General features: G+C 35.7%; 129 protein-coding genes and 1 tRNA gene (2 of these 130 only partly in view). 53 read left to right on the top strand and 77 right to left on the bottom strand.

The features are described from left to right. The 16 genes from ODR02_RS09315 to ODR02_RS09240 all read right to left on the bottom strand — a co-directional run. Positions 1 to 676, bottom strand: partial view of an alpha/beta fold hydrolase gene (locus tag ODR02_RS09315; RefSeq protein ID WP_209784675.1) — the 5' portion only. The gene continues 146 nt to the left of window position 1, outside the view; only the first 676 of its 822 coding nucleotides appear in the window; it begins with the start codon at positions 674 to 676; its stop codon lies off the left edge, out of view. 49 nt (positions 677 to 725) lie between these two features. Further along, on the bottom strand, positions 726 to 1,244 hold the full coding sequence (locus ODR02_RS09310) for a DsbA family protein (RefSeq protein WP_209784674.1): 519 nt from the start codon (positions 1,242 to 1,244) through the stop codon (positions 726 to 728). A 2-nt stretch (positions 1,245 to 1,246) separates the two neighbouring features. Continuing rightward, positions 1,247 to 1,708 carry a redoxin domain-containing protein gene (locus ODR02_RS09305; RefSeq protein ID WP_209784673.1) on the bottom strand — a complete coding sequence of 154 codons (462 nt, stop codon included), beginning with the start codon at positions 1,706 to 1,708 and terminating at the stop codon, positions 1,247 to 1,249. Between the two features lie 96 nt (positions 1,709 to 1,804). After that, the gene (locus tag ODR02_RS09300) at positions 1,805 to 2,404 is read right to left on the bottom strand and encodes a YoaK family protein (protein ID WP_209784672.1); all 600 of its coding nucleotides are present in this window, start codon (positions 2,402 to 2,404) and stop codon (positions 1,805 to 1,807) included. Positions 2,405 to 2,409: 5 nt separating this feature from the next. Further along, positions 2,410 to 3,456 carry a cupin domain-containing protein gene (locus tag ODR02_RS09295; RefSeq protein WP_309512246.1) on the bottom strand — a complete coding sequence of 349 codons (1,047 nt, stop codon included), beginning with the start codon at positions 3,454 to 3,456 and terminating at the stop codon, positions 2,410 to 2,412. Positions 3,457 to 3,588: 132 nt separating this feature from the next. Beyond that, entirely contained in the window at positions 3,589 to 4,146 is a 558-nt protein-coding gene (locus ODR02_RS09290; RefSeq protein WP_209784670.1) for a hypothetical protein, read from the bottom strand. Between the two features lie 203 nt (positions 4,147 to 4,349). Continuing rightward, positions 4,350 to 4,901, bottom strand: a complete 552-nt coding sequence (locus ODR02_RS09285) for an antibiotic biosynthesis monooxygenase (protein WP_309512245.1) — start codon at positions 4,899 to 4,901, stop codon at positions 4,350 to 4,352. Between the two features lie 22 nt (positions 4,902 to 4,923). Next, entirely contained in the window at positions 4,924 to 5,982 is a 1,059-nt protein-coding gene (locus ODR02_RS09280) for an NADH:flavin oxidoreductase/NADH oxidase (RefSeq protein ID WP_309512244.1), read from the bottom strand. A 12-nt stretch (positions 5,983 to 5,994) separates the two neighbouring features. Then, the gene (locus ODR02_RS09275; protein ID WP_209784667.1) at positions 5,995 to 8,202 is read right to left on the bottom strand and encodes a hybrid sensor histidine kinase/response regulator; all 2,208 of its coding nucleotides are present in this window, start codon (positions 8,200 to 8,202) and stop codon (positions 5,995 to 5,997) included. A 107-nt stretch (positions 8,203 to 8,309) separates the two neighbouring features. Next, complete coding sequence (locus tag ODR02_RS09270) at positions 8,310 to 9,005, bottom strand: LytR/AlgR family response regulator transcription factor (RefSeq protein WP_209784666.1); 696 nt, start codon at positions 9,003 to 9,005, stop codon at positions 8,310 to 8,312. A gap of 54 nt (positions 9,006 to 9,059) precedes the next feature. Continuing rightward, complete coding sequence (locus ODR02_RS09265) at positions 9,060 to 9,533, bottom strand: Dps family protein (RefSeq protein WP_209784665.1); 474 nt, start codon at positions 9,531 to 9,533, stop codon at positions 9,060 to 9,062. A gap of 568 nt (positions 9,534 to 10,101) precedes the next feature. Beyond that, entirely contained in the window at positions 10,102 to 12,360 is a 2,259-nt protein-coding gene (locus tag ODR02_RS09260) for a PAS domain-containing hybrid sensor histidine kinase/response regulator (RefSeq protein WP_309512242.1), read from the bottom strand. A gap of 2 nt (positions 12,361 to 12,362) precedes the next feature. Beyond that, on the bottom strand, positions 12,363 to 13,499 hold the full coding sequence (locus tag ODR02_RS09255) for an FIST signal transduction protein (RefSeq protein WP_209784663.1): 1,137 nt from the start codon (positions 13,497 to 13,499) through the stop codon (positions 12,363 to 12,365). A 620-nt stretch (positions 13,500 to 14,119) separates the two neighbouring features. After that, positions 14,120 to 14,191, bottom strand: a tRNA-Arg gene (locus ODR02_RS09250). Between the two features lie 599 nt (positions 14,192 to 14,790). Further along, the gene (locus ODR02_RS09245) at positions 14,791 to 15,531 is read right to left on the bottom strand and encodes an alpha/beta hydrolase (protein WP_309512241.1); all 741 of its coding nucleotides are present in this window, start codon (positions 15,529 to 15,531) and stop codon (positions 14,791 to 14,793) included. Between the two features lie 9 nt (positions 15,532 to 15,540). Beyond that, positions 15,541 to 16,650 (bottom strand): epoxide hydrolase family protein, encoded by a 1,110-nt coding sequence (locus ODR02_RS09240; RefSeq protein WP_309512240.1) that lies wholly within the window; start codon positions 16,648 to 16,650, stop codon positions 15,541 to 15,543. A 345-nt stretch (positions 16,651 to 16,995) separates the two neighbouring features. On the opposite strand from ODR02_RS09240, the gene ODR02_RS09235 reads away from it, so the two are divergent. Continuing rightward, on the top strand, positions 16,996 to 17,637 hold the full coding sequence (locus ODR02_RS09235) for an NAD(P)-dependent oxidoreductase (RefSeq protein WP_209784660.1): 642 nt from the start codon (positions 16,996 to 16,998) through the stop codon (positions 17,635 to 17,637). 157 nt (positions 17,638 to 17,794) lie between these two features. Here the strand turns inward: ODR02_RS09235 and ODR02_RS09230 are convergent, their stop codons facing one another. The 3 genes from ODR02_RS09230 to ODR02_RS09220 all read right to left on the bottom strand — a co-directional run bounded on the left by ODR02_RS09230 (position 17,795) and on the right by ODR02_RS09220 (position 22,494). After that, positions 17,795 to 18,562, bottom strand: a complete 768-nt coding sequence (locus ODR02_RS09230; protein ID WP_209784659.1) for a methyltransferase domain-containing protein — start codon at positions 18,560 to 18,562, stop codon at positions 17,795 to 17,797. A gap of 88 nt (positions 18,563 to 18,650) precedes the next feature. After that, on the bottom strand, positions 18,651 to 21,443 hold the full coding sequence (gene uvrA / locus ODR02_RS09225; RefSeq protein ID WP_309512344.1) for an excinuclease ABC subunit UvrA: 2,793 nt from the start codon (positions 21,441 to 21,443) through the stop codon (positions 18,651 to 18,653). Between the two features lie 7 nt (positions 21,444 to 21,450). Further along, complete coding sequence (locus ODR02_RS09220) at positions 21,451 to 22,494, bottom strand: hypothetical protein (protein ID WP_309512239.1); 1,044 nt, start codon at positions 22,492 to 22,494, stop codon at positions 21,451 to 21,453. 452 nt (positions 22,495 to 22,946) lie between these two features. On the opposite strand from ODR02_RS09220, the gene ODR02_RS09215 reads away from it, so the two are divergent. Both ODR02_RS09215 and ODR02_RS09210 read left to right on the top strand, forming a co-directional pair. Beyond that, positions 22,947 to 24,758, top strand: a complete 1,812-nt coding sequence (locus ODR02_RS09215) for a TonB-dependent receptor plug domain-containing protein (protein WP_309512238.1) — start codon at positions 22,947 to 22,949, stop codon at positions 24,756 to 24,758. 71 nt (positions 24,759 to 24,829) lie between these two features. Beyond that, a complete protein-coding gene (locus tag ODR02_RS09210) occupies positions 24,830 to 25,546 on the top strand; it encodes a DUF2490 domain-containing protein (RefSeq protein WP_034694295.1) in 717 nt (238 codons plus the stop codon). On the opposite strand, the gene ODR02_RS09205 is transcribed toward ODR02_RS09210, so the two are convergent. From ODR02_RS09205 to ODR02_RS09145, 13 genes are all read right to left on the bottom strand, one after another. Next, on the bottom strand, positions 25,543 to 25,989 hold the full coding sequence (locus tag ODR02_RS09205; protein WP_034694511.1) for a phosphohydrolase: 447 nt from the start codon (positions 25,987 to 25,989) through the stop codon (positions 25,543 to 25,545). The two genes, ODR02_RS09210 and ODR02_RS09205, sit on opposite strands and share 4 nt — an antisense overlap. An 80-nt stretch (positions 25,990 to 26,069) precedes the next feature. Next, positions 26,070 to 26,405, bottom strand: a complete 336-nt coding sequence (locus tag ODR02_RS09200) for a YegP family protein (protein WP_309512237.1) — start codon at positions 26,403 to 26,405, stop codon at positions 26,070 to 26,072. A 28-nt stretch (positions 26,406 to 26,433) separates the two neighbouring features. Next, positions 26,434 to 26,748: a hypothetical protein gene (locus ODR02_RS09195; RefSeq protein ID WP_209784655.1), complete on the bottom strand. Its 315-nt coding sequence runs from the start codon at positions 26,746 to 26,748 to the stop codon at positions 26,434 to 26,436. Positions 26,749 to 26,895: 147 nt separating this feature from the next. After that, positions 26,896 to 28,674, bottom strand: a complete 1,779-nt coding sequence (locus ODR02_RS09190) for an acyl-CoA dehydrogenase family protein (protein ID WP_309512236.1) — start codon at positions 28,672 to 28,674, stop codon at positions 26,896 to 26,898. Positions 28,675 to 28,724: 50 nt separating this feature from the next. Beyond that, positions 28,725 to 29,081, bottom strand: a complete 357-nt coding sequence (locus tag ODR02_RS09185; RefSeq protein ID WP_209784653.1) for a four helix bundle protein — start codon at positions 29,079 to 29,081, stop codon at positions 28,725 to 28,727. Positions 29,082 to 29,113: 32 nt separating this feature from the next. Then, the gene (locus ODR02_RS09180; protein WP_209784652.1) at positions 29,114 to 30,292 is read right to left on the bottom strand and encodes an acetyl-CoA C-acyltransferase; all 1,179 of its coding nucleotides are present in this window, start codon (positions 30,290 to 30,292) and stop codon (positions 29,114 to 29,116) included. Positions 30,293 to 30,375: 83 nt separating this feature from the next. Continuing rightward, on the bottom strand, positions 30,376 to 30,729 hold the full coding sequence (locus ODR02_RS09175) for a four helix bundle protein (protein WP_209784651.1): 354 nt from the start codon (positions 30,727 to 30,729) through the stop codon (positions 30,376 to 30,378). A 39-nt stretch (positions 30,730 to 30,768) separates the two neighbouring features. Continuing rightward, positions 30,769 to 33,162: a 3-hydroxyacyl-CoA dehydrogenase/enoyl-CoA hydratase family protein gene (locus tag ODR02_RS09170; protein ID WP_309512235.1), complete on the bottom strand. Its 2,394-nt coding sequence runs from the start codon at positions 33,160 to 33,162 to the stop codon at positions 30,769 to 30,771. Between the two features lie 53 nt (positions 33,163 to 33,215). Continuing rightward, positions 33,216 to 33,668 (bottom strand): MarR family winged helix-turn-helix transcriptional regulator, encoded by a 453-nt coding sequence (locus ODR02_RS09165; RefSeq protein ID WP_034694513.1) that lies wholly within the window; start codon positions 33,666 to 33,668, stop codon positions 33,216 to 33,218. Between the two features lie 165 nt (positions 33,669 to 33,833). Continuing rightward, the gene (locus tag ODR02_RS09160; RefSeq protein ID WP_309512234.1) at positions 33,834 to 34,757 is read right to left on the bottom strand and encodes an ABC transporter ATP-binding protein; all 924 of its coding nucleotides are present in this window, start codon (positions 34,755 to 34,757) and stop codon (positions 33,834 to 33,836) included. 98 nt (positions 34,758 to 34,855) lie between these two features. Next, the gene (locus ODR02_RS09155; protein ID WP_309512233.1) at positions 34,856 to 35,233 is read right to left on the bottom strand and encodes a GxxExxY protein; all 378 of its coding nucleotides are present in this window, start codon (positions 35,231 to 35,233) and stop codon (positions 34,856 to 34,858) included. Between the two features lie 280 nt (positions 35,234 to 35,513). Further along, complete coding sequence (locus ODR02_RS09150; RefSeq protein WP_309512232.1) at positions 35,514 to 36,485, bottom strand: iron ABC transporter permease; 972 nt, start codon at positions 36,483 to 36,485, stop codon at positions 35,514 to 35,516. Between the two features lie 24 nt (positions 36,486 to 36,509). After that, entirely contained in the window at positions 36,510 to 37,070 is a 561-nt protein-coding gene (locus tag ODR02_RS09145) for a TlpA family protein disulfide reductase (RefSeq protein WP_309512231.1), read from the bottom strand. A 33-nt stretch (positions 37,071 to 37,103) separates the two neighbouring features. Here ODR02_RS09145 and ODR02_RS09140 point away from each other — a divergent pair, with 33 nt between their 5' ends. Next, positions 37,104 to 38,228, top strand: a complete 1,125-nt coding sequence (locus ODR02_RS09140) for a ferredoxin--NADP reductase (RefSeq protein WP_309512230.1) — start codon at positions 37,104 to 37,106, stop codon at positions 38,226 to 38,228. A gap of 56 nt (positions 38,229 to 38,284) precedes the next feature. Next, positions 38,285 to 38,842 carry a SanA/YdcF family protein gene (locus ODR02_RS09135; RefSeq protein ID WP_408915355.1) on the top strand — a complete coding sequence of 186 codons (558 nt, stop codon included), beginning with the start codon at positions 38,285 to 38,287 and terminating at the stop codon, positions 38,840 to 38,842. Here ODR02_RS09135 and tamL read toward each other — a convergent pair. Then, the gene (gene tamL / locus ODR02_RS09130) at positions 38,839 to 41,448 is read right to left on the bottom strand and encodes a translocation and assembly module lipoprotein TamL (protein WP_309512229.1); all 2,610 of its coding nucleotides are present in this window, start codon (positions 41,446 to 41,448) and stop codon (positions 38,839 to 38,841) included. The genes ODR02_RS09135 and tamL overlap by 4 nt on opposite strands. On the opposite strand from tamL, the gene ODR02_RS09125 reads away from it, so the two are divergent. After that, positions 41,434 to 42,159: a TrmH family RNA methyltransferase gene (locus tag ODR02_RS09125; protein ID WP_209784644.1), complete on the top strand. Its 726-nt coding sequence runs from the start codon at positions 41,434 to 41,436 to the stop codon at positions 42,157 to 42,159. The genes tamL and ODR02_RS09125 overlap by 15 nt on opposite strands. 80 nt (positions 42,160 to 42,239) lie before the next feature. Here ODR02_RS09125 and ODR02_RS09120 read toward each other — a convergent pair whose 3' ends face one another. The 5 genes from ODR02_RS09120 to porQ all read right to left on the bottom strand — a co-directional run bounded on the left by ODR02_RS09120 (position 42,240) and on the right by porQ (position 45,332). Further along, positions 42,240 to 42,740, bottom strand: a complete 501-nt coding sequence (locus ODR02_RS09120; RefSeq protein ID WP_209784643.1) for a phosphoribosyl-ATP pyrophosphatase — start codon at positions 42,738 to 42,740, stop codon at positions 42,240 to 42,242. A gap of 3 nt (positions 42,741 to 42,743) precedes the next feature. Next, a complete protein-coding gene (locus tag ODR02_RS09115; RefSeq protein ID WP_209784642.1) occupies positions 42,744 to 43,052 on the bottom strand; it encodes a phage holin family protein in 309 nt (102 codons plus the stop codon). 84 nt (positions 43,053 to 43,136) lie between these two features. Beyond that, positions 43,137 to 43,487 carry a YtxH domain-containing protein gene (locus ODR02_RS09110; RefSeq protein WP_105682525.1) on the bottom strand — a complete coding sequence of 117 codons (351 nt, stop codon included), beginning with the start codon at positions 43,485 to 43,487 and terminating at the stop codon, positions 43,137 to 43,139. A gap of 95 nt (positions 43,488 to 43,582) precedes the next feature. Continuing rightward, on the bottom strand, positions 43,583 to 44,257 hold the full coding sequence (gene cmk / locus ODR02_RS09105) for a (d)CMP kinase (RefSeq protein ID WP_105682524.1): 675 nt from the start codon (positions 44,255 to 44,257) through the stop codon (positions 43,583 to 43,585). An 82-nt stretch (positions 44,258 to 44,339) separates the two neighbouring features. Next, positions 44,340 to 45,332, bottom strand: a complete 993-nt coding sequence (gene porQ, locus ODR02_RS09100; protein ID WP_209784640.1) for a type IX secretion system protein PorQ — start codon at positions 45,330 to 45,332, stop codon at positions 44,340 to 44,342. 167 nt (positions 45,333 to 45,499) lie between these two features. Here porQ and pyrH point away from each other — a divergent pair, with 167 nt between their 5' ends. Further along, positions 45,500 to 46,207, top strand: coding sequence for a UMP kinase (pyrH, locus tag ODR02_RS09095; protein WP_105682522.1), 708 nt, complete (start codon positions 45,500 to 45,502; stop codon positions 46,205 to 46,207). A gap of 81 nt (positions 46,208 to 46,288) precedes the next feature. Here the strand turns inward: pyrH and ODR02_RS09090 are convergent, their stop codons facing one another. Beyond that, positions 46,289 to 47,644: a lipase family protein gene (locus tag ODR02_RS09090; RefSeq protein ID WP_309512228.1), complete on the bottom strand. Its 1,356-nt coding sequence runs from the start codon at positions 47,642 to 47,644 to the stop codon at positions 46,289 to 46,291. Positions 47,645 to 48,085: 441 nt separating this feature from the next. Here ODR02_RS09090 and ODR02_RS09085 point away from each other — a divergent pair, with 441 nt between their 5' ends. Together ODR02_RS09085 and ODR02_RS09080 are read left to right on the top strand one after the other, a co-directional pair. Then, positions 48,086 to 48,346: a hypothetical protein gene (locus ODR02_RS09085; RefSeq protein WP_331835347.1), complete on the top strand. Its 261-nt coding sequence runs from the start codon at positions 48,086 to 48,088 to the stop codon at positions 48,344 to 48,346. Between the two features lie 55 nt (positions 48,347 to 48,401). Next, positions 48,402 to 49,118, top strand: a complete 717-nt coding sequence (locus ODR02_RS09080; protein ID WP_309512227.1) for a hypothetical protein — start codon at positions 48,402 to 48,404, stop codon at positions 49,116 to 49,118. A gap of 42 nt (positions 49,119 to 49,160) precedes the next feature. Here ODR02_RS09080 and ODR02_RS09075 read toward each other — a convergent pair whose 3' ends face one another. Next, positions 49,161 to 49,415, bottom strand: a complete 255-nt coding sequence (locus ODR02_RS09075; RefSeq protein ID WP_309512226.1) for a hypothetical protein — start codon at positions 49,413 to 49,415, stop codon at positions 49,161 to 49,163. Between the two features lie 456 nt (positions 49,416 to 49,871). Between ODR02_RS09075 and ODR02_RS09070 the strand changes: the two genes are divergently transcribed. The 3 genes from ODR02_RS09070 to ODR02_RS09060 all read left to right on the top strand — a co-directional run bounded on the left by ODR02_RS09070 (position 49,872) and on the right by ODR02_RS09060 (position 52,365). After that, the gene (locus ODR02_RS09070; protein WP_309512224.1) at positions 49,872 to 51,041 is read left to right on the top strand and encodes a tyrosine-type recombinase/integrase; all 1,170 of its coding nucleotides are present in this window, start codon (positions 49,872 to 49,874) and stop codon (positions 51,039 to 51,041) included. A 77-nt stretch (positions 51,042 to 51,118) separates the two neighbouring features. Then, positions 51,119 to 51,886 carry a hypothetical protein gene (locus ODR02_RS09065; RefSeq protein ID WP_309512223.1) on the top strand — a complete coding sequence of 256 codons (768 nt, stop codon included), beginning with the start codon at positions 51,119 to 51,121 and terminating at the stop codon, positions 51,884 to 51,886. Next, entirely contained in the window at positions 51,883 to 52,365 is a 483-nt protein-coding gene (locus ODR02_RS09060) for a hypothetical protein (protein ID WP_309512222.1), read from the top strand. The genes ODR02_RS09065 and ODR02_RS09060 overlap by 4 nt, the downstream gene beginning before the upstream one ends. 32 nt (positions 52,366 to 52,397) lie before the next feature. Here ODR02_RS09060 and ODR02_RS09055 read toward each other — a convergent pair whose 3' ends face one another. Then, a complete protein-coding gene (locus ODR02_RS09055; RefSeq protein ID WP_309512221.1) occupies positions 52,398 to 52,745 on the bottom strand; it encodes a DUF2493 domain-containing protein in 348 nt (115 codons plus the stop codon). A gap of 25 nt (positions 52,746 to 52,770) precedes the next feature. Next, positions 52,771 to 52,944 (bottom strand): hypothetical protein, encoded by a 174-nt coding sequence (locus ODR02_RS09050; RefSeq protein ID WP_309512220.1) that lies wholly within the window; start codon positions 52,942 to 52,944, stop codon positions 52,771 to 52,773. Positions 52,945 to 53,108: 164 nt separating this feature from the next. Here ODR02_RS09050 and ODR02_RS09045 point away from each other — a divergent pair, with 164 nt between their 5' ends. The 12 genes from ODR02_RS09045 (at position 53,109) to ODR02_RS08990 (ending at position 62,277) form a co-directional block, all read left to right on the top strand. Then, a complete protein-coding gene (locus tag ODR02_RS09045; RefSeq protein WP_309512219.1) occupies positions 53,109 to 53,507 on the top strand; it encodes a hypothetical protein in 399 nt (132 codons plus the stop codon). Between the two features lie 387 nt (positions 53,508 to 53,894). Further along, positions 53,895 to 54,089: a hypothetical protein gene (locus tag ODR02_RS09040; protein WP_309512218.1), complete on the top strand. Its 195-nt coding sequence runs from the start codon at positions 53,895 to 53,897 to the stop codon at positions 54,087 to 54,089. After that, the gene (locus ODR02_RS09035; RefSeq protein ID WP_309512217.1) at positions 54,089 to 54,706 is read left to right on the top strand and encodes a hypothetical protein; all 618 of its coding nucleotides are present in this window, start codon (positions 54,089 to 54,091) and stop codon (positions 54,704 to 54,706) included. The genes ODR02_RS09040 and ODR02_RS09035 overlap by 1 nt, the downstream gene beginning before the upstream one ends. 16 nt (positions 54,707 to 54,722) lie before the next feature. Further along, positions 54,723 to 55,046 (top strand): hypothetical protein, encoded by a 324-nt coding sequence (locus ODR02_RS09030; RefSeq protein ID WP_309512216.1) that lies wholly within the window; start codon positions 54,723 to 54,725, stop codon positions 55,044 to 55,046. A gap of 5 nt (positions 55,047 to 55,051) precedes the next feature. Continuing rightward, positions 55,052 to 55,429 (top strand): hypothetical protein, encoded by a 378-nt coding sequence (locus ODR02_RS09025; RefSeq protein ID WP_309512215.1) that lies wholly within the window; start codon positions 55,052 to 55,054, stop codon positions 55,427 to 55,429. Continuing rightward, positions 55,410 to 56,750, top strand: coding sequence for a PBSX family phage terminase large subunit (locus tag ODR02_RS09020; protein ID WP_309512214.1), 1,341 nt, complete (start codon positions 55,410 to 55,412; stop codon positions 56,748 to 56,750). Before ODR02_RS09025 ends, ODR02_RS09020 begins: the two co-directional genes overlap by 20 nt. Further along, complete coding sequence (locus ODR02_RS09015) at positions 56,750 to 58,135, top strand: phage portal protein (protein ID WP_309512213.1); 1,386 nt, start codon at positions 56,750 to 56,752, stop codon at positions 58,133 to 58,135. Before ODR02_RS09020 ends, ODR02_RS09015 begins: the two co-directional genes overlap by 1 nt. Beyond that, positions 58,132 to 59,175 (top strand): hypothetical protein, encoded by a 1,044-nt coding sequence (locus tag ODR02_RS09010; RefSeq protein WP_309512212.1) that lies wholly within the window; start codon positions 58,132 to 58,134, stop codon positions 59,173 to 59,175. Before ODR02_RS09015 ends, ODR02_RS09010 begins: the two co-directional genes overlap by 4 nt. A 30-nt stretch (positions 59,176 to 59,205) precedes the next feature. Continuing rightward, positions 59,206 to 60,147, top strand: a complete 942-nt coding sequence (locus ODR02_RS09005) for a toll/interleukin-1 receptor domain-containing protein (protein ID WP_309512211.1) — start codon at positions 59,206 to 59,208, stop codon at positions 60,145 to 60,147. 6 nt (positions 60,148 to 60,153) lie between these two features. Continuing rightward, the gene (locus tag ODR02_RS09000; protein WP_309512210.1) at positions 60,154 to 60,597 is read left to right on the top strand and encodes a hypothetical protein; all 444 of its coding nucleotides are present in this window, start codon (positions 60,154 to 60,156) and stop codon (positions 60,595 to 60,597) included. A 111-nt stretch (positions 60,598 to 60,708) separates the two neighbouring features. Continuing rightward, positions 60,709 to 61,416 (top strand): hypothetical protein, encoded by a 708-nt coding sequence (locus ODR02_RS08995; RefSeq protein WP_309512209.1) that lies wholly within the window; start codon positions 60,709 to 60,711, stop codon positions 61,414 to 61,416. A gap of 57 nt (positions 61,417 to 61,473) precedes the next feature. Beyond that, positions 61,474 to 62,277 carry a hypothetical protein gene (locus ODR02_RS08990; RefSeq protein WP_309512208.1) on the top strand — a complete coding sequence of 268 codons (804 nt, stop codon included), beginning with the start codon at positions 61,474 to 61,476 and terminating at the stop codon, positions 62,275 to 62,277. Between the two features lie 14 nt (positions 62,278 to 62,291). Here ODR02_RS08990 and ODR02_RS08985 read toward each other — a convergent pair whose 3' ends face one another. The 3 genes from ODR02_RS08985 to ODR02_RS08975 all read right to left on the bottom strand — a co-directional run bounded on the left by ODR02_RS08985 (position 62,292) and on the right by ODR02_RS08975 (position 63,200). Further along, positions 62,292 to 62,474 carry a hypothetical protein gene (locus ODR02_RS08985; RefSeq protein ID WP_309512207.1) on the bottom strand — a complete coding sequence of 61 codons (183 nt, stop codon included), beginning with the start codon at positions 62,472 to 62,474 and terminating at the stop codon, positions 62,292 to 62,294. Positions 62,475 to 62,480: 6 nt separating this feature from the next. Continuing rightward, positions 62,481 to 62,849 carry a hypothetical protein gene (locus tag ODR02_RS08980; RefSeq protein ID WP_309512206.1) on the bottom strand — a complete coding sequence of 123 codons (369 nt, stop codon included), beginning with the start codon at positions 62,847 to 62,849 and terminating at the stop codon, positions 62,481 to 62,483. Between the two features lie 84 nt (positions 62,850 to 62,933). Then, a complete protein-coding gene (locus ODR02_RS08975; RefSeq protein ID WP_309512205.1) occupies positions 62,934 to 63,200 on the bottom strand; it encodes a hypothetical protein in 267 nt (88 codons plus the stop codon). Positions 63,201 to 63,320: 120 nt separating this feature from the next. Between ODR02_RS08975 and ODR02_RS08970 the strand changes: the two genes are divergently transcribed. The 19 genes from ODR02_RS08970 to ODR02_RS08880 all read left to right on the top strand — a co-directional run bounded on the left by ODR02_RS08970 (position 63,321) and on the right by ODR02_RS08880 (position 81,396). Beyond that, positions 63,321 to 64,001: a hypothetical protein gene (locus ODR02_RS08970; RefSeq protein WP_309512204.1), complete on the top strand. Its 681-nt coding sequence runs from the start codon at positions 63,321 to 63,323 to the stop codon at positions 63,999 to 64,001. Beyond that, on the top strand, positions 63,979 to 64,350 hold the full coding sequence (locus ODR02_RS08965) for a hypothetical protein (protein ID WP_309512203.1): 372 nt from the start codon (positions 63,979 to 63,981) through the stop codon (positions 64,348 to 64,350). The genes ODR02_RS08970 and ODR02_RS08965 overlap by 23 nt, the downstream gene beginning before the upstream one ends. Before the next feature lie 19 nt (positions 64,351 to 64,369). Further along, positions 64,370 to 65,458, top strand: coding sequence for a major capsid protein (locus ODR02_RS08960; protein WP_309512202.1), 1,089 nt, complete (start codon positions 64,370 to 64,372; stop codon positions 65,456 to 65,458). Continuing rightward, positions 65,458 to 65,778, top strand: a complete 321-nt coding sequence (locus ODR02_RS08955; protein ID WP_309512201.1) for a DUF6706 family protein — start codon at positions 65,458 to 65,460, stop codon at positions 65,776 to 65,778. The genes ODR02_RS08960 and ODR02_RS08955 overlap by 1 nt, the downstream gene beginning before the upstream one ends. Then, a complete protein-coding gene (locus ODR02_RS08950; RefSeq protein WP_309512200.1) occupies positions 65,769 to 66,098 on the top strand; it encodes a hypothetical protein in 330 nt (109 codons plus the stop codon). Before ODR02_RS08955 ends, ODR02_RS08950 begins: the two co-directional genes overlap by 10 nt. Positions 66,099 to 66,280: 182 nt before the next feature. Next, positions 66,281 to 66,508 (top strand): hypothetical protein, encoded by a 228-nt coding sequence (locus ODR02_RS08945; protein ID WP_309512199.1) that lies wholly within the window; start codon positions 66,281 to 66,283, stop codon positions 66,506 to 66,508. After that, positions 66,505 to 66,909 carry a hypothetical protein gene (locus ODR02_RS08940; protein ID WP_309512198.1) on the top strand — a complete coding sequence of 135 codons (405 nt, stop codon included), beginning with the start codon at positions 66,505 to 66,507 and terminating at the stop codon, positions 66,907 to 66,909. The genes ODR02_RS08945 and ODR02_RS08940 overlap by 4 nt, the downstream gene beginning before the upstream one ends. A 14-nt stretch (positions 66,910 to 66,923) precedes the next feature. After that, positions 66,924 to 67,433: a hypothetical protein gene (locus ODR02_RS08935; RefSeq protein WP_309512197.1), complete on the top strand. Its 510-nt coding sequence runs from the start codon at positions 66,924 to 66,926 to the stop codon at positions 67,431 to 67,433. A 51-nt stretch (positions 67,434 to 67,484) separates the two neighbouring features. Then, entirely contained in the window at positions 67,485 to 67,991 is a 507-nt protein-coding gene (locus ODR02_RS08930) for a hypothetical protein (RefSeq protein WP_309512196.1), read from the top strand. Beyond that, a complete protein-coding gene (locus ODR02_RS08925; protein ID WP_309512195.1) occupies positions 67,955 to 68,164 on the top strand; it encodes a hypothetical protein in 210 nt (69 codons plus the stop codon). Before ODR02_RS08930 ends, ODR02_RS08925 begins: the two co-directional genes overlap by 37 nt. Next, positions 68,164 to 72,975, top strand: coding sequence for a tape measure protein (locus ODR02_RS08920; RefSeq protein ID WP_309512194.1), 4,812 nt, complete (start codon positions 68,164 to 68,166; stop codon positions 72,973 to 72,975). The genes ODR02_RS08925 and ODR02_RS08920 overlap by 1 nt, the downstream gene beginning before the upstream one ends. 68 nt (positions 72,976 to 73,043) lie before the next feature. Then, a complete protein-coding gene (locus ODR02_RS08915) occupies positions 73,044 to 73,466 on the top strand; it encodes a hypothetical protein (protein WP_309512193.1) in 423 nt (140 codons plus the stop codon). Continuing rightward, positions 73,463 to 74,485, top strand: coding sequence for a hypothetical protein (locus ODR02_RS08910; RefSeq protein WP_309512192.1), 1,023 nt, complete (start codon positions 73,463 to 73,465; stop codon positions 74,483 to 74,485). Before ODR02_RS08915 ends, ODR02_RS08910 begins: the two co-directional genes overlap by 4 nt. Before the next feature lie 2 nt (positions 74,486 to 74,487). Then, positions 74,488 to 76,701 (top strand): hypothetical protein, encoded by a 2,214-nt coding sequence (locus ODR02_RS08905; protein ID WP_309512191.1) that lies wholly within the window; start codon positions 74,488 to 74,490, stop codon positions 76,699 to 76,701. Further along, the gene (locus tag ODR02_RS08900; RefSeq protein ID WP_309512190.1) at positions 76,701 to 79,463 is read left to right on the top strand and encodes a hypothetical protein; all 2,763 of its coding nucleotides are present in this window, start codon (positions 76,701 to 76,703) and stop codon (positions 79,461 to 79,463) included. Before ODR02_RS08905 ends, ODR02_RS08900 begins: the two co-directional genes overlap by 1 nt. A gap of 14 nt (positions 79,464 to 79,477) precedes the next feature. Beyond that, positions 79,478 to 80,029 carry a phage holin family protein gene (locus ODR02_RS08895; protein ID WP_309512189.1) on the top strand — a complete coding sequence of 184 codons (552 nt, stop codon included), beginning with the start codon at positions 79,478 to 79,480 and terminating at the stop codon, positions 80,027 to 80,029. Between the two features lie 88 nt (positions 80,030 to 80,117). After that, the gene (locus tag ODR02_RS08890; protein WP_309512188.1) at positions 80,118 to 80,564 is read left to right on the top strand and encodes a hypothetical protein; all 447 of its coding nucleotides are present in this window, start codon (positions 80,118 to 80,120) and stop codon (positions 80,562 to 80,564) included. Beyond that, positions 80,561 to 81,112 carry an N-acetylmuramidase family protein gene (locus tag ODR02_RS08885; protein ID WP_309512187.1) on the top strand — a complete coding sequence of 184 codons (552 nt, stop codon included), beginning with the start codon at positions 80,561 to 80,563 and terminating at the stop codon, positions 81,110 to 81,112. The genes ODR02_RS08890 and ODR02_RS08885 overlap by 4 nt, the downstream gene beginning before the upstream one ends. Positions 81,113 to 81,192: 80 nt before the next feature. Next, positions 81,193 to 81,396 (top strand): hypothetical protein, encoded by a 204-nt coding sequence (locus tag ODR02_RS08880; RefSeq protein ID WP_309512186.1) that lies wholly within the window; start codon positions 81,193 to 81,195, stop codon positions 81,394 to 81,396. A gap of 30 nt (positions 81,397 to 81,426) precedes the next feature. On the opposite strand, the gene ODR02_RS08875 is transcribed toward ODR02_RS08880, so the two are convergent. Further along, entirely contained in the window at positions 81,427 to 81,651 is a 225-nt protein-coding gene (locus ODR02_RS08875) for a hypothetical protein (protein ID WP_309512185.1), read from the bottom strand. A 1,176-nt stretch (positions 81,652 to 82,827) separates the two neighbouring features. Between ODR02_RS08875 and ODR02_RS08870 the strand changes: the two genes are divergently transcribed. The 4 genes from ODR02_RS08870 to ODR02_RS08855 all read left to right on the top strand — a co-directional run bounded on the left by ODR02_RS08870 (position 82,828) and on the right by ODR02_RS08855 (position 88,101). Continuing rightward, entirely contained in the window at positions 82,828 to 83,376 is a 549-nt protein-coding gene (locus tag ODR02_RS08870; RefSeq protein ID WP_309512184.1) for a hypothetical protein, read from the top strand. Between the two features lie 180 nt (positions 83,377 to 83,556). Next, positions 83,557 to 84,705: a DNA polymerase IV gene (dinB, locus tag ODR02_RS08865; RefSeq protein ID WP_309512183.1), complete on the top strand. Its 1,149-nt coding sequence runs from the start codon at positions 83,557 to 83,559 to the stop codon at positions 84,703 to 84,705. Between the two features lie 9 nt (positions 84,706 to 84,714). Continuing rightward, a complete protein-coding gene (locus ODR02_RS08860; protein WP_309512182.1) occupies positions 84,715 to 87,765 on the top strand; it encodes a DNA polymerase III subunit alpha in 3,051 nt (1,016 codons plus the stop codon). A gap of 84 nt (positions 87,766 to 87,849) precedes the next feature. Further along, positions 87,850 to 88,101, top strand: a complete 252-nt coding sequence (locus ODR02_RS08855; protein WP_309512181.1) for a hypothetical protein — start codon at positions 87,850 to 87,852, stop codon at positions 88,099 to 88,101. A gap of 192 nt (positions 88,102 to 88,293) precedes the next feature. Here the strand turns inward: ODR02_RS08855 and ODR02_RS08850 are convergent, their stop codons facing one another. The 25 genes from ODR02_RS08850 to ODR02_RS08730 all read right to left on the bottom strand — a co-directional run bounded on the left by ODR02_RS08850 (position 88,294) and on the right by ODR02_RS08730 (position 101,519). Then, complete coding sequence (locus ODR02_RS08850; protein ID WP_309512180.1) at positions 88,294 to 88,554, bottom strand: hypothetical protein; 261 nt, start codon at positions 88,552 to 88,554, stop codon at positions 88,294 to 88,296. 487 nt (positions 88,555 to 89,041) lie between these two features. Then, positions 89,042 to 89,314 carry a hypothetical protein gene (locus ODR02_RS08845; RefSeq protein ID WP_309512179.1) on the bottom strand — a complete coding sequence of 91 codons (273 nt, stop codon included), beginning with the start codon at positions 89,312 to 89,314 and terminating at the stop codon, positions 89,042 to 89,044. 2 nt (positions 89,315 to 89,316) lie between these two features. Then, positions 89,317 to 89,502, bottom strand: coding sequence for a hypothetical protein (locus ODR02_RS08840; protein ID WP_309512178.1), 186 nt, complete (start codon positions 89,500 to 89,502; stop codon positions 89,317 to 89,319). 3 nt (positions 89,503 to 89,505) lie between these two features. Continuing rightward, on the bottom strand, positions 89,506 to 89,925 hold the full coding sequence (locus ODR02_RS08835) for a hypothetical protein (RefSeq protein WP_309512177.1): 420 nt from the start codon (positions 89,923 to 89,925) through the stop codon (positions 89,506 to 89,508). Further along, positions 89,922 to 90,308, bottom strand: coding sequence for a hypothetical protein (locus ODR02_RS08830; protein ID WP_309512176.1), 387 nt, complete (start codon positions 90,306 to 90,308; stop codon positions 89,922 to 89,924). Before ODR02_RS08830 ends, ODR02_RS08835 begins: the two co-directional genes overlap by 4 nt. Before the next feature lie 13 nt (positions 90,309 to 90,321). Continuing rightward, positions 90,322 to 90,513, bottom strand: a complete 192-nt coding sequence (locus ODR02_RS08825; protein ID WP_309512175.1) for a hypothetical protein — start codon at positions 90,511 to 90,513, stop codon at positions 90,322 to 90,324. 38 nt (positions 90,514 to 90,551) lie between these two features. Further along, entirely contained in the window at positions 90,552 to 90,788 is a 237-nt protein-coding gene (locus ODR02_RS08820; protein ID WP_309512174.1) for a hypothetical protein, read from the bottom strand. A gap of 312 nt (positions 90,789 to 91,100) precedes the next feature. Then, on the bottom strand, positions 91,101 to 91,526 hold the full coding sequence (locus ODR02_RS08815) for a hypothetical protein (RefSeq protein ID WP_309512173.1): 426 nt from the start codon (positions 91,524 to 91,526) through the stop codon (positions 91,101 to 91,103). Positions 91,527 to 91,542: 16 nt separating this feature from the next. Further along, positions 91,543 to 91,725 (bottom strand): hypothetical protein, encoded by a 183-nt coding sequence (locus tag ODR02_RS08810; RefSeq protein ID WP_309512172.1) that lies wholly within the window; start codon positions 91,723 to 91,725, stop codon positions 91,543 to 91,545. Between the two features lie 88 nt (positions 91,726 to 91,813). Continuing rightward, the gene (locus ODR02_RS08805; protein WP_309512171.1) at positions 91,814 to 92,416 is read right to left on the bottom strand and encodes a DNA cytosine methyltransferase; all 603 of its coding nucleotides are present in this window, start codon (positions 92,414 to 92,416) and stop codon (positions 91,814 to 91,816) included. Beyond that, entirely contained in the window at positions 92,413 to 92,682 is a 270-nt protein-coding gene (locus ODR02_RS08800) for a hypothetical protein (RefSeq protein WP_309512170.1), read from the bottom strand. Before ODR02_RS08800 ends, ODR02_RS08805 begins: the two co-directional genes overlap by 4 nt. Positions 92,683 to 92,684: 2 nt before the next feature. After that, positions 92,685 to 92,861 (bottom strand): hypothetical protein, encoded by a 177-nt coding sequence (locus ODR02_RS08795; protein WP_309512169.1) that lies wholly within the window; start codon positions 92,859 to 92,861, stop codon positions 92,685 to 92,687. A 2-nt stretch (positions 92,862 to 92,863) separates the two neighbouring features. Then, a complete protein-coding gene (locus ODR02_RS08790) occupies positions 92,864 to 93,226 on the bottom strand; it encodes a hypothetical protein (RefSeq protein WP_309512168.1) in 363 nt (120 codons plus the stop codon). A gap of 114 nt (positions 93,227 to 93,340) precedes the next feature. After that, positions 93,341 to 93,628, bottom strand: coding sequence for a hypothetical protein (locus ODR02_RS08785; protein WP_309512167.1), 288 nt, complete (start codon positions 93,626 to 93,628; stop codon positions 93,341 to 93,343). Next, on the bottom strand, positions 93,621 to 93,938 hold the full coding sequence (locus ODR02_RS08780) for a hypothetical protein (RefSeq protein WP_309512166.1): 318 nt from the start codon (positions 93,936 to 93,938) through the stop codon (positions 93,621 to 93,623). Before ODR02_RS08780 ends, ODR02_RS08785 begins: the two co-directional genes overlap by 8 nt. A 4-nt stretch (positions 93,939 to 93,942) precedes the next feature. Further along, positions 93,943 to 94,368: a hypothetical protein gene (locus ODR02_RS08775; protein WP_309512165.1), complete on the bottom strand. Its 426-nt coding sequence runs from the start codon at positions 94,366 to 94,368 to the stop codon at positions 93,943 to 93,945. A 6-nt stretch (positions 94,369 to 94,374) separates the two neighbouring features. Continuing rightward, a complete protein-coding gene (locus ODR02_RS08770; protein WP_309512164.1) occupies positions 94,375 to 95,325 on the bottom strand; it encodes a hypothetical protein in 951 nt (316 codons plus the stop codon). A gap of 920 nt (positions 95,326 to 96,245) precedes the next feature. Next, positions 96,246 to 96,575, bottom strand: coding sequence for a hypothetical protein (locus ODR02_RS08765; RefSeq protein WP_309512163.1), 330 nt, complete (start codon positions 96,573 to 96,575; stop codon positions 96,246 to 96,248). Position 96,576: 1 nt separating this feature from the next. Continuing rightward, positions 96,577 to 97,032, bottom strand: a complete 456-nt coding sequence (locus tag ODR02_RS08760) for a hypothetical protein (protein ID WP_309512162.1) — start codon at positions 97,030 to 97,032, stop codon at positions 96,577 to 96,579. Between the two features lie 201 nt (positions 97,033 to 97,233). Continuing rightward, positions 97,234 to 97,440 (bottom strand): hypothetical protein, encoded by a 207-nt coding sequence (locus ODR02_RS08755; RefSeq protein WP_309512161.1) that lies wholly within the window; start codon positions 97,438 to 97,440, stop codon positions 97,234 to 97,236. Between the two features lie 11 nt (positions 97,441 to 97,451). Beyond that, positions 97,452 to 99,581, bottom strand: coding sequence for a DNA translocase FtsK (locus ODR02_RS08750; protein WP_309512160.1), 2,130 nt, complete (start codon positions 99,579 to 99,581; stop codon positions 97,452 to 97,454). Next, the gene (locus ODR02_RS08745) at positions 99,578 to 100,165 is read right to left on the bottom strand and encodes a Rad52/Rad22 family DNA repair protein (protein ID WP_309512159.1); all 588 of its coding nucleotides are present in this window, start codon (positions 100,163 to 100,165) and stop codon (positions 99,578 to 99,580) included. Before ODR02_RS08745 ends, ODR02_RS08750 begins: the two co-directional genes overlap by 4 nt. An 11-nt stretch (positions 100,166 to 100,176) precedes the next feature. Next, on the bottom strand, positions 100,177 to 100,338 hold the full coding sequence (locus ODR02_RS08740) for a hypothetical protein (RefSeq protein WP_309512158.1): 162 nt from the start codon (positions 100,336 to 100,338) through the stop codon (positions 100,177 to 100,179). 566 nt (positions 100,339 to 100,904) lie between these two features. Further along, the gene (locus ODR02_RS08735; RefSeq protein WP_309512157.1) at positions 100,905 to 101,225 is read right to left on the bottom strand and encodes a hypothetical protein; all 321 of its coding nucleotides are present in this window, start codon (positions 101,223 to 101,225) and stop codon (positions 100,905 to 100,907) included. Between the two features lie 21 nt (positions 101,226 to 101,246). After that, entirely contained in the window at positions 101,247 to 101,519 is a 273-nt protein-coding gene (locus ODR02_RS08730) for a hypothetical protein (RefSeq protein ID WP_309512156.1), read from the bottom strand. A 160-nt stretch (positions 101,520 to 101,679) separates the two neighbouring features. Here ODR02_RS08730 and ODR02_RS08725 point away from each other — a divergent pair, with 160 nt between their 5' ends. After that, positions 101,680 to 102,114 (top strand): hypothetical protein, encoded by a 435-nt coding sequence (locus ODR02_RS08725; protein ID WP_309512155.1) that lies wholly within the window; start codon positions 101,680 to 101,682, stop codon positions 102,112 to 102,114. Between the two features lie 224 nt (positions 102,115 to 102,338). On the opposite strand, the gene ODR02_RS08720 is transcribed toward ODR02_RS08725, so the two are convergent. Both ODR02_RS08720 and ODR02_RS08715 read right to left on the bottom strand, forming a co-directional pair. After that, the gene (locus ODR02_RS08720) at positions 102,339 to 102,848 is read right to left on the bottom strand and encodes a hypothetical protein (protein WP_309512154.1); all 510 of its coding nucleotides are present in this window, start codon (positions 102,846 to 102,848) and stop codon (positions 102,339 to 102,341) included. Further along, positions 102,808 to 103,101 (bottom strand): hypothetical protein, encoded by a 294-nt coding sequence (locus ODR02_RS08715; RefSeq protein WP_309512153.1) that lies wholly within the window; start codon positions 103,099 to 103,101, stop codon positions 102,808 to 102,810. Before ODR02_RS08715 ends, ODR02_RS08720 begins: the two co-directional genes overlap by 41 nt. Before the next feature lie 220 nt (positions 103,102 to 103,321). On the opposite strand from ODR02_RS08715, the gene ODR02_RS08710 reads away from it, so the two are divergent. From ODR02_RS08710 to ODR02_RS08690, 5 genes are all read left to right on the top strand, one after another. Beyond that, complete coding sequence (locus ODR02_RS08710) at positions 103,322 to 103,858, top strand: DUF4468 domain-containing protein (RefSeq protein WP_309512152.1); 537 nt, start codon at positions 103,322 to 103,324, stop codon at positions 103,856 to 103,858. Between the two features lie 406 nt (positions 103,859 to 104,264). Next, positions 104,265 to 105,017, top strand: a complete 753-nt coding sequence (locus tag ODR02_RS08705) for a hypothetical protein (RefSeq protein WP_309512151.1) — start codon at positions 104,265 to 104,267, stop codon at positions 105,015 to 105,017. 166 nt (positions 105,018 to 105,183) lie between these two features. Then, positions 105,184 to 105,969 carry a hypothetical protein gene (locus ODR02_RS08700; RefSeq protein ID WP_309512150.1) on the top strand — a complete coding sequence of 262 codons (786 nt, stop codon included), beginning with the start codon at positions 105,184 to 105,186 and terminating at the stop codon, positions 105,967 to 105,969. A gap of 354 nt (positions 105,970 to 106,323) precedes the next feature. Continuing rightward, entirely contained in the window at positions 106,324 to 106,878 is a 555-nt protein-coding gene (frr, locus tag ODR02_RS08695; protein WP_209784638.1) for a ribosome recycling factor, read from the top strand. 195 nt (positions 106,879 to 107,073) lie between these two features. Continuing rightward, positions 107,074 to 108,135, top strand: coding sequence for a 3-oxoacyl-ACP synthase III family protein (locus ODR02_RS08690; protein WP_209784637.1), 1,062 nt, complete (start codon positions 107,074 to 107,076; stop codon positions 108,133 to 108,135). Positions 108,136 to 108,178: 43 nt separating this feature from the next. Here the strand turns inward: ODR02_RS08690 and ODR02_RS08685 are convergent, their stop codons facing one another. From ODR02_RS08685 to ODR02_RS08670, 4 genes are all read right to left on the bottom strand, one after another. Next, positions 108,179 to 108,823 carry a hypothetical protein gene (locus ODR02_RS08685; protein ID WP_309512149.1) on the bottom strand — a complete coding sequence of 215 codons (645 nt, stop codon included), beginning with the start codon at positions 108,821 to 108,823 and terminating at the stop codon, positions 108,179 to 108,181. 122 nt (positions 108,824 to 108,945) lie between these two features. Next, the gene (locus tag ODR02_RS08680; protein WP_105682515.1) at positions 108,946 to 110,403 is read right to left on the bottom strand and encodes an LptF/LptG family permease; all 1,458 of its coding nucleotides are present in this window, start codon (positions 110,401 to 110,403) and stop codon (positions 108,946 to 108,948) included. A 110-nt stretch (positions 110,404 to 110,513) separates the two neighbouring features. Continuing rightward, on the bottom strand, positions 110,514 to 111,161 hold the full coding sequence (locus ODR02_RS08675) for a LolA family protein (protein WP_309512148.1): 648 nt from the start codon (positions 111,159 to 111,161) through the stop codon (positions 110,514 to 110,516). A gap of 64 nt (positions 111,162 to 111,225) precedes the next feature. Then, positions 111,226 to 112,492, bottom strand: partial view of an FtsK/SpoIIIE family DNA translocase gene (locus tag ODR02_RS08670; RefSeq protein WP_309512147.1) — the final stretch only. It continues 1,301 nt past the right edge of the window; 1,267 of the gene's 2,568 nt are visible here — the last part of the coding sequence; the start codon falls outside the window, past its right edge; the stop codon is at positions 111,226 to 111,228.

The raw sequence follows: 112,492 nt of genomic DNA, 5'->3' as shown, positions 1-112,492 counted from the left end.
TTTGGTCATCTTCACCATGCATCACCAAAACAGGAATATCCACAGCTTTAAGATCTTCAGTTAAATCTGTTTCTGAAAAGGCTTTGATTCCATCATAATGTGCGACAATTCCGCCCATCAGTCCCTGTCTCCACCAGTTTCTCTGAACACCGTCTTTTATATTGGCGCCTTCTCTGTTGTAGCCATAGAAAGGGAAAGTCAGATCATAGTAAAACTGGTTTCTGTTGTTTAAGGTCTGTTCTCTGATATTGTCGAAAACTTCCATAGGAACGCCGTCAGGATTGTTCTCACTCTTAACCATTACCGGTGGAATGGCGCTGATTAGAACCGCTTTCTTAGCTCTTCCGTTTGCATATTTGTTAACATAACGGATCACTTCACCACCGCCTGTGGAGTGACCGATGTGTACAACATCCTTCAGATCTAAAAATTCAACCAATTCTGCAGCATCAGAAGCGTATTGCTCAATAGTATGATTGTAGATATTCTGGCTGGAACGTCCGTGACCTCTTCTGTCGTGGGTAACCACTCTGTAACCTTTCTGCAGGAAGAAAATCACCTGTGCATCCCAATCGTCTGAGGACAATGGCCATCCGTGGTGAAACATCAGTACAGGTCCTTCTCCCTGGTCTTTGTAAAAAATTTCTGTTCCGTCTTTTAATGTTAGTGTGCTCATGTTGTTTATTTTTAATGTTATGATTGATTTTGTTTACATATTTTTCTGATTAATAGGCAGTATTTTCACGTACCAGCTGAATAAGGTCTTCGGCACCGCCGTTGAACTTGTTTCCGTTAATGAAAAAAGAAGGAGTTCCGTTCACTCCGCTGACGATACCGCTTTCAAAGTCTGTATCTACTTTTTCTGCTAATTCCTGTTTATGGATATCCGCTTTGAACTGAGGGATATTTAAATCCAGTTTTTCTGCAAGTTTTAACGGGAGACTGTCATTCAGGAATTCCTGATTTTCATAAATGGCATCGTGCATTTCCCAGAATTTTCCCTGCAAAGCTGCCGCTTCTGCTGCCAGAGCCGCCTGTCTTGCATACTGATGCATTTCTGACAGCGGGAAATTTCTGAATACAAATCTGATCTGATCTCCGAATTCTTTCATTAACCCTTTAAGAACCGGATAGGCAGCTCCGCAGAAAGGACATTGATAATCTCCATATTCTACAATGACTAAGCTGGCATTTGAGTTGCCCTGAGTGTGGTCAGCATTACTGACTGATGGTTTTAGTGACATAATTATTTTGTATTAAGGTTTTCCAATGCTTCCAAAATTCCGTCTGCTCCGGGGTTGATGGCGGTGGGTGAGAGGTAGCTCCATTCGATGATGCCGTCTTTATTGATGACAAAAAGGGCTCTGTTGCATTCTCCTTCTTCGTCATTGTAAACACCATATTTCTTGGCTGTTTCTCCTTTGGCTTCAAAATCTGCAAGCAGCGGAAAGTGCAGGTTTCTTGATTGTGAAAATGCAAGGTGACACCATTTGCTGTCTACGGAAATCCCGAAAATCTCTGCATCATATTTTTTGAAATACTTTAGCATTTCGTTGTATAATGCCATCTGGTCACTACACACCGGGCTCCAGTCTGCCGGATAAAATGCAAGGATAACGTTTCGTCCTCTGAATTCGGATAAGGTAATTTTCTGATCTGGGGTTGCAAATAATGTAAAATCAGGGGCAACCGTATTTTTTTCTAGCATAGGATTAGTTTTTAAATGTTGGAATTGGTATTGTTAATGCACAGATGAGGAGTAAGGCTGCCGGAAAGATCAGTGTCCAGTTTCCTGAATAAAAGATCAGGAAAGGAGCAGCTGAAGCACAGAGAGAAAGCCCATCCATAAGAATAACAAATGAAAAAGATTTATTTTGTATTCCTTCCGCTCCTCTGCCTGATCACTCATTACAAAAAGAGCAGCTGTTCTTGCCAGGCTGCTTAAAGTTCCTGTCACAAAATCGGTATTGATCTTCTGGTTACCTACTGAAGTGACAATGGTATTCATAAGACCCATTGAGAAACCGATAACAGCTATGGACACTCCATTGGTAATATGCTCATAATAATCAGTGATACTATAAAGGATCATGATTCCGGAAACTGTGTAGAAGATTATCTTTGTGCTTCTGAACTTCTTTGATAATGATAGGCAAGTTCCTGTATAAATCCCTGCCAGAAAAAAACTGATTACCATGGCAGAACTGATGATAATATCATATTTTTCACTGAAAACTGCTGCTCCTAACTGTGTTGTATTGCCGCTCATAAAAGAAACGTAGGTTTTCCATTGTATCAGTCCTGTAGCATCGGTATATCCTGCGATAAAGGCCAGGAATACTGCCAGTTTCTCCTGCGTTCTGACGGTCTTGTCAGGGAGCAGGATTTTTGTTTCCGGAAGCACAGAAGTTATTTTCCAGGTTTGATAAATACTTTCTTTTCCGGAAATTTTTCTATTTCTCCCTCTTTCAGTCCAAAATTGGTGATGACCACATCTTTTGGGTTTCCTGCCAGCCATTCGCTGAGATCAATGGATTCGTAGGTGCCGTTATTAAATCCGATCAACACTTTACAGACTGTATCTCCTGTATTTTTGATATAATGTCCGGCTCCCATAGGCACATACCCTACATCACCTGCATTGAACCGTTCTGTAACAGAAACTCCCTCTGCCAGAAATACAGACATTTCTGCCTGTCCGGATATAAAATACTGCCACTCATCCGCATTCGGATGCCAGTGCATTTCTCTTAAAGCACCAGGCTGCAACTCCAGTACAGAACCGGCCATTGTGGTGCTGATAGGAAATTCTTTACGGGTAACCAGTCTCTGCAGCCCTCCACCGGGAATGATTCTTGGCTGCTGGGAATGCAGAGGATAGCGGTGAAGACTTGTCAGTTCAATATCTGATTCCTCAGGACGGGCTGTGGCATTCACAGATAATTCGTCCGGAACAACTCCTGCTGCAAAGTAAACTTCTTTCTGAGGAAGTTCTGCTACTTCTTCAAGGCTCAGCCCTAAATTTTGGGCAACAACTTCAGGAGGCATACTTGCCACAAAATCTGTAACGCTGAAGGTATGGTCTTCCGAAAAATTACCGTTGTCAAAAATCAGAATGAAATGACATTCCTCTGTTCCGGTAGCCTGGATAGAATGCCCATAACCTTTCGGAAAATACCACACATCGCCGGGTTCAAAATTATCGGTATAACTCTGTCCGTCCGGATGAATAATGGTTGTACGTGCCGTTCCCGAAATCACATAAGCCCATTCTGCGGCATTGGCATGCCAGTGAAGCTCTCTCATACTTCCGGGCTGTAATCTCATGGAAACTCCGGCAATACCTACAGAAGCAGGGAATTCTTTTACGGAAGCACCTCTTGTTGTACCGCCGTCATTGGTACGCGGTTCTTTTTTTTCTAATTCGTATCTGAAACTTAATGATGATGGATTCATAGTATTATTTTTTTTGTGATTAATTCTCTTTGTTTTGCTATTGTAAAGCTACTCCTGAATTTTACTTTTTCTTGATGTCATTCGGTGAAAAGGCAAAATGAGTCGTTGAAGATATAGAGGGTTTGGCTCTTTTTAAAAAGGCTGGTTATATTGACCTGTCAGTGCTTTATTTTCAATACTTTTTGCAAAGTTTGGAGTTTCCTCATGATTATGAGCATCAGAAGCTGTTTGTCTGGATGCAGCAGCATCTGCAAGGTTGATCCCGTGTTCTTTCAGATACTCAAACATTTCAGGTGTGGCTGTCGCATGAATTTCATTGGTGTAAAGACAGGTATTTTTATCAATCTTTGTCACCTTCAGTTCCCATAAGACCTGAACTTTTGTACGTCCGTTTTTTGTAATTGAATCAGATATAGAAAGCATGCGGCAGTAATCAGGACGGTGAACATCTGCAACATAATGCTGAACCATCAGTGCATCCCCAATAGTTTCCACATTTAAAGAGACTGGTTTGCCATCGAAAGTAACAGAAATAGCAGCTCCGATATGCTGGGTAGAGCAGCGTTGGTATTCGGCGTCCGGCAGATTAAGCAGCCAGTCTGCAATATTTACTTTTTCAATGGGTGCATTGATGATGGCGTTTACGCTTGAATGAGATAGTGCGTTTTCGGGATTTTGTAAGATTTCCATAATAATTTATTTTTGATTGTTTATCTTATTGATGATGTAAAGCTATAACCCGGTCATTTTAATTTTGACTGCTGTTCGGTAAACAGGCGGAAAGTGTCGTTGAATAAGCTGGTGATGTTCAAATGGTAGCAGGGCGCACGTTCCTGAAAACAAAAAATCACTGTGGGTTACAGTGATTGATAGTGGTTAATTTTTAAATGTGGTTATTTATACAGCCATTTTTTGATCAGTCTGGTATAATTGGGCATCACGATAAATACAATCAGAAAAACAATGATTCCCGAATTGATGAATCCATCAGAATAATGATTGGCCGGAATATGTAAAAACCGTAAAAAAGGAATTATCAAAGCAGGAATAAGTACGGACAGCGGATAAATGGCTGACCAGGTGGCCAGAAACTGTTTCCAGCGTACCGGAACTTTATTCCCTTCATGTTCTATAGTAAAAAGAAAATCCAACCCGGATCTGATCTGGTAGTGGTCATTTTTTCTGAACAGTGGATTAGCTTTCTCAATAAGTTTTTTCCGGTTATCTGACTCCATCCAGCTTTTAAGATGGTTAATGGTATCAAAACGGATAATGACAGTGTATACAAAAGTCAGATCAGGAATCGGACGAATAATCTGAAGATCAATAAAGCCTTCAGAATGTTTAGTAACAGGTACAATTTCGTCCAGCCATTTTTCATACTGTGATTGTTTTCCATTCAGAATATGATGGGTAATCACTACGGAGGCACCTTGATTTTCCATAACTGATTTTTTATTGGTTAATTTAATAGGCCCTTTTATACTGCCACGGAATCTCTGTTTCAACCCCTAATGTTCTGGCTGAATGAATCGCAAAATAAGGATCTCTAAGATGTTCCCGGGCGATAATCACCAGATCTGCATCTCCATTGGCAATAATATCATTGGCCTGTTCTGCTTCCGTAATCATTCCGACAGCTCCTGTTAAAATCCCGGTTTGCTCTTTAATCGTTTTTGCAAAAGGAACCTGATATCCCGGAAATACCTTATCCTTGCTTACATTGGTAAATCCGCCGCCGGATGCCGTAATGAAATCTACACCTTTTTCTTTAAGGATTTCCGAAAGTCTGATACTGTCTTCCAGAGTCCAGGCTTCCTCTGTTTCTATATAATCAGTAGAAGAAATTCTTACGAAAAGAGGCATTTCAGCAGGAATAGTTTTCCTGATTTCCTGGACTGTTTCCACAAGAAAACGGATTCTGTTTTCAAAACTTCCGCCATATTCATCCTGTCTTTTATTGATCACTGCGGAATAAAACTGATGGAATAGGTAACCATGTGCCGCATGAAGTTCTATGATATCAAAACCCGCTTCAACAGCACGAAGGGCTGCTTTAACAAATTTTGTTTGTACTTCTCGGATCTCATCCATCGTGAGTTCTTCCGCAAAAACTCCATTGAACTCATGAGCAGAGGATGATTTTACAGCCCAGGCACCTTCTTCCGGAGTGAGAGGCTTCATTCTTTCATTCGGGTGCTTAAGGCTTCCTTTTCCCCCTGCATGCCACAACTGAATTCCTATTTTTGCATCCTGTTCATGTACAAAATTTACAATGTTACTCCATGCATCTTTCTGTTCTTCGTTCCAGATCCCAACATCGGATAATGTAGCCAGACCTTCTTCTGAAACGGCTGTACATTCGGTAAGGATCAATCCCGCGCCACCAACAGCACGGCTTCCGAGGTGAACGAAATGCCAGTTGCCGGGAACTCCGTTTTTTGCACTGTATTGCTGCATAGGAGATAATGCAATCCTGTTCTTTAATGTAAGACTGCGAATGTGTATGGGTGAAAATAAATTCATTTTTTCTTATTTTTAAATTGTTTTTGAAAATGCTTCAGCTTCAGAAACGGCTTCCAGCAAAACGTTCTGTACTTCTGCCAGTATTTTTTGGAGATCAGAGCTTTCTGCTGATGCTGTTTCAAGAATATCAATTTTTTCCTTTAACAGAGGATGTAATCCCATGATGGTAATGCTGGATTTCAGATCGTGAGCCCACAGTTTTACCTCCTGAAAATCTTTGTTTTCGTAAGCCGTTGTCAGTTTCTGTATATGATTGGGAATGTTTTCAATAAACTGTTGGGTAACCATTTGTTCGAAGCTTTTGTCGCCACCGCTTACCGTCTGCATATAAGTGAGATCAATATATTGATAACCTGAAGATGGATTTTCGGTTTTCTTTTCGTTTTTATTCTTTTCTTTAAACCCGAGTTTCGAAATCAGCATAAACAACTCTTCTTCATTAACAGGTTTAGGAATATATTCATTCATCCCACGGCTCAGGCATCTTTCTCTTTCTCCTGCCAGCGCATGGGCGGTCATTGCGATGACCGGAATATCCAGTCTGAGTTCTTCCCGCATTTTCTGCGTAGCTGCATATCCGTCCATTTTCGGCATTTGTATATCCATTAAGACCAGGTCACACGCATTGTTTTTGAGATAGCTTACTGCTTCAAGGCCGTTCGATGCAATATGAAAATTAATATTCCATTGAGAAAGAAGATGTTTCATCAGGCTTTGATTAATGACATTATCATCAACCACCAGAACCTTCAGGGGCGTGTTGGATTTATCTTTAAAATATTGAGGATCAACAGCTGGAAGTACTGTAAGCTGTTCTTCAGCAATTCCGTAAGGAATGTAGAAGTGAAATGTAGTTCCTTTGCCTTGTTCACTGCTCACTTCTATGTTTCCGTTCTGCAGTATGATTAAGCTTTTCACGATGGATAAGCCCAATCCTGTTCCTCCGTAATTTCTTGTGGTTGAATCTTCTCCCTGGTTGAATCTTTCGAAGATTTCGGTGAGCTTTTCTTTGTCAATTCCAATTCCTGTATCTGAAATCTTAAATCCCAGAACGGCTTCCTTCTCCGTTTGCTGTTTACTGTAGATTTCAACAGCAATATTTCCCTGGTGGGTAAATTTTATCGCGTTTCCGATGAGGTTGACTAAAATCTGGGTCAGTCTTGTGGCATCTCCCACCAAAGTGTCGGGAATGGAAGGATCAATTGTACTTGAGAGGGTAAGACCTTTCTCTCTGGCCCGTTCAGTAAAAAATGTTTCTACGGAATTGACCAACCCGTTGATACTGAAGATTCCAGGGGTAATGCGCATCATTCCGGCTTCTATTTTAGATAAATCAAGAATGTCATTGATGATGGACATCAGGTTTTCTCCGGAACGTTGTATTGAAGAGACAAATTCTGCTGAAGTTTCATCCAGCGGGCGCTTCTGAAGTAAATTGGTGAAACCGAGAATTCCGCTTAAAGGAGTTCTGATTTCATGGCTCATATTGGCAAGGAAATTTTCTTTGGTTTGTGCCGCCACCAATGCTTTTTTCTCCGCAATATCAAGTTCGTTTATGAGTAACCTCTGGCGTTTAAACTGTCTGAGGATGTGATATCCAACAACAGAACCGCTCAGTATAAGTAAGATCAGCAATGAGATGTCGTAGAATCTTGCTTTTTGTCCCATTTCTTCACTTTTCTGGCTGAGTTCAACCATATTCAGTTTTCTGCTTTCATATATTTTAGCCGTAATGCTGGTGATTTCATTAGAAATTTTTCTCGCACGCGGATTGGCAATGGAGGTATTATCGTCCATGTTTCCAACAGAAAGATAACGGTGCAAGAGTTTATCTTTGGTTGTTTTCTTTTCCATGGCAAGAACACTTAACCTGTGGATCAGCTTTTCTTCTTCAGCGTTTACATTGTCTTTGGAAAGAGAATCCAGAAAATTTTCAATCTGGCTGATTTTTTTGTCAATGCCTTCAAGGTGGGTGGTATCATTCGTTGCAATAGAAGCTCTGATTCTGCTTTCCACTCCCAGAATATCACGATCAATCTCCCGTAAATGATTGCTTGAACGCAATTCGCTCAGCAAGGTATTGTTATTCTGAATCAGTGCCTTGGTATTTCCTGCAGAATTGAGCTGAACAGCTATCAATAGGAGTGAGCCCGAAATAAAGGTCAGGATAATAAAATAGCTGAATCGTTTGTTATCCATTACTGAAGATCTATTTTTCATAATTAACGGTCTGATTTAAAATAAAATACCGATAAAGGTTGATTAACCTTCAAATGTTCGGGAATTGAGATCAAAAAAGGAATCGAATTTCTGATGGCCAGTAACGGCTAAAAGACATTCATTCGTATATTGAGAGCTTTCCTGTATGCGTCTGCCACAGGAATGAATTTACCGTTGATCATAATACCTCCATCCTGAAGGGTGTCAATTTTACCGACAGAAACAATATAGGAGCGGTGAACTCTTATAAAATGATCCTTAGGAAGACGTTCTTCTGCTGTTTTCATTTTACCGTGAATGGCAAACATCTTTTCTTTGGTATAAAACTTTACATAGTCACCCATGGCTTCCGCATAGAAAATATCATCCAGCTTTAAACGCCTAGTAATATTGGAGTCCCTCACGAAAAGAAACTCATCCCTTGTGATTTCTACATTTTCTTTTCTGCTTTCAAGAATAGTTTGTGCCTTGCTTACTGCCTGCAGAAATCTTACCGGCATAATTGGCTTCAGAAGATAATCTGCAATATTAAGCTCAAAGGCTTCCAGCGCATATTCCTTTTTTGAGGTGGTGAAAATGATGATAGTATCTTTACCAGAAAGCGTTTTCGTAAGCTCAATCCCTGTCATTTCCGGCATTTCTATATCGAGAAATATCAGATCGATGGAATTGGACTGAAGATAATGATAAGCTTCTATGGCATTGGAAAACTCGCTGACAATGGAAAGATCTGGAACCTGTTTGGCGAGGTGTGCTAATGTTGTTCTTGCAATATCATTATCATCAACGATTAAGGCTTTCATTGGTATAGTTGTTTATGATTTACACAAATATAATTATAACTTTTTTATTTTGTGTTATCTGAAATAGGAGCGGATCATCCATGCCATTTCTTCATGGGTTTCCATCAGACCTGTAATAAAATCGCTGGTACCGTAATCTTTATAAGTTTCAGCAAATGGAGTGATATTTCCCCGAAGGAATTCGATGATGCTTTCATGATCACTTAATAAATCTTTCATGTATCCGAGCCCGTCATTTGTTCTTTCGCTGTACTCCGTTAAATGAGTCAGTTCCAGGTAGATTTTCATAGTTGCCGGTGCATAATGTCCGATTTTACGCATGCGTTCAGCAACGCTGTCAATCATTCCATCCAGTTGTCTGTATTGTTCCTCAAAGAAAATGTGGTTGGCGTGGAAGTTGTCTCCGGTTACATTCCAGTGAGCGTTTCTTGTTTTGATGTAAAGAAGCGTTTCGTCTGCTAATAATTTTGCTAATTGTTCTGCAACAGCTTCTGTATTTTTTTCTGTAATTCCGATTTTTGTTTTCATAATAATAAGATTTTAGTTGGCATTATTGCTTTTTTCCTGATGTAAAGGTCAGTTATAATCCTATAAAACGATCTGTATTTTCGGCGAACAGGCAGAATCAATCGGTGAAAAACGGATAAGTTCAGCTTTCGGGTACGTACTAATGAAGTTTCAGAATACTGTAACAGAAATTGATTAGTTGTAAAGGAGTCTTTTTAAAAGGCAAGACTTCCTTCCGCCAGCTCCTGAGCAGGGTAAGCGATTGCTGCCATATGGACTGATCAACATAAGTATTAAGTTCTACTACTATTTTTCAGTCTTTTATAAAAGTATTTTAAATCTATATCTGACGGGGCACTTAGATGGCATTTTATTTTTCTAATTATGAATGTACAAACAATCATTAGATCAGTGTAATTTGGTATAATTAAAAACTTATAGCCTTATAAATAATTAATATCAAAAAATTATAATAAATTGATTTATAGCGGTTTAAGTCCAGGGGTAACAGGACTTACAGCTAATTTCAGATACTGCTGAAAACCTGTGAATAAAAATTTCTCATCATCAGCAATAAAGAGTTTTAAATTTATTGAATCTCACTTTTTAATTGAATCACAACTTTTTCAAGGGTCTTTTTTATTTTTTCAAATAAGGAATATAATTCAGGGAATTTTTTATTTTGCTCCATTGCAAGTACTTCAAGCTGTTTTACAATGTTCACAATAGAAGTTATTTCTATAGACTGTATTCCTGGTCTTATTTTATTCATAAGTTTTGCAATTTCGCTATAGTTTTTTTCTTGAAATGCTTTTTCAACCAATAGAATTGTCGTTTCAGTCTGCGCAATAAATACTGAGATCATTTTCCGCATAAATTCCTTATCACCTCTGCTGAGGGTTTGTATGCTTTTCAGATTGTAGAGTCTTTCATGCGTATCAGACACTGTCTTTGCTGTTTTTTCATGAATTTTGACATACTTATAAATTGTATTCAGCAAATTTTCTTCATTAAAAGGCTTTGTGATATAATCATTCATTCCTGCATTAATGCAATGATCTATTTCTGTTTTAAAAGCGTTTGCCGTGAGTGCTATCACAGGAGTTTTAATCGCAAGTTCCTTTCTTAATATTTTAGTTGCTTCGATACCATCCATTTCCGGCATTTGCATGTCCATCAAAATAATGTCAAATTTTTCTCTTCTTAACATTTCTAAGGCTATCTTACCATTTTCAGCTTTGGCGATGCTGCATTTAAAATGTTTTAGTGACTTTTCGGCAACCAGCTGATTAAGGGCATTATCTTCTACCAGCAGAACTCTTGTACCTGCAATGGAAAGATGTTCATTTTGCCAGTCATTTTTTTCCAGATCTTCTTCATTACCTCTGTCCAGAAGTAAAGTTATTTCAATGCATGTACCTGCGTTTTTTTCACTTTTTACATTAATTTCACCTTCCATAAGATGAATAAGTTCTCGTGTAATAGACATTCCAAGACCTGTGCCCCCATATTTTCTTGAAATTGAGCTATCTTCCTGATTAAATTTTTTGAATATATCGCGTACATATTCTTCGCTCATTCCAATACCCGTGTCAGTAATACTAATTGAAATAGTTTGTTGGTTGGGAGAACTTTTCAGGACCTTGGATTCAACATAGATCTGGCCCTCATTGGTAAATTTTAAGGAATTCCCAATGATGTTATATAGAACCTGCTCAAGTCTTAAAGAATCTCCTTTCAAAACATAAAAAATATCAGAGGAAAAATGGGTAATCAGTTGGAGTTTTTTTTCATCTGCTTTTGGTTTGAGAATAGAAATAACCTTTTGAATGCTATCTTTTAACGAAAAACTTTTGTTTTCCAGAGACATTTCTCCGGATTCAATTTTAGAGATATCAAGTATGTTATTGATAATTGATAATAAATGCTGTGAAGCATTATAGCTGTTTTCTACAAATTCTTGCTGGTTTTCCGATAGGCGGCTTCTCTTAAGTTCACGCAAAAAACCAATGATTCCATTAAGAGGTGTTCGGATTTCATGGCTCATATTGGCCAGAAAAACCTCCTTTGCCTTTGATGCCTCCAAGGCTTTTGATTTTTCCAGTTTTAATTCGTCTTCCAGTTTTTTTTGGTCGGTAATGTCAAGATGAATCCCTATAGAACCTAATAAGTTTCCCTGGTCATCATAACTGGGAGCTCCACTTATTGCCCACCATCTTATTTCACCTCTTTTATTCCTAACAGAAAGCTGATATACACTGGAGACTCCTTTTTTTCTTAATTCTATCTGATCCTGTAAAAAACGAATATTATTTTCTCCATACAGGAAAAGTTCACTGGGGTTTTTACCAATTACTTCATCAAGTTCAAAACCTGAAACATCACAAAAGCTCTGATTAGCGTAACGGATAATCTCATGATTATCAACTTCAATGAGCCCTAAATTCATATTAGCAATAATATTCCGGTATTTTTCCTCTTGCTGCTTTATATAATCTTCTGCTCTTTTTCTTTTTTTCAGCTGTTCAGAGAGATACAGTGATAGTTCTTTAAGATCGTCTGATTTTTTTATTTCAATATCGGAGTCAATAATCTCTAATGACTCATATAGATTGCTGACAGATTCCTGTTTAAGAGTATTTTCATTTTTAAGATTTTGATAAAGTTCCTGATATTCTTCTTCACTTTGTTTAAAAGCGTGGTCCATGAGTTCTTTATCTCTTTCAAATGATTTGTATGATTCATTAACTGCGTGAATAAAATTTTTAAATTGCGGATGATTTTTGCAATCTGCCGTAAGATATTTATTTATCTGTCTCTCGAGTAAATTGTGAAATTTGGTTTCCATATTTATTCAATTTCATTAACGGTGGTAATGGTAATAGTTTGGTTGTGTAGAGCACAATTGCCAAATGGGCTTAAAGGAGATAATTCTCCATATGAGTAAAAACCTATCAGTGACGTATTTGATTTAAAAACATCCCGTACAATATCTACTTCTTCATACACTCTGTCAGCCAATACTATTTTTCTCCCAACACAGCTGATAATGATTCCTAGCTTAATTTTATGTTGGGTCATCTGAAGACATTCGTTTGCTGCGTCATTTGCTGCATCAATAAGCTTATCCATATTGGCTTTCATAAATCTTACCTGACTTCCTTCCGGTAAATCTCCCGCAAAAATCATTGTGTTATCTTTAATGGATAGAATCGTTCTCACTACTGGAGACAGATCCCTGGGCAACTTAAGAGATAATGGAAAAAGCAGAGCAGAGCCGGGAAGCTCTTCAGCATATTTTCCCAAATACTTTTTATAAAGATCCAACGCATTTTTATTATCAATCTCGTAAAGAACATTATCTTGTGATTTTGTAACTATCCTTTCAAGTCCAAAACTTTCCCAGCCTCCTATTGAAGAATGTGATAATTCAAGATGTTCTCCATAAAATCCAACAGCAAGAATTTTATTGGGCTGGGGAACCTGATTAAGTCCAACCACTGTTTTTTCAAATTTATCCCCATCTCCGGCCAGACCTCCTGAGATCAGAACTTTTTCGGGGCGGCTGCTGTTAAGCCCACTTACCAGCTGGCTACCATTTACTTTATTGCCATCTGACATGATGAATACCCATCTAAGTCCTTCTGAAGGCAGATTTTCAATTAATTTTTTTCCTGCATCATAACTGTCTGAAAAATCTTCAATGTCAATCTGCGATGTTTTTAAGGAAGATCTTGAAAAACTGATTGCGGTTAAAACAACTGCCCCGTCATATACTTCATTACAGAAAATTTCTCCTGACGAAGAAGAGAGGGCAATCTCTGCATTCGGGAACTTTTCTTTTAAAAGAATAAAAAAGCTCTCCTTTTCAATAATACTTCTGGTTCCAAATCCTATGACGAGCTGAACTTCGTAATATTCAAGATTTTCATCATTCCTTTCTGATTTGAGGTTTTCGTTTATAAAAAGTAATTTGGCAACTTTCATCTCACTATTTTCTGTTTCAAGGTTATTAATGGGGACGCCAATGTTTGATTTGCATAAGTCTATTAGCTTCGCTGTAAAGGTTTGAAATGTAGTTTTGTGCTGTTGTTTGGGAGAACTTCATAATCAGGATTTAGCTGAAGATGATATTCTAATATTTCTCCTAAGAAAATATTCTCATCAACTATAAATATTTTACACATTTGCGCCGGTTTTAGTTTTTAAGTCTCTTACTAAAATAATGAATTTTCATCATATTATGAATTATTTTGTTGTAAAGATTGATAATTTTAAGTAATAATGAATTATTGTTGAATGTCTTGTGTGGAGTTATGTGAGCAAAATCTCCCTATTAAATACAGTATTGTTATGTGGGGATTTAAATTTTTAGTGAGACGGCGGTCAGCAGACAGGGTATTTAAGTTTGCCTTTCCACAGGGTTTACTTCGATAATAATTCGGTTCATCAGGAAGCTTTGCCGGATAAATGCTTTAAAATTCCTTTAGGAGTAAGAACGAATTACTTCTTAGGGGACAAAATAATTCACAGGGCATATTATCGTTAATATACTGATGATTGGGGCTTGAAATCGAATACACCAGTTGGCGCCGTTTGGCTATTTGTAGCCCCACCAGGAATCGAACCTGAATCTAAAGTTTAGGAAACTTTTATTCTATCCATTGAACTATGAGGCCAGTTTTTAAAAGGAGCACTGCCTTTACTTCTCTAAACTTGATTCTCTTAAACGCAAAGACAAGATTCAATTCCTTTATTAATAAGGAGGCCGGGAAAGCGGCAATGTCTCTGATGAAGCTATACGTTTGCTTATTGAGAATCAAAAGTTGATTACATCTTTGTGCCCTTTAGAATATAAATTTTATATAATTAACCTTTGCGTAAAAGTTTAAGCTGCATACATACTTTTTTCAGATATTAACCGAGTCGAAAATCTTCAGAAAGCTTTATTTAAAAAGGGTATATGGATAAAAGAATCTGCCCTTTAGAGGCAGATCCAGTAGATAAATACATCTCATTTTTTTAATTAGACAACAATAAAAAGCACAGCCGACAATGCTGTGCTTAAATTTTTATTTCAAATTTAATTGCAATTTCAATAGTAGTAAGAAAAGCAAATAAAGTTTCCACTTCGATTTTTATTACATAGTAAATGTAGTAATAATTTTAATACGAAATATGAATTTAATGTTAAAATTCACAAGTTGTCCACAATTTGCTGTGGATAACTTGTGGAATTCTTTGGAACTATTGTTCAGAAAGATATTTTAAAACAAAATCATGTAAGATTTTTTTTCTCTTCATCACTGCCTTTATTGTCCATATGACCATGATTAATCAGAGTGGGTTGTACTGTTATAGAATATTTTTTTTGTTCTGTTTCATTGGGAAGGACGCCTTCGTCAGCCGGATAATCGTTGGAACGTAAAGAATAAATTTTAGGAACAGAAGTTCTCGGAAGAAACATTCTCCGGTTGTCCATTGTGATGAGTTTATACACCAGATTAGGATGCTGATTACCGAATAGCGCTGCCATATCACCGCCATTGGAGTGTCCTATTAAGGTCAGATGTTTATAATCAAGTTCCGGTTTTGTCTTTTTAAGTTCATTGAGCACAAACAGAATGTTATCCGAACCATTTTGCCAGAAAGGTCTTCTCACCATCTGCAAATTTCCTTCTGTAGGGAGCAGACTGTCTGTAGCCAGTTCATGTTGAATGCTTACTGTGAAATAGCCTTTTGAAGCCAGTTTTTCCGTTAAATAAGAGTACACAAGGTAATCTCCGCCTTTATTGAGACCATATCCATGATTGAAAATAATAACCTGTGGGTTGAGAATTTTCTTATCTGTTTCTGGATAATAAAAAGCAACAGGGATCTTACGGTTTCTGCTCTGATCTAAAAAGGTCAAAGTATCCACTTTTACTTCGTAATCATGACTTTGAGTATTTTTCTTTTGTAAAGTACAGCTGGTTATAAAAAGAGGAATGGCAAAAAGAATAGAAAAGGAGTACTTCATGGATTGTTTTTATTTGACAGAGTAAAAGAATGACCTTAATTCATCTGCAAATATATGAGGTAATTCCAGTGCGGCAAAATGACCACCTTCATTCATCTTTTTAAAGCTGGTCACATTTACGAAACGTTCTGCCCATTCTTTGGGAAACTGAGCTTCACGGGGAAATACGAGTACTCCGGCCGGAACATTGCTTTTTTGATGAATGTGTGCTCCGCTCCATAAAGCCGCTGCATCTTCTTTGTACATTCTGGCAGAAGATCCTATGGTTTGCGTTACCCAGTAAATCATAATATTGGTAAGCATTTCATCTTTCCCTCCAAAGGCTGTTTCTATTAATTCCGGGGGTGCTCCTGCATTGGTAAAACTTATAATCCAGCCTGCAAGCCCGACAGGAGAGTCATTCAGACCATAGGCAAGAGACTGGGGTTTGGTAGACTGAACCATGGCATAGGCTCCTTCGCTATACCACCATTGTTGTACAAACTGTGCGAATGCTTTTTCCTCTTCACTCATCGTTGCCGGATCTTCCTGTCCCATAGGATATCCTACATCGGTAAGGTGAACAGCTTCCAATGCATCAGGATATTTTGAAGTCAGTGCTTTTACGACATTCATGCCAATATCGCCTCCGGCAGCACAAAATTTTTCATATCCAAGGACTTCTGTCATCAGTTTTTTCCAAAGATCAGCCACTCTGGTGCTGCTGACAGCTGTTTTATCAGAAAAACCAAATCCGGGAATAGAAGGAATAACCAGATCAAAACTCTGTTCACCTTCTGTAAGCAATGGAATAATTTTATGAAAACGATAATAGCTGTCCGGCCAGCCATGGGTAAGAATAAGTGGCTTTGGATGAGTTCCTTTTCCTCTTATGTATTGAAAATGAATCAGAATTCCATCTATTTCAGCGGTGTATTGAGGATGTTGATTCAACTGCTGTTCGTGCATTCTCCAGTTGTAATCATTGATCCAATAGTGGGTAAGTTCTTTCAGGTATTTTTCGTTGGTACCATAATTCCAATCAGAACCTTCGGGTTCTCCGGGCCAGCGGGCGTTTTGCAGACGGTTTTTAAGATCGGTGATCACCGATTCAGGAATGTTAACAGTAAATGGTTCCATATTTATATATTTTATAGGTGTAAATGCTTTTTTGGAAATATACTGATAGTAAGAAGGTTATCAAAGTTAAAAACTTTCTCTTTTCAAAAGTGTTGTCGAAATCATAAATTTTTGATTTTTTACCTGGTGAAAAAAGTGTAACTTTAATTCATTAAAATCTCGTAATACATATTACTATGAGTCAGGCTATTTTTTAACCTGAACATCTTAGGTTCAATTTTCTGAACCCAATACCTTCATTATATCATAACTAAAGCAAAGACAATATGTTATTTGCCTTATCAGTGGTCGTTAGCGTAGAATTAGCTATTGATTATTGATATGTAATATTTAAAGAAAATCAATATGAAAACCTATAAAATTGCCGTAATCGGCGGAACAGGAAAATCCGGAAAATATCTGGTGCAAAACCTCCTTGAGAAAGGGTATTCTCTTAAACTTTTAGTCAGAAACCCTGAAAACGTTACCTTTCAAAATCCATTAATTGAAGTTGTAAAAGGAGATGCGAGAGATGAAACCTCAGTTCATAGATTGCTTGAAGGAACTGATCTTGTAATAAGCACTTTAGGACAGTCAAAAGGAGAGAAGTCTATATTCAGTGATGCTGCAAAAAATATCATCAGAGCGATGAACCATTTTGGAATGAAGCGCTATATAGTAACTACCGGTTTGAGTGTAAATACTCTGTCTGATCATAAAAATGAAAGCGTTAAAATGGCTACTGAATGGATGTATCAGAATTATCCTGAAACAACGGAAGACAAACAAAAAGAGTATGAATCTCTTGTGGAAAGTACACTGGACTGGACTTTGGTAAGATTGCCACTGATTCATCTTACCGAAGAAAGGTTTACAACTGAAACAAGTCTTACAGATTGTAAAGGCGAAAGTATCAGTGCTGCGGATCTTGCGGAATTTCTGGTTTCTCAGATTGATGCTGCTGAATATATACAGAAGAGTCCGTTTTTGTACAATCTGAAAGGATAAAGAATATTTAAAGAAGAAGTTGTCTCAATAATCTGGCTAGTGGATTTTTGTCATTCTGACGAAGGAAGAATCCCGTTAATAATCAACGATATGGGATACTTCATTTCATTCAGAATGACAATTTTGAGACAGCTTCTTTTAATTCTTATAAGAGTTTTTATTTTTTTCGACCATACATCAGAATACGCTTAAATGCATAGATTGCCGGATATTTTGTAAATCTTTGAGCGATACGTGATTTAAATTCGGAAATGAAATTTTCTTTTTGTTCTTTTTCCAAACGCTCAAGATAAGGCAGCAGGGCAGTTCCTGAAATAAATTCATAGAGCGCTTCATGATCATCTGCAATAATCGGATAAACTTTCTGGAATATTTCAATATCCTGAATTCCGTTGTCAAACAAAATTTGAGCATAATCATCCATTGAAAGTACAGGCGAATCACGGTTGAAATGATTGAGCTGTGAAGCATAAGGTTCTTCGTCTGCCATTTCCGTAAGAATCTGATTCAGGATATTTTCTTTCTGAACAGGCATCTGAATAGCTAACTGCCCATTCTGTGAAAGTAATCCAATGATTTTAGGAAATAACGTTTCGTGATCATCTGCCCACTGTAAAGCGGCATTGCTGAAGACAAGATCCCATTTTTGGTCAGACTGCGCTGTTTCTTCAATGGTCTGCAGTTTAAAGTGCAAGTTGTCATTTTCAAATTTTTTCGATTTCTCAAGCATTTCTGCTGATGAATCAATTCCTAAAAATGTAGAGCCGTCCAGTTTTTCTGTCAGAATGGAGGTTTGCTCTCCGGTGCCACAGCCTAGGTCAATCGCTTTTATATTGTTTTCAGGCTTGATTAATGCTGCTAAATCATAAAAGGGTTTGTAACGCACATCTTTGTATTGATCATATAATTCGGGATTCCAGGGCATAAAAAATAATTTTGTAATGGGTTAATTTTAATAAAGATAGAGAATCTAAATAAAAAATCGGCTGTTTTTAAAAACAGCCGATTGTATTTTATTGTTCCAATTTTTCCTTGATATATTTTGCGGTGTGTGACTTTTTATTTTTTGTCAGATCTTCAGGAGTTCCTGTAAATACAACTTCTCCGCCATGTTTTCCTGCTTCCGGGCCGATATCAATAATATAGTCGGCACATTTGATAATATCAGGCTGGTGCTCAATAACAATCACTGAATGTCCAAGGTCAATCAATGCCTGCAATGATTTCAATAATTTCTGAATATCATGGAAGTGAAGTCCTGTAGAAGGTTCATCAAAAATAAATAACGTCTTATCCGTTGTTACCCCTTTTACAAGGAATGAAGCCAGCTTCACACGCTGTGCCTCACCGCCGGAAAGGGTAGAAGAGCTTTGTCCCAGCTGAAGATAACCTAAACCTACTTCCTGCAGCGGTCTCAGCTTTGTTACGATCTTCTCTTCATTATTGTCTTTAAAGAATGCCAACGCTTCATCTACGGTCATATGAAGAATGTCAGAGATGTTTTTCTCATCGAATCTTACCTCAAGGATTTCATTCTTGAATCTTGTTCCTTTACAAACCTCACATTCAAGCTCGATATCTGCCATAAACTGCATGGAAACATTGATGACACCTTCACCTTTACATTCATCACATCTTCCGCCGTCTACGTTGAAAGAGAAATGTTTAGGCTTGTATCCCATCATTTTGGCTACTTTCTGTTTCGCGAAAAGATCACGGATGTCATCATAGGCTTTCAGATAAGTTACCGGGTTTGAACGGGATGATTTTCCAATCGGGTTCTGATCAATCAGTTCAATATTTTTGATCAGCTTTTTTGGAAATTCTACGGAATCGTAATCTCCTTTTTTACCACCCATTCCTAACTGAATCTGAATGTCATTGGTAAGAATTTCTTTCATTAAAGTAGATTTTCCACTTCCTGAAACTCCGGAAATCACCACCAGACTTTCAAGGGGAACATCTACATCTATATTTTTAAGATTGTTCTGGCGGGCACCTTTAATGTGAATCCATTCTTTGCCTTTTCTTCGCTTCTTCGGAACCTCAATTTCCAGTCTTCCGGTAAGGTATTCTGAGGTAAGTGTGTTGGCTTTTTTCAGATCTTTATAATCTCCGGCAAATACCAGTTCACCACCAAGATAGCCTGCTTCCGGACCAATATCAATAATATAATCAGCGGCTCTCATAACATCTTCATCGTGTTCTACCACAATTACGGTGTTTCCAAGGTCACGAAGGTTTTTCAGTACTTCAATCAGGTTTTCCGTGTCTTTGGAGTGAAGCCCGATAGAAGGTTCATCCAGAATATAAATAGAACCTACCAAAGAACTTCCTAAGCTTGTGGCAAGATTGATTCTCTGACTTTCTCCTCCCGAAAGGGTATTGGAAGTTCTGTTTAATGTTAAATATCCTAATCCTACTTTTAATAAAAATTCAAGGCGAGTTGTGATTTCATAGATCAGCCTTTTGGCAACTTCTTTGTCATGATCTGAAAGCTTTAATCCGTTGATTAATGGAGAAAGTTCGTCCAGAGGAAGCTCAATCATCGACTGGATATTGTGTCCGTCTACTTTTACCCAGCTGGTTTCTTCGCGAAGTCTCAATCCTTCACAGGTAGGACAAAGGGTTTTTCCTCTGTAACGGGAAAGCATCACTCTGTACTGGATTTTATAGAGGTTTTCTTCAAGCATTTTGAAGAAATTATTAATGCATGGGAAATTACTTTTTCCGTCACCTTTCCAAAGGAAGTTTTTCTGCTCTTTTGTTAACTGATGGTAAGGTTTGTGGATAGGGAAGTCACCTGCTTTTTTGATGAAATCCTTTTTCCATTCGCTCATTGTTTCTCCTCTCCAGCATACGACTGCATCTTCGTAGATGGACAGCGTTTTGTTGGGAACCACAAGATCTTCATCAATTCCAATTACTTTTCCGTATCCTTCACATGCCGGACATGCTCCGTATGGATTATTAAAGCTGAAAAAATGAACATTCGGTTCAAGGAACTCCATTCCGTCCAGCTCAAATTTATTGGAGAATTCTTTTACTTTTTCAGTATCTGTATTCTTTAATGAACAATAGCCACGTCCTTCATAGAATGCCATTTGAATAGAATCGGCAAGCCTCTGTAAAAAACTTTCGTCTTCTTCATAAGAGAAACGGTCAATAACAAGATTGATTGCCATTCCTTTTTCAGGAGCAAATCCAAAGCTTTCCAGATCTTCAATACCCGCTACATTTCCATTGATTTCCAGTCTTGTGAAACCTGCCAGTTTTAAAACATTCAGCGTTTCTTTAAAATTGTCTGCATCATATTCCAAAGGAGCCGTTAATAGAAAAGAAGTATCTTTTTTAGAAGTTTTAATGAAGTCTACCACGTCAGAAACCGAATCCTTTTTCACTTCTTCTCCGGAAACCGGTGAAAAGGTTTTCCCGATTCTGGCAAATAAAAGCTTCATATAATCGTAGATCTCTGTAGAAGTTCCCACAGTAGAACGCGGATTGGAAGAAATTACTTTCTGCTGGATGGCAATGGAAGGGGCAAGTCCTTTGATATCATCAACCTTTGGCTTTTCTAATTTTCCCAAAAACTGACGGGCATAAGAACTTAAACTTTCAACATACCTTCTCTGTCCTTCAGCATAAATAGTATCAAAAGCCAAAGAGGATTTACCGCTTCCTGAAACTCCTGTAATAACAATCAGTTTGTTTTTCGGAATCAGGACGTCTATATGTTTCAGATTGTTAAGATGTGCATTCTTAACGAAAATCTGTTTTTTTATATCTATTTCTGTTGTGTTAGCCATATTTTGTTTATTCATATAAAGTATATTCTGCCTGGTAGGTATCACCAGTCAGCGTGATTGTTTTATTTCCGTAGCTAATATTTACATTGGCCACAACTTTATTTTCTGATTGAGTGTTGACTCTAACTATTCTTTTCTGGTCATCATAGGAAAATGTTTCAACATAGGCGGGCTCTTTACCATCAAATAATGTACTCTTCTCAGCCAATAAACCATTTTTATAATTGTAGTTAAAAACAAGTGAGCTGGTACTTGTAGAAGTATTCTTATCTGGATTATATGATGCTTTTATCATTTTTTTTATCCTACGATTTTCATCATAATCATATTGCCGATCTTGTGCTTTATTACCATTAAAAGTAAGCGTATATTTTGTAAGAAGATTATCCGTATAAGAATACTTTTTTTCTATAATGGATTCTTCATCTTTCAGCAAATTTGATAGGATATTACCCTTCATATCATATGCAAAAGTATGAAAGCTTGTTGATGGCTTTTCTTTGGAAGAAATATATTCACTGGATATTCTAGTCACTTTTCCTGCAGTATTATATTGATAAATACTAATTGTCTTTCCTCCAGAATATTTTTCAATTTCTTTTATCAATCTTCCATTTTCATATAGGTATTCAAATTCTTTTCCTTTACCGATTATTTTCGAAATATTATTTTTTGAGTCATAGAATATCTCATTTTTATGGGTTGGAAAATCAAGAGACGTTTCTTCAAATGAAGCAATTTTGCCTTCTGATACAAGAATTTTATACTCATCTTTTCTTGTTGGTTTATCAGATGGTATTTGTGTTATGTCACTTGCAAAAAGTATGTTTCCAAGAAGATCATACTTTCTAATTTCTATATTAAACTCATTTTCTATTCCTCTTGTTTTTTGATAGGATTCTTTAATTTTTTGCCCACCAATAATTAAATTGATAAGCTCATCCTTTTCTTCTATATCTTCTTCAGGACTAGATATTTTAGGATCCGGATAGGTGAACTGAGCATTTACAAAAATGCCTATAAAAAATATTGAAAAAAAGAATACTTTCATTGTAAAATTAAGACCCACAAAATTACGAAATTTTAGTGAAAATTTTATGCTTATCTTATTGTTAAAAATTATTATTGTAAACGTTAAATGAGAAGGATGAAATCAAATTTTTCATTCAAAAAATGATAGAAATGAATATATTTTGTGGACTTATTTTTATTTTACTGTTTATTTTACAGTGGTTTTTATAAATTTTAAAAATATGTTGTGTTTTTTTATTTAAGTATTGTTTTATGTTGTAAAATTATTTAAAATTGTACCCGTAAATATGTAATATAGAAATGAGAAAATTATTCAGAGATCTAGTTACACATTTAATGAGAAAAAGATAAAATTACTCCCTCACACAGATGCAGCATTATGTTGCATCTTTTTTTATGACAACTATCATTTGTCTGTCTTGGTGAACTCCCTTACTTTTGGACTCTGTTAAAAAAACTACGGAAACGATTATGATCAAAAAGATAGGAAGTGCTTTTTTTCTGGGATCTTTACTTTGGGTACATGCACAGGAAAAGACAACAGATATTGAAAGCATTGAATTTCAGGGGAAATTTATCTCTACACCTTATAAAAGTGCTAATCAGAACATCAGTGTTATCACCAGAGAAGACATTGTAAATTCGCCTGCTAAAAGTATAGACGAAATTCTTCAGCTGGTACCGGGCATGGATATCAGAAGGAGAGGAGCCAATGGGGTGCAAAGTGATATCGGTTTTCGTGGAAGCTCTTTTGAACAGGTTTTGCTGATGCTGAATGGAATCAGGATGAATGATTCCCAGACCGGACATAATAATATGAATATTCCGGTAGATCTGGATGACGTAGAAAGGATAGAAATTATAAAAGGGCCGGCAGCCAGACGTTTTGGTCAGAATGCATATGCCGGTGTTATCAATATTATTACCAAAGCCACTCCTGGAAAAAGAGTGAAGATAAGTGCAGATGGAGGAGACTACAGCACCTATGGTCTTGGATTCAATGCGCAGATTGGAAATGAGAAGTTTACGAACTCTCTTCAGGCCAATTCTGCTTCTTCAGAAGGCTACATGTTCAATACTGATTATGAAATCAGAAATGTATTTTATCAGGGAAAACTGAATATCAAAAACGGAGATGTAAAAGTACAGGCTGGTTTTTCAGAAAAGAAATTCGGAGCCAATGGTTTTTATGCTTCCAGTGCTGCCACAAAACAGTATGAGGAAACACAGGCTTCTATAGTAAGTGTAGCCCATCAGCAGACTTTTGGAAAGCTAAAGCTTAATTCAAATGTATATTGGAGAAGAGGACAGGATATGTACCTTTATGACAGATGGAATCCGGAATTTTACAGAAATATGCACATCGGAAATAATGTAGGAGGAGAAGTCAATTCCAGCTATCAATGGGGATTAGGAACAACCGGAATTGGTGTGGAATTAAGAAAGGAGTTTCTTGCAAGCAGTAATTTAGGGAATAGAAACCGTTTTGTTTCTCAGGTTTTCTTTGAACATCATTTTTCATTACTGGATAAAAAACTGAACATCAGTCCGGGAATTTCGTGGGCTAACTATTCTAAGGAAGGTAATTTTTTCTATCCGGGGCTTGACGTAGGATATAACTTTAATACCAATAATAAAATCTACGGAAATATCGCAAAAGTACACCGTATTCCTACTTTTACCGATCTTTATTACATCAGTAAAACGGAACAGGGAAATCCTGATTTACGACCTGAAAATGCTGTTTCATCAGAGGTAGGATATCAGTATCAGGATAGTAAAATCTTAGCGAAAGTCAGTGGATTTTTAAGAAACTCCAGCAATTCTATTGATTGGGTTAAAAAAGACCTGAATGATAAAGTATGGTATGCCCAGAATGTAGGAGATATTAAAACCAAAGGGATTGAAGCAGAGTGGAGCCATAGACCTGTAGATTGGTTAAAATACACGGTTGGATATACTTATATCGACAGCAAATATGAAGAAAAAGATGGCCTTGTTTCAAGATATATTCTGGATAATCTGAGACACCAGTTTGTTTCCAAATTAGAAGTGAAATTCCTGAAAAATTTCACCAATGAGCTTGTTTACCGTTACAATGAAAGGGTAAATCTGGGAACCTATAATCTTGTAGATGAGAAGCTAAGCTTTGCTAAAAAAGACTACTCAGTGTATGTGTTGATTAATAATATTACCAATACAAAATATACGGAAGCATTTGGAGTGGCAATGCCGCAAAGATGGTTCCACATTGGGTTTTCTTATATAATTAATATTAAGTAAATGTTAATTTGAAATGAATAAAAGTTAATATTAACAAATTGTTAAAAAATATACATTTGCAAAAATTTTTTATGAAACGTCTTATAGGCTTAGGTTTATTACTTGGAATTTCTTTTTTTAAAGCACAGGAACATATTTCCAGCTTCAATGCAGTGACTCTAACGTATAAGTTTCATCCTAAATTTTTCCTTTATGCTGAAGGGCAGATGCGTGGTAACGAAGATTATACCTACCCTGATTATTATGAAATAAAAGGCGGATTAGGGTATAATCTTACCAAGAATCACAAACCTTTCGTAGGATTGGGAAGATATGTGAACTATAAAGAGCATAGCCTAAGCAGAGAGGAGTTCAGGGTATGGCTTCAGGATGTTATCGATATTAAAAAAGGTATCGTAAAGTTCGAAAACCGTTTTCGTGCTGAAAAAAGCTGGTTCTATGAGCCTAAAACAGATCAGACTTCCCAGAGAATGCGTTACAGATACCGTTTGAATGTAAGTGTTCCTTTAAATGCGAAAACCATCAAAAAAGGAACTGTTTTTGCCAATGCCTATGATGAAGTTTTCTTTGTCTCTCCGATGAAGCCTACTTTTGCCAGAAACAGAGTTTACGGCGGTTTCGGCTATCAGATCGATGATTATTTTGGAATTGTGAGCGGATATCTGTGGCAGCGTGAATTCGAAGCAAAAGGAAATAAAAATTTACATTTCGTTTACCTTGCGTTAAACATTAATATCGACGGAACAGACCATCACACGAAAACTTACGATTTCCCGGGTGCGGATTAATATTTCTCTATCAGATAACGGTAGGCTTTCAGATATTTATTGAACCTTTTGATGTCTTTAGGAGTAAGCTCTCTGTTTACTCTTCTAAGATCCATATTATCACGAAGGTCATTCAGTTTTACCGCAACAGAAAGGAGAGATCTTTCTGTTCTTTTGATAAATTCATCGTAATCTTCTTCCGGATCAAGCTTCGTAAGACAGCTGATGGCAAAAATAATATATTCGGGAAATCCTTCCGATCTTAAATAATCCAGGCTGAACTCCAGAGGATGATCTTCTACTACATCATGCAGTACTCCAACAATTTTTTCATCCAATGTTTTACCATAGTTCATCACACGCATCACGTGAGCGATGTATGGAGCATGGTATTTATCAGTTTGTCCTTTATGAGCCTTATCGGCAATTTTGATTGCTTTATTCAGTAATTCTTCTTTTGTCATTTCTAATGAAAAATAGACTACAAAAATAAAAAATGCCTTAAAAAATAAAGCATTTTTATCAAGAATATTTCAGATGATTTTTAGACATTGGTTTCATCCTCTATATGAGCATGTGGCGCATTGTTTTTTACAGATTCGATTCCGTTTTCCATGCCGTTGTCAGATTCATACATTTGGCTGGTTCCTATGATCTGTCCGTTTCCGGCTTTAAGGTTGAAATAACATCTGCCATCATTGGCTGTATTTCTTTCAAATTTGGCATCTTCCTGTGAGTTGGTTTTTACAGTTCCGATTCCGTTTTCGCAGGATGGCTTGGTGCTGTATCCCTGACTGGTTAAAATTACCTGTCCGTTTCCCGCCTTGAGGTTAAACTGAAAGTCTCCGTTTATTCTTTTAGAGATAATAAATTTTCCCATGGTAATAGTTTTTTAGTTTGTGTTGTGTTTATTTGGATGGCGTTATCTTTTTCCGATCCACCTGAAGTTTATCGGGTGTAATCGCGTTTAAAATTTTATATTGTGAATAATCTTTTGAAGGCTCTTTTAAAGCCATGTAAAGAATTGTATCATTGGGTTTAATGGTCAATATCTTGTAAAGTTCTTTTTGAGAATGATCTGATTTAAGGGCAAAAGATCCTGGAAACTTCCCTTTAGAAACAATTTTTGTGGTATCAATCTTAGAAACAGGAACTATATTGTCTTTTTTTTGGGCTGAAAAAGCTGCTGAAATAAGAAGAAGGGGAAATAATAGAATTCTCATGTGTTTATTAATTTATAATAAAAATAATAATTTTTTTTGAATAACTTTATATAATACCTTGAAATTCAACGGTGGAGATTGGGAATACGGGTAAAAAAAAAGCGCCTCAAAAAATGAGACGCTGAATCAAATTTATGTTATTAAAGACTAATAAGCTCCTTTCTCGATATAGTGAGCTGCTACTTTTTCAGTAAGAGCTACCACATTCGGATGATTGGTATACTTTGTGAATCTTCTTAATCCTGAAAGCATCATTCTCTGCTCATCTCCTTCAGCAAAAGAAACGATTCCTTCTTTAGCAGAAGTAATGATTTTCTCAACAGCTTTGTAAAGGTTCAGTTGAGCCATAGCTGCTTCCACAGATTCAGGAGAGAAATGTTTCTCTGCTCTTAATATTGCAGATTCTGCCATATAGATCTGGTTAAGGATTTCAGAAGCATTCAATAATAAATGTTGTTGTTTCTCAATATCCATCATGAATTTCTGTAGTGCTGCTCCGGAAACCATTAAGAACACTTTCTTAAGATTAGCAATAATAGCTTTTTCTTCACTCATGAATTCTGAATAGTCAGGAACTTCAAATGAAGGGATACCCATCAATTCTTTGCTGATTGCCATTGCAGGAGATAAAAGATCTAATTCACCTTTCATTGCTCTCTTAATAAGCATTCCTACCGCTAATAATCTGTTGATTTCGTTGGTACCTTCATAGATTCTACCAATTCTGGCATCTCTCCATGCAGATTCCATTGGGGTATCTTCTGAGAATCCCATTCCTCCATAAATCTGGATTCCTTCATCCGCTGTATTTTGAGTAAGGTCAGAAACGAAAACTTTAAGGATAGAAGCTTCTACTGCAAATTCTTCAACTCCTTTTAATTCCGCTTGTTGATGATCCATTCCGCCAGCAACTAATTCTGCAATTTTATCTTCAACATTTTTTGCTAAACGGTAAGAACCAGCTTCACTCACAAAAACTCCGGTTGACATTTCTGCAATTTTCTTTCTGATAGCTCCGAAAGTAGAAATAGAAACACCAAATTGCTTTCTTTCATTGGAATATTGAATAGCATGGTTTAAAATTCTTCTTTGTCCGTCAAGGTTTGCAGCAGCTAATTTAATTCTACCAACATTTAATGCATTCAAAGCGATTTTAAAACCGTTGTTTCTTTCACCCAACATATTTTCAACAGGAACTTTCATATCATTGAAGAAAACCTGACGGGTAGAAGAGGAACGAATACCTAATTTATGTTCTTCTTCACCAAATGTTAAACTTTCCGGATTTTCTAATTCTGAACGGTTGATTACAAAACCTGTAATATTTTTATCATCATCAATTTTTGCAAATAATGTGAAAGTATCTGCAAAACCTGCATTGGAAATCCACATTTTTTGTCCATTGATAATGTAATGTTTTCCATCTTCAGACAATTTTGCTCTTGTTTTCCCTGAATTGGCATCAGATCCTGCATCCGGCTCAGTCAAACAATAGGCTCCGAATTTTGTTCCTGTAGCTAAATCCGGAAGGTATTTCTTTTTCAATTCTTCACTTCCGTAAAGCAAAGTAGGAAGAGTTCCAATTCCCGTGTGTGCTCCATAAGCTGTTGCTAATGATCCATTTCCACCTGAAACATAATCGCAAGCCAACATTGTGCTCACAAATCCCATTCCCAAACCTCCATATTCTTCAGGAACAGTGATTCCTAACAGTCCCATTTCTCCTAATTTACGCATTGTTTCTTCAGTCAATGCATAATCTTTTTTCTCAAAACGATCGTGTTGTGGAATAACTTCTCTGTCAATAAATTCTTTCGCAGAATCACGAAGCATTTTTTGTTCTTCAGACAGTTCTTCCAAAGAGAAAATTTCATTAGCTGGAATTTGTTTAATTAGGAATTCCCCACCTTTAAGTATATTGCTCATTTGTTATTATTTTAAATTTTAGATTATAAATTTTAAATTAGATTTTGTTGTTATAAATTTTCAGATGATGTTTTAATGATTTTAGTTAAAATATTAATGATCATTTCAATATCTTTTAAATATGAATTGATCTCAATTTGAACGAGATTTGAAGAATCATAAAGTTTCAGCCAGTATCTTGTTTCTCTCGCTTCTTTATTTGCAATAGAGAGTTTTGATATAAAATCTTTTTTAGATTGAGCCGCTATAGCTTCTTCTACATTTGCTCCAATGGAAGTCCCAGAACGAAGAATTTGTTTTGATAAAATAAACTCGTTTTGAGATTTGCACTCAGTATAAAATTTAATTATTCTTAAGGCAAAATCAAAAGTTTTTATTTGGATCAAATTGTCTTCTTTGAAACCCATTGCATCTAAAATTTATAATTTAAAATCTATAATTAAAGAAGTTCAAAGATTGAAGCCGCGCCTTGCCCCGTTCCAACACACATGGAAACCATTCCGTATTTGTTTCCGCGCTTTCTCATTTCATCAAGAAGTTGAACCGTTAATTTCGTTCCTGTACATCCAAGTGGGTGACCCAAAGCGATGGCTCCTCCGTTTACGTTTAAGATATCAGGATTTAAGCCTAATTCTTTCTTGATGGCAACAGATTGAGAGGCGAATGCTTCGTTTAATTCAATTAATTCAATATCTTTTAATTCTAAACCTGCCTGTTTCAATGCTTTTGGAATAGCGTAGATAGGTCCCATTCCCATGATTCTTGGCTCTAATCCGGCTGCAGCATAAGCAACTAATCTTGCTTCAGGCTCCAATCCTAATTCTTTTACCATTTCCTCACTCATTACCATTACAAAAGCAGCTCCGTCACTCATTTGAGAAGAGTTTCCGGCAGTTACGCTTCCTCCGTTGGCAAATACGGGTCTTAATTTTGCTAAACCAGCTAAAGAAGTGTCGGCTCTAGGCCCTTCATCTATTGAAAAATCAAACTTTTTAGTCTGTATTTTCTGATTTTCATCCAGAAAGTTATATTCTACAGGAATCGGAACAATCTGGTTGGCAAATTTTCCTTCCTGATTAGCTTTTAAAGCCTTCATGTGAGATTCAAAAGCAAACTGATCCTGCTCTTCTCTTGTAATGTTATACTGTTTTGCAACTTCTTCCGCTGTGTAACCCATTCCCCAATAGTAATCAGGGTTGGTTTTTGCGATATCTGTTTCAGGAACCGGTTTGTAACCTCCCATTGGGATGTATGACATGGATTCTGTACCACCCGCGATGATACAATCTGCCATACCAGCCTGAATTTTTGCAGAAGCAATCGCAATGGCCTCACTTCCTGAAGCACAGTATCTGTTTACGGTTACTCCCGGAACTTTATCCGTATTTAATCCCATCAAAGAGATCAGACGTGCAACATTCAGCCCTTGTTCAGCTTCCGGCATTGCATTTCCTACGATAAGGTCATCAATTCTGTTTTTATCTAATTGTGGTAGCTCAGCCATTAATTTTTCAATTACGGTAGCCGCCATGACATCAGGTCTTGTAAATCTTAAACTTCCTTTTGGAGCTTTTCCAACGGCAGTTCTGAAACCTTTTACTATGTATGCTGTTTTCATTTTTTGTAATTTTTTGTAAAATGTATAATGTAAAATGTCAGTTGTACCTTATTCAGTAGTACTGCATAATACCTTGTACGATTCTATTTTGAATAATTTTGTTTTAATTTAATTATCATATTTTGAATATGTCTGATTTCTGTCATTAGTAAATCAAAATCATTTTTCTGTATAAATTCCAAATCATTAGCAATTATGATTTGAGTTTCAAATTCAAATGAAGAACCTAATGCAATGTTCAAGAATTGACAAAATTGAGGATTGGTGTCTCTTCCTGCTCCTTCAGCAATATTAGATGGGATAGAATATAAACTCCTCCTTGATTGTGAGGTCAACCCAAATAACTCATCTTTAGGAAAATCTTTGGATATTACATAATAATGCTTACAAAGCAGAATTGATTTCTTCCAGACTTCTAAATCCCTAAAGTTATGCATGCCAATACTTTTTACATTTTACACCCGACATTGTACAAATTAATTTCTTAATGGTTTTCCGTTCTGTAGCATGTATTGGATTCTCTCAAGAGTTTTTCTCTCCCCACAAAGCTGAAGGAAGGTTTCTCTTTCAAGGTTCAACAGATACTGTTCTGTTACCACTGTGGGTTCAGATAGATTTCCACCTACCATTACATTTGCTAGTTTATCAGCAATTTTCTTATCGTGTGCAGAAATGAAATTTCCGGTTAACATCTGGTCTGTTCCTACGTAGAACATTCCTAATGCATCTTTACCAAGAACTTTTACTTTCTGTTCGATAGGTTGGGTATATCCTTGTTCTGCTAATAATTTTGCTACTTTTTTAGCTTCCGCTATCTGTCTGTTTTTGCTTACGGAAACAATGTCTTTCCCTTTTTCAAGGATTCCCATATCGTAGGCTTCATAAGCTGAAGTTGCTACTTTACCCATTGCGATATTCATGAAAGCATCACGAAGTCTGTTATTTTTAACATCATCGTTGTGGAATTCTCTGGAAGTTCTTAAAGTCAATTCTTTAGTACCACCACCGCCAGGAATTACTCCAACTCCTGTTTCAACAAGTCCGATATAGGTTTCTGCAGCAGCAACCACTCGGTCGGCATGCATTGTCATTTCACATCCTCCACCAAGAGTCATTCCGTGAGGAGCAACGACTACAGGGATAGAAGAGTAGCGTACTCTCATCATTGATTTCTGGAAGTAAGCGATGGCCATATTCAAATCATCCCAATCCTGCTCGATAGCCATCATAAGGATCATAGCAAGGTTGGCACCTACGGAGAAGTTAGCTCCCTGGTTTCCTACAACCAATCCGTCGTATTCTTTTTCTGCTAAATCAATTGCTCTGTTTAATCCGTCAAGAACTTCGCCTCCAAGAGAGTTCATTTTTGAACGGATCTCGAAGTTGATGATACCATCTCCTAAATCTTCAATAGCAGCCCCTGAATTACTCCAAAGGGTTTTGTTTTTTCTGATGTTATCTAAGATGATGAATGCATCCTGGCCTGGGATTTTGTTGTATTCTCCTGAATTTTTATCCACATAAATACTTTGTCCTTCGTCATTAACTTTATAGAAAGTCTCTACATTTTTCACCCAGTCTGAAACTTCATATCCAGCATCTTTTGCCAGTTCTATACCTTTTTGAACGCCTACAGCATCCCAGATCTCAAATGGTCCGTTTTCCCATCCGAAACCAGCTCTCATGGCATCGTCAATTTTATAAACTTCATCAGAAATTTCAGGAACTTTATGAGACACATAAGCGAATAATGCCCCTAAAGATTTTCTGTATAATTCGCCGGCTTTATCTTTACCGCCGATCAGAACTTTGAATCTGTCAATTGGTTTATCGATAGCTTTTGTTAATTCCAGAGTAGGGAATGATGATTTTCCTTGAAGTTCATATTCCAAAGTATCAAGGTTTAATCCGTGAATTTCAGATTTTCCTTCTGCATTTTTCACTTTTTTATAGAAACCTTGTTCTGTTTTTGAGCCCAGCCATTTATTATCCATCATTTTCTGGATATAAGGAGGAAGGGCAAATACATCATTGAAGTCGTTCGCTTCTGCACCGCTTTGACGAACGCCGTTGGCTACCATTACCAGAGTATCAAGACCTACAACATCAGCTGTTCTGAATGTTGCTGATTTTGGACGGCCGATTACAGGACCTGTTAATTTATCAACATCAGAAACGGTAAGTCCTAGTTTCTGTACATTATGAAGAAGATCCATCATAGAGAATACACCGATTCTATTGGCGATGAAAGCAGGAGTATCTTTAGCTAAAACTGTTGTTTTACCTAAGAATTTTGCTCCGTAATTCATATAGAAATCGATAATTTCAGGAGCAGTATCATTGGTTGGAATAATCTCCAAAAGAGGAAGATATCTTACCGGATTAAAGAAGTGCGTTCCTGCAAAGTATTTTTTGAAATCCTCGCTTCTTCCTTCTGTAAGGAAATGAATAGGAATACCGGATGTATTAGAAGAAATTAATGTTCCCGGTTTTCTGAACTGTTCAATTTTTTCATATACAGACTTTTTGATATCAAGTCTTTCTACTACTACTTCAATGATCCAGTCAGTGTTTTTTATTTTCTGCAAATCATCATCGAAGTTTCCGATGGTAATTCTGTCTGCAAACTTTGGTGAATAAAGAAGTGCAGGACTTGCTTTTTTAAGTTTTTCAAAGTTTTCGGAAGCAATTCTGTTTCTTACTACCTTGTCATCTTTGGTCAAACCTTTTTTTTGTTCAGCTTCAGTAAGTTCGAAAGGAACAATATCCAAGAGTGATACTTCAACGCCGATATTGGCGAAGTGAGCAGCGATACCGCTTCCCATAATCCCTGAACCAAGAACCGTTACATGTTTGATTCTTCTTTTCATATGTAAATTTTTATTTGTATAAGATTATATGAACCCGAAGGTTTCATCATAATTTATTTTCTGTTATTTAATAATTCGTTTGCTATTTTCATGATTTCAGTCATCACGTCTTTAAAAGCATCCAGCTTTTCGGGGGCAATTTTTTCCATTACCTTTTTGTTGAAATTCACAACAACTTCCTTAGACATGTTTCTTGAGTTGAGTCCTTTATCCGTAAGTTTGATGATAACCTCTCTTTTATCAGTGGTTGTTTTTTCCTTATAGATATATCCGTTATCTTCCAGAAGTTTGATAATTCTGGTTAAAGAAGTAGGCTCAATAGCCATTTTTGGACCCAAATTGGTACTTCGGGTTCCTTCTTTGGGATCAATTTTAAGAAGAGTAAGGGCTTGCACCGCTGTGGAATCATGTTCCTGGGCTAATTCTGTGTACATTTTAGAAACAGCCAACCAGGTCTGCTTTAAAATTAAATCTACGTTTTCTATTTTTTCCTTATTATTATCCATCATTTTTGCGCCAATGGTTTTACCCAAATTTAATAAATATTATGCATGCATAATATTTATTAACGTTAAATTTTGTTAATAACCTGGAAATAAACGGATTAAATTGTATGATTAGCATAATACTATGCATGCATAGTATATGGAATAATCAAAGAAAACGTAGTATTAATGAATGTTTTGGATTAAATTGATGATTTCTTCAAAAGATTCACATTGATAGGTAGCGGAATCTTTAGTAATAACCCAAAAAGTGTTCTGAAACTTGAAATTAATGTCAGAGAGGTCTTTTTGGAAGTTTTTTTGAAGCAGAGAATACAGCATTTCCTTGTGAAATTGCGGTGCTGAGATAAAAGGTGGAATAAAGGTCTCGTTGAATTGAAATAACGAGGCGTTGGTAAGTTCATCATGCTGAAGCAAAATATCCTCCACAATCCCTGAATACAAATGGTTTTCCTTTACATACCATATTTTATCGGCAAACTCTTTGGCCAGCCGCCAGTCATGGGAAGAAAACAGAATAAGTTTGTTCTGTTCTTTAGCAAGTTTTCTTAAGGTTTTTAGAATAATGATTTTATTTTTTTCATCCAGATGGGTAGTCGGTTCATCCAGAATGATGATAGGAGAATTCTGGGTAATCGCCCGCCCGATAAATGCTTTTTGAAGATTTCCGTCTGACAGGTTTTTCAGGAGGGTGTATCTGTATTGATTTAAATCCAGTTCCTCAATAATATGAGCAACTTCTTCACGGTCTTCTTTTTTTAATTCAAAATAAAAAGGGTAGTAGATATATTTTCCCAGAGAAATTAGATCCTCAACCGTATAATGCTGTGGAATAACCGATTTTGAAAAGACAATGGCAATATTTTCCGCCACTTCTTTTACAGAAAGATGCTTTATATTTTTTCCGCCAATAGAAATCTCCCCATTGAGTAATGGGAGCTGATGGAGAATAGATTTGATTAATGTTGTTTTTCCCACCCCATTATTACCAATCAGCAGACCTACATCACCGAGCTTTAAATCTGCATTGGCATTGGAGATTAATGGAGTATTGTAGCCGATATTTGCCTGATTGATCTGTAGGTGCATGTTTTTGTTGGTTATACGCGAAGGTGCAAATTGTTTTACAAAAATAATGTTTTAAGGCGCAAGGAATTTGACTTTGTCAAATTTTTATCCCGTTTATTTTATAAGTTGTTTACAATTCTTGTGACACCGTTTTTGAAAACATCAGATTGAAAATTGAGAAGTATTCCTAATTTGCAGTTTGACATTTTTAAATAGGTTAATAGCTGAGCTTTATGAGCAGGGCTAATGTAATCAACGGTTTTTATTTCTAAAATCACTTTGTTTTCAATCATCAGGTCAAGTTTAAAAGCATTGTCTATTTTCAAATCTTCATAAATGATGGGAAGAAGCTTTTGCTTTTCTACTAAAAATCCTGATCTTGTTAATTCATAGTACATGCATTCTTCATAGACATGTTCAGACAATCCTGCTCCAAGTTTTCTATGAATTTTTAATCCCTTTTCAAAAACAATTTTTGATATTTCATTTTCTGTCATTTGTGGTGTTTTGTTGAACTTAAATATATGAATTGTTGGATAAATAATTTGTAATTAATATAAGATGTTGGATAAACGCAAAGGCGCAGAGATTTATCAGCCATGCGTATATTTTAAGGCGCAGGAAAATCAAAGATTTTCGGCAAGGGGTTGTGGTAATTTTTGTTTGAAATATTTAAAATATGCGTTGTTTAATTTTATCGGAGATAAAATCTTTGCGTCTTAAAAATATGTAGATTTTAAAAGTTTCTTGCGCCTTTGCGTTTTCCAACAAAAAGATCTAAACCTTATTCTGCTTTAAAAGCATCATCAGAATCACAGGAATTCCAAATACGGAGCTTATTACATTCAGAGGGATCTGTGTTTTTTCTGCAATAACTGAGAAAAACAGCATAATCAGTATTCCCAGAAACATATTAAGAATCCATTGCTGCCATAATTTTGAAGGATTATAAACGAGTCTGCAAAAGTGAGGGACAATGATTCCAATAAACAGAATAGGCCCTAGAAATGCCGTAACAGAGGCTGAAAGTAGGGAAGAGGCTACTATTATTAAGAGTTTCAGTTGCTTCAGGTTTACTCCTAAACTTTGTGCATAGGAATTGCCGAGAGAATTTCCAATAAGTGGTTTTATAGCCCTGAAACAAATAAACATTCCCATTAAAACCAATATAAGCAGTACATAAATCTGATTTCTCGTTACCATATTATTCGCTCCGAAAGACCATAAAATATAGTTTTTCAGGCTTTGATTTTCTGCGTAAAACTGAAGTAGTGATACAATAGCTCCGGCAAAGGCAGAAACCAGAAATCCGAAAATAATAAGATACGATTTGTCCTGAAATCTATTAGACATTGAAAGCAGTATCAACATTAACAGTAAGCTTCCTCCAATAGCAGATAAGCTAAGAAAACTATTTTGTAAAAATTCAGGAAGGAAAATGTTATGGGAAAAGAAAATGTAAAAGGCAACCGATAAGCTGGCAACCGAAGTGATTCCTAATATATCAGGTCCTGCCAGCGGATTTTGAAAATATTCCTGCATCAGAAAACCAGAGGTAGGAATTGAAATTCCGGCCAGCATCATAACCAGAACACGGTTGATACGGATTTCTGCAATTTGATTATGGGCAGAGTCCTGAAAGAAATCCTGGAAGCTTAAATGTAAAAATCCTGTGTTCAGATTAATGACAGCGCTTGCAATAATGACAATCACGAATAATAAACACAGGATTTTAAATCTTTTTGACATGATTCAGAAAGAGTTCAGTCTATTTTATTTTAGGAAAGAATCGATTTTTGAATTCAATACATCTTCTGTCATCATTCCCAGATATTCATCGGTTTTATCTCCTTTTCTCATGAAAGTAAAAGGAATAGAACCTCCATCCCATTGCTTGAAGTTGTTATGGAAAAAGTTTTGATCCAATTTTTGTCCATCCAGTAAGATAATGCTGCCTCCCAATTTGTTTTCAGTAGCAAAGTTTTTAACAGCACCTTCCCAATCTGCCTTTTCATCAAGATTTACGAAAGTGAACTTTACAGGTTTTCCTTTTAATTCTTCCATTTTACTTTTAAAACTTGGAATCTCTCTCATACATGGACCGCACCAGGTGGCAAAAAAATTGGTTACATATAGAGTATCATTGTTTTTTGCTAAATGCCGGCTTACATTTTCAGGAGAAAATTCTTTGGGAATGGCTGCACTTCCTTCATTTCCTGTATTTTGAGATACGGAAACAGAGTCTGCAGTTACAGTGTTTTCAGTTTTCTGACCTTCTTTTTTACAGCTGTACAATGCAGTAAGAAGTAACGTGGATAAAATTATCTTCTTCATAAATTATTTTTTATCTATTTTTGAATTGAAGTTATGGAACAACAAATCTATAAAGGGAAACTGATACAGTTTCATCCGTTAAAAATAGCGAAAAAGGAAGAGCTGACCAAAAATACTTTTTCTCTGGAGTTTGATATTCCTGAGAATTTAAAGGAAAATTTCAGGTTTGAAGCAGGGCAGTTCGTCAGCATACGATTTCAATCACATGGGGAAGAGGTTATTAATGATTATTCAATGACTTCAGCTCCTTATGAAGGTAAAATCTGTCTGGGGATCAAAATAAATTCTGCTGAAGGCGCGACTTCTCAGTTATTTCAAAACTATAATACAGGTGATGAACTGTGGGTGAGTGAACCTGCAGGAAGGTTTACCATTGTATCTAAACCCAGTGAATTCAGGACTATTGTAGCTTTTGCTGCTGGGATAGGAATTACTCCTATTTTGAGCCACTTTAAAAATATTCTTCACAATGAACCCCGAACAAGATTGTTTTTATTTTTTGGAAATAAAAGTTCAGAAGATCTCGTTTATCGTGAGCAGTTGGATAATCTTGCCAGAACATGTGATGACAGACTTCAGATATTTTATTTTTTCTCACAGGAAAAAACTGCAGATCAGTTTTTCTACGGCAGGCTGGACGAAAAAAAATTACATCTTATCATCAATCAGATCCTTCATTTGGATGATACAGATGAAGAATCTACCATTTGGGATGCTGTAGATGAAGTATTGATCTGTGGAAAAGGAGAAATGATCAAGACATTGGCCAACGCATGCTACCACCACGGAATTCCGAAAAAGAATATTCATTTTGAACTTTTTGAAGAATTTAATGATGATATTTATCCTGTAGAAAAAGAATTTCCTCTGATTGAAAATATAGAAGTGGAATTTACCATGCTGGGAAAAAAATATACGACACATCTTGCTGATAATAAGGATAAAATCCTTCAGCAGCTTCTTATTCAGAAATTTCCGGTTCCTTATTCATGTAAGTCAGGAATCTGTGGAAGTTGTGAATGTTCTTTAGAGGAAGGAGAAGTGGAACTGTTGGAAAATGAGTATCTTACCGAAAAAGAAGAAGAGCAGGGGCATATATTGGCTTGCATGTCTATAGTGAAAAGTAAAAAAATAAAGCTTAACTTTGATCTTAGTTGAGAGTCATTAGGAACATATTTAACCTGGGTTTTATATCATTGGAATTAGGAATTCTGATGATATGTTTCTGTAATGTGTGGGTTTTCGGGCTTACCAACGGGAGAACCTATACTAAAATCTCAAAAATTCCCCCAAGAGAAATAGCACTCGTTCTGGGCACATCTCCAAAAATGAGATCCGGAAAATCGAATCCTTATTTTACGAAAAGAATGGATGCCGCTGCGCTTCTTTATCATCACGGGAAAATCAAAAAGATTATCGTGAGTGGAGAGAAGAGTAAGGGGTATAATGAGCCGGGTGCCATGAAGAATTATCTGGTTAATCAGGAAGGCGTTCCGGAAGATATTATTGTAGAAGATCCGAAAGGCTTTAATACCTATAAAAGTATTCTCCGTTGTAAGGATGTTTATAAAAAGAAAAATGTCATTATCGTCTCCCAGGGATACCACAATCTAAGGGCATTGTTTTTTGCCAGAAATAATGATATGAATGCGTTGGGATTTGATGCGCAGGATGTCACAAAACCTGAGAGCTTCTACAGAAACCAGACGAGGGAAATCCTCGCCCGTGTGATTGCTGTAGTGTATTTTATTTTGGGTGTTTCTCCGGATTAGAAAGGATATCCGAACGCTATATTAACTGTTGGTTTGAAAGGCTGGATGTTTTTGAACCTCCATCGGTCACCTTCAGGTTTATTCGGGTCATAGATCTTGTATGCAAGGTCAATTCTTGCTGTTACATAGGCAATATTTAACCTTAGTCCGAAACCACTTCCGATACCCACCTGTTTCCAGAACTTACCGAATTTAAATTCATCTCCATACCCATCATTATAATTACGAAGACTCCATGTATTTCCGATATCAGTAAATAATGCTCCTTCATACGTTTTATTGAATGGAATTCTGTATTCAATATTGGTTGTAAGCTTTAAGTTATCGGTCATATAGGTACGTACTCTCTCATCCACCTGAGAATCAGCAGGACCTAACCCTCCAAAGGCTACCCATGCCCTGATATCATTGGAACCTCCATTGAAATAAGACTTGATGATTGGCATATCCTGAGAGTTTCCGTACGGTATTCCGACCCCGATAAACTGACGTAATACCAATGTCTGGTTTCCGTTAAACTTGAAATATTTTCTTGTATCAATATCAAATTTTACAAACTGTGCATAGGGCAGTCCGAAAATAGTTCCTTGCGGACCTGTAACAATACCTCCGCCGTTATCTTTTTTATTGAATATACTTAAGATGTTACCCGCAAGCTCCACTTTTCCGTTAAAATAAAAGGCATTTGGATATTCTTTCTTTCCAATTTCACTATAAACAAAATTGTAGATCATGGAAGAAATAAGAACATCCTGCGTCTGTCTGTCTTTGTTCACCAATGTTCCGGTAAATGCGGTTAAAAGATCTCTTCCCTGTTGATTGAGACTTCCACGGTAAGCGTCATTCTCAATGATTTTTTTAGAAACCTCATCTACACTCAGCTTTCCATCTCTATAATCTTGTCCGGTTTGCGCGGTTTCTGGGTTAAACATAAAATAATTCCCGAAAACCTCATCTTTTACTCTTCCGTCATTCACAAAGTAGTCATAGTAAGCATCTTTGTTTTTTGTCAGGCTGACCTGAGTATTGAATAAAGTAAGCTTATGATATACCTGATCATTAACACTTGCCTGGTAGTTTAATCCCGTGTTAAAAATCAATCTTCCCAAACCGATATTGTTCTGTATGGATGCCCCAAGCAAAATAGATGATGTAGGCGTATATCGTTTTGGAATAAACTTATAATAATTAAAAGGAAGCAGCAGTCTGGGGAAGTTCAGGGATGCCTGAGCTGATATTTCGTATGCCGCAACTCTTTTACTGATATCTTTTGTACTTCTGATAGAACCAAATGTCCCTGAAAGGCTGGTAGAAAGGTTTTCTGCTCCTCTGAAGACATTTCGGGTGGTAAGGTCAACAGAAGGAGAAATCCCCAGATTTAAAACCTGAGAATAATTGATATCTGTCCCCACTTTAAGCTCATACTTCGGAAGGGGTTTCAGTACATATAGCACATCAACAATACTGTCGTTAGGAGAAGTCATTCCACCTTGTCTCAGAGAATCTCTTGCTTTAACGATGCTAAAGTTATTCATCGCTAAAATGTTTCTCTTGGTTACATCCAGTTTCGTTTGGTCAAAAACTTTTTTACTGTCCGGAATAATAGCCCTCCATATTGATGACAGTTTGTATTTATCATTCATCGTATGGAATCTTATTCTCCTTAAGCTGTCTTTCTTTGTATTTTTAGGATAATCGCCCGGTTCATCCACAATAGCAACGTCAATATTTCCAAAAGTGGCTATCTTATAAGGAGTATCCAGAGAGTCTTTATGAATTTCCAGGGTTAAAGGAACCTGTTTTCTGCTTTTAAGAGAATCGGCCACAAAATAAACCTCATCATTGGAGGCATTGAATCTATAGAAACCAAATTCTCTCATCAGGTCGGTAATTCTGGTTACTTCTCTTTCCAGAACAGTCTGATCAAGAATCTGTCCTGATCTCACAAGGCTTCTGTTCAGGTTATAGTTGTAATATCCTTTGATCCCCTGATCCGGAATATTATAGAAATAATCCTTGATGCGTGTAGGCTCGTTATGTTTGATAGAATAATTAACAGATGCCTTTTTGGACGCGGAATCCAATGTGTGTTTAAAGTTTACATCAGCATCCCAAAATCCTCTGTAGGTAAGCCTTTTCTTAATAGACTCCGCACTTTTTTCACTTCTTGTCTGATCAAGAATTACCGGTGGTGTTCCCCAATTGTGCAGTAAACGATCGAAAAGAAGACTTTTTCCGACACTGCTTTTCATATTATATTTAAGGAATAAAGAGTCTCTCAGTTTCTGATTTCTCATCTCACCGGGATAGGTCATATATTCATTAAGTATTGTATCGTATTTCGTATCCGCCATATTGTAGAGCAGTAAACTCAATGGCATGAAAAGAAATTGCTTCTTGTTAGGCTTTTGCTGAATGTAATCTTTCAGTTCTTCATCGAAAAATTCTCTCTTATCCTGGAACTCTAAACTGTTCTTGGTAAGCAGATATTCGCCTTCCGGAACTTTTTTTGTTGTACTACAAGCATAAAGGAGACCAACAAATGTTGCAAATGAGATAATTTTATAATATTTTTGAGGAGAATTCTTATAATGCTTACAGCTCATACAATAAAAGTTTTACAATCTTTAGATAAAAAGAAGTTCAGACAAAAATACAATTTGTTTTTGGTTGAAGGTAATAAAATCATTTGTGAACTTTTTAATTCTAACATTAAAGTTAAAGAAATATTGTCAACCGATCCACAAAAATTGGACCGTACTGATACTCTTGTGACCCATATCTCTGAAAATGAATTAAAAAAAATTAGTTTTCTTAAAACACCAAAAGATTCTGTAGCGGTATGCTATCTTGCAGAAGAAGAAAAATGGGAAGATAAGAAGATACAGCTGGTTTTGGATGGGATACAGGATCCCGGAAATTTAGGAACGATAATACGTCTGGCAGACTGGTTCGGAATTGAACAGATTATCTGTAGTGAAGATACGGTAGATGTATACAATCCGAAAGTAATTCAGGCAACAATGGGTTCTTTTACCAGAGTGAATGTCGTTTATACTGATCTTGTGGAATATCTTTCTTCAACAGAAAATGTAAACATAGGAACAGATATGGAAGGGGAGAACATCTATACTTTTGAGAAACCGGAAAAGATGAATCTTATTTTGGGGAATGAAGGAAACGGAATGAGACCGGAAACGGAAAAGCTGTTACAAAAAAGTATAAGCATTCCGAGGTTTGGAAAATCCCAGTCTACGGAAAGCCTGAATGTATCTATGGCGGCCGGGATTATTTTAGGGCAGTTATTTTCAAAATAAGAAGTTAGAAACTAGAGGTTAGAATTGAGTATAAACTACTGATGAGTATACGCTAACTTCTAGTTTCTAGCCTCTAACATTTATATAAGTTGTTCCATACTTGAAACACTTTTGTTTTTCTGATAGACCTCCATTTTTTTTCTGACATATTTCAGCGCAATAGGAGCAAGGTAGATCAATGCTGCGCCAATCAGTTTTTTCTTCCAGTTGGAGCTTTTCATATTCTTTTTGGCATAGTTTCCTACGATCGCAGTAACACCAAGCTTAACAAGGCTGTCTGTAATATTTCCCCCCTTGAAAGCAGAGCTGGCAATTCCTACAGCCGTATTTTTATTAATCAGTAAATCTTTTACCTCTGAGGTAAGTTGTTTCGCAATGACATCCTTTCTCAGAACTACTTTTTCATCACCGTCTTCATCTACTTTTTCCTGAAGATACTGGTCACTTAAGCCATTGGTAAATGCACTTAGGCTTTCCTTCGTGTTTTTGAAGGTAAGAAGATTCTCCAGATCACTTATTTCACCTTGAAGCAGTTTTTTCTTTCTTCTTAATTCTTCTATGCTCTCGTATTTTCTGCCCATAGTTTAATGATTTAAAAATTTAATAACCTGATCTGCAACAGTGTTGACAATTTTACCTTTGAAGGCAATAACGAATGCCATTACCAACGCATAAAATCCAGCAACAATTAAGAATCCATATGAGTAATTATCCAGTGCTTTTCCAATAAGGAAAGCAATTCCAAAATTGAAAAGGATAATAAAAAAAGCAAAAGCAACAAGTAATACTACAAAGTAAGTAATGAGCCCAGCAGAAAGAGACGACTTTTCAGTCGCTTCAATTTTCAGAAGATCTATTCTCTTGGAGGCGTATTCTTTAATAGTTTCTATCATTGTTTTTTTTTAAAGTTACAAAAAAAGGAACTTTCGCACAAAAGTTCCTTTCCGTAATTTACTTAAAAAGATAAATTACTTATTTTATTTTTTCAGATCATTCAGTTCCGCTTCTACATCTTTTGCCAAATCTGCAGTTTTGGAAACAATCTGATCTTTGTATTTATCATATCCGTCTTTCACAGTATGTGCTACGCTGTTTGCAGTTTCTTTGAAAGTAGAAGAAATATTGCTGTACTGGTCTTTCATTTTTTCAGAAACCTCTCCGTATTTATCTTTAGCCTGATCTTTAAGATCATTTGCTTTATTTTTAATTTTTTTTCTGGTTTCTTTACCTTCTTCCGGTGCGTATAACATTCCTAAGATTACACCTGCCGCAGCACCTGCAAGAAGTCCTGCCAATATACCTGCTGTATTATTTCCTTTTCTAGACATTTTAAGTTTTTTAATAATTAATAATAGATTAGTTTTTACAGTAATAAAACTTGCAATTTGTATACCAAAGGAGGCCTGATGCCTATTAAAAATTGTTAAATCTTTTCGATGTGAGATAAAATAAGTTCTATGGTTTCTTCTTTGGTTAATTCAGAATTGTCAATCACGATAGCATCGTCAGCCTGCTTTAATGGGGCTATTTCACGCTCACTGTCGATCTTGTCGCGTTCTATAAGGTTTTGCTTTACCTGTTCTTTATCGGCTTCTATTCCCAGGCCTTTCAGTTCTAAAAACCTTCTGTTGGTTCTTTCATCAATACTGGCAGTCAGGAAGAATTTATAGTCCGCATTTGGCAGAACTACTGTCCCAATGTCACGTCCGTCCATAATTACGCCGCCTTTCTCTGCCAAAGTGCGCTGTGACTGCAGCAAAAAGTCTCTTACTTCTTTCTGTTTGGCAACAAGGCTTACGTTGTCAGATACGATATTAGTACGGATTTCTTTAGAGATATCTGTGTCATTCAGGAAAAGAATAAGGGTTCCGTTGTTGTTTTTAAATTCAAGTCTGATCTGATCAAAAGAAGAAAATAATGTATTCAGATCAATTTCACCATTTTCATTCAGACAGCGCTGCAGAGCGTACCAGGTAACTCCTCTGTAAAGTGCTCCTGTATCCATATGAATAAGTCCCAATTTATCAGCAATGATTTTAGAGATAGAACTTTTTCCGGTAGACGAGTACCCATCGATAGCAATTACAGGTTTTTTCATACTGCAAATTTCAAGATTTTTTTTAAAAAATCAAGAGGAAGTAAGAAATTTTCGGAATAATTAAAAAAATCAGTTGAAAAGATTACTCTCCTCTGTGGCTGGAAAGATCCATGGAAATTCCTATCTGGTTGACATTTGAAGAGTTGTGATACCTTACGTGGGCATAATCAATACGGAATCTGGAAATTTTAATTCCAAATCCTGCAGAAAGTCCTGAAAAGTTTCTCTGATCTGCAACAGCCAGCTCATTTCCTCTTTTCACATTATAACCCAATCGGATATTGAAGTTCTTTTCCGGAAACAATTCTGCTCCCAATGAAAAGTGGTCTGCAATTTTTCTTCCGGTTTTTACTTCCTGTCCATCCAGATTATATTCTGAAGAAATATCAAATTTCTGAAGATCATGTGCTGTAATGGTGATTGCAAGAGGGAAGTTCTTGATAATTTTGGTATATCCCAGATCAACTCTGAACGGAAGGTTTTCTCTTGTTCCGTTGAATGATTTCAGCTGGAAACCAAAGTTTCTCATCACCAGGGAAAGTACTTCTTTGGTCTTTTTATTATGATAGGTAACTCCCGCTGTTCCTGAGATGGCGGAAGAAGTATAGTTGTCAATTTTTGAGGTAACGAAATTAAGACCTCCACCAATCGTCCAGTCTTCTTCAAACTGGTAAGCATAGCCTGCGCCAATGGCTACATCTGAAGCTTTGAATTCTCCGTTTTCGAAACCGCTTTCGTCAGTCCTCGGAATACTTCCATAGCTCATATACCTAGCATTGATGGTAGCCATGTGGCCATTCTCAAAGTCTTTGGCATAAGCGATAGTTCCGTATTTCGAATCGGCAAGGTAAGCCGTTGCGTTTACAGAAAGCTGTTTATCAGAATCTTTGTTTAACAGGGCAGGGTTTGCAATAGCAAAGGAAACATCATAATCTCTTATCGAAATTGCATCGCCACCCAAAGCAGCCTGTCTTGCAGATACAGGCACATTTAAGAACGGATAAACATTTGTTCCTGTTTGCGCATAAGAAACAATTCCTGATAGAAATAATGAAAAAATGATAATTTTCTTCAACTCAATTTATAATTAATGCAAAAATAATCCTTTTTCGTACTTTTCAAAATATTTCTTACATTATTTCTATTTAAATATTTTTCTTTTATCAATATTTTTAATGATTATATTTGCAAAATCAAATTCTGGGGAAACCAGTACTAATAAAAAGTTACTAAAAATAAAAGATGAAATATAAAAGAATCCTTCTGAAACTAAGCGGTGAGGCATTAATGGGGAACAGACAATACGGTATTGACAACGATAGACTGCAGGAATATGCTGCTGAGATCAAAAAAGTAGTTGATAAAGGATGTGAAGTTGCCATCGTAATTGGAGGAGGAAATATTTTCCGTGGTGTAGCAGGAGCTGCCAAAGGAATGGACAGAGTGCAGGGAGACTATATGGGAATGCTGGCAACTGTTATCAATGGGATGGCCTTGCAGGGAGCATTGGAAGATGCAGGAATCAAGACCAGACTTCAGTCTGCTATCGAAATGGATAAAGTGGCTGAACCTTTCATCAAAAGAAGAGCTGTAAGACACCTTGAAAAAGGTAGAGTAGTAATCTTCGGAGCGGGAACAGGAAACCCTTATTTTACTACAGATACCGCTGCTACATTAAGAGCCATCGAAATTGGAGCTGATGTCATCCTGAAAGGAACAAGAGTAGACGGAATCTATGACAGTGATCCTGAAAAGAATGTTAATGCAGTAAAATACAATTCATTATCGTTTGATGAAGTATTCGAGAAAAATCTTAAAGTAATGGATATGACTGCATTTACTTTAAGCCACGAAAATAAGTTGCCAATCATTGTATTCGATATGAACAAGGATGGAAATTTAGAAAAAATCGTAGACGGAGAAAATGTAGGTACTTTGGTTGATTTATAATCAATGTAACCCCTGAAAATATAAAAACACCTGTTGCAATAATTATTGTGACAGGTGTTTTCTTTTTAACACTAATCTTAATTATTTATCCACACTGGCATTTTGCGTGGCATTTTCTTTTTCAACCAAAACATAACGGGAAGAAATCCACCCAATGATCTGATCTATTATCTTAAGAATCATCTCCAATTCCGTAACAGCAGTTACTCCAGGTACCAGTTTCAGATCTGGTTTTGGTAATGGCTGTGTTAAAATAAGACCATTCACTTGTGGATTAGACCCTGCCGCAGGAATACCATTATACATTCCCACATGCTGTACGGATAACTGAAGCATATAGTCTTGCAAAGACTCAGGCGGTGTTTTGATGCTAATCGAGGAGGCACTTGAGTGTTGAAGTTGCCCCGGAAGCGATTGGTTCTGTATTCTTGTATAGCTGGCTCCTGAATTTGAAGAATCACTAATTGCCATCTTTTGTAAAGCGTTTAATAAAGCAGCCGTCATATAAGTAGGGGCCTGACCATAAATAGTTGCGATTTTTGCCAGTTCCGATACCGGCCATGCATGGGGAACAACGTCCAGATCATTCCAGTGCATGGTATTCCAGCTTTGGTAAGTGCCTGTCTGTTGCTGCCACCCTGAAGGCAATGGCGGGAATTTACTGTTGAACAGATTGGCAAATGCAGCCTCACCGGGAGTTGGTCCGGCAGTAGGATATACAAGCGTTATCCCGAAAGCATCCAGATCTTTATTCTCTTTCAAATAAAGGGCAAGGGTAGGAGATAATGCTCCGGCAAGGCTATGTCCACAAAATATGATGGCTGTATTCGGGTCCGGATTTAAGCTGGCAATAAACTGTTGCAGTGTGGTATTAGGTGAAGCGGCAGATTGAGGACTTGTAAGCCCCAGCAGTATACCAATTCCGGTAGCAGTCCCTTTTGAAATATAAGGATCTGTACCATTATAAGATGACGGAGCGAAATTGGAAGGGTTATAAGTGGTCCAGTTGACCACTTCTGAAACTGAAAAATCTTCTGTTTCCCAATCGTAAAGTGATGAAGGATTGGTAGCAGCAATAGCTACAACATAAGTAGGCAATGTAGGTCCTCCGGGAAATGCGACAGCATTAGACTTAACGACATATAATGCATTATCTGCAACTCCGGTAGGAACTCCCTTTTCATTTTTCTCTTCGATCAGGGCTGGCCCCCAGACCAAATCCCAGCTTCCTAATTCCGATACGGCTGAAGGATTAGCTATGGAAGGTGTTTTCTGATCCATTATTTTAACCGGAGGAACATTGCTAAAATAATAGGATAAATCATACTGAAGCTGTTGCTGCAGCTGGATACCAAAACCGTTGTAGCCTCCGGCACGGTTGGCAAGACCTGCCATACCGAAAACTTGTTGATAGGCATCTAATGATGGATTTGTCATGATGTGATGGGTTTAAATTAGTTTTAAATTTTTAGTTCATAAGAAAATGTCTTCTTTGAGACTTTCTGTTTGCCTTCCAGATATTATACTCAAATACCTGCTAATGTTCTGTTTAAAAGACATAGTAAAGGAAGCTAGAAAAAATGAAATCACACTAAGTAGAAATAACCAAAATATTCGGTAGGTGTTTGTACCCGAAGTTTTTGCTTTTGTTGAGTTTTTAGGTAAAAACAAATTTCTTGTTTCAAAGAAAAGGCAAGTACACAAAATCATGTTGGAAATAGCTATTATTCGAAAACAATCATTATTGTGAAATAGTGATCTGGATGTTGAGACGGTCATAGAAAGAGACGCCAGTTTCCAGCAAAAAAATGAAAAAATTACACATAACTATTTGTTGTTCAAAAGTAAATCACTATATTAGAGATAGATGATGTTTTTATGATAGTGAAATATGTAGTAAGGAAACAACAGCATGATGATTGGATGGTAATGTGCGGATATGATTACAAAGAAATCTTATTTTCAGAATTAGAAGAAAGTAAAAAGCAAGGTTGGGAATTTGTTCGAAAAAAGATATTTCTGATTACTGACTTCTGTGATTTTTATAGTACCTCAAATAGATCTGATAGATTAGCAATAATTGGTATTACCGTAGGCTTATTAGCTGTAGTAATTTCTATTATCGGGCTATTTAAATAACAGCCTTCTCTTTGAAAGGGCTTTTTGTTATATTTGTAGAAAAGCTAAAAAAATCATGCTTGAAAATATAACTATCTCACCTGAATTAATCAGAGGTCTTTCTACTGGTGTGGGAGGTGCTATTATATCTGGTCTAGCAGTTCATTTTATTGAACAAGCCAAACATAGAAGATTAAAAAAGGATAATAAAAGGCTTGTTGAAGAAACTGAAAAAATAAAAGCTAACTTTAATATACAATTGGAAGAGCTAAAGAAGGACCATGAGTTAGATATATCGAAAAGAAAGTATCAGTATGAAAGCAAAAAGGCTTCTTATGTAGGCTTTTTTCAGAAATTAGACCAATTAAATTCAGAGATTGGATTGAAGAGTGCGGTGAAAATGCAGGAAATGACACAAAAATTTACCGAAAGCTGTCTCAATTCGAAGTCAGATGAGGAGTACAATAGAGGAATACAGGAGTATCAATTATCCATTCAATCTATCTTATCTGAGTCGCATCAAGATATCAATAAACTTAAGCATGAGACATCAGAGATTAAATTGCATGCTAGCGATCAAATAATTGAAGGACTTAATAAATATGAATTAGTATATGAGAGAATAATGAAGGAAAGTAACTTGCTAATTCAGCAAATGCCATCAATTATTTTATCAGGCGATTCAAATTTAATGACCTTAAATCAACAAAATTTAATACGGGAAGCCGAGGAAGCTGAAATAATAAAACAAGAACTTATCAAAAATATGAGACAAGAGTTGAAAGAAATTTAATTGTAATAGTCTCTTATGCGGAAGCTATAATAGTTGACCGAATCAAGCATTTATGTGTTCCAAATGTAGATACATTACGACTTCTCCCTTTTCAGTATGCCAAGACCTTCTTTTAATGTTTACAAATTGGCTTTTACCATTGTTTTCGCAATAGGCTTTGTAGATAAGTTTTTGATTTTGATCCATAAAGTCAATAATATCAACAAAATCCCCAACTAAGGGAGGTGTTGGAAAATCAATTGCTTCAATTACAATCTCTAACTCATTAATAATTGTAGATAATAACACTATTTTCATATTATTAGTTTTAATTTGATAATTTTTTATTTTAAAGTTAATTCTTTTTCTTTAAGTGCGAAGAAAAGGTTTTGGATTTGATGGACTAGGTAAAATAATAGCAGATGATTATGCTTGGTATAATACAAAAGGAAAAAACTTATTCAAAAATATCAACGTTTTCACAAAATACAGAATGCAGTCTTACCAGAATATGGAAATAATCATTATTTTTGCAGCACTGAATAGTAAAAAATAATTTAAAACAGTAAGAAAACCCTGATGTTTACAGTATTTTTTGGTTTAATTAGTTGATATTCAGTTGAATTAATAGATGTGTAATTTATCAAAAATAAGACGCGTTTTGTAACCCTCACAAATACAGGTGATTACAAAATACCACAAACGTAAGTAGTAAATTACAGTAAAGTATTCTAATTCTCAACGCCTGCAAGCTCTAATAAATTTTTAATTTATATGGGAGATTTAGAAATTAGAATTTACACTCCTAAAGACGAAAAAGGAGACTATTATGTATATTTATATAATACTGACACACAAAAGGTGGTCAAGAAGTATTATAAAGGAATAAACATATCCCCAGATCCTGAAGATCGTTTATCCGCTGCTGAAGATTTAGCGAAAGCTGTAAGTATTCAACTAAAGACAGGGTGGAGGCCAAAGAAGAAAAGCTCTCTTCCGGAATACTCTGTAGAAAAATTGAAAATTGGTAATGCTCTTGAAAAGGCATTAGAGTTAATTTCCGCAAAAGGTCTTTCTCCAGATACTTTAGACAACTATAAATCAACCGTACGTATTGTAAATGAAGAGATCATCAAGTTGGGATGGGATAAAGAACCTTTATCAGATCTTAAAGCATTTCACGTGGAGACTATTTTAGAAAAGTTGAAAACGGAGAGATCCTGGGGAAATACTTATTTTAATTTTAAAAAAAACAATCTCAGCTCTCTTTTCGGAATTTTAAAAAAGAAACAATACATCAAGGAAAATATAATTTCAGATATTGGATCTTTAAAAAGAGATAAGAAAAGACCCTACATTCCTTTGACCCCAAAGGAGCAGACAAAAGTTGTTAAGCATTTCAATAAAGTTTTACCAAACTATAATATCTGGTTAAAGACATTATATCATACTGGATTACGGCCAAAAGAGGTAAGGCTAATGAAATGTTCAATGATAAGATTAGGAGGTGGAGACAGGGATTTATTGGTTTTACCTCCGGAGATAATCAAAACTGATAGGAAAAGGATAATCCCAATTCCTGAGGATTTAAGGAAAGATTTTGCATTGATGGATTTATCAAATCCTGATTATTATGTTTTTGGTCGAACACGTAAATACGATTGTTTTTCGCATGATGATTTTAAACCAAGCCCACATATTTTAGGAATAAATACTGCCAGTTACGTTTGGAAAAATGAAGTAATGATAAAGCTAGGAATTAATAAGCATATGTATTCGAATAAGCACAAAAAAGCAAATGATAGTATTGAGGATGGTGTAAGTCTTGAAGCAGTACAAAAGCTGTTTGGCCACACAACTCCGATAACCACTGAAATCTATGCTCAAATACTAGAACTGACTAATTTTAGAGCAATCAAGGAAAAAGCAAGGGACTTTAAATAATTCTTTTTTGTTTATTGTATAGGTAGTTAAACAGGTATTATGAACTCCGATATCAAAAAAATTAGTACATTTGAGATGTGGAAGAAAAAGGATACATAGAGATCATAATTGATAATTTTGATGAGTCAATGACTCCAAAAGATCTAGATATTAATGATATAAAAGCATTAATAAGCGATCTTGAAATGTTTCTATACCCTACCAGAGAAGAAAAAGCATCTCGCCCACATATTGCTTATGACTTACAAAAAGGATCAGCAAAAAATGTCTTTTTTATGCCTATTTCAACGGTTATTTTATTTAATGGACTAACTTCTGAAATATCCAAAAGAAATGATATTTCATTTATGGATTTAAAGCGCCAGGAAATTATTGACAAAATTCAAAAAAAGGCAATTAAAGATGATCTCATCTTTAAATTTAAGAGTTCACAATCTCCTGAAGAATCACTGGTAATCGATTCTAATACAAATTTTAAAATGTTGATGCCCGCTTTTTATGAAAGTGAGTTTTATCTTTATGGAGAGGTATATCAACAAGGAGGTAAGAATCCAAATCTCCATATCACTACAAAGAATTATGGTAATCTGACGGTTTCAGCTTCAAGAGATCAAATTGCAAACGGTGATCAAAAGACTTATAAAATATTTGGACTAAAGGTAAAAGGTAAGAAAAACATAAATGATGGTAAGCTTTCAGATCTTAAACTATTACAAATTCTTACATATGAGCCTGAATTTAATTTTGAGATCTTAAAAAATGCGATTGAAAAAGCATCTACAAACTTAAGTAAGATTAAAGATCTTGATAAGTGGATAAACGATTTAAAAGTTGATGGATTATGAAAGATATAGAGAGTGTATTGCTAGATAATTCTTTTGTCATGCGACTTTTGAAATCTGATGATGAATTTCATGAGCAAACAGTAGAATATTACCGTTATTTTATCGAGAAAAATATTGTAATGTACTTGTCAACAATAGTTATCAGTGAATATGCTGTTGCTGATGATCCCCAAAATTTGTTAATGCTTAAATCTTTTCAAATCTTGGAGTTTGACTATGGTGATGCGAAAGTTGCTGGCGAATATTACACATTTTTAAAGGATATTCAAGATACTAGAGAAAATATCGAAAGAAAAGTAATAATAAATGATCTAAAACTTTTAGGACAGATTAAAAATAGGGAAATAGATGCATTTATTTCTAAGGATCGAAAATGTTATAATAAAATGATATTACCATTGCAAACCCATATGGATCTAAAAGTGAAATTTATTGACTTAAGTATCCCCTTAAGAGATTATTTAGGAACCTTATTTTGATTTAAATACACAGTCCCCAATACCCGGGTTTTCTATATCTGTACAATTTTTATTCTTAATCCGAGTTCCTTAGCAATGTTTATCATGCTTAAAGTACCTTTACTTTTATTATCCCAAAAAGCAATGAGAGCATCTGCGTATTCTGCCATTTGTCGGTTACGGAGTGGGCCGGCCTTGGGTCCTAAATCCCAATTGGCTGTAAATTTCGAAAGCTTGTATCCACTATCAACAGCATATCTTTCTCCAAGAAAGTCAGCTCCTCTGGCTCCTCCGGAAACTATTTCGATTTCATGATAGTTTTGCAAATAGTAATCACACCGTTCCTTAAGCAAAGAATAGTCTTCAAATGTTCTGGTTCCGGCAATAATCACCTTAAACATCTTATATCATTATAGGACGGACGTGTTATTTTATTCTAAACTTGTTTCTAGCTTGGATTTCAAATGTCATTTTCTTTTTGCTAAGCGTAACATTTTCATCAATCATCAGTTTTTCTAATGCAATTTGCTCATAGATGACTTCCAACTCTTTTAAAAGTTTCTCTTTTTTGACAATGAGTTTATTGAGTTTATAAGTCATTCTATTTTGTTCTTAATTCCAAATCAAATATAAAAAACAAAAACGTAACATGTAATAAAAACGGTTTTTAAAAATTTTATTATTAAAGTAATGTATTAGGTTGTGTGTTTTAAATTGCAATAAATCAAATCATTAAATAAATTTGTTTTGTTTAAATGGTTTATATGAAAAGACAGCCTGAATTTGACTTACAGAAATGTGTGTGTGCTTACTTAAGAGCAGTACATCCCTCAGTATTTTTTATGTCTGACACCATTGCAAGTCTAAAGCTGACAAAGTTTCAGGCAGTACGAAATTCTCAGATTCAGAAACCGGGATTTAAAACTCCGGATCCACTCATTTTCTTGCCAAAAGGAAATTACCACGGATTATTCATTGAGTTGAAAATAGAGTCCCCATACAAGCAGAATGGTGAACTGAAAAGCAATAAGCATATCCAGGAGCAGAGCGAGACAATTTCAAGACTTAAGGAACTTGGATACTATGCGGAGTTCCAGTGGGATTTCAACAGGATAGTAAAATTAATAGAATGGTACTTAAAACTTCCAGAGCATGCGAATTGATACTACGAAGACTCCCTGCAGCAAATACATGTATACAAACGAAAGGGAAGCGCAGTCCATTATTACTAAGTGCAAATCTGCCAGCAGTAGGAGTAATATTCCCAAGAGAAAGTACTACTGCAGAGAATGCGGTGGATGGCATGTCACAAGTCAAAAGAACAAATCAAAGTTTCAATAGTATGAAAAGTGTAAAATTTATTCATAATGATACAGGAAACGAAATAGAGTGTTTCTGTGAGAAAATTGACATTGACTATATCGAAAATGTAATTTACTATTTCTGTAGAGTATTAAAAGACAATGAATATAAAACAGTTGGAGTGTTTTCTTTTCAACACTTCTCAAAATGTTGTAGCAAAGAGTATATTAAATCAAAATAGAAATAGCATGAACAAAATCAAAATCGTTAACAAGAAAAGTGAACTTATTATAGAAATTGAATCCTCTTTTGTTCCAGCTGAAGGCGAATATATCTGGCTTGATAGTAGTATGGAAAACGCCGATTCAAGAAAGGTGATTGGAAGAGTAATAGATGTAGATAAGACAAGAAAAAGAATTAATATAACATTGGTTGTCGAATAATGTATTCAAAGAAAGTCAAAATATCAGAAGTAAAGGTCAACCCTAATAACCCTAGGTTGATAAAAGACGACAAGTTCAAGAAGCTTGTTAAAAGCATTATTTTATTTCCACAAATGATGTCCCATAGGCCAATAGTTGTTGATGAAAATTTCATGGCATTAGGAGGTAATATGAGAGACAAAAGTTGTGTCGAAATATCAAATTTAGGTAGAGAATATGCGGAAAGTGTTTTAAAGGAAAATGGTTATAAAAATACTCAAAAAGATGAGTGCTTAAATTATTTACGACCATTATTTGAAGGTTATTTTCCAGAAGGTTGGGTAAAACAAGAGAGTAATTTCACTGAAGATCAAAAAAACGAATTTGTAATAAAAGACAATGTATCCGGAGGAGATTGGGATTGGGAAATCTTAGCAAACGAATGGGACTCTGATCTATTGGAAGAATGGGGATTAGATTTAAAGTTTGCTGCAGATGTTCCAGAGGAAGAAGAACCGGAAGAGCAAACATACATTCCTACCTTCAGATTTGAAGTGACGTGTACTACTGAAGTTCAAAAGAATAAACTAATGGCTGATCTTTTATTAAAGGGGTACAGCTGTACAGAAGATTATTAATCATAAATAATAAAGCATGAATCATTTTATAGAAGTTAAAGAAATAGAAATTTCAGATCTTGACGGGGCGAGAGTAGCTGAAAATTATCCTGAAAGTGGATTATGGATTGTCAAAACAGAGAGGAATTCAGATTTAATCTTTGTTAATAAAGATCAAGGTAGCTGCTTTTTTATTTGTCCTGAATCAATTTATAAAAGTTTAGGATTAGATATGCCGGCATTACCTACACAACAGGAAGAAATAACAGACCTTTCTTCAATAATAAACATTCCTCCTGGATATGTGTCTGAGTATTTCGTTATGGACCTTGCTAAAATATTGTTGAATAGTAAAAAGTAAGTAATATGGCTTACAAGAAGAAAGAAATATATGACAAAGCGACAGAAGCGATTGTAAAACATAAGCTATTCTTCATTGAGGATGTAGTGTCTTTCTTACCAATATCCAAAAAGACATTCTATAAGTACTTCCCTTTGGAAAGTAACGAAAGTAACGAGCTAAAAGAACTCTTGGAAAAGAACAGAGTGGAGTTGAAAGTTTCGATGAGATCCAAATGGTATAAGAGTAATTCTCCTGCACTGCAAATGGCACTTATGAAACTGATTGCAACACCTGAAGAATTAAAGAAGCTGTCAATGACATATCAGGAGACAGAACACTCAGGAGAAATAAAGGGTAAAACAACAATTGTATTCTCAAAAGGTGCGAAAGGAAAAGATTGAAAATGAAGTTCTAAACCTGTCGGATAAGTATGAACCTTTATTCCAATGGTTAAGTGCAGAACCAAGTGAACCACTTTATTCTGTAAACACTGTTGTAATCACTGGAGGAAGATATTCTCAAAAGTCATTCGCAATTGGTACGTTCTCCGGCATTGCAACCAAAGACTTTAACCATAGGATACTTTACACGAGATATACTCTTACATCAGCAAAAGACTCAATCATTCCAGAATTCGAAGAAAAACTTTCACTGCTTAACTGCGCAGATGAATTCAAGGTTACAAAAGATAGCATTAGAGGAATCTACAATGAAAGTAAGATAGTTTTCAAGGGTATAAAGACCGGCTCCGGAAATCAAACTGCATCATTAAAATCGCTGAAGAACTTCTCGGTGTTTATCCTGGATGAAGCTGAGGAAATGCCGGACTTCACAACCTGGGATAAAATTAAAAAATCTATGAGGGCATTAGATGTAAGGAATTTATCCATACTCTCCTTAAATCCGGCAACAGAAGAACATTGGATCCATGAAGAGTTGTTTGAAGGTAAAGGTGTAGAAGCAGGGTTTAACGGAATCGTTGGTAATGTACTCTATATTCATTCTACTTACCGCGATATCGAGCGTGAATTTATTTCAGATGACACTTGGAATGAATACGAAGAATTAAGGTCAATCTATGAAACCTGGAAAGTGCTGTCAGGTAATAAGAAAGCTGAATACGACCCTAAATTAGTAAAGAAAGCAAAATATTTCTTACACACTATATTGGGTGGGTGGTTAAGCAAAGCGGAAGGAGTAATCTTTGAAGATTGGGAAGAAGGCGAATTCATCGACAATGGTAAGGCTATTTTCGGACAGGACTATGGATTCTCTGTTGATCCAACAACTTTAATAAAAGTATGCATTGAGAAATCGTTGAAAAAGATCTACCTAAAAGAGTATCTCTATCGCACTAAAATGACAACCTCCCAGATCTACGAGTTCAATAAGGAGATAGCGGGAGAAGTTTTAATTGTGGCCGATTCCGCAGAACCACGACTTATTGAAGAACTCCGGAAGAAGGGAAACAATGTAATTGCAGCGGAAAAAGGTCCCGGATCAGTCAGTGGCGGCATTGCCAGAATGCTTGATTACACTTTGGTAGTGGATCCAGACAGCAAAAACCTCAAAAAAGAATTAAACAACTATGTGTGGCATGATAAGAAATCAAATACACCTATTGACGACTGGAATCACCTTATTGACCCTATCAGATATGTTGTGTTAGAGCTTACTGAAGCACCAAACAATAACCTCAGCAGAATAGCATCTTTAATATAATGGACGAGAAATATTACGAACTACCGACCATCGGAGAGAAAATAGCATATCTCAAAAACAATGGTTTAGAACTGCCTAATATTGAGCAGTTCAACTCAGAATGGGACGAAACAAAGCACAGGATAATGACAGATCTTTATAATTATCCGGATCGCATTGTAGAGTATGAATATACCGATCAAGCAGGCAACAAAAAGGAAGGTAAAAGAATTGAAAAAATCAATAGGATTCCATTAGCTTACCAGAAAGAAATTGTTGCAAATGCTGTTACATTCTTGTATGCTAATCCGGTTAAGTATACTAACAACCTTGAGGATTCTACCATGTATGACTCATATCTCAAAATACTAGATAAAGAGAAAGTTATTTTCATGGATCGTGAAATTGCTAAATCAAATGGCAGATTTACACAATGTGCTGAACTTTGGTGGGTAAGTGAAGAGCCTAACAATTTTTATGGCTTTCCTTCTCAATTTCGGTTAAAAATGAACGTTCTTACACCAGATAAAAACAAAATGTATCCGTACTTTAATGAGCAGGGTGACATGGTAGCTTTCTTGCGAGAATATGAAAAGCGTATCGAAGGGCAAAAAGTAAAGTACTACGAGATATACACTGCAGATAGGATTGCTATTCTTAGGGATGAAAACGGAGGTATAGCCCTGGTGTCGGAAAATCAAAATAGTATTGGCAAAATTCCCATTGTCTTCTATCAATTTGAAAATGTGGAATGGTCAAAAGCTCAGAAAGCCATTGAAAGACTCGAAGAAATAGCCAGCGACACGGGAGAAGTAAACAAAAAATTCTCAGCTCCTATTTTAGCGCTTACCGGAGAAGTTACTGGAAGTTTTTCCAAAGATAAAACAGGGAAGGTGTTGCAACTAAAAGGTGACAATGCCACGGCTGATTTCGTGCAACCACCAAATGCAAGTGAATCTCTATCAAATGAAAAAGAAGATCTGGAAAGCATTATTTACAAAATGACCAATTCTGTAAATATTTCTCCTGATGCGTTACAAGGACTTGGGAACATGCTGGCCACTGAAAATGCTGCTTTCCTTTTCATGTTACCACACCTTAAGGTAATGGATAAGATGTCTGTTTATGTGCCGGCTCTTAAGCGTAGAATGTCAATTGTGAAATCTTTCCTGCAGTTAATGAATACATCCTTCCGGAATAGTGACCTGGATGCTGAACCGGTAATCACTCCTTACATCATAAACAATGAAGCTGCGTTCTACCGTATGCTAATGGAGGTAAATGGAAACCAACCTTTATTCAGCCAAAAAACAACAATGGAAAGGGCAGGAGTGAAAGATGTTGAGCAGGAGCTTGATGAGATCAACACTGAAATGGAGAAAAAAGCAGGAAATGACCTATTATGAGTCCAGACGAAAAACATATCAGACGCATTAATCAATATTTGAGATCAATAAATGCTTTATATGAGGATTTAGTGAGAGAAATTGTTTTGCTTGTAGTTGGTTTAAAGGTAGGGGAAAAGTTGTTTCGATTTAAGGATTACGGAAAGATAACAAAAGGTGTAAGTCAGGCTATAAATAAATACAATGACGGCCTAGTTTCACAGATTAAAATCTTCACACAATATGAATGGGATTATGGAAGCCAGAAAGTCAGCGATCTTCTAATCGAGAATCTAAATAAAATCAAGGATCGTATACCAACGGGAGCCTATGAATCAAGAATTACAGAGATTTCAAAGCAATCTGTAAACAAAACAGCTCTTGAAGCATTTCAAGAACGAAAGAAGGGCAAATTTACCATATCAGAAAGAGTATGGAATATTTCCAAGCAAGCAAGGGAAAACCTTGAATTTGCCATAGATGATGCGTTAAGAGAAGGGATCTCTGCCCAAGACCTAGCCAGAAAGATAAAATATAATCTTAATAACCCTGATGCTCTGTTCCGTAGAGTTCGGGATAAGCATGGGAACTTGGTCCTGTCGAAAAATGCTGCAGCCTTTCATCCTGGACAAGGAGTGTATCGTTCCGCCCATAAAAATGCTCTTCGTTTAGCATCAAACGAGATCAATACTGCATACAGGGAAGCCGAACAGCTCCGAATTATGAGTAACAATGATGTTGTAGGCCAAAGAATCAACCTAAGCCCACAACATAAAGTCTATGACATGTGTGATGATCTACAAGGAAACTATCCAAAGGATTTTAAGTGGTCCTCCTGGCATGTTTCCTGTAAATGCTTCCGGACAATGATTCTTAAATCAGAGGCAGAAATAATTAACGAAATCAACAATGGACAGGACTTGTCTCCAGAAGCCTCTAAGAATTTCGTCGCGGGAGCTCCTGATAATTTCAATCAGTGGATAGCAGATAATAGAGAAATGCTGGAAAGAAGAAGGAGTAAGCCGTATTTCTTAATTGAAAATCGTAATTTAATTAAGTAAAACATGTATATTCGGAAAAACTTTTAACAAATGGAAATTAGAAAAGATTTTATCTCAGTTGAAGCTGAACTTCATAAATCGTTACTCTTGGCCGAAAGCCTAAGGGAAATGGATTCTAATTGGATTCATGACAAGAACAATGAGGATATGGATCTTATTTATCATTATGATGTTAAACACTACAGTAGTATTGAATTATTATATTCTTATGGAAGATCGATGGCAAGAGGACTTTCATATGATCTAGCCTCTGTAAATAATGCTGGTGAATACGGAACCCTTTATTCCTGGGTGAAGAAAATAGAAGAAAGTTGGGAAGGGAGTAAGGAGTTTTATGAAAAAGTAATGCAGGATGCTTTACATGCTCAAGAGAAAACAAGACGTTTTAATTGTGTTATTCAAATGGTTCAAACCTTAAAAGATCAACTAAAAATTCTGGATAGTGTATTAATATTGATTGCTATACTTAAAACTAAAGATTTATATTTGTTAGAAGAAAGAGTTATCAATAAAACAATGTCTGCTGTGAGTAAAGATAAGAGTCCAAAAGAAAGTTATGAATATGATGTTTTTATTAGTCATGCATCCGAAGATAAAAACACATTTGTAGAAAAATTTTGCCAACATTTATCCGCCGAAAATATTAAATTTTGGTATGATTCAAATGAAATTGCATGGGGAGAAAGTCTAATAAGAAAAATCAACCAAGGGTTATCAAAATCAAGGTTTTCAATAATTATACTATCTAAAAGTTTTGTTGATAAAAAATGGACAAATGCGGAACTCGAAGCTGTTTTAAATATTGAAACAGTCACGGGTGATGTTAGGGTATTACCATTGATGTTAGGAGATCCGGCTGAGATTAAATCAATACTCACTGAATATCCACTGCTTGCGACAAAACGATATTTAAATGTGAGTGATGGCATTGATAATATTGTTGAAAATTTAAAGAATGTACTTTCAAAGTAAAATTACGTGACCTCGCTGGAATATACCGAATATAACCGTTTAACCGATGAAATGGAGCTGGACTTTGTAGCTCTATCTTCATCTTTTATGGGGTATTGTGAAGAAATAATATTCGGCTGCGACTATCCAGAAATTCGATACTACTGTTTCCACCTGTATAATGACAATTACACAAAGAATATCTTTTCTAAGCTTTCCTGCAGAATAGGGCGATTATTGACTAATACAGATCAAAATCTATATCCTAATCTTTTTGACGGCTTTTCGAACCTGCTTATTTATCTTAAAGAACCTATTGTCAGGGAAAATGACGAGCAATATAGAAAAGAAAATTACGATTTCTGGAGAGAGAAAGTCTGCCTGGATACGGAGCTTGCAAAGTCTGGAAGTTTCCTTAAATATTTAGTGGAAGCTGACAGTGAAGAACGCTTGGGTCAAGGACGTGGATAAGATGCAAGAGGAAATCAAAAAAGAAATACCATTGCAATCCAAGCCTGCAGTTCAGTAAAAAGATTGTAGGATACATTTGATTGTGGTATTTTTAGTGCAAAATATTATAATATGAGTAAGAAAAATATACCCCTTTCAGTTTTAAAGGCTTTAGAACCATTTGTAGGACTAAAAGATAAATTGTTTACTATTGAAAATAGGGAGAGAAACATATTGTTTGTAAGAGATATTGATTCAAGTTCAAAATTTTATTATACTATTGAATCAAGTGAAATAAGTGATGGAGAAGAGCTCTTTACAATAGTTCAAGCTCCAAAAAACGAAAAAGAACTAAAAGCTTTTGCTGTAAAAATTTATAGTAAGGATTTAAAAGATAATTTTAATTCTTGGATACAACTTCTTGAAAACTATAATAAAGTAAAATCATTCTTTGATGATCCAATACTTGAATCTTATGAAGAAGAATTCTATACAAACTTTGAATTAGTTGATGAAGATGCTGATACACGTCCTTTTAGTACTACTCAAATTTTGCAATTAGACTACCTTTTAGAGCAAGTAAGCACTAGATTGATTAATATGGCTGATGGTAATAATAGAGAACAGATTGAAACTATTATTACAGATATTACTGAAGTAAGGGAAAGTTTACCAACAAGGCCTCAAAAGTGGATTGCAGAACATATTTCAAAAATATTTGCAAAGATTGCTAAACAAGGAATAAATTTCATCAAAGAGTTTTGGGCTGAAGGTAAAAAGGAATTAATAAAAAATATTGTAAAAGGCCTAGTTGAAGCAGGAACGGAACTAATAAATTAAGTTTTAGCCTTCTCTTTGAGAGGGCTTTTTTGTTATATTTGTGAAAACATAATAATCATGGATATATCAATTGAGGGAGTTGTGGCAATATGCGGAGGGTCGTCGGCAGTAATATCTGGAGTAGTAGGTTTTGCAGCCCAAAGATGGGCCGATAAAAGAAACAATGAATGGAGAGCAAAAACAGATACAGAGCTAAAAAAGTTAGAAAGTGAATTATCTGAAAAAACCTCAATTCTAAACAATTTAATTAATATACAAAAGGATAATTATAGTGCAAGTCACCAAAGAAGACTTGAAGCAATAGAAAAAGTATGGGTTAGCCTAGAAAGTGTTAAGTGTAAAATATCTCCAACAATAGCATTTGTATATGATGGTATTACTGAGGCAGAAATTGAAGATTTAAATAGTGATAATCCAACTAAAAGTTCGATTTTTATAATAAATCAGTTAAAAGGTATAGATTACGATTCCATCTTTATACAAATACAGGATTTTAAAAAAGTAATATTCTGTGAACGCCCCTTTCTCGGAGACGATCTTTATGTGTCGCTTAATGTATACACTATTTTTTTAGGTAGGATTGCCAATAATACAATGACAGGAATTTCCTTTAAAGAATTTAAACATTGGCATAAGGATGAGCCTGCCATAAATTTACTTACAGATTACTTTAATGAAAAAGAAGTTCAGTATTTAAAACGACAGACCTTCTTTTCTTACCAATTGACAATCGAAATGTTTGAAAGCAAAATAATTGACATGATCAAAGATATTATGTCTGGCAAGGTAGCTTCAACGGATTCATTAACACATATTATTAATTTTAAAAAAATACTAGAAACAACAAATACAGCCCCTTAATTGGGGCTTAAATTTTAGTGCTGCAACATTTCTTCAATTTGTTTAAGTAAAGTCTTATTTTGTTCTGAATAAACTCTCATTAAATGAAGCTTTTCATCCTTGATGTCTAAATCTAAAACTTTAACAATTTCTTCATGCATTTTTTGACTTTGCTTTAAAGAAAGCATTATAAGTCTAGTTAATTCGTTGTTTTCCATATTCTATTAATTTATTTTCAAAGTTAACTCTTTTCCTTTAAGTGCGAAGAAAAGGTTTTGTAATTGGTGGACCGACTTTAATTCAATTGTATCGCGGCTGCTCAAATATACAATTTCAGAAAAATCGCCTTTTTTATTCCATAGTTGGAATTCTTCTTTTTCATAAGTGTTTAAAGTATACTCGCTTTCTGGCATAAGAGTGAAACCAAACGTCAGCAACCATTCCTCGGTTAATGGAATAGGCATACAATTGTCTGGATGAAGATCATTAATGTATACCAGATCTCCGAGATCTTGAAGGAGGTACACACATTCTAAATTTTCATCTTTTTTATCCATTACATAATTTCCTAAGCGTAATTCGTTTGTTTCCATATTTAAAATTTAAGTTATATGAAGCTAAGATTCTTCAGGTTGCTTTAAAAGATGATTTGCTTCCTTAGTTGTTTTGAGTTAAAGTTATTTTTTAAGCCACTCAAGCACTTGTTGAGTATGGAACATTATTTTAGTTTTTTGCTTTCTACTTTCATACCCTCCAATAATCAATTCTTCAGGTAATAATTTATTATCGATTAGGGAGTAAACACGTCTTCTGGGTTTTCCTATGATCCGGCAGAATTCATCCAAGGTAATAGATATCGACTTTGCTAATTCTACAAGATGAGATGCTTCCATTACATCCCGGAGCGTCATATCTGCCATTCTTTTATTTAGTAATTCATTCATACGGTAATTAAAACTGCTTATTAAAGTAATACTTTATATAACTATGCTAATTTACAATATTAATTATTGTTATACAATATTAACTAAAGTACTTTTGAGCATAATAATTAATTCTAAGTAATGTTTGAAAAAATCCTAAAGGAACTTAAAACCAAATACGCAAATCTGGGGTTAAGTGAAACAATTTTAAAAGTCATGGCCGAAACATTGGCTAAGACGGTTGAAAAAGAGGAAGAGGTAGAAACTGCAGTTGCAGGGGTTGAAGGACAGATGAAAATTTATCAATCCTTCGCTGATCAAAACAGAACGCTTCAAACTGAAATCACAAACCTTAAAAAATCTGGAGAAGGAAAAGCCGAAGAGAAGAAGGATGAAAAAAAGGAGGGTGAGGATAAGAAAGAAGCGGGCAAAGATGAAATTCCTGAATGGGCAAAAGCTATGATCGAAAGCAGTAAAACACTTGCGGAAAGTCTCATAGCCATGCAACAAAAGGAAACAGCACAAACCAATGCTCAAAAATTGCAATTGAAACTAGACGAGCTGAAAGTATCTAAATTTTACTTGGATCTTCTCCCACAATCACCAACTGACAGAACATTCCAAAATGATGAGGAAATTGCTGCTTTTGCAACCGATTTGAAAGCCAAATCAGACGCTTATGAGCAATCGGTAGCGAATGGAGCTTTAGGTTCTTCAGTAAAACCATTGTTCGGAGAAGTCGCAAAAGAGGGAGGTGTTTCTTCAGATGTTCAAGCATTCATTAAAACCAACTACAACAATGAAACAAATACAAAAGCTTAGTCCTTCGGGATTTCAAAAGGTGGTTTTTGATGAAATCACAGCACATTATCCAGGTGGAGTTCACGTAGACAAAACTTCTGCTGCTGCAAGATTCACAAATGGTGTTTTACCCGCGGGAACTTTACTTGTTCCGGGATCAAATGGAATGTTTAATGTCGTAAATGCTGACTTCACCGCTACAAACGTGAAAAATGCAATCGGCCTTACTACTCATGACATCGTTATCGACGATTTCCCATTAGTAGCGGTAGCTATTGCTGCTACTGCAAGACTGGAAGCTCTGCCAGATAAAGAATCAGCCGGAATTGAATTTTTAAAAGCTGCACTTCCAAGAATCACTACTTACTAACATTTAAAATCACAAAACAATGGCAGAAATTAATGCACAAAATGTAGTACAGGAGTTTAGTACTGATGATTGGAAAGCGATAGTTCAGGCATATCCATTGGGATCACTTTATTATAGAGACTTCTTTCCATTAGAATTTAATACGGGGTTGAGCTATACGATGCTCGAAAAATCAGCTGGTGCAAAAGTAATGGCAGATGTCGTTGCATTAGGATCGAGAGCGATCAGGAAAGGTCGAGACTTCGTAGAGAAATCAATGGGGCAGATTACTAAAAAGGAGATCGCAAGAGATAAGGATGAGGAAGATATGTTTAAGATTAGAGAATTGAGAACCGCAGCCTTAGCTTACCCTAAAAATTCATCTGTAAAGAATCAGATGATCAATATGATCTATGATGATATTCCTTTCGTAATTGACGGTATCAATGCGCGTTTGGAGTTTGAAGCAAAGCAATTAGCATCAACCGGAAAAGTAACTACTACAGCAGCAAATAACGAAGGCGTTAAGAATATTTCCCTTGATTACGGAGTTGTCGTACAGAATGCTCAGAAAGACTGGTTTGCAGATGCTACAGCAGATCCAATTGAAGAGATTCAGGCATTACAAGATGAAGCAAGAAAAACAGGAAATCGTTACATGTCCGTAACTCTGGAAACAGACACTCTGAACAAAGTACTGAGAAACCAAAATACAAAGATGTTTGTACTTGGTATTCCTGTAACTCCTAGTACTATATTACCTTCTGTAACGCTTGCTCAATTGAATTCTGAATTATCAGCTAAAGGACTTCCTGTATTCAAGGTTTGGGACTCATTCGTTCAAACCGAAAGTAAAGCGGGCGTGAGGACTGCCGTTTCTGGATGGGTACAAGGAAATATCACATTGACAATTTCACCAATCATTGGTGTTACAAAATACACTGTATCAGACGAGTTTAATATCAAGACGGGAATTGAGATCTCTAAAGAGGTAAAAGACGATTTCTTGCTTGTTAAAACATGGGGGACAGAAGATCCGCAGATTATGTCAACGAAAGGAACGGCTTTCGCTATTCCGGTATTCAATGACGTTAAAAAATCTCTAATTCTGAAAACGAAATTAGCATAATGACTATCGGGGAGTACATACAAGAAAAATTTTCTCTTTGGTCGGTTGAGTATTCCGATGGTATGGTTGCAGCAGAATTAGGCCGCGTGAACCATAATCCATCCGAAACCATAACGAATGATATAAACTTAGATAATTTCTTTTATAACGTAATCCCCGACATCATTAACATGCCTTCCAGTATTTCTGAGGGTGGTTATTCTATCTCCTATGATAAAGCCACTCTCATGAAATACTACTCAATGATAGCAAGGAAACTTGGAAAGCCTGATCTACTCTCTGAAAATACAATCACTGATATTACTGCAAAATGGGGATAAAGCAATTTCCTTACACACTTTGGCTATATCAACTAGCTGAATCAACTTACAATCCAAGTGACGGAAGTTGGTCCGATGGTTCAGAAGAATGGGTGAATCTCTCTAAATGCCGTGACGAAGCAAACGGACGAGGTAGCAAGATCGTAACTGAAGATAGTGAGGTTTATGTGTATGGGGCCGTGGTTTACTTACCGAAAAACTGTCCAAAAGTTCCCACAGGTGGATTAATCAGAGTTATTGATCAGGAAGGAAATGTAAGGCTTGAAGGAAATAACAGGCTATTTAAAAAAGAACAACTACACTCTAGGTTATGGCTCTAAGATTTACAGGAAATAATTCAGCAATAGAAAAGAGGTTTCTGGAGGCTCAAAAGGAAATTACTAGTAAAGTTATCCGGATTCTAAAATACTGCGCAGAATAGGTAATAAATGAAGCAAGAACGAATGCCACCTATAGAGACATAACCGGAAACTTAAGATCTTCTACAGGATATGTTATCATTTTGGATGGAAAGATTGTAGAAGAAAACTTTACTGGGGACGGAGAAGGAACTAATACCGGGAAATCTGTTGCTAGAGAAATTATGACCCAACAACCAGCTATCGCTCTTGTTGTTGTCGCAGGAATGAAATACGCCTCACAGGTTGAAAGCCGGGGACGTAATGTTCTGACAAGTGCGGAACAAATGGCTAAAACATTAGTTCCAAACCTTTTAAGACAATTAAGATGAAGACGGTAAACCAAGGTAAGCAATGGATATCAGATCTGCTGATTGAGGGGAATATCTTAAATCTAATATCAGGTATTGTCTATAGAGATAAACGGCCAATTGGAAGCACAAAGGAAGATATTGTGATCAATTCGCTAGCTATGGATAATTCCTTTCTACAGGATGGAGTGTTCAACGTCAACTGTTATGTTCCAATGTTGCTTAAGAAGATTAATAACATTGATCAGTACTTACCAAATACCGTAAGGGAAGATGCGATTTCTAAAGCTGTTTATCCTCTATTAGAGAAGGTTTTTAGACCAGCCTTTAACCTATCGGTAGTATATCATAATTCTTTTACCGAGGAAGCAGAGAAGGCTACATACATCAATTTCAGAGTCAATTTAAAAGCATATAACTAAAAAAAATACAAACAATGTCATCAATTAATAATGGACTAGCATTAGTCAAATTGGGAGCGGTTGGATCTGATGGAGGTCTAGGTAGTGCACTTGAAAATATTGGGAAAATCAAGGAGGGTTCATTCAAAGTTAACCACACTGAAGGAGATAAAGTTGAATTCAAAGAGGAGGCTTCGGATATACCATTCTATGTTAGGCAAAAAGAAGGAACGTTGGGTTTTGAATTTGAAGTTCACGACGCGGACGGACCTGCATTTGTTAAAGTTTGGGGAGGAACCTATGATGCAACAACAAAAAAGTATACCCCACCTAAAAGAATAATCCCAAAGGAAATGTCTTTTCAGGCAGTCCCTGAATTTGGGCATGGATTCGATGTGCCAAGAGCTTTAGTTTCAGGAAGATTTTCTGATGCCATGGGTAAAGATTCATTGCTGGGTTTAATTGTTTCAGTAACAGTGCTTGAATGTGAAAAAGAAGGCGTTTCAAACTTCGATAATCCACACTATCCACTAACAACTCCATAATACAATCACCATGGGCCTATCTCCGGGTAGGTCCTTTTAATAAAGCTCTATATGGAAAACATTGAATTAGAGAAGGAGGAGTTAGAATTGTTGGTTGGTGAAGGTTACAGCTTTGAGACAACCTTTTTCGGTAAGAAAAAGACTTGGAACATCGGAAAACTTCCAATGGGCAAAATGCTCAGGATATCAAGGATTTCCATTAAGATCAAAGTAGATGAAGAAGCCCTGTCGAATAACGATCTTTCTATTCAACTACCGGCACAATATGAAGCAGTAAGAGATAATGCAAGCCTTTTAGCAGAAGCCGTGGCAGTTGCAGTTGAAAGCAAGTTGCCAAAATGGTTGCTTAAATGGCACTTCCTAAACTCTCTCAATAGCGAAGAGATTATGAAATTCTCACTCGAACTATTGAAATTCTCAAACTATCAAAATTTTATGACCTCTACGGTATTAATGAACGGGAACCGTCCGACCAAAGCGATGCCGATAGAGAAACCGGACTCAAAACCATCTACGGAGCAATGGGGCAAATCTGCCACCACTTCGGATGGTCTTTAGACTACCTGCTTTGGGATATAGACTGGCGTATCGTACAGCGAATGCTGATAGATGCTCCTAAATACGAGTCGAAAGACGATAATGATGACGATAAAAAATCAAACACAAAGTCCGTCAAAATGACTGAACAGAACTCTGAAGACTTAATCGCACAACTACAGCAATACAAGTAATGAATACCAATAACGGAGCCTTATATTTTGGAGCAGGTATAGATACTACTCAATTTCGTAGAGACATCGATTCTATGAGACGAGATATTTTAGGTCTTAGCCAATCCACCATCCAGGAAACCCAAAATATGGATTCTGCATTTAAAAGCCTATCCGTAGGTATCGCTAGTTATTTTTCATTTAATGCAATGAAGGGCTTTACAATGGAAGTCATCAAAGTTAGAGGTGAATTCCAGATGATGGAAAATGCCATTGAAACTATCACTGGCTCAAAGTCTAAAATGGATCAGCTAATGACAGAATGGAAAGGTTTGACCTTAAGATCCCCTTTTAGACTTTCCGAGATCGGACAAGCTGGTAAACAACTATTAGCATATGGTATTGATGTAAATAAAGTTACACATGATATTGAGATGCTTGGAAATGTAGCATCTGGTGTTTCAGCGCCAATTGGAGATATAGCCTATGTTTATGGAACTTTGAAAACTCAGGGAAGGGCATACACTAGGGATATTCTACAGTTTACAATGCGTGGTATTCCGCTAATGGAAAAACTAGCAGAGGTCATGAATGTTGATGAAACTGAAATGAAAGGTCTTATCGAGGCTGGTAAAGTTGGTTTCCCTGAAGTAGAAAAGGCAATGAATGCTTTAACCACTGAAGGAGGGAAATTCAATAATCTTATTGGAAAGCAGGCAACAACCCTTACTGGAGCTGTGAATCGTCTTAAGCATGAATTTGAATTAATGCTTAATGAAATTGGCGCAGGTAATGAATCTCTTCTTTCTGGAGGAATAAATAACTTATCACACTTAGTCGAAAACTATAGAGAAGTAAGTAAATCTATTCTTGAGCTTATTTCTGTTTATGGATTATATAAAGCTGCAGTAATTACAACCGATGCTCTTGGCCGAATGTACAACATGACTATTCAGTCAGAAATTGCACTTCTTGGAATTTCGGAAAAAATGAAGCTTGGTAGAGCTTTGGTAACCCAAAGACAGGCAGAAGCGACAGCAAGAGAAGCAGCTGCCGAACTAGCTAATACAAGAGCAAAGTATTCCGCATTACAAGTTGAAGTTTCATCATTGGCTATTAAAAAGCAGTCCGCGATTCAATCCGGAATTACTGCTACAGCAAAAGCTCAAGAAGCGGCTGTACAATTATCCTTAGCTAGAATGGAGCTTTCAGCAATTCAGGCAACTGGTACTGCCAGGGAAATAGAAATAGCCCAGAAAAGAGTATCTACCGCTCAAAATACTGTTATTGCGACTCAAGAAACCGCTTCTATTGCTAGAAAAAGAGCTTTAGCAGTTTCTACAGAATTCAATGCGGCAAAACAACAATTAGAGAATACGGCACAAGCGGTAGGTGTTGCGGAGAAAACTGCTGCAACTGCAGCGGAAACAGCTCAAATAGCTGCAAAAAATGCCAATGCAACTGCAACAACTAGACTTACTGCTGTTCAAAGAATTCAAACTTTTGCAAGTTTAGCAGGAGCAAAAGCGCAGGCTTTTTTAAATGCTACTTTAATGTCTAACCCATATGCAACTGTTATAGTTCTTCTTGGTGTTTTGACCTACAGCATATACAAGGCAGCATCTGCAACCTCTGAGCTGCAAAAAATTCAGGAAGAATATAACGAGAATCTAAAACGAACCAATCAATCTGTTAACGAGCAAAAAACTAAAGTTGAAACTCTTATTAAGGCTATCAAGGATCAAAGCACATCATATGATGATGCAAACAAAATGGTAAATCAGCTTAATAGACTTACTGAAAATAGAATTAAAGGTCTCTCTGTTGAAGCAATAAGAACTGGTCAAGCAGATAAAGCAGTTCAGGCATATAATAAAACACTAGAGAGAAATGCCGAGGCAATGCTTAAGGTACAAGAAATAGCAAGATGGGAAGAAGAATTAAAGAGTCTAGAAAAAGATGTCAAGACTTTTTCATGGGGAGAAGCAATTGGCCAGGCGTTCAATCCATTTAATGATGATTACTGGTCTATTAACCCAGAGAATCAAAAAAAAGAGAAAATCGCAGCTTTAAAAAAGACTATTTCAGACGCAATAAAAGACGTGAAAAAAGCGGTTAAAGAGGGGTTTGACATAAACGGTGGTAGTTCTATTACAGAAGAAAAGCCATATTCTCCTGCAAAATTTACTGAAGAATGGTATGATCAGGAAATAGAACGATTAGAAGCCTTAAAGAAAAAAACTGTTGTAGGATCTAAAAAATGGAATGAATACGAAGCTGAAATCGAAAGAATTAGAAATCTTGTAAGCCCCAAAAAGCAGAAGGAAGAAAATCAAATTGCTGAAATATTTCCAATAGGGTCTCCAAAACAAATTCAGCAACAAATGCAATTGTTAGATGATGCTATCGCAGTCATGCAAAATGGTATGGTTAAGATTAGGAAACTTGATAAGTTTGGCCATGATAAGGATAAACAAGGGAATCCATTTTTGACAGGAGAAATCATTTCGTTAGAAAATGCAAACAAAAGGAGAGCTGCTCTTCAAGAAAAATATGATGAAATTTCCTACAAAACATCACAAGAGAAATTTGATTTAGCGAAAAAGCAATGGGAAAACTACTACAAGTCAATTGAATATTTCGGTAAAGACGAAGCTGATAAAATGTATCAGGGGCTATTTAAAGGATCCAATAGTTTTCTTCAATATATAGACAACGAAATACTTGCCTTAAATGATCGCGCAATAGCTGGCGAAAGACTTACAAAATCAGATTATGATTATTTATTAAACCTTAAAAGTGCAAAAAATACTCTAACAGGAATTGAAGAGCCAATCGAAATTTTTAAAAGAGAATTTGAGAACACTTTAAAGTTAATGCCGTCGTATGTTGATCAAATCGAAGCCATAGAAAAGGCTATAGATGATGCTTACCAAAATGAAAGGGGTAATTCAGATATGTTCCTTACTCAGAAAAGGTTTTTAGACGAAAGAAAAAGATCAATAATCCAACAGCAAAAGGAAATTGCAATACAATTTGTTAATGAACAGGAAACTGCTGAACAAAAGGCATTAGTAATTAAGCAAAAATATGAGGAAATAAGGAAGCAGATTGGTGAAAATTCTTCATATTCAGAGCAAGAAAGGCTTAGGCTATTAGGTATTTCATACAAAAATGAAGCAAAGGAAATCTCTGAAGCTTCATTGGAAGTTTTCCAAAAATCCGACTTATTTATTAAAGCTTTTGGTGACTTAGAAAGAGTAGGTCCTAGTGCTTTAAGAAAATTAAAGAAGGCACTTGAGGAATACATACAGTCTGCGGAGGGCGAAAAATTAGGAGCAGAACAATTAAAAGTAATTCAAGATCAATTACGAAAGATAGATGATCAATTAAACAAAGATCCTTTTGCCTCCATCGGAATTGCAATTAGTAAATACACAGCTGAGAAGAAAAAATTAAATGATGTAGAGAAAAAGTTTGGAAAGAATAGCCCGCAGTATAATGAGCAATTAGAAAATACAAGAATTGCTTTTGGAGGAATTGTTGAAGCCACAGCTGGTGCTGTATCAGGCATTATCGGATTTACAACTGGATTAGGTGATGCGCTTGGTACAATGTCTGAGTCAACTAAAAAAACATTGAAAGATGTTGAACAGTTGGGAGAAGGTATTTCAAATCTAGTACAAGGATACTTTAAACAAAATTATGCACAAGCTGCAGGAGGTTTAATCCAGACGATTGCTGCTGTTTCTAGCTTAATTGGTGGGGATAACGCTCGTGAAAAGCAAATTCAAGATTGGCAAAGAGTAATTGAAAGCCTCAAAAATACATATCAAGATCTTCAAAGGACGATTGAAAAAACAGCAGGTCAAGAATCAATTTCCAGGCAGAAAGAATTGATTAATAACCTTAAGGAACAGCAAAAGGTTCTTAATGATATGCGTGATAAAGAGTTCGGTAAGAAAAAGGCAGATAAGGACAAAATTTCGCAGTACGAGCAACAGATGAACGATATAAACCGCCAGATAGAAGATTTGGTGACAAAGTTTAAAGAGAGTGTTACTACTGTAGAATTCAAAGAACTTTCCCAGAAACTTGCAGACTCATTAATTGAGGCATTTGGACAAGGTGAAGACGCTGCGAAATCTTTTGATAAAGTGGTGGAGGATGTTATGAAAAATGCTGTTGTCAACGCTTTAAGGATAAAGTATCTGGAGCCGGTTGTAAAAGAAATGGTTGACAACCTTTATGCTTCAATGGGATACGGAAAAGGAGATCAAAGTAAGATTGAACAGGCCATTAAAGAAACGCAGGCCGAAATTGAGAAGACACAAGCTGAAATTAATGCATCTGGAAACTTTCAGGAGGTAAAAGTCCTCGAAGCTAAGAGAATGCAACTTCAGCAAAAAATCAATGATCTTAAAGCCCAGTTGGCTAATACTGATATTGACGGCGCTTTTGATGGGTTGACCCAGGAGGAGATTGATAAGTTAAAAGACTATAAAAATGATCCACGATATAAAGCGTTTCTAGAAAGCATTAAATCAATTAAAGAGGTTTTCGAAAATACTACCGCGGCAGCCCAAGGTTTAAAAGGTGACATCAAAGGAATTACCGAAAAGACAGCTGGAGCATTGGAAGGTCAGTTCAATGCAGTCAGAATAAACATATCTGAAGTACTAAAGATTATGAAGGGAAATCAAACTGTAGCCAATGCACAAACAGTTCTCCTGTCAAAAATTGAAAGCAATACCAGCAATTTAATCCAGATCAGAAAGGATATGGCTGAATTAAACAATAAAATCAAACCCGGTCTTGCCGGCATTCCATAATCATGAATTTACAAGATATATACATACAAGCTAAGCGAATCGGTCTTTCGCGAAAATGTGACGAGAGGATGAATTCTGATTTGTCGATAAAGAATCTATGTTCGATGTATTTCGATGGGGACGATTGGTCGATGGAGAATGATTTTCCGAAGATTAATGTATTGAGAAAGTTCAGAGGGCAGAGTGAGGTTCATGGGATATTCACGGATTACAGAGGAATGCCTAATAACCTTGTAAAAGCTGCATTCTTTGGAGAGTCGGACATACAGATGGTATATAATGGCTTTACTGTTTCCCAGCTGGTTCTAAGACACGACACAAAGGCAAAGATCACAGCAACAGAAAATGCAATCCTTATTGTAAATGTTTTGGACAATGCTGAATTAGAAGTTACCAGCTTGGAAAATGCAAGAGTAGAGGTATTCCAGTACGGGGGAAGAGTAAAAAGTACAGGTGATGTAAGAATCACAAAAACCAGTTTCAAAAAATGAGTGAAGTAAAATATTCTTTAAACGGTAAGTCTTTCAAAGATTTCGGAGTGTATGTTTCGGATTCACTTGGGCTTGTCGGGTTATTGGAGTCAAAAAATATCACTCAGTATGATTGGGCGGAGTATCACGGTATAGCTCCGGATCTTCGTAAACCAAAATTCAAAGAAAGAACTATTGAATTGAAGTGTTTCATACGGGGTGAAAGCTGGCAGGAGTTATTTGATGCTTTCATGGTATTTGTTATAGGCGAGTTTTCAAAACCCGGAACGCAGAGAGTACATATAGAGCCATTTGGGTTCAAAACACTTCCATACGAAGTGTATATGAAAGATGAGGTAAAGCCGGAGAAACAATTTAGCGATGGAGAAATGTTCGCCACCTTCTCACTTAAATTTATTGAGCCAAATCCAATAAAAAGAGTTATAAAGACCACTCTTGACACCTTCAAGCTTTCCTACGAAATAGATTCTGAAACTGAGATTTTCTTCGGAGATGGAACCAAGCAGACCGGCCGCGGAAATGTAAGTCTTACGAAAGACTATTCAATACCATCGTATGAGAATTCAGGACTGTCAATTATAAGCGCAAGCGGTGTAAACAATCAATACTTCGAAGTAAACTATACTCCTGAAAATCCAACCGTTTATCAGTTTTCTGTAGAAATTGACTTAGAGTTACCTAAAAATATAAAACTTTATGTAATCGGCAGAAAGCTCGACAACACATATGAAGCTGTTGCTGTAAGCACAATTAACGAAGGAATAACTGGTAAGAACTTAATATCAGTACTAAAGGCGGTTAATATGGATGACTATGGCAAATTCATTTATAAAGTTTTGGATTCAGATGGAAATGAGATCCCTGGAATAGAATACATTAATCCACGTATTGAAATAGCCGAGGTCGTAGGAGAGTGGCAGAACATGTTAGGGAAAGAAAAAATAATAATCATTGCTGGAAATATTGAAGACATGAAAAACCTTCAAACACCAGCTGAAATAATTTGGGAAAAAATATAAAAATGGCAGATCAAGTTAATATTACAGTAACGGACTTAATTCCACCTGCAAATATTGCTACTATTGACAACACGTCAATGCAAGGGAATGCGTATACTAAGATACAGGTAGATGATAAAACAGCGTCTATTACGGAAGAATTTAATACCAAAATTGCTGAAGTTGAGCAGCGTATTGAGACGGATTTTAAAGGAACAATTAAGCCTACTGATCCAGCTCCAACTGAAGATGGAAGTTACAAACCTGAAATTTCTTCTAATGACGACAAACCAACAGATCCGAATAGTACCGCAGACTGGGGTAAAGTCTATCCAAATGCAGGGAATCTTAGGGCTAAGACGGGCTACAATACTATGTTTTATAAGAAAGGTTCTGTTTGGACTAGGTCAGAAACGAAAATGCCAGAAGTCACGGTGAATGGAGTTGTAGAGGCAAGTAATCCAAATGCTGTAAGCGGTGGTTCTGTATATGACCGATATAAAAGCCTAATTAATTTGGGTTCGACAAATATTCCTTTCACTTTGGCAGCGGGAGGTATTAATACTACTACAGGCGTACCAAATACATCACTGAACTGGATTCGAACGTTACCTATTACTAGTACAGGCTCAACGGCTTATGAAGCTACAGGGTATGGTATGGATTCTAATTCATCTGGCATGCGAGTATTCTTCTACAACGGGAGTACATTTTTATCCTACTTAGCGAGTGGATCAGCAACAACATTCCCATTCACAACTCCTCCGACTTGTAATAATTACATGATTCAGGTTGCAAGTGGTACGGATGTGGGGGCATCGCCTGCAACATCGCCATACAATAGCTCATTGAAAATTACTCAGGGGTCTTCAGCTGGAGATTACCTCAAGGCGGAAAAATTACAAGGGACCATAGCGACTCCGCAAATTCAAAAAATTGAAACTGCAAAAGCAACTGATAGCAATGAATTCTCTGAAAAGTTTTCCTTTACTAATCAGGTAGGTGTTATTGATTATAAGTCAATTGCTATGACCGGCAATAGTTCAGTCACACATTTAAATTTTGCATCCAGTAATGAGCCGGACATTAGCATCATTGAAACAACCGTAAAAGATATTGCTTCAAATGGAAGTGCCCGACTAGGGTTTGGTGATGGAAATGCTTGTTTCCAATTAATAAAAACTGCAGCTTCCAGTTCTGTATTTGACGTATATGTCATGAACCGATATGGAGTGACGAGCGTGGGAACTCTTTCAATTGGTACCGCAACCATTCTTAAGATAGGAGATAAGTTGAGGCTATTCAGAAGCGGGTTAAACATCATTGCCTATCTGAATAATGTTTTTGTTGGAAGTATAAATTTGCAAGCACAAGGAGCTTTAAGCGGAGTTCTTAAAGGAATTGTCGGCTTTAGAGATAATACTCAGTATTGGCAAGCTGACCAGGTTAGACTTAAAAAGAGAAAGACTCCATACTTGCATATTTCTGTTGACGACTCAATTAATGTTTTCAGGGAAATCGCAACAACAAATCCAACATCTATTTTTGATAATGCCCGACTTGCGGTTTATAAGGAAATGCATGATAAGTACGGAGCCTGTTTCTCTTTATTCTGCTTTTATCAAAATAGTAGTGTCACTTTCAATTTATCCCAGATGCCCGCAACCTGGAAAGCGGAATTTGTTGCAAATTCTAGTTGGTTGAAAATTGGATTCCATGGGGTCGATGATGCTACAGACTATACTACAATATCGTTGACTGATGGTGTGGAGCATTACACCAGAATTATTAATGAGATAAATCGTTTTGCGGGGTATTCAACTATTGATAACATGCCTAGATTTTCTAAGTTCAAGGGAAATAAGACTCTCTACACAGAATTAAAAAAATATGGCTTGGTAGGTGTTCTGGCAGCAGACGACACAAGGCCCGACGATTCGGGGTTAACCACAGCTGAACAAACGGCAGTAAGAAATGGTGATGATTACTATAATTATGAAATGGGCTTTTACTTTGTCAGAACATCTCCACGATTAGATTTGGTTAATGCAGCTGCTGTTCTTACTATGCTTAAGACTGAGAACAACAACTATAACACTAAGAATGTTTTTGAAATGTTCTATCACGAAGGAAGAGAATCATCAACCGAAGGAAGAGAAATGATTGAAGCCATCTGCAAATTCGCCTACGACAACAGAATAAGATTTGACTTCCCTCAAAACAATATTTTGAATTAATGAATAACATAACACTATACAGAAACGGATCTCCTTTGTTCAATTTGATTGAGCGAGGGAAACGTTCTGTGGAGTCTGCAACACTTAACCGAGTTATGCTTTCGGATGATTCGGTTTCGATCAAACTAAATTCCCGAGAAAAGCTGGATATTTTGATCAATGATTACTTCGTGCTCTTTGACTCTGTGTATCGTATCAATACATTGCCGGCATTGGTGAAAAATAGCAATACCTCATACGAGTACAATATTACAGCTCAGGGCTTAATGTTTGACATGATGCGATGCAAGTATTTTAATGCTGACACAACCGGATTCGGTCCAGATTTAGAATTTCCATTGATCGGCACCATTGAAGTTTTCTTGCTTGCTCTGAAAAATAACATGAAGCGTTTTGCTGGAAATTGGGAGCTAGGAAACTTTGTCAATGGAGAAACGAAGACAATAACATTCGGTGATGATACTTGTCTTTCAGCCATGCAGAAGATCTGCAATGAATTCAAAACTGATTTTTGGATTAAATACGAAAACGGGAAATATGTTATTCATACCGGAGACTATGGCAAGAAAGTCCCATTAAAATTCGAGTACGGAAAAGGGAAGGGGCTTTATTCTCTTTCGCGAAATAATGTTGACGACAACGATATTGTAAACCGGCTTTATGTTTTTGGAGGAACAAATAACATTCCGAACGAATACAGGAATTTCAGCAAGAGATTAAAATTGCCAAATGCTGATTATTTGGAAGACGCCGGATCAATAGCAGCGTTTGGATTAAAAGAGGGATCAATCACTTTTGATGAAATTTACCCACACAGAACCGGAAAGATAACGTCCTTAGGAGATACGAAATTCAAGTTCTCAGATTCTACAATGGATTTTGATCTCAACGAGAAAGAATCCGACGGAGTGACGACGAAATATTTAATTGCTGGAACTTCTGCAAAGGTCCATTTTAATACAGGTAATCTAGCGGGTTACGAATTCGAAATAAAAAAAGGAGGATATAACCATTCAACAAAAACATTTGAAATTATTCCATTCAAAAATGATCAAGGACAAAGCTTCCCAGATGAAACGTCAACTGCTTTTCAATTTGCTTTAGGTGATGAATATGTATTATTGGATATTGTAATGCCTAAAAGCTATGTCGATAGTGCAGAAAATGAACTGCTCATTAAAGGAAGCGAGCAATTTAATCTTAACCTAAAGGCTAAAGTTTCCTACGATCTGAATGTTGATCCGGCTTATATGGAAAAAATAGGAGTAGGGAAGTTTGATATAGGTGATTACATTCAGGTTTATGATCAGGTTTTAGGAATTAACAAAGTTTTGCGAGTTAATCAAATTACTACAGATTTCATAAAAGGTGGGTATTTCAATCCCTTTGATATGAAGATTGTTATTGCTGATTCTTACGAGATTGCGTACAGTTCACAGGTTGCCCTTCAAATAAAAGAAATAAAAAATGTATTATCAATCACCAATTTAGGGCAGATCAATTATTCAAAGCTTGGTCTAAAAACAACAGAAGAGCTTAAGAATCTGGTTTTTGATACGGATGATTATTTCAACCCCGAAAACATCCGCCCGAATTCAATTGAAACAAATATGATCTCAGTTGGTGCCCGCAGTCAGCAGATTAGCTGCAGTGTTGTGTTCTATGTGATGTATGAAAACAACAAGAATAAGATCAAGGTTAATCCTGGAGTCATCTACTCTCAGACATTCGACAAAGAGTGGATGATTCCGGAGAATGTTGAAACTATTCCAGACGATCAGTTCCGATACGTATATGGGAAATGTTCAAAAACTGATCAAACCGGCGCAATTGTTTTCAGCCAAGAACAAATTAAGTTTGATTCTGATGCGAATGATTACTATTTCTTAATAGGTATTCTTCACTCTGTGGTTGAAGGTGTTCGCGTTCTATCTATTACAGTTGGAACAACAACTATCAATGGTGGGCTCATAAGAACCGGTATTATTTCATCACTTGATGGCCAAATGACAATCAACCTAGATACGCAAGAAATCAAAGGTAAAATTAAGTTCACAGACGGTTCAGACGGTTTTACGTCCATTGATAATGGACTGCTTATGTCTCAGGTAATTGAAGTCGGAAATGAAACAGAAAGAAACGCTTTTATCTCTTCTGTTACAGATGCCGGAGGTGATAGTATTCGGTTCGGAGCCGGAGCAGATTATGCGCATAAAAATGATGCGGTGTTTCAAGTTCTTCAAAATGGAAAAATGATCTCCAAAAATGCTGAGATTAAGGGTAATATTGATGCGAATACCGGAACAATAGGCGGGGTAAACGGTTGGTACATTACGACGTCAACATTAACCAGCACTACCGGTAAAATTCTTTTCGGGACCGTAAACTCTAATGGAGACCTGGTTGATGGTCTAATGATCTCTAATGATGTACACCCAAACAGTCAATACATAGGTAATTTCATTATTAATTCATCAAAAGATGCCGGTAACGTAATAAACACGGGGGCGTCGATTTCGGCATCAGGGAACAATGTCGGTAACACAGCTCTAGAATTAAGCGCCACAGGTCCACAAGGTAATAATAACGCATTAACCGTTAATGATGGTTTTATCTTTTTAAATAACATCGGTGGTAATGGATTTAAAGGGTTCAAAGTATATGTGACAGCTTTAGGAGGACAACTGTTTGAAGGGTTTTCAGGGCAAAAAACAATTGGAGGAATAATTTGTTATTTCCAGAACGGACTTTTCATTGGCTAATAAATGCATAATAAATGAAAGAATTTATAACAAACAACTTAATGACAATTCACTCCGGAGGAATCGGGGGTAAGGCTTGGGCTTCTTTTCAATTGGCAGCAGTTCCGGCGGTGGGATTTTCAATATCGGAAAGGCTTACGGGCTGGTACGTTGAAAGCTATGTTTTTATTTTCGTTTTGGGATTAGCTCTAATCGCTGATCTTGTGGCCGGTATATGGAAGCATATGAAACTACACACATTTTCCCCCAAGAAGATGATCACGGGTTTCTGCCAAAAAATAGGACTTGTAATTCTCGTTTACTTTTTAACGGAGGCATTCATACAGATAATTTCAGATGCCGATCTAGATAGTGTATACTTCAAAGTTGCAAGTAAGATCATGATTTTTATTTACCCCGCCGGAAATGCTTTAGTTAACATTGGAATTATAACGGATGGAAAATTTCCTCCGCTAGCTTTTCTTAAGAAATTCGAAAAGTTCAATAAGACTTTAGATATAAGAGATTTGAACCTTAAAAACAAGAGTGATGAAACCGAAAATACTGATAATAATCCTTCTGAGTAGTTTGTTACTTGGATGTAGGACGAAGCATAAGGCATCTTTATACAGCAAGGAAGGCCGAACAGAAATTGAACGGGTAAAACTAGATTCAGTGAAAGAAAAGACGGTAAAGGAATCCACTAAAAAAGTGACTGATCAGACAGTTAAAAAACAGGTTCAGGATTTTTCCGGAGATATAATCATTAAAGGCAAATCTGACACATTAAACCCGCTGATCTTTCATAATGTGGTTTCCGGAGATACTCTACAAAGTATTGTTATCCGGGGCACGGCTGACTACTACATTAATAATCACTACCGGAAGTCGGAAGAAGATAAAAAAGAAACATCCAACGAAGAAAAAACAAACATTATCCAGGATCTGGCAAAGACAGCAGTGTCGAAAGAAACTATTAAAAAAGTTGCTACTGAATTCGAACAGAAAACCAGGCAAATAAAATCTACTGGATTTCAGGCCGGATTGTGGATTGTCCTGTCTCTTTTGGGAGTCGTTGGAATCGTAATATTTGGAATTTATAAATACTTAAAGAGAAAATGAATACATTAACAGAACAAGATTATATAAATGCAGCCAAAGAATTAGGTTGTGAAGTTGCAGCTATAAAAGCAGTGAGTGAAGTTGAAGCTCCAAAAGGAGGTTTTCAGGCTGATGGACGACCGACAATATTATTTGAACGTCATAAGTTTCATGAATTTACATCTGGAAAATATTCTGCAGGTAATCCGGATATTTCGAATCCAAGACCAGGTGGATATACAAAAGACGAACATTTACGACTTGACAAGGCAGCGAAATTGAACCGTAATGCAGCTCTAAAATCTGCATCATGGGGTAAATTCCAGATAATGGGTTTCAATCATAGCTTAGTCGGATTCCCAGTTCTACAAGATTTTATAAATGCTATGTACAAAAGCGAAGGTGAACAGCTAAAAGCCTTCGTTAAATTTATTAAAGCAAATAAGTTGGATGATGAACTTAGGAACAAAAGATGGGCTGATTTCGCCCGGGTATATAATGGTAGGAACTATCATATAAATGAATATGATAAGAAAATGGAAGCATCTTATAAAAAGTTTTCAAAATAAAATTTAACAAAATATCATCAGAAGTGAGGAGAAATATTTGGTTTACTCCTCGTAATTTTGATTAACAAAATTATATTACAATGAACAAGACAATTAAATTACAGACTCCATCAATAAATGAATGGATTTATGCAGAAGATTATTCAGTAGGGCAAAAACAGGATGGTTTAAAAAATGACGCTAAAAAGTTCCATATTGGAGAGTTATCACAAGAAGAAGCAGAGAATTATGCTGAAGAGTACAAAAAAGCATTTTTGGAAAAATATCTTACCACTAAAAAGTAAAGAAATCCCCACTGTTAGGTGGGGATTAGCTTACTGTGGCAGTTTGTACAATTCAGTATATTGGCAGTTATTGCAAATATAAACATCAAAAGTTTGGACTTCCTCAATCTTTACCTCTGTCATTCCGTTTTGTCCTCTTATTCCTCTTGGCATTACTGCATTTCCTTCCACTTTAACAATTGGATGATTTTGGTTACCATTCACAGTGGTACCAGCATTAATACAAACTACTTGTCCTTGTTCGTTTTTAGGCATGGTTTATTGTTTTTGATTGTTAAGCTACCAATATACAAACAATTCAAAATCAATCGTTACGGTTTCCCGTAGAGTTATTACTACAGAATCTCCGTATATTTACGGAGTTTTTGCAAACAAAAAGTACAACAAAGTTTTTTTAATGTCCTTCCTACGGGGAGGATTTTTGTTTATGACCTTGATCATAATTCATTTGAATGGGATTTAATAATTTTGAATTGTTAATTAAATTTTTAACATAAGTTTTTATGCCTCCCAATGCCCTGGGAGGTTTTTTGTATATTTGAGTACTTGATAGCTCGAATTATCAACTACTTAATCTATGTTGCCCTTCAATTGAGGGGCTTTTATTTAGTTATTATCTATGTTAAAAATTAAAAAACCTCCCTAAAAGTTGGGGAGGCAAAAGTTTTTGGGTTTCAGAATGAAAATTTAAATAAGACTCTCAAATTTAGTAAGATTGATGCCTTTTGTACTATGATTGAGGTCATAAATTTCTGACTAGAAATATTGTATATTTATTCATCTGTAAAAACAGAATATTACATAAAGCTTTTGAACCTCCTTTGGGAGGTTTTTGCTTAAAGAAATATATTTACAAAATACTCTCGTCTTAACGAGTTCGTAATTAGTTTCAATCCCTGGATCTTTCTGGGGATTTTTTATATTTGTACGCTTGAATTATTCAAGTTTCGACTGATTTTACAGAAGGACCTCCTGCGGGAGGTTTTTTGTTTCGTAATAGAATCGATACCACAAAAAGTTAAATTTCATTAAACAGTGATGTTATTGGCATGCCCATTGTTAATGTTAAAACAAGTTTTTAAGAGAATTTTTATTTAACACTACATCATTTAACTTATAATTCATTTTTTGCACTTTTTGCCTCCCAGTTGCTCGGGAGGTATTTTTATGATCTCACTCATAAATATGATTTCAGAAAATTGCTATATTTAAATGTTTTTTTGAATGTTTAACGACATTTAATTTATCCCTGGAGAAATCCGGGGATTTTTTATTTAAAATATTATATTTGATTTCTCATTTTCTATGAATGAGTTAGTAATTAATATATCCTCGGAGAGATTCGGGGATTTTTAATTCATTTTATTCACTAATTTAGGATATATAAGTATAATTTTCGTATAATTGCAGCGAACTAAAACTATCATAACTATGAAAAAATTACTTTTCGCTTCCGCTTGTGCTTTAACATTGTTATCATGCGCAAGAGAGGAATCCGAGATTCAAGTAGAAAATGAAACAAAACTTATTAATAAATCCACTACAGGTAAAGGTGTTGAAGCTTCCAAAACTTGGGAAAGAGTTATCACACGTTATTACAGCAATACTTTGATGAAACATTACTTTGGTTCGCCTAATCAATTGCCACCTGGATTTCCGGCGCTTGGATGGAGAGATGAAGGAACAGCATTTATTTTAGCAGGAGAGTCTGGTTTAGGTCATATTGATCCTCTTTACAGCATGGTCCACCCAGGCAATGGAGATAATGTAATAATTTTTGCCCATGATATTCCTGCCGTTGCGGCACTAGGTTATCAACAAAAAGAATTAATAGGATATGCTTACGGTCCTGATGCAACACCAGTTTACAGGTATTATAGACCTTCAAAACATGGACATTTATATACAACTAATTGGAATGAATTAGGCGGAGGAGGTAATGGATGGGTTTACGAAGGTATATTTTTCTATGCTAAATAAATTTAATTAATCATTTATATTTTTAGACCTCTCAGTCCCTTGAGAGGTTTTTTTGTGGATAACTTTTTAATGCGTCAAGTTCTGACGTATAAAGGGTTTTGCTTTGTTGTGTAATATTTGATACAAAATATATCAATATAAATTGCAAAAACTGATTAAAAATATATCTAATTTTGTCAAATGGAACGGTCGATTGTACATATGGATCTGGATACTTTTTTTGTATCCTGTGAGAGGCTTGTGAACTCTGAACTCAACGGAATTCCCCTGATAATAGGCGGTGGAGATAGGGGAGTTGTTTCATCTTGTTCCTACGAAGCCCGAAAATTTGGAGTGCGTTCTGCCATGCCAATGCGAATGGCTTTACGACTATGTCCCCAAGCCAGAGTGGTCAAAGGAGATATGGAATTGTATTCTAAAATGTCACATACTGTAACAGAAATTATCGAAGAGAAAGCTCCTGTTATGGAGAAATCATCCATTGATGAATTTTATCTGGATCTGACCGGAATGGACAAATTCTTTGGAGCTTATAAGTGGACAAACGAATTAGGGGCAAGGATAGAAAAAGAAACGGGGCTTCCAATCAGCTATGCTCTGTCGATTAATAAGACAGTAAGTAAGATCGGGACTGGCGAATCGAAACCACATGGACATCAGGAAATTCCATCGATAGGTGTTCATTCATTTCTAAACCCTTTACCTATAAAGAAAATGCCTGGAGTAGGAGATGCAACGTTTCGACTACTGTCCCGTGTTGGGATTCGTACAATAGGAACGCTTTCGGATATGCCTGTTGAAGTATTGCAGCAGATGATCGGGAAGAACGGTGCCGATTTATGGAAAAAAGCAAACGGAAATGATGACGCTCCAGTTGTTCCTTATACAGAGAGAAAATCAATAGGAAAAGAAAGAACATTCAGCAGTGATACTATGGACATTCATGAAGTGAGAAGACTCATATCCGGAATGGCTGAAGATTTAGCACATCAATTGCGCCAAGAAAAATGGCTGACAGCAACAGTTGTTGTCAAAATAAGATATGCAAACTTTGATACAGAAACGAAACAATGTCGTGTTGCATATACTTCGGCTGATCATACACTGTCCCGGGTTGCGTTAGAGCTTTTTGATAAGATATATTCAAGGCGTATGCGATTAAGGCTTGTTGGATTGAGATTTACCGATCTGGTACATGGCAGCTACCAAATGAATTTGTTTGAAGATACTGCTGAATTAATGAGTCTTTATCAGGCAATGGATAATATAAAGAATCGGTTCGGGAGTGCTGCGGTTGGTAGAGCTGTAGGATTTGACTTTCTACATTAATGCGCAGATATGTATTTGAACTGTCACTCATATCATAGTCTAAGATACGGAACCTTATCTATAGATGATTTAGTCTCTCAAGCTTCGTATTTGGGAGTCAAAGAACTTGTGCTTACAGACATTAATACTATTACCGGAGTTTATGAATTTAAAAAGAAATGTGAATCAAACGGTATAAAGCCAATTGCGGGCGTTGAAATCCGGAAAGGTAGTGATTTGTTGTATGTCACCATGGCAAAGGAATTTGCCGGATTAGGGGAAGTAAATAAGATTTTGACAGAATATAATTGTGAAGGTATTGACTTACCTGAAAAACCAGATCTTAAACATAATTTTATTATTTATTCTCTTCAAAACAAACCAGACTCATTAAATGAAAATGAATACATAGGAATAAGGCAAGAGGAATTAAATTTATTAATTCGGTCAGAATATAAGAGCCTTATTTCAAAAATGGTTATTCTACATCCGGTCACTTTTGCGACTAAAAAGGAATATAATTTACATTGTATTTTAAGAGCTATTGATAATAATACACTATTGTCATTACTCCCAAAAGAAGAGACATGTGAAAAGTCAGAGTATTTTATGGCTCCACAATCTATAATGGAAAGCTATAAGCACTATCCACAAATCATTGAGAATACACAAAAACTTTTAGCTCAATGTAGCTTTGAGTTTGAGTTTTCTACACCAAGAAACAAAAAGCATTATACTGGTACAAAAGCCGATGATTTAAAACTATTGACACGGCTAACTCATGCTGGTTTAGAAAGAAGGTATGGAAGGAATCATCTGGAAGCAAGGGCTCGTGTTGATAAAGAATTGAAGGTTATTGATGAGTTGAATTTTAGTGGTTATTTTCTTATCACCTGGGATATTATCCGATACAGTAATAGCATGGGATTTATGCATGTAGGACGGGGAAGTGGAGCAAACAGTATTGTTGCCTATTGCTTAGGGATTACAGATATCTGTCCGCTGGAGCTGGATTTGTATTTTGAAAGATTCCTGAATCTGAACAGAAAGAGTCCTCCTGATTTTGATATAGACTGGAGCTGGCAGGAACGAGATATAATCTTAGATTATATTTTCAATCGATATGGAAAGAATCACGTAGCGTTCTGCGGGACAAATGTTGAATTCAAATACCGCTCAATTATCAGGGAGGTTGGAAAGGCATTCGGGTTGCCGAAAGAAGAGCTGGACGAACTGAGCAAAAACCCTGAAAGAGTATTTCGAGATGAAATCGTACAAAAGGTTCAAAAGTATGGGAAACTATTGGAGAAATTTCCCAATCAACGAAGTATGCACGCCTGTGGCATTTTGATTTCTGAAGAACCGCTGACAAACTTCACGGCATTGGAGATGCCTCCGAAAGGGTTCCCGATTGTACAATGGGACATGCATATTGCTGAAGAACTCGGGTTCGAGAAGTTCGATATTCTTTCACAGAGAGGACTTGGTACCATTAATGATACGGTAAAATTAATCGAAGAGAAACGAGGTATTAAAGTAGATATTAAGAATACTACACTTTCAAAGGATGAAAATGTCTGTAATGAATTTTTAAGTCAGGGCAGGACCATTGGCTGCTTCTATATTGAGTCTCCGGCAATGCGAGGGCTTCTAAGAAGGTTAAAGTGCGATAATTATAAAGTGTTGGTTGCGGCATCCTCAATTATACGCCCAGGAGTTGCTCAATCCGGAATGATGAGAGAGTATATCTTCAGACATAACAATCCGAAACAATTTGAATATTTCCATAAAGTATTCGAAGAACAACTAGGAGAGACTTACGGAATTATGGTTTACCAGGAAGACGTAATAAAAATTGCTCTTCATTTTGGAGGATTATCTGCTGCAGATGGCGATATTCTTAGACGGGCTATGAGCGGCAAGTATCGATCACTGGAAGCACTACAGAAAGTAAAAGATCATTTCTTTGAATCTTGTAGAGATCTGGGGCATTCTGAAGAGTTGAGTAGGGAAGTATACAGGCAAATAGAGTCGTTTGCCGGATATTCTTTCTGTAAAGCACATTCAGCATCATATGCAGTCGAAAGTTATCAGAGCCTTTATCTCAAAGTATACTATCCACTGGAATTCATGGTTTCAGCAATAAATAATATGGGAGGTTTCTATAGAACTGAAGTATATGTTCATGAGGCTAAAGTGTCTGGAGGGAAAATACTTCCTCCGTGTGTCAATAAGAGTGAATATCAAACCACAATCTATGATAAAGACATATATTTAGGATTAATGCTTTTAGAAAAAGTTGAGTCCAGAATAGCCCAATTTATTCCGGAGGAAAGAAGGAGAGGTGGAGATTATAAATCAATGGAAGATTTCATCAAAAGAACCCCTGTAGGTATTGAAACACTGCAGATTCTCATATTTATAGGAGCATTTAGATTTACAGGAACTCCAAAAAACGAACTGCTTCTCAAAGCGAGAGTATTACTAGGAGATTTTAAGCCAGAACGAAGGTTTCAAACATTATTTGAAGAACCTGTAAAGGATTTTAAATTTCCGGAGCTGAAACGAAATGTCTTTGAAGATGCTTTTGACGAAATTGAAATATTAAGTTTTCCGGTTTCCAGCACCCCTTTTGATCTACTTCAGACAAAGTACAGAGGCTCTGTTATGGCTAATGATCTCGTTAAATACCATAAAAGAGAGGTTAAGATGCTGGCATATCTGATCTCAAGGAAGCATGTTCCAACTAAAAGAGGCACAATGTTTTTTGGAACTTGGATAGATGTTGAAGGAAACTATTTTGATACTGCACATTTCCCTGATAGCTTGGAAAAATATCCTTTTCAGGGAGGCGGGTGTTATTTACTTTTAGGGATAGTAGAAGTAGATTTTCATTTTCCTACCATCACAATTACCAAAATGGCGAAAATGCCTTTCGTTCCGGATCCTCGCTACTCTCATGATGAAGATAAAAAGTACGAAGCTCAGCAGCGAATCAAAGAAGATGTGAGTATGACTTACCGGAAACCTTATCCACAAGAGCATGAGATAGGGTTGCCTAGAAAGAAGAATATTGGCTAAAGACATTAAAAAAGGCTTAAAAAAGTTTTTTTTATTTGTGTACGTCACTTATTTGTGGGTTATTTGTGGGTTAAAATTAATAATATGAACTTACTTAAGCTAGAAGTAAACATTCAAGGAATGAAATCAATTACAGCTATAGAAATTAGCAAAGAAAAGGATGCAGAAATACTTAGTAGAGATTATTTTTCTAAAAAAAAGTATTTGAACGAATATCCTGTTAATCCTGAGAAAATTGAAAATGCACACGAAGACTATATTATTTTTGATTGCCATCTAATCAATATTGACAATACATATAAGTACGAACACTTTTACTGCGCTTTGAAAAAATAAAACAACCCCTGTAAATGCAGGGGCTTTATTTTGGCAGCGTAAACGAAATGCCATTAAGATGGTTAATTTGTACTATTTTCTTTTCCCGGATTAGCCGTTTGAAAAATTCTTGCTTTTGTTCTGGTATCATTTTTAAAATAGGGTCATAAACATTATGGTCAATACCGTTTGCGCCCCCTGAGTTTCACGTAATTAATTAGTACTGACGGAATCAAATCCGGAAACTTGCAAATCAGTAGGCAAAGATACGTAAGACCAGCAAATAAGCTCCATTTGAAAACCTCCCAAAGCCTGCCATTCCTGAATCTCAAAGTCATAGTAACCTAAATCAAAATTATCTAAATCTTTATCGTACAATAAAACAGTTTGAGAAAATTGTTCTCCTTCTACCTGGTCAGGAAATATATTCATTGGATTAACTGTAAAGTCCCCGTTCATAAGTATAGTTTTCAAAAATTAACAATTTATTTAAAGCAAATTTAATAATTAAAAAAATATACAATAGAAGAAAGTGATCAATCCAATTACACTCAACCAGATAAAAAGACCGGCTGCCCTAATCTGCTTATCCTTGTGCTGGAATAGCAAACAGTCTCTAATAAATTCTTTCATATAACTAATTTAATTAGGATGAATAAATTATGCTTACGGAAATCCGTAATGATTATTTTATTATGTTAAATCTCCTGATAGGGATTAATTGTTATATTTGAGCGTTAACAATTAAAACTAATACAATGAAAAACTTAAAGAGAATCCCTAAGGAGAAATTAAGAAACATTAATGGCGGTCAAAAATTATGCCCCCCTGGTTCTAAACCAATGCATTGTCCAGGTTCTGATAATCCTCAATGTTATTGGGACACCAATACATTAGAATGTCCAGATTTTTAGATTTAATCCCTCGATATGAGGGATTTTTCTATTGTGGATTTCCGTAATTAATCAAAAAGACTATTCATACCAAGTTTACCCACAAATTTATAAGGATTAATATCAATGTCTATTTGAAAATTTTCTAATATCCTGATCCTGCAGAAAGCATCAGGATTTCCAGGTCTAGGAATTACAATTCCTTTATGTTCTAGATCAACGTCATTATACTTTTCACTTTTTCGGATTGACTTTATGCCATGAATATCAAACTTATCATTGAAAGAAAGATTTTTGTATTCTGAATCAGTCATTGTTTTCGCTTGATCAATTATATTCATCTTTACAGTATTTCAAAATTCACATTTACTTTTAAACATTTCCAGCCAATTCTCTGTACTTCCTTCCATGTCATTGCACTACCTATAAGGAAATTAGCAATGCATGTTTTTCTTTCATGTCTCAATGTCATTAATACTAATTCTCCATCAGGATCTTGAATGATATATTTATTTTTTACAGTTTTCATAACTTACAGTATTTCAAATATTATACATTTTGATGGGTTGAAGGTCCGGGATTCGGATTCCCACCATTCTTTCTCTTGCTCTTTAAAAGCTTTTATCTGCCACTTTGCTTGTTTTGAGCTGTCTTCAATTGGCCTTTTCACCGGATTCTCTCCCCAATGGTAGCCTTTTGATTCTATGGCGGAAATAAAGGATTCTAAAGCAGAGCTGATCCAATTCTTTTCATTATTATAATCTACATAAGCACTCCATGGGCCTCCAACAAAACGGACAAATTTCTTCGCCACATTCTCTGTAAGCTCTGAGCCTTCACAAATTTTCTCTACCGGCTGATTATTCCAGAAAAATACATCTACCGTATCAAACTCTCCTGTCATCTCCACAATAAGGAGTCTTTTGTTTAATTCTAATTGTAACTGCTTCATGGCTGTTCTTTTATTGTTAGCTCTTCCCCAGTAAGGGCGAATATTAAGTTTTGTAATTCGTGGACGGATTCAATATGTTTCAATACTACTGAATGGCGATTAACGGACAACTCAAGCACGCCTTTGTGCCAATAAAGAAAAGTCCAATCATTGCAGATATTGAGACACATCCATCCATCAGGTGTTGTTTTCTCAAATCCAAACTTCAAAATCCAGTCTTCGTTTAGCTCTATGGGCCTGTAATATGAAGCATGTGCTTCTGTGCTTTTGGTTCCGATTTCTCCATTGCTATATATGAATTCTACAGGCTCTACTAATGCACTTGGTTCAAATAGTCCAGGAACATATACCAGGTTCCCAACACGTAATTCTTGTGGTTTCATATTTAATTTTTGTTTATTTTCCAGTGAAATAATTAAGAATTAATGCTATAAATAATGCGGATATAAAAACCATAGCGCAAATAGCAGTTAATATGGATAACACTAGTTCCCCTTTAGAGTCCTTGTCAGATCCATTTGCAGTTGAAATGCCAAATCCGATAAATAGCATTCCTGAGATTAAACATATTACGTATAATGTTTCCATAATTCTTGTTTTAAGTGCCACCATAAGATGGCACGGGGTTAATCTTTAAATTTTGGTGAATTTTTAATCCATTCAATTGCTTCGCCTCTTGCTATCAACATCCATTCTGCATAGACAAATGCAGTTTTTGTGAGTTCTCTTTTGAAGTTTGCCAAGTCATTAACCTCTATTTTATCTCCCAGTTCTCCCTTTACGTCAAAAAATGGGGATTTTGCTATTAATGCTTGTAATGCATGTCCAGCAAACTGATCTAATAATTTTATATCTTCTTCCATTGCTTTATTATTTATTGGTTAATCCATCCACAGAAACGCTGTGCCTTGTTTTGTCGTTAGCAAATAATCATCCTGAACGAATTCTTCTCCATACAGGCCTTTTAATTCATCCAATGTTCCACAATCTTCATAGTCTTCTTTATTTACGTAAATATCACCGACTGAAAAGAAAGGTTCATTAAGATCTCTTGCCGGAGACTCGTCACCAACAATGATTGAAACATTATTTTTTTAATTGTTCTTCTGGAATTGAATTCACAAATTCTTTTAATTCTTTCCAGGTAATAGCCTTGGGTTTTTCCATTTTATAATTTATTTATTGGTTGTTAAAGTTGCTTTGTTGATGTATTCGGATTCTGGGAGTGAAAAAATATTGAAGTGCCATGATAATAATATCTGAGCAGTGGCATAAGTAAGAAGATTTAGATCAGAACATATTCCTATTTCATCAATTTCATTTACCTCCTCATCATCCCATTCCCATCCGTTTAATTCGTAAATCTTCCTAATCGGCACAAACCTTTCTCCATCATGTTCTATCTCTTTTGTTAGATAGGATAGATCCCACAGGTGTAACCTTCCTCGTTGTATATTAGTAAAGTCTATTCCGAACTTATCCTGCAGAGATCCCCGGAAAGAAATTCCTTTTAATATAAAATCAGTATTAAGTGCTGTTCTTACTGTTACGTCAAACTGCAGATAAGCTGAGTAAATTTTTAAAAGTTCGTCTTTATTCATTGTATTTTTTTATTGGTTAACTGTATTCTCTTTTCCATCCGTTTTTAAGCAACATCTTGTCTATCTTTTTTAAATCTTTTTTGGAAACTCCGTCATCATCAATGCTATCTGTCAAAGCAGAAAAAGAGTCTAAAATATCCGTCAAGGCTAATAATTCTATTTTTGTTAAAACAAGGGTTATTTTATTTTTGTCAGCCATAGTTAAATTTTTAAAGGTTATCGTTTCCCCGACGGCAGGAATACGTTACTTTTTTTTCGTTTCTCCCGGGTTAGTTCTTCTAGTGCTTTCATACTGCGCAATCAAGTATTTGTTTTCCTAAATCCGGATGCACACAATTACGTAATATCTGAACCGGGCAATGATTTTTTTTGTAATAGATAACTTCGTCAAAGTGAATACCCAACCAATCCATCATTTCTTTTTTCCCTTGCAAATTTGCTTTAGTTATAAAGCCCTTAGGTTGCTTTACTTCTTCAGCTTTAATTTCAAAGTTTGACCAAAAAAGATGACGGCCTATTTTTTTTGTTGGAACTATTAAAGGCTCATAGTATGGAACCACATTTTCAACCACCCATTTACCTTTGAAAAAATGCTGGAGAAATACAATAACTTCGTAAAGTTTGAAATCCGGGTAATCCGCGACTTTATGCCTGGTTGCTTTCATCATCCTTGAGTGCTTCTGGCATGGAGGAGAAATCCAAACAAAATCAAATTTTTCGTAGTTTTCTTTAAGGTACTCATAAGCATCAGAAACAATTATTTTGTGGTTAGGATTTACTTTTTGATACACATCTGCTATTTTAGGTTCATTTTCTACAGCGGTGACTTCGTGTCCTGCCCATTTTTTTGCATTACCGCCAACACCTGCACATAGGTTTAGTATATTCATGATATTTTGTTTTCGGGGTTAATGATTTTTTCTACCGAAACTCCACTGAAATAAAAGTCGTCACCGGAAATTGTTTCTTCTTTCTCCGCAATACGTTTCTGCTGTTCCTCCTGTACGAGATCACAGGCAGCGTACATATGTGTTATTAACGCTAATCTTGCGGAGAAAGTAAACCCGCTAAACATTACCAGATCCTCCCATTTTTGATAACCATGCGATTGTGCATACTGATCAAAGATCTCTTGTTTCTCTTGGTGCTTTTCCATTTTTATTCAGTGGTTTTTATTCTTAATCGGGATGAGACCTCTGTAAGTTTTTCCTTTCTTTTTTCAAGTCTTTCAGATTCAGTTTCTTTTTTGAAATCTTTAAGGCCTTCTGGGTGTGCAACGCTTAGAATTGCATATTCAAAAGCGGATATTTTTATCTTTTTTTCTTGGTGACTCATGGCTAGTTTTCTTTAAGTTTAATCCATCCGTATTCAATCATTTTTTCAACTGATAATCCCATCCATGGTAGTGCGTAACCTTTTGAACGTAGATAATCAAAAAGATGTAAAAACTTGATAAGGTCACAATGTGAGTCAGGATGATATTCAATACTGTCTATAATTTGCCGGGCTCTGTAGTAAGCATTTTGAATATTTTCTTTATAGATTTTAGTATATCCAAATAGTTCAGCTACAAAGTGTAAATCTTCATCCGTAATCGATGAAATTGGATTCATATATAACCAAGCTGGCTTTATGTTATAGACATCCTTATTCCAATGAATACGGAAGAACTTTGCTTTATTTTCTAATGTATTTTCCATTGTTATATTTTTTTAAATTTGACATAAGTAGGGTGCTTTGACGCTTTTACATCAACTGTTTTTGCACTTTAAATTGTTGTTGTTTTCCCCTTTAGAATACGGAAGGAGGACCGTTTATTTAAGCTCTGTGGCTACTTTGATAATATTTTCAATCCTTTCAAATAATTGATAAGGAATGTTTCCTGCATACATTAAGTATGATCTCTCTACTTCTTTCAATATCTCTAACATTGCGTAAGATTTAATGAATATAGTAGCATTACCTTTTGCCTCCTCTATAGGTATTGATGTAGTATTTACCGTTGCAATGGTTTTAACTGTCCCACTATCACGACAATCAATAACAAAGTACTTTTCTCCTGTAATTGATAAATTCCCTTTTGTTCCTTTAAATTCACTCATGATTGTTGTTTTTTATTTTGGTTAGTAAAGTTCCAAGTCTTGAAAGAACAGAATTTGTAGTTCCTCTTTGCACTGGATAATTCAAATGTTCCAATTGAAGCTGACACTCTTCCAGTATCTCCTTCATCTCATCCTCATAGTCGGGGACTTCCTTTAAAAACCATTCTATTCCTTCTATCTCCAATGATTCTTCAGTGTAGAACTTTCTTTCTATGCCTGAGTATATTAACGACCCTAAGTTTGTCATATACAAACCATCATTTTCTGGAAGTATATCAGATACGGATACTTTAATGTATTTAACTTTCATTAGTTTAATTCTTTATTTTGTTTTTCAGATTCATTTCAACTAGCATCCGTCGATTTAAGCAATCTGCCTGGTGATAATTTTGTATCAAATGAACTAGGGTAGTCGCTTCATTGAATGTCATCAAAATGTAGCTTGTACTAAGCTCATTGCTGATTTGCAGGAAAATGAAATTATTTCCTTTGCCGTCACCACCCATACACAGAACATTAAAAGAATAACCAGGTGGAAGTAGTTGCCCAGATTTTATTTTCAAGCAAATATCTGTTGTCTCGGTGTCTGCTTGCTTCAGCTCTAAATTGCCTTCCTTTACTTGTCCTGTTTTAAAATTAACCGTGATTAGGTAATTAGGACTTATTTCATCGTATTCGGTTTCACTAGAGCATGAGTATAAAGTGAAGAGCAAAAAGAGGTTAAAGATTATTGTTTTCATGATTGGTTACTTTTGGTTTTTCTTTTCGTTTTTTCTTATTTCTTTTTTTATCCAATTATATACTAAATCATTCTTTACCAGGGTGGTGGCCATTGCCTGCAGACGTTCAAATGCAAAGTTTACCTCTTTGTGCAGGAATTCTTTAGGATCTCTGAAGTATTCAGACAGATGTTTTATTTCAAACTGATTGAAGATTGCTGATTTTGTTTTCACGCGTTCAGCCTGTAGGATAGAAAACATTTTCTTCTTGATCACGATTTTCTGAGCAATCGGATCCGAAATAAACTTTCTCAATCCTCCTTTTTTCAAAACCAGATCGTAGAACAAAAAAGCATGATCACAGGCTTTGTTTTCTTTTACTGATTGTGTTAAAACTTCCCAGTTTCTACGCTTTTCAGCCTTAGCTTCCTCCGGAGTTCTTTCGGTTTCCGGATTGATCAATCTTTTCAACTTTTGAATTCCAAGAGTATGCTGCTGGCTTTCACATTTGAAATCTTGATAGGCCATTAGAATTTTGCCAGCCTGTGCTGTCTTTAAATTTGGATAAAGCTCAATTGTATTTCCTAAAAAATCTTTCAACTCACCTCTAGATGCCATTCTATAGGCTTCGAGAATTTCTTCACCAGTAAGGTGGTAGGGAAAAGTTCTGAGATAAGCTCCAAATTCTGAAATAGCCACCTCGGTTGGGTTTAATCCGGTTTCATAAACAATTCCTTCAAGTTTTGGAAAGCTCATCTGAAACGCAGCTATAAGCTTTTTACTGATTTTCTCCCGCTCTGCCATTCCGAAAACTTTGTCTTTGACGGATGGATACAAAACCTCTTTCTTCACAATGTCAGGTAGCTTCGAGATAACGGATTTCTCCATTAAGCAGTTGGGTTGTCCCATCAATCTTATTTCCACCTGTTCGGTTGTAACCAGATCCGTTGTTTGCGTTGTTACTATTTGATTTTCCATAAATTGGTTTTAAAAATGGGATTACATTTCTGAGTTTGTTTTTCCACGCTTGAATAGGTTTTTTGTGGCCGTCTTTCCAACCCGCATCATGCCAACTGTTGTACTTAGCCCGTATAGCGAATTCATATAGCGAAAAATCGAGTTTTAACTCATTCTGGTATATTTCCTTAGCGAACTCTGTGAAAGTTTCTATATCTGGAGGTTCCGGTTTCCCTTTTTTTTCCGTGTGTTGCTTAAGGACTTCCTTGGCTTCTTTTACCAATTCTTGGATTGGGGTTGGTTCGGGGAAAAATTCTTCAGAAACCTCAATTTCTACCTCTTCCTGTTTTGATTCTTTTTCTAAAAGAATATTGTTATTAGGTAAATAAGTATTATTGTTAATAGGTATATCTATACTAGCAATGCTTTGGTATGTGCTTTCACATATGCTTTGGTCAGTGCTTTTGACTTGCTTTAGCATGTGCTTTTGACTTGCTTTGGTAAGTGCTTTGGCATTTGCTTCGGTAAAAAATACCAGAGCAATTATGTTTGCTGAGTACTGATTTTTTGATTTTTCAACCATTTTTAGAAAACCCCATTCTACCAATTCATTCAAAGTTGTAATGAATGTTTTGTAGGATTTTATACCAATTGCATCCATTACCATTGCTGTTGGGAATCCAAATTTTTCTTTCCAGCCAAGCCTATTGCAATGTTCAATAGCGAAGAAAAACATGGCAGAATGATTTGGCTTTACTAAATCTGGATTTTCAAATGCCCAGTTCCAAAACGTGCGGGATAATTCATATACGTTCATTTTATGTTATTAATAAATTCAAGAGTAATTTTTACCAGGCACGGTAAGCCTGTAAGGTATTCTGAGTATCCGGACTTTTACACATTCATTCAATTTTTGCCGGATCCAGTTGCAAGGTCTAGTCTTATTTCTGATATTGAAGCAGATTATCTTCAATTACATGTTTTTGAAGATTTTTGGAATCATTCTTTTCAGAGAATGTTTTATTTATAAAGTCCAATTCTTCTTGGAAAACAAATGGAGAACGCAATTTCAAAAAGCGATGCCATTTACCATCTACGAAAGCGTACCGATGAAAATCTAAATATATAAAATCGGTTTGTCTATTGTGGAACTGCTCCATTGCTTTGTAGGAATTGAATTCTTTGGACTTTAATTCGCCTCCACCTTCGTAGTACTCTAATTTGAAATTCGTGGCATTTTCAATGTTTATTCGTTTTTTGAACTTTTTCATATTAAAGTCTGTTAAGTGAATATTCCATTTCTTTGGCCCATTCGGGATTCATCTCAATTTTGTTATGGCCATCTCGCGAGACAGCTAGCCAAAATCTGATGTCAAGTAGGAGAGGAACGTTATTAATTCTCGCCCACTGATCTGCAAAGCCTACGCGACCCATTTTATGGTGGATATCTGTTGTCTCTTGACCGGTTACTGGGCATATTCTGTTTTCAGGTTTACCCAGAAATTCCAATCTATTCACGGTATATTTTGCATTCTCTACAGCTCGTTTCTTTGATACCTTTGGAAGTGGTTTTCTGATTTTGAGTTCTTTGGGCTTTTTCTCAGAATTGACTCGATTTCTATGAGCTTTGTAATGTGCCTGGCATCTTTTTGCTATAAGGGGACGGTAAGGAGCCTCCGGGGGACAATCAAGACATTTACCTGTTTTGATTTTTATGGTACTATTCATGTCGAAATTTTGAGGATAATATCTTATTGTGTTTTTTCAGATCTTCTCTAAGAACTTTTAGGATGAGCTTGTTTTCCTTTATTACTTCACAAGTCAAATTGAAACATCGCTTTTTGCCATTTTCTTTATGCTTGTTTGCCGCCTCTTGCAGCCAGTCAATATGGCTAATAACATCTTTTATGCGTCGCTGTATGTTCATGCTTACAGTATTTCTATGTGTTTACTAGGATTCGGAAGAGACAGGTAGTAATCCATGTCGTATATAAAATTCTTTCGTGTGCTTTCCATTTCGGATTTCGTAAGCTGTCTGTGAGTTACTTCTAAATACCAGAGCCAGAATCTGTGGTGGTCTTCTTTGTCGTAAACCTTCGGACTTTGATTTTTGTTGGGATGGTGGATAATTGCCATTTTGCATTTGATTAAGCATTCACAGGTTGTGGTTTGTAGAAAGCTTGGAATCTTACAAGATAAGCATATTCAGGAGATTTAATCAAACCATCGCCCATACCAGCTAAAGTTTCAGCGCCAGCATCATCTAATACAACTCGACTATCTATTTCCTTTGGAACTCTAAAGCATATCTGAACTGGGTAATTTACTTTTGCATCTCCGGTAATAACTTTTGTAGAGGCTCTCTGAGTTGCTGAAATAATTCTATATCCTACAGATCTTCCTTTTTGTAGAAGAATTCTTAAGTTTTCCTCAAGGCTTTTTAGTTCGCCTGTTTTTTGTCTTACAGTTTTGTTCTGAGCTGGAACTCCCATCATTTTTTCAGCCGTAGATTGCTTGTAAACTCCAACTACAACATTTTCATATACATCTAATTCTTTTCCTTTTCTTGATGCTGCAACAGCGTCTGCAAACTCATCAATAACAATAACTTTAAGCGTTTTTTTACCAGCTTTAACCAGTGCATTCATTTCGTCAACTAGTTGAGCCATCTTTTCTTCAATACAAAGAATTTCGTTATATACTTTGACCTTTTTACTGTCTGAAGAATAGTTTAAGAATTCATATTTGGGATCTAAAATGGTAATGCCTTGAACATCTTTAAGTAGCTTGACATATTCAATTGTAGAAATTAGGGATGCTGATTTTCCGGAACCGGTTGCACCACAGATTAAAACATGTGGGGTAGAGTGATTATCTAAGTCCCAGTAAATTGTCTTTTCGAAATTATCTTTGCCAAGTGGTATTTTATTACCGATTAGCTCCTTTTTGTTCCAAAGTAAATCCTTATCTCTTTTCTTTGCTGTTTCAACCTCCAAATAGGATTTCCCTTCGTGAACTTTCAAGTCTTTTGGAATTCTAACATTAGCAACGTTGAGGGCATTTGCAATATCTAGTTTGTGACCTTGAATCGAGCTAATTTTAGTTCCGGCGGAAACTTCTAAAAGGAATGTGTTTGATGAGTAGCCGTTGAAAGTATGGGCAACCTGGGTTACAATCCCAAATGTTCTTAAAATATGTTCTACTTTTTCTTGTGGTTCCATGTCTGTTGTATTTAAATCATATTGAATAAATGAGGCAGCATTATTTTTGAACTGCTTAATAACTTTTGGAGTGATTGATTTGGTGGAAGCATCTCTGATTTTTCGCATTCGTTTCCGGATAATTTCTTTTTTACTGTCGTCAACATTAAAATCATCAACTTCTGCTATAAGTGTTTTTGCCCAGAATTCGTATAGCTCAGCTCTGTCTACAAAATTGTCATTATCATTGATCAGATATATATAGTCCGGATCTGCAACAGCATCAATCATTCTTTTTAAGGGTTCATATAAGAGTGCTTCATATAGCTTGCGAGTGTCATTATCAAGTATAACCCTATACATGTTTATTTGTGCTCCTCCTTTGCTGTTTTTAGAGTACTTATTCTCCGAAAACCAAACTTCATCAACTACAACACCGGAAAATGCTTCATAGCCTTTTACATATGTGATGGCTTGTTTTCCTATTGATAGAGAAAGTTCCTCTTCTGTTGAAAACACATTTTTACTTTTGTGGTCTATAACCACCACCGTACCTTCATGGGTCTCAACAACAAGGTCGATCATCATGTTGCATGGAATAGGAATGTCTACACCGTTAATTGTGAGATAATCTGTAATAAAGATTTCTACATCTAAAACTTTGGCTATATGATCTTCATAAGAGCTTTTTTCTTGATAAAAATTTCCTAGAAGTGCAGTTACTGTTTTTGTAGCTTTTAATTTAGCTTCTTCAACTGTGGGAGTTGTTTTTTGAATCTTCCATTCATTGGCAGGAATTTCATCAATAAAATCGAAGGCAGTCTGTTCAAGTTCAGGCAACGATAAGATTAGATACTCTTGAAAAGCTTTGAAATAAACTTTAAGTGCCTCATGGTATGCTTTACCAGCAATTGTGGTTGCTGATGATTTTGATTGATATCCATAAATATAGATCATCTCAAAAGCTTTCTCATTTCTGGCAAACTGACCAACCTTTGAATAAGACCATGATGAAATAATATAATTACTCTTATGTTCTTCAAGTAATTCGGGGCTTAATGCTTTGTAGATACTCATGGTTTTATTACTTTAGGTTTAGTAATTCTTTTGGAAGTTTTATTTGCCTTGGCTGCTTCTGCTATTTGCGCCATTGATTCAAAAGATTGATCAAATTCTATCTCTAAATCTTCAGTTTTCCCAAGTCTGTTGCATTCTGAATAAAGTCCTTCACCCTTCAGGAATCGACCCGATTCATCTACAGGATATGGTCTGGATTCGTACATTTTACATGGAAGTTTTACCTCGCCAACCTTGTAAGCTGTTCTGTTGATTCCCCATTTAACAGCTGCTCGTTTGAATGCATCTGAAGTTTCACCTTTACCAGCTTCTGTTGATGTTTCTGCACCGGAATCACCTTTCCAAATCCATTCATTATTAATCTTGATACCGATCCTGCAGAACTGTTTATTTTTACATTCAAAATATTCGTCTTGCCAGTTTTCAGCTCCGACAACTTCATCAAGAAGATCTTGAACTTGACGGCTGTCGATATAACCTACCAGCATTACGTGGGTTGGATTGATCTTATTTGGATAAGCACTTCTTACTCGCCATTTAAGGGATAAAGGTTTTTGTAATAGTTTTAATTGTGAATTGTCCATATGTTGTATGTTTATTTATTCGCTAACCATTTTGTATAATCTTTCACCCTCTGCTTTTTCGTTTTTTTATTATCCTCAACGCCTGCAAGCACTTGGTTACATAATTTTACTTTAACAGCATCAGGTAAAAGATTAAGAAAAGTTTTAGCGGCTATGTAGTTTGGATCTGCCATTGTTCGTGATTTTTATACCGTTCTATTTTCGCCAGTTTGCAAACAACTGATGTTCTAAAGTCATGAGCTGAAAACCACTGTATGTATTTGTGATGTGATATAAACCGATTCTTAAATCTGTTTTTTAGTCTCATTGTGGTCGTGTTATAAATTCAATGAAATGTTTGTAGTACAGTCTAAAAAACCCGAAGAAAACAAGGCCTGAAAGACCATAAATTGAATTCGAGTAATCTAATGCAGCTCTACCTGCATTTACTTCGCAATCATTCATCATAACAAGTATTGATGAGGCTATCAAAAGATTTAAGATTGTTTTCATTGTGTTTTATTCGGATTTAAATGAATCACAATTTCTGGCTTGTGTTTGTCGCCAATAGCTGAAGAACATATATTTTTTTAGTTCACAGTTATATGAAACACCGTATTTCTTGTCGATACTGTGTGTTTTTGATTGAATACAATTTGCACATGACTTATCTGTGTCAGGCACTATTGTAGATTTGTCGAATTTTGGTTTTATGTACTTATTGCGATTTTTAAAGTTGTATTTGTTCATGGTCTCAGTTTTAGTGTTCTTTTGTCATTTTAATTCTCATATCTGCAAACTCATACTCACTATCATCTTCAGAAGTAGAGTAGTTGTACATCAAATAGCATTCAACTGCTCTCTCAAGTTCTGGGCTTATTTCAGCTATTTTTTCACCTTCTTCAGCCAAACAGAACTTTGAGTCTGTGAAATCAATACAAATAGTTGGTGTTATCTGCAAATAGCCAGTGTAAACCCCGTAAACTGGATTGAAATCAACCTCACCCGTAATGAAGTTCTCGTTTTCAAGCCTTTGAAAAGCAATATTTTCTAAATGAGGTATTGAGATAATTGTTTGCATGATTTTGAGAGTTTTTTTGAGTTAAATACAGTCGATGACTTTTTTTACTTCTTTTTTGCAGCTTCTGGCCTGCCTAATTTTAGCGTCAGCATTTTCACTTGCTTTAAGTAGTAAAAGTTTTAACGCTGGCAGGCTGTTATAGGTAACTGGATTTACTCGGTATACTAAATCTCGTAAAGTAGAAGTACCAACACCAGAAACATTGTTTATTACATCAGCCCGATCATCTTTTGTCGTAAATTCTTTGAGAAATTCACTTAAGACCGGTGAAATAGTTTCTTTAACTCTTATCATTGTTTTATTTATTTGTATTTTCGTACTCAATTACAGTTCTTTAATGTTGTAATTGTTTTACAAAGATAAAGAAACTTTATTTTGAAACAATAAAAAGATAAAGAAACTTTATCTTTAAAATATAAATCATTGATAATCAATATGAAAATTTACTATTACAATGGATAAGAATTCGATCAAACGATTTATTTCTCATTTGAAAGTTTTGCAGAAGGTAGAGAATCAAAAGGATTTTGCGTTAAAAATAGGCTATAAGAGTGAGTCTGCTTTCTCGCAGGCTATTAGTAAAATTCCTATACCTGAAGAAACTTTAGTAAAAATAAAGAATCTTTATCCTGAGTGGGAGTCCTGGGAAAAGAGTGTAATATCTTCAGGTGATGTTAAAAAGTACGTTTTTGAAAAGCTTCCAATTGAAGAAAAATTGAATTATCTCCATAAACAGAATATTGAGCTGCGCGAAGAAAATGAGAACTTAAAGGATCTTGTAGAAGAATTATCTTTAACTATGGAGATATCTTTAGCGCCAATATTAAGGCATTTTAAATTAAAAGCTGATAATAAAGAAAAAAGAGAAGATAAAAGCTCAATTAATTAAAACCTAATTGAGCTATTTTTATTCCCAGTCTAAACTTATCCAGACTGTAGTTAAAAGAAATCGATTCCGCAAGTATTATTTTTTGCTCGTCGTTTATATTGGAAAATCTTACTCGCCTTAGTAAAAGGTAATTATTATCAATGTATTCATCATAATCAATTAGGCCACGATCGTAATATTCCTCATTTCTATAATGAAGCTGCCTAATAAGTCTGCGTTGTTCTCTATTTATTTTTTGCATCTTTATTCAGTTGGCGATTACGTTCTTGTTCTATTGTGTTATATTGAATTTCAAGTTCAAGCTTTAAATTATTTATATGCTCTACGAGTCTGTACACGATGTATGCACCTGGAATCATCATCAATATCATTCCGATTCTATGCGGCCATTCTGGCTCTAATTTTATACCCCACACAAATTGAAATAGATACAGTGATGAACAATATATAGATGCAAATAGTGGAAAGAAAAAAGTCAATTTATAAGCATTCATAAATTGTCCTAGTATAACTGAAACTGTTGTATAATAAAGTGAGAGTAACCAATAATCGTTTCTTAAATATCCACCAATAGTATTTTGGTAATCTGCAAAAGGTGGATTAAACCAAACTATAATATTGTCTAAGAACGGCAAAAAGCCCGATAAGATAACTAATATCGAGCCTATAATTTTCCAAAGGATAATTTTATTCTTACCTTTTGGGTGGTGTGATAGTTGTTGGATCTCCTCCATCTAACGGGTCTGAATTTGTAATTGGGTCTTCAGATAAAATACTATTTCCGCTACGTATTATAATAGTATCATTAGCCGTCTGTGTTTCACCATTACGGCTCTGAAATTCCGATTTGTTTAACTTAATTTTTTGGTTACTGTTTTTGACTTCTTCGATGGCTTTTTGTCTAGCTTCATCGTCTCGGTCGTTAGAACATGAATGGAGTAGTACTGTTGCTGCGACTCCTAGAATAATTAGTTTTAGTGTTTTCATTGTTAAAAATTTAAAGTGAATTCAAAAATACTAATTATAATACCGAGGGCATTGCAAAACTTCCTATCATATCCTAATTGCTAATTTAGTAATATATTTCAATTTTAAATGAATTATTTAGTTTACATAGCAAAACATTTTAATTGTGCAATCAGTATTAATACGGGTTTCCGTAAAAATGCGTATTTAGAATATTTCTATATTTGTCGAAAATTAATGCATGAAAAAGATTTTTACAATTTTGATTTTCGCTATGATTGCGAATCTCTCTGGGCAGGAATTGAAATATGAAGAAGTGGTTAGTGTAGATCCTGCAATATCAAAAGTTGAATTGTATAATCGAGCTAGGACTTGGGTTGCAAACAATTTTAAAAGCGAAAAAGACGCTGTTGTAATTGATGATAAAGATACAGGAGAAGTAACGGGGAATGGAACAATAAGATATGATCCCGAAGTATTTTATTTGGGGTATAGCTGTGCAAAGGGCTATATTAATTATAAAATAAACCTGTATGTTAAAGATGGCAGGTATAAATATTCTATAAATTCATTCAATCACGAAGGAACACCATGTGGAATTGACGGTAAAGGTGTAATAACATCATACGGCTTGATTACTATGGATAAAAAGTCTGAAAATGGACCAAAAGCTGGGTGGAACGAAATTAAAGACCTTATCAACGTAACTGTTCCTAAAGTTATAAATTCTTTAAAAGAGGCAATGAACAAGAAACACGAATCCAGTAAAGACTGGTAGAAAAGATAAGTAAAAACAAACCATGGAGTATGGCGGTCTCTTTTTGTAGGCTTTTGTTATCTTTGAGAAAACTAAAAATTAATAATTATGTTTATAGAAATTAGAACTTCAGCAGAGCACGAATTTGTGTATATCAATGTGAATCAAATAACAGCAATTATCCCTCACGGGGCAGACATGTGTGCAGTATTAACATCTGATCAGCAAAAATATGTATCTTATGACGACATATCCACCGTATTAAACAAGTTAACCATAATACTGAATAACGAGTAAAAAATTTCTTATAAAAGTCTTTTTCTAAAACCTTTGAAGAAAAGATTTAGTATAAATAAAAAGCTACGTTTATAACTGAACGACTCTCTATCGGAGGCGCTTTTCATATTTGCAGTAAAAATACAATTAAATGGAAAAACCTATACAATTTGAAACCGTCGATGAAGCCAGAGATTATTTCATGAAATTATCAAATGAGACATTTAATCACGTTTTGCAAAGAAAGGGCTTGGATTTAATGTTGCTAGAATCGTCAAATTTAGAACAACTAAAAGAGAAGAAATTTCTCATAAGTCGGCTAATAATGAGTAAAGATTTTCTTTCGGACAATGAATTGTACTATAAGAATGAAGTTAATTTTAAACTCATACAAGAGCGTCCTAAATTTGCTGGTTTTAAATTTCATATGGAATCTAAGTTGCTTGAAATGTTAGATTTTGTAAGTAATAAAATTCGTCAAATTGAACAGGGACAAAAAGTAAAGTCAATTGAGGATCTAGTTAATACAATGCCTGATAGTGATGTAAAAGGAGATATTTTAAATGAAATAAAAGATCTCAAACAAAAAAATGAAGAATTAGAAGAGCTAAAAAGATTGCAGTTAGAAATTACTAGTGGAAATACAAAATTTACAAGTGACATAGAATTTGAAAAACATAAAGCAGATCTTTTTGATAAGAAAACCGATACTTGGCTTAAAATACTCGGTAAAGAATCTATAGCGTCTATTTTGGGAGGATTTCTTTTGTTCATTCTAACAGTATGCATCATCTGGATGATGGCTATTGGTAGAGAACCAATTAAGATAGTAGAAACCGCTTTCTTACTTATTCTTGGATATTTCTTTGGACAATCAAACTCCAAAAATAAAGCTACCCCTTAATCTGGTTAACTTTTTATATTGAAACAAGCAATGCTCGCAATAGGAGGAGTAATGGATTTCTTGCAGTAGTTGAGAAATAAAATTGTTTAAATAACTAATAAATAATCAAGAAATATAACAGTCTCTCTAAAGGAGGCTTTAGTTTATTTGAGAAAAACTAAAAATTATGGAATTTGGAGACAAACTTTTTGAAAAAATACAAAGCCAGCTTTTTAAGATATTAGATTTGGCAGAAAAAATGCATGTAATAGAAGAGGCTTTAAATTGTTACTTTGACAAAATTTTTATGAGCCCCGATAAAACTATTATTTCCAATTATCCTATAGGATATACTGAAAATTATGGGGTATGGAGGTCTCGAAATGAACGCAATATCAATTCTTATTTAAATTTTATCAACGAAGATTGTCGGGTGGGCATTCCCATAGATGGAATAGCTAATCTTACAACAATTATGGAGGTGATGTTTTCTGATGTAATATTAGAGATTGTAAAAGAGTATCCCAAAAAAATTGGAGATAAAGTGAAAATTGAAACTCCCAAAATTTTTCAAGTCGAAACGCTTGAAGAATTACATCATTATGCTGCCAAAAAATTAATTAATGATATTTCATATAAAAGTCCTAGAGACTTTATAGAACAGTTTAAAAATATTTCAGGAGTAGATCTTAAAGAATGTAAGCAGTATCAAAATTATATTGAATTAAAATCAACTAGAGATATCTATGTACATGGTGTAGGGATTGCGAATGAAATTTATACAGGGAAAGTAGGTGAAGAATTACAGAGAGCTAAAGAAGGAGAGTCTTTACCTTGTGATTTTAAGTACTTATATAAATCTTTTGAAGTCTGTATAAATATATTGGAATTTTTGGAAAATGAGTGTCATAAGAAATGGAAAAGTGAAAAGTATCTTAGAATGGTGGATGGATTAGATTCTAAAATTTCCTAAAGTAAAATCACTTTTATTAAATACTACATTAATATTTACTAAGAAGAAAGCAACATAAACACAAAACCTAGATCTAGAAGCTTTCGATTTTGGCATTTGAAAGTGAAATAAAAACAACCATTTATAATTAATTTGTTAAGTATTGTTTTTTAACAAAAAAGGATTTGCAAATGAAAATACAGAAGCCAGTCTTACCAAAATATGGAAATAATCATTATTTTTGCAGCACTGAATAGTAAAAAATAGTAAAAAAACAGTAAAAAACAGCTTAAAAACAGGCTATTTAGAAAACTTAACTATTTGATTATCAGTGGATATGAAAATATGTGTAATTTATCAAACTTTAATATAATAATGGAAGAATTAGATCTTATATTAGAATCTGTAAAACAAGACATGGATGCAGCGGTAAAGCACCTGGATCACGCATTTCAAAGAATTAGAGCAGGACGTGCTTCTACATCAATGGTTCAGGATGTAATGGTAGAATACTATGGAGCAATGACTCCTATCAACCAGGTTGCGAATGTTTCTGTTCCGGATGCAATGACAATCTCTATTCAACCTTGGGACAGAACTGCAATCAATGCGATTGAAAAGGCGATCATCAACTCAAACTTAGGTTTTGCACCTTCTAACAATGGAGAAAACATTATCCTTAATGTTCCGCCTTTAACTGAGGAAAGAAGAAAGGAACTTGCAAAGCAGGCTAAAGTAGAATCTGAGAACACTAAAGTAACGGTAAGAAATGCAAGGCAGGATGGTTTGAAAGAACTTAAAAAGCTGGATGGAGTTTCTGAAGATGTATTGAAAGGAGTAGAAGAAGAAATTCAGACTTACACTGATAAATACGTTAAGCTTTGCGAAGAGCATCTTAAGACAAAAGAAGCTGAAATTATGAAAGTATAATTTCCAGCTGTTGAAAATACTAAAGAGGTTTCCAATGGGAGACCTCTTTTTTTGTTTTTTTTGCTATTTTATTTAACTTTTTATAATGCAATGCATTCTTATTCCATACTATATTGTGAAGTATTTACGTTCATTCATTATATTTAATAAAATTATTCCTGAGGTCTAATTAAAAAACAGGAGACGAATACTAAAATGATGACAAAAATTATCGGGGTAGGAAATTATATCCCATCGGAAACAATAACTAATTTATTTTTTGATAACCATGTTTTTCTTAATGAAGAAGGGATATTGTTAAAAGAGGATAATGCCTCCATTACGGATAAGCTAAAAAAGATTACAGGCATTGAAGAAAGAAGATATGCGCACAGTACACAGGTCACCTCAGATCTGGGATTGATTGCAGCGCGTTCAGCAATAGAAAATGCAGGAATAGATCCTGAAACATTAGATTATATTATATTTGCCCATAACTTCGGGGATGTTCGTTTCGGAACAGTTCAGTCGGATATGGTGCCCAGCCTTGCCGCCAGGGTAAAACATTTATTAGGAATCAGAAATAATTTCTGTGTTGCCTATGATGTTGTTTTTGGATGTCCGGGATGGATTGAAGGGGTAATACAGGCTCATGCATTTATTAAGTCCGGTATAGCGAAACGATGTTTGGTGATTGGAGCAGAAACCCTTTCCCGGGTGGCGGATATTCATGACAGAGATAGTATGATCTATGCTGACGGCGCAGGCGCAGCGGTTCTGGAAGTGAATCAGAATGATGATTCCGGGATTAAAGCCCATTTATCAGCTTCTTATACATTGGAAGAAAAAGATTATCTGTATTTTGGAAAATCTTATAACAATGAGAGATGTCCGGATACCCGATACATTAAAATGGACGGCCGAAAAATATATGAATTTGCCCTTGTCAATGTTCCCGATGCCATGAAAAAATGTCTTGACAACAGTGGATATTCTATTGATCAGTTAAATAAAATTATTATTCATCAGGCGAACGAAAAAATGGATGAAGCCATCGTGAGCAGGTTCTATCAATTATATGGAAAACCGGTTCCGGAAAACATTATGCCTATGGTCATTCATAAACTGGGAAACAGCAGCGTGGCTACTATTCCTTCTTTGCTGACAATGATTCTGAAGGATGAGCTGGAACATCATCAAATCAGCAAAAATGATGTGGTTTTATTTGCTTCCGTAGGAGCAGGAATGAATATTAATGCTTTTGTTTATCAGTTTTAAAATATAAAAAAGAGATTGGCTCAAAGGTCAATCTCTTTTGTTTTTATAAACATTGTATGGAGCTTTTCTGGTCTTTATGTTTTAATAGAGATAGGTAGCTCTTAAGGATTTCATCCACACTACACTGAATTTCTTTTCCCGGAATAGTATCAGGAGCTGTTTTTTCTTTCTGATCGGATTTTATGCTGTATTTCTTTTCAAGACATTTCAGCGGCTGATTATTCTGAAGGTAGATACGGGTTTCTGTAATGTCATCTTTGGTCACTGGTTTTTCAGGAGTGCCACCATCAAAACTCCACACGGTCTCTTGTCTGAAAATAAAAAATGGCTTTCCATCTTTAATAAAATACTTTTCAGATCCGGAAAAATGACTGTGTTCTGCATAAAAATGTTCTATCACTTTAATTCCATCCTTGTCAGAATAGAAAGTAACTTCCCCTGAAGGTTCGTCATTACAATCATAATTGAATTTTGAAGAACTCAGCTTTTTAGTTTCCAACTGAGCCTGAAGGGCAGCATATTCTTTTTTGATCTCAGCAATAGGGTCTTCTTCAGTGCTGCTCTGCATTGAATCCTTTTTGATCACAAGACTATCCCTGGAAACGGATTCTTTATAAGAAGTTTTCTCTTTTTCATTTTTACAGGAAACAATAAGAAGCAGACCTGCTGTCAGAAATAAGGTTTTCATATGATAGATACTTTGGTGGCTGATAAAAATACAAAAAAATTAAAAGCATGAATTATCAATATAAAATCGTATAAAAAAGCTCCGGAATTTCTCCGGAGCTTTCTTTTATTTCAATAGCAGATTTATTGATATCTCTGATGTTCTTTACTTTTTGTAAACCTTTTCGTAATCGGTTTGAATAATGCTTTGTATTTCTCTGCATCAAATAACTGTGAATCTGTAAGGGCTTTATACGTCATCCAGACTCCAAAAGGCAGAAGGATCAGGTTGGGAAGCCACGCCGCAAGATAAGGGTTCATTTTCCCGCTCCAGGACATATTTTCCACCCCAACATTCATGACATAAAAGACAATGAAAATAACAATGGCGATGATGACCGGAAGTCCCATTCCTCCTTTTCTGATAATGGAACCTAAACTTGCCCCAATCAGGAAAAAGATAATACAGGTTACGGAATAGGCCACAATTCTCTGCTGGTAAATCACCACTTTACTGAAGTACTTTACATTGGAACTGTATTCATTCTTTTTAGACTCCAGTGTTGATTTCAGATTATCAAGCCTGCTGTAGGAATTGTAAATAATTTCCAGCTTTTTTTCTCCTTTCACGGTATCCAGTTTGATCTGGGTTTTGGGCGCTACTTTATGCTTGTTGCCCTTATCCATATAGGTAATGACAGAATTGGTCTGGTTAAGAACTTCCGCCCCGATATTATCAAAGAACTGTTTGTTATCTTTCTTGTTTTTGGCAATCGTTCCGTCAAGCTGGTTATAGGTCTGGAAACGATAGTCATCCGTAATCTGTTCTTTTTCGATGGCTTTATTGATGATTTCACTGATGTCAAAGTGAGAAACCAATGTATCAAATTTAATAGCCTGATCAGGCTGTTTTAGTCTTACATTATCACCTTTTCCGGCAAAAGCATCTTCAAAAACATATCCGTTATAAAGGACAAGCTTTAGGAAGTTCTTGTTGGCAGCCGGAACAAATTTTCCTTTTTCTGCTACCACAGATTGCTGATTTTCGTAAGCGTTTGCTTTCTTATGCACAAAAACACCTTCAATATTCTCTCCGTTTTCTCCGTATATTTTGTCAAACTTCACCATATACCCGGGAATCTGATCAATAAACTGTCCGGGAGTAAAGTTGATGGCCGGTTTTGTCTGGGCAATATTGAAAAGCATGTTTTTTGCCTTTTTCTGAAAATCCGGGATAATATTATTGGAGAAGAAAAACAACATGATGGCAAGTGCCGTTGAAATTCCAAGAAGGGGAATCATTACTCGGGTCAGAGGAATTCCCGCGGCTTTCATTGCTGCAAGCTCATAACGTTCTCCAAATTCACCGAATGACATAATGCTCGCCAGAAGGATCGTAAGGGGAAGAACCATACTGATTACGTTTACCCCCAGATAAAAGAGTAGTTTAAGGATTTGCCAGTAGCTTAATCCTTTTCCCATAAATTGTCCTAACTGAACCCAGATAATGTTTACAATAAAAATGAAAAACAATACGCTGAATATAAAGAAAAACGGTCCAAAGAAGGTTTTTATGATATATCGGTCTAGTATTTTTAACATGCGCCAAAATTAATCAAAAAGCCACAAAGTTTACTTGTGGCTTTTTATATTTTGTTATTTTTTTAACTTAAAAAGGAAATTTGCGTGGTTGCGAATTCACTTTCAGCTTTTTAAAGTTCTGTAATGATGTAGTTTTTGAACTTATTTTTGTCGAAAATAAACATATTAGGATCCAACTCCTGGTTTTCTTTGTATTCTTTAATAGCGATTACCGCAACATCTTTGTTGTTGCCATGCTGTTCAAGTTTTACCATTTGTTTTTTCGCAGAGTCTACAAAAAGGTATACATACTTTATTCCGTTTGCTTTTACCGGAGTCAGTTTAATAAAATCGGAATTAACTCCATTGACCATTTTCTTACCGTTGTAGGTTACATTATAATCGTTTCTATAGGTCGTCAGGTAGTTGATAGGGGAGAACATGGTGCTGTTTCCGTTAGGTTTTGCAATGGTTACTTCCATATCATCCGCATTGATATTATAAATTTTGTTTCCGTCGAAGATCTGTTCTGTATCCATGATCTTCAGTTTGTATTTTTCTCCGGCAACATAATAAATACCAGGTTCTGTTTTTGCCACCTGCCCGTTAAGACCGCTTCCAAAAGAAAATTTGAAGTAAGAATTCTTTTTAGAATTGTAGTTGGCTGTAATATCATCCAATATCTTTTTAGCTTTAGCATCAATCTTCTGAGCGTTCGCCATACCTACTGCACTTACAACAAAACTTCCTAATATAACTTTTGAAATAATATTTTTCATTTTTTTATTTAATAATCTTTAGACATTTTTAATTTTGAAAGGTTAAATCATTCAATTTTTTCCTTTAATTACGCAGATCTTCCAAAAACTGTTCCAAAGAATGAAGGTCACTGATCAGAACTTCTCTTGCCTTAGCTCCGTTGAAACCTCCTACAATACCACTTGCTTCAAGCTGATCCATAATTCTTCCGGCTCTGTTATATCCCAGTTTCAATTGTCTCTGAAGCATCGATGTAGATCCCTGCTGTGTAGAAACGATGATCCTTGCTGCTTCTTCAAATAAAGCATCCTTTTCGTTCGGGTCAAAAGTACCTACTGTACTTGTAGAGTCTTCGGAAACATATTCAGGAAGCAATAACGCTGAAGCATAGCCTTTCTGCTCTCCGATAAATTCTGCCAGTCTTTCCACTTCCGGAGTATCTACGAAAGCACACTGAAGTCTTAAGATCTCGTTTCCGTTGAAATAAAGCATATCCCCTTTACCAATCAGCTGATCTGCACCTGGCGAATCTAGAATGGTTCTGGAGTCTACACTGGAAATTACCCTGAAGGCAGCTCTCGCCGGGAAGTTGGCCTTGATCATACCCGTAATTACGTTCACGGATGGTCTTTGTGTGGCAACAATAAGGTGAATCCCTACGGCTCTTGCAAGCTGAGCAAGTCTGGCAATGGGTAATTCAACTTCTTTTCCTGCGGTCATGATCAAATCTGCAAACTCATCTACTACCAATACAATATAAGGTAAGTAACGGTGACCGTTTTCAGGATTTAATTTTCTCTCGGTAAATTTCTTATTGTATTCTTTTAAGTTTTTACAGAAAGCATTTTTAAGAAGATCATATCGTGTATCCATTTCAATACAAAGAGAGTTCAGTGTATTGATTACTTTATTGGTATCCGTAATGATTGCTTCTTCAGCATCCGGTAATTTTGCCAGATAGTGTCTTTCAATTTTTGAGTATAATGAAAGTTCCACTTTCTTAGGATCTACCATGACGAACTTCAGTTCGCTTGGGTGTTTTTTGTAAAGTAGAGAGGTAAGAATTGCATTAATACCCACAGATTTCCCCTGACCTGTAGCTCCCGCCATCAATAAGTGAGGCATTTTTGAAAGATCGGCCATGAAGATTTCGTTGGAAATAGTCTTTCCGAAAACTACCGGAAGATCCATATCCGTATTCTGGAATTTCTGAGAAGCAATCACAGAACGCATGGAAACCATGGTAGGATTTTTTCTTGGCACTTCAATACCGATAGTTCCTTTTCCAGGCATTGGAGCAATAATTCTGATCCCTAATGCAGAAAGGTTCAGTGCGATATCATCCTGTAGT

This window comes from Chryseobacterium sp. CFS2, assembly GCF_036543225.1.
Classification (GTDB): domain Bacteria; phylum Bacteroidota; class Bacteroidia; order Flavobacteriales; family Weeksellaceae; genus Chryseobacterium; species Chryseobacterium culicis_A.
The sequence above is the reverse complement of the archived record's forward strand: the minus strand, read 5'-3'. Positions and strand labels throughout refer to the sequence as shown.

What these genes read in the sequence shown, in the direction of transcription:
- ODR02_RS09230 (WP_209784659.1), bottom strand. Translation starts at nt 18,562, where the DNA reads ATGCCCTGGAATCCCGAATTATATGATCAATACAAAGATGTGCGTTAC.
- ODR02_RS08675 (WP_309512148.1), bottom strand. Translation starts at nt 111,161, where the DNA reads ATGAAAAATATTATTTCAAAAGTTATATTAGGAAGTTTTGTTGTAAGT.
- ODR02_RS09290 (WP_209784670.1), bottom strand. Translation starts at nt 4,146, where the DNA reads ATGGAAATCTTACAAAATCCCGAAAACGCACTATCTCATTCAAGCGTA.
- ODR02_RS08895 (WP_309512189.1), top strand. Translation starts at nt 79,478, where the DNA reads ATGAAAGAATTTATAACAAACAACTTAATGACAATTCACTCCGGAGGA.
- ODR02_RS08680 (WP_105682515.1), bottom strand. Translation starts at nt 110,403, where the DNA reads ATGTTAAAAATACTAGACCGATATATCATAAAAACCTTCTTTGGACCG.
- ODR02_RS09245 (WP_309512241.1), bottom strand. Translation starts at nt 15,531, where the DNA reads ATGAAGTACTCCTTTTCTATTCTTTTTGCCATTCCTCTTTTTATAACC.
- ODR02_RS08715 (WP_309512153.1), bottom strand. Translation starts at nt 103,101, where the DNA reads ATGAAAACACTAAAACTAATTATTCTAGGAGTCGCAGCAACAGTACTA.
- ODR02_RS08790 (WP_309512168.1), bottom strand. Translation starts at nt 93,226, where the DNA reads ATGGAAAATACATTAGAAAATAAAGCAAAGTTCTTCCGTATTCATTGG.
- ODR02_RS08870 (WP_309512184.1), top strand. Translation starts at nt 82,828, where the DNA reads ATGAAAAAATTACTTTTCGCTTCCGCTTGTGCTTTAACATTGTTATCA.
- ODR02_RS08900 (WP_309512190.1), top strand. Translation starts at nt 76,701, where the DNA reads ATGAATAACATAACACTATACAGAAACGGATCTCCTTTGTTCAATTTG.
- ODR02_RS09255 (WP_209784663.1), bottom strand. Translation starts at nt 13,499, where the DNA reads ATGAAAGTTGCCAAATTACTTTTTATAAACGAAAACCTCAAATCAGAA.
- ODR02_RS09090 (WP_309512228.1), bottom strand. Translation starts at nt 47,644, where the DNA reads ATGACAAATCCATCATTAGATGCCTATCAACAAGTTTTCGGTATGGCA.
- ODR02_RS09030 (WP_309512216.1), top strand. Translation starts at nt 54,723, where the DNA reads ATGAATCATTTTATAGAAGTTAAAGAAATAGAAATTTCAGATCTTGAC.
- ODR02_RS09285 (WP_309512245.1), bottom strand. Translation starts at nt 4,901, where the DNA reads ATGGAAAATCAAGGTGCCTCCGTAGTGATTACCCATCATATTCTGAAT.
- ODR02_RS09215 (WP_309512238.1), top strand. Translation starts at nt 22,947, where the DNA reads ATGATCAAAAAGATAGGAAGTGCTTTTTTTCTGGGATCTTTACTTTGG.
- ODR02_RS08775 (WP_309512165.1), bottom strand. Translation starts at nt 94,368, where the DNA reads ATGAAAACAATAATCTTTAACCTCTTTTTGCTCTTCACTTTATACTCA.
- ODR02_RS08735 (WP_309512157.1), bottom strand. Translation starts at nt 101,225, where the DNA reads ATGCAAACAATTATCTCAATACCTCATTTAGAAAATATTGCTTTTCAA.
- ODR02_RS08720 (WP_309512154.1), bottom strand. Translation starts at nt 102,848, where the DNA reads ATGGAGGAGATCCAACAACTATCACACCACCCAAAAGGTAAGAATAAA.
- ODR02_RS08940 (WP_309512198.1), top strand. Translation starts at nt 66,505, where the DNA reads ATGAAGACGGTAAACCAAGGTAAGCAATGGATATCAGATCTGCTGATT.
- ODR02_RS08685 (WP_309512149.1), bottom strand. Translation starts at nt 108,823, where the DNA reads ATGAAAACCTTATTTCTGACAGCAGGTCTGCTTCTTATTGTTTCCTGT.
- ODR02_RS09015 (WP_309512213.1), top strand. Translation starts at nt 56,750, where the DNA reads ATGGACGAGAAATATTACGAACTACCGACCATCGGAGAGAAAATAGCA.
- ODR02_RS09070 (WP_309512224.1), top strand. Translation starts at nt 49,872, where the DNA reads ATGGGAGATTTAGAAATTAGAATTTACACTCCTAAAGACGAAAAAGGA.
- tamL (WP_309512229.1), bottom strand. Translation starts at nt 41,448, where the DNA reads ATGAGCTGTAAGCATTATAAGAATTCTCCTCAAAAATATTATAAAATT.
- ODR02_RS09240 (WP_309512240.1), bottom strand. Translation starts at nt 16,650, where the DNA reads ATGGAACCATTTACTGTTAACATTCCTGAATCGGTGATCACCGATCTT.
- ODR02_RS08780 (WP_309512166.1), bottom strand. Translation starts at nt 93,938, where the DNA reads ATGAAAGTTAAATACATTAAAGTATCCGTATCTGATATACTTCCAGAA.
- ODR02_RS08710 (WP_309512152.1), top strand. Translation starts at nt 103,322, where the DNA reads ATGAAAAAGATTTTTACAATTTTGATTTTCGCTATGATTGCGAATCTC.
- ODR02_RS09125 (WP_209784644.1), top strand. Translation starts at nt 41,434, where the DNA reads ATGCTTACAGCTCATACAATAAAAGTTTTACAATCTTTAGATAAAAAG.
- ODR02_RS09175 (WP_209784651.1), bottom strand. Translation starts at nt 30,729, where the DNA reads ATGCATAACTTTAGGGATTTAGAAGTCTGGAAGAAATCAATTCTGCTT.
- ODR02_RS09135 (WP_408915355.1), top strand. Translation starts at nt 38,285, where the DNA reads ATGATATGTTTCTGTAATGTGTGGGTTTTCGGGCTTACCAACGGGAGA.
- ODR02_RS08855 (WP_309512181.1), top strand. Translation starts at nt 87,850, where the DNA reads ATGAACTTACTTAAGCTAGAAGTAAACATTCAAGGAATGAAATCAATT.
- ODR02_RS08815 (WP_309512173.1), bottom strand. Translation starts at nt 91,526, where the DNA reads ATGAATAAAGACGAACTTTTAAAAATTTACTCAGCTTATCTGCAGTTT.
- ODR02_RS08885 (WP_309512187.1), top strand. Translation starts at nt 80,561, where the DNA reads ATGAATACATTAACAGAACAAGATTATATAAATGCAGCCAAAGAATTA.
- ODR02_RS08795 (WP_309512169.1), bottom strand. Translation starts at nt 92,861, where the DNA reads ATGAGTCACCAAGAAAAAAAGATAAAAATATCCGCTTTTGAATATGCA.
- ODR02_RS08985 (WP_309512207.1), bottom strand. Translation starts at nt 62,474, where the DNA reads ATGGAAAACAACGAATTAACTAGACTTATAATGCTTTCTTTAAAGCAA.
- ODR02_RS08785 (WP_309512167.1), bottom strand. Translation starts at nt 93,628, where the DNA reads ATGAGTGAATTTAAAGGAACAAAAGGGAATTTATCAATTACAGGAGAA.
- ODR02_RS09045 (WP_309512219.1), top strand. Translation starts at nt 53,109, where the DNA reads ATGAAAAGACAGCCTGAATTTGACTTACAGAAATGTGTGTGTGCTTAC.
- ODR02_RS09120 (WP_209784643.1), bottom strand. Translation starts at nt 42,740, where the DNA reads ATGGGCAGAAAATACGAGAGCATAGAAGAATTAAGAAGAAAGAAAAAA.
- ODR02_RS08750 (WP_309512160.1), bottom strand. Translation starts at nt 99,581, where the DNA reads ATGAGTATCTACAAAGCATTAAGCCCCGAATTACTTGAAGAACATAAG.
- ODR02_RS09210 (WP_034694295.1), top strand. Translation starts at nt 24,830, where the DNA reads ATGAAACGTCTTATAGGCTTAGGTTTATTACTTGGAATTTCTTTTTTT.
- ODR02_RS08810 (WP_309512172.1), bottom strand. Translation starts at nt 91,725, where the DNA reads ATGGCTGACAAAAATAAAATAACCCTTGTTTTAACAAAAATAGAATTA.
- ODR02_RS08965 (WP_309512203.1), top strand. Translation starts at nt 63,979, where the DNA reads ATGAAACAAATACAAAAGCTTAGTCCTTCGGGATTTCAAAAGGTGGTT.
- uvrA (WP_309512344.1), bottom strand. Translation starts at nt 21,443, where the DNA reads ATGGCTAACACAACAGAAATAGATATAAAAAAACAGATTTTCGTTAAG.
- ODR02_RS09080 (WP_309512227.1), top strand. Translation starts at nt 48,402, where the DNA reads ATGCTTGAAAATATAACTATCTCACCTGAATTAATCAGAGGTCTTTCT.
- ODR02_RS08725 (WP_309512155.1), top strand. Translation starts at nt 101,680, where the DNA reads ATGGATAAGAATTCGATCAAACGATTTATTTCTCATTTGAAAGTTTTG.
- ODR02_RS09270 (WP_209784666.1), bottom strand. Translation starts at nt 9,005, where the DNA reads ATGAAAGCCTTAATCGTTGATGATAATGATATTGCAAGAACAACATTA.
- dinB (WP_309512183.1), top strand. Translation starts at nt 83,557, where the DNA reads ATGGAACGGTCGATTGTACATATGGATCTGGATACTTTTTTTGTATCC.
- ODR02_RS08950 (WP_309512200.1), top strand. Translation starts at nt 65,769, where the DNA reads ATGGGGATAAAGCAATTTCCTTACACACTTTGGCTATATCAACTAGCT.
- ODR02_RS08745 (WP_309512159.1), bottom strand. Translation starts at nt 100,165, where the DNA reads ATGGACAATTCACAATTAAAACTATTACAAAAACCTTTATCCCTTAAA.
- ODR02_RS09260 (WP_309512242.1), bottom strand. Translation starts at nt 12,360, where the DNA reads ATGGAAACCAAATTTCACAATTTACTCGAGAGACAGATAAATAAATAT.
- ODR02_RS08805 (WP_309512171.1), bottom strand. Translation starts at nt 92,416, where the DNA reads ATGAATATACTAAACCTATGTGCAGGTGTTGGCGGTAATGCAAAAAAA.
- ODR02_RS09040 (WP_309512218.1), top strand. Translation starts at nt 53,895, where the DNA reads ATGAACAAAATCAAAATCGTTAACAAGAAAAGTGAACTTATTATAGAA.
- pyrH (WP_105682522.1), top strand. Translation starts at nt 45,500, where the DNA reads ATGAAATATAAAAGAATCCTTCTGAAACTAAGCGGTGAGGCATTAATG.
- ODR02_RS09140 (WP_309512230.1), top strand. Translation starts at nt 37,104, where the DNA reads ATGGAACAACAAATCTATAAAGGGAAACTGATACAGTTTCATCCGTTA.
- ODR02_RS09035 (WP_309512217.1), top strand. Translation starts at nt 54,089, where the DNA reads ATGTATTCAAAGAAAGTCAAAATATCAGAAGTAAAGGTCAACCCTAAT.
- ODR02_RS09200 (WP_309512237.1), bottom strand. Translation starts at nt 26,405, where the DNA reads ATGGGAAAATTTATTATCTCTAAAAGAATAAACGGAGACTTTCAGTTT.
- ODR02_RS09305 (WP_209784673.1), bottom strand. Translation starts at nt 1,708, where the DNA reads ATGCTAGAAAAAAATACGGTTGCCCCTGATTTTACATTATTTGCAACC.
- ODR02_RS09050 (WP_309512220.1), bottom strand. Translation starts at nt 52,944, where the DNA reads ATGACTTATAAACTCAATAAACTCATTGTCAAAAAAGAGAAACTTTTA.
- ODR02_RS09060 (WP_309512222.1), top strand. Translation starts at nt 51,883, where the DNA reads ATGAAAGATATAGAGAGTGTATTGCTAGATAATTCTTTTGTCATGCGA.
- ODR02_RS09295 (WP_309512246.1), bottom strand. Translation starts at nt 3,456, where the DNA reads ATGAATCCATCATCATTAAGTTTCAGATACGAATTAGAAAAAAAAGAA.
- ODR02_RS09055 (WP_309512221.1), bottom strand. Translation starts at nt 52,745, where the DNA reads ATGTTTAAGGTGATTATTGCCGGAACCAGAACATTTGAAGACTATTCT.
- ODR02_RS08770 (WP_309512164.1), bottom strand. Translation starts at nt 95,325, where the DNA reads ATGGAAAATCAAATAGTAACAACGCAAACAACGGATCTGGTTACAACC.
- ODR02_RS08755 (WP_309512161.1), bottom strand. Translation starts at nt 97,440, where the DNA reads ATGGCAATTATCCACCATCCCAACAAAAATCAAAGTCCGAAGGTTTAC.
- ODR02_RS08840 (WP_309512178.1), bottom strand. Translation starts at nt 89,502, where the DNA reads ATGAAAACTGTAAAAAATAAATATATCATTCAAGATCCTGATGGAGAA.
- ODR02_RS08980 (WP_309512206.1), bottom strand. Translation starts at nt 62,849, where the DNA reads ATGGAAACAAACGAATTACGCTTAGGAAATTATGTAATGGATAAAAAA.
- ODR02_RS09180 (WP_209784652.1), bottom strand. Translation starts at nt 30,292, where the DNA reads ATGAAAACAGCATACATAGTAAAAGGTTTCAGAACTGCCGTTGGAAAA.
- ODR02_RS08800 (WP_309512170.1), bottom strand. Translation starts at nt 92,682, where the DNA reads ATGGAAAAGCACCAAGAGAAACAAGAGATCTTTGATCAGTATGCACAA.
- ODR02_RS09150 (WP_309512232.1), bottom strand. Translation starts at nt 36,485, where the DNA reads ATGTCAAAAAGATTTAAAATCCTGTGTTTATTATTCGTGATTGTCATT.
- ODR02_RS08915 (WP_309512193.1), top strand. Translation starts at nt 73,044, where the DNA reads ATGAATTCTGATTTGTCGATAAAGAATCTATGTTCGATGTATTTCGAT.
- ODR02_RS08835 (WP_309512177.1), bottom strand. Translation starts at nt 89,925, where the DNA reads ATGAAGCAGTTACAATTAGAATTAAACAAAAGACTCCTTATTGTGGAG.
- ODR02_RS09160 (WP_309512234.1), bottom strand. Translation starts at nt 34,757, where the DNA reads ATGCACCTACAGATCAATCAGGCAAATATCGGCTACAATACTCCATTA.
- ODR02_RS09115 (WP_209784642.1), bottom strand. Translation starts at nt 43,052, where the DNA reads ATGATAGAAACTATTAAAGAATACGCCTCCAAGAGAATAGATCTTCTG.
- ODR02_RS08990 (WP_309512208.1), top strand. Translation starts at nt 61,474, where the DNA reads ATGGATATATCAATTGAGGGAGTTGTGGCAATATGCGGAGGGTCGTCG.
- ODR02_RS09170 (WP_309512235.1), bottom strand. Translation starts at nt 33,162, where the DNA reads ATGAAAAGAAGAATCAAACATGTAACGGTTCTTGGTTCAGGGATTATG.
- ODR02_RS08830 (WP_309512176.1), bottom strand. Translation starts at nt 90,308, where the DNA reads ATGAAACCACAAGAATTACGTGTTGGGAACCTGGTATATGTTCCTGGA.
- ODR02_RS08880 (WP_309512186.1), top strand. Translation starts at nt 81,193, where the DNA reads ATGAACAAGACAATTAAATTACAGACTCCATCAATAAATGAATGGATT.
- ODR02_RS08760 (WP_309512162.1), bottom strand. Translation starts at nt 97,032, where the DNA reads ATGAATAGTACCATAAAAATCAAAACAGGTAAATGTCTTGATTGTCCC.
- ODR02_RS08825 (WP_309512175.1), bottom strand. Translation starts at nt 90,513, where the DNA reads ATGGAAACATTATACGTAATATGTTTAATCTCAGGAATGCTATTTATC.
- ODR02_RS09310 (WP_209784674.1), bottom strand. Translation starts at nt 1,244, where the DNA reads ATGTCACTAAAACCATCAGTCAGTAATGCTGACCACACTCAGGGCAAC.
- ODR02_RS09010 (WP_309512212.1), top strand. Translation starts at nt 58,132, where the DNA reads ATGAGTCCAGACGAAAAACATATCAGACGCATTAATCAATATTTGAGA.
- ODR02_RS08930 (WP_309512196.1), top strand. Translation starts at nt 67,485, where the DNA reads ATGGAAAACATTGAATTAGAGAAGGAGGAGTTAGAATTGTTGGTTGGT.
- ODR02_RS08920 (WP_309512194.1), top strand. Translation starts at nt 68,164, where the DNA reads ATGAATACCAATAACGGAGCCTTATATTTTGGAGCAGGTATAGATACT.
- ODR02_RS08875 (WP_309512185.1), bottom strand. Translation starts at nt 81,651, where the DNA reads ATGCCTAAAAACGAACAAGGACAAGTAGTTTGTATTAATGCTGGTACC.
- ODR02_RS09205 (WP_034694511.1), bottom strand. Translation starts at nt 25,989, where the DNA reads ATGACAAAAGAAGAATTACTGAATAAAGCAATCAAAATTGCCGATAAG.
- ODR02_RS08765 (WP_309512163.1), bottom strand. Translation starts at nt 96,575, where the DNA reads ATGAAAAAGTTCAAAAAACGAATAAACATTGAAAATGCCACGAATTTC.
- ODR02_RS09265 (WP_209784665.1), bottom strand. Translation starts at nt 9,533, where the DNA reads ATGAAAACAAAAATCGGAATTACAGAAAAAAATACAGAAGCTGTTGCA.
- ODR02_RS09165 (WP_034694513.1), bottom strand. Translation starts at nt 33,668, where the DNA reads ATGGATAATAATAAGGAAAAAATAGAAAACGTAGATTTAATTTTAAAG.
- ODR02_RS09155 (WP_309512233.1), bottom strand. Translation starts at nt 35,233, where the DNA reads ATGACAGAAAATGAAATATCAAAAATTGTTTTTGAAAAGGGATTAAAA.
- ODR02_RS08845 (WP_309512179.1), bottom strand. Translation starts at nt 89,314, where the DNA reads ATGAATATAATTGATCAAGCGAAAACAATGACTGATTCAGAATACAAA.
- ODR02_RS08935 (WP_309512197.1), top strand. Translation starts at nt 66,924, where the DNA reads ATGTCATCAATTAATAATGGACTAGCATTAGTCAAATTGGGAGCGGTT.
- ODR02_RS09085 (WP_331835347.1), top strand. Translation starts at nt 48,086, where the DNA reads ATGATAGTGAAATATGTAGTAAGGAAACAACAGCATGATGATTGGATG.
- ODR02_RS08705 (WP_309512151.1), top strand. Translation starts at nt 104,265, where the DNA reads ATGGAAAAACCTATACAATTTGAAACCGTCGATGAAGCCAGAGATTAT.
- ODR02_RS09280 (WP_309512244.1), bottom strand. Translation starts at nt 5,982, where the DNA reads ATGAATTTATTTTCACCCATACACATTCGCAGTCTTACATTAAAGAAC.
- ODR02_RS09110 (WP_105682525.1), bottom strand. Translation starts at nt 43,487, where the DNA reads ATGTCTAGAAAAGGAAATAATACAGCAGGTATATTGGCAGGACTTCTT.
- ODR02_RS08910 (WP_309512192.1), top strand. Translation starts at nt 73,463, where the DNA reads ATGAGTGAAGTAAAATATTCTTTAAACGGTAAGTCTTTCAAAGATTTC.
- ODR02_RS08975 (WP_309512205.1), bottom strand. Translation starts at nt 63,200, where the DNA reads ATGAATGAATTACTAAATAAAAGAATGGCAGATATGACGCTCCGGGAT.
- ODR02_RS08820 (WP_309512174.1), bottom strand. Translation starts at nt 90,788, where the DNA reads ATGGAAGAAGATATAAAATTATTAGATCAGTTTGCTGGACATGCATTA.
- ODR02_RS09275 (WP_209784667.1), bottom strand. Translation starts at nt 8,202, where the DNA reads ATGAAAAATAGATCTTCAGTAATGGATAACAAACGATTCAGCTATTTT.
- ODR02_RS08700 (WP_309512150.1), top strand. Translation starts at nt 105,184, where the DNA reads ATGGAATTTGGAGACAAACTTTTTGAAAAAATACAAAGCCAGCTTTTT.
- ODR02_RS08970 (WP_309512204.1), top strand. Translation starts at nt 63,321, where the DNA reads ATGTTTGAAAAAATCCTAAAGGAACTTAAAACCAAATACGCAAATCTG.
- ODR02_RS08860 (WP_309512182.1), top strand. Translation starts at nt 84,715, where the DNA reads ATGTATTTGAACTGTCACTCATATCATAGTCTAAGATACGGAACCTTA.
- ODR02_RS08690 (WP_209784637.1), top strand. Translation starts at nt 107,074, where the DNA reads ATGATGACAAAAATTATCGGGGTAGGAAATTATATCCCATCGGAAACA.
- ODR02_RS09005 (WP_309512211.1), top strand. Translation starts at nt 59,206, where the DNA reads ATGGAAATTAGAAAAGATTTTATCTCAGTTGAAGCTGAACTTCATAAA.
- ODR02_RS09220 (WP_309512239.1), bottom strand. Translation starts at nt 22,494, where the DNA reads ATGAAAGTATTCTTTTTTTCAATATTTTTTATAGGCATTTTTGTAAAT.
- ODR02_RS08995 (WP_309512209.1), top strand. Translation starts at nt 60,709, where the DNA reads ATGAGTAAGAAAAATATACCCCTTTCAGTTTTAAAGGCTTTAGAACCA.
- ODR02_RS08730 (WP_309512156.1), bottom strand. Translation starts at nt 101,519, where the DNA reads ATGATAAGAGTTAAAGAAACTATTTCACCGGTCTTAAGTGAATTTCTC.
- ODR02_RS08740 (WP_309512158.1), bottom strand. Translation starts at nt 100,338, where the DNA reads ATGGCAGATCCAAACTACATAGCCGCTAAAACTTTTCTTAATCTTTTA.
- cmk (WP_105682524.1), bottom strand. Translation starts at nt 44,257, where the DNA reads ATGAAAAAACCTGTAATTGCTATCGATGGGTACTCGTCTACCGGAAAA.
- ODR02_RS08905 (WP_309512191.1), top strand. Translation starts at nt 74,488, where the DNA reads ATGGCAGATCAAGTTAATATTACAGTAACGGACTTAATTCCACCTGCA.
- ODR02_RS08925 (WP_309512195.1), top strand. Translation starts at nt 67,955, where the DNA reads ATGGGGCAAATCTGCCACCACTTCGGATGGTCTTTAGACTACCTGCTT.
- ODR02_RS08955 (WP_309512201.1), top strand. Translation starts at nt 65,458, where the DNA reads ATGACTATCGGGGAGTACATACAAGAAAAATTTTCTCTTTGGTCGGTT.
- ODR02_RS09190 (WP_309512236.1), bottom strand. Translation starts at nt 28,674, where the DNA reads ATGAGCAATATACTTAAAGGTGGGGAATTCCTAATTAAACAAATTCCA.
- ODR02_RS08960 (WP_309512202.1), top strand. Translation starts at nt 64,370, where the DNA reads ATGGCAGAAATTAATGCACAAAATGTAGTACAGGAGTTTAGTACTGAT.
- ODR02_RS09195 (WP_209784655.1), bottom strand. Translation starts at nt 26,748, where the DNA reads ATGAGAATTCTATTATTTCCCCTTCTTCTTATTTCAGCAGCTTTTTCA.
- ODR02_RS09145 (WP_309512231.1), bottom strand. Translation starts at nt 37,070, where the DNA reads ATGAAGAAGATAATTTTATCCACGTTACTTCTTACTGCATTGTACAGC.
- ODR02_RS09185 (WP_209784653.1), bottom strand. Translation starts at nt 29,081, where the DNA reads ATGGGTTTCAAAGAAGACAATTTGATCCAAATAAAAACTTTTGATTTT.
- ODR02_RS09075 (WP_309512226.1), bottom strand. Translation starts at nt 49,415, where the DNA reads ATGAAAATAGTGTTATTATCTACAATTATTAATGAGTTAGAGATTGTA.
- frr (WP_209784638.1), top strand. Translation starts at nt 106,324, where the DNA reads ATGGAAGAATTAGATCTTATATTAGAATCTGTAAAACAAGACATGGAT.
- ODR02_RS09235 (WP_209784660.1), top strand. Translation starts at nt 16,996, where the DNA reads ATGAAAACCTATAAAATTGCCGTAATCGGCGGAACAGGAAAATCCGGA.
- ODR02_RS09025 (WP_309512215.1), top strand. Translation starts at nt 55,052, where the DNA reads ATGGCTTACAAGAAGAAAGAAATATATGACAAAGCGACAGAAGCGATT.